Below are 107,716 nucleotides of genomic sequence, written 5' to 3'. Positions count from 1 at the left end.
AGATCCCTCAGAGATGATGAGGTTGATAGGTCTCATGTGGAAGCATGGCGACATGTGTAGCTGAGAGATACTAATCGATCGAGGGCTTAACCAAATAGCTTTTGGAGAATGTCGTTTACATTCGCAGCCAGTGAAGCTTTGACGCAAGGAAAAGCGGAACGCGCAAGAATGTGACATTCGGAAAAAGCGCAAACCCTTGTCTAAGTAACACCATAAATCAGGTAACCATTATCTAGTTTTGAGAGGATAAACTTTTGTTTTTCCAACTCAATAGTCCAGTGACGATGGCGGAGAGGTCACACCCGTTCCCATGCCGAACACGGTAGTTAAGCTCTCCAGCGCCGATGGTAGTTGGGGGTTTCCCCCTGTGAGAGTAGGACGTTGCTGGGCAGATAAAGACATTCTCAGATGAGAGTGTCTTTTTTTATATACTGAATTGTGTCTGAAATGTGAATACCGCGGGTAAAGTTCTATTTATGGCGGGTAACACCTTCGTATTAGAGGGTAAAAGCCTTCTAACGGCGGGTAAACAATCAAATACTGCGGGTAAAATTAAGGGATCTTTAATTAACCACGCCCACTCGGTGATACATACTAAATTAGCAAGCTATTTTTGCGTCTAAAATGTGAACATGGCAAGTAAATTGGTCTAAACGGACAGTAAATACAGCAAAGTAAGGAATTCCCCCCTAATAAACAACCTCGTCCTCATTACATTTACTTCAAATATCTATATAAAAACCAATAAAAAACTACGAACTCTAGCTCATAAGCATCCAGCCACCAGCGTTCGTAGTCCTCCATAATATTCATACCTGCTATGAAACTTTATTCCCCGGCTTATTTCCTTTTTCACCAAATAATAAATCGGAAAATACTTGGAGTAGTATATCCCTTATTTTTTCTAATCGTATAAGGTCCATTTCTGATGGTCTTAGTGAGGAAGGTATTTCCTTAGGTAAATAGAGGTTTCTGTTAATTTCTAGTTGAATCCATGGAATAATTCCTTTGGAACCATGATATTTAGTAATAAATCCACCAGCAAAAGGATCATTTATAGAAACTAAAGGTACCTCAGTATTTTGATTATTCCCAACAAATTCCTTAAAGTTCTTCTCTAATAAGAACTTTAATCTGTGCATCATTTCCGGAGGAGCAGTAAGTGGCTTATTTAAAAATTCTCCATTTACATTTCCTCTGTTACTGATACAAAATAACGGCCTTTTATCCCAACCACTCTGCCCTTTTACAGGGCCAACAGCAAGCATGGAGTGGCAGTCAATTCCAAGAACTATATTTGGATTATTTGTAGCCATTTCTAAAAGCTTATGATAAGTAAAGTGATATTTATTTAATAACTCTTCCACCTCTGCTAGGGGGAGTCCATCAGGGGTACTCCATACTCGTTTTCCTACAACAGAATGGGTTTTGACAACTCCGTCAGGATTGAAAGGGGGAAGGTCATTTCGCGATCTATTCATATCAACGACAATACGAGCTATGTCTGTATCAACGTATTCTTCTACACTGTTTTTAAAATTATAAAGCTCCCTAGTCCAAGTGTCACTGTCTAATAAAATTTCCTGTTTACTTAATAAGCATATGGTTCGAAGACCTGGAGGTATAGAAATCCCACCATGGGGAATGGAAATAACAATAGGTAGTTTTCTTCCATTAATCATTACGATTCCTGCTCCTTTAGGAACTGTGCAATGAGTAACGTTCTTTGTATCAGCTCTTGCCGGTGGATGGCTTCGTTTGGTGTGTATAGTCCTTTACTTGATGGAGCAAGGCCGCATAATACGGGTTTTCTCTTAGAAACTTCACCAGCAGCTGTTGATAGTAAACTAGATTCTACGCCAAAAGGGATATTCCAATCGTTGCTAATCTCTTTTAATTGCTTGATGATTGGATTATTCTTTTTTCGGATAAGGGGTGGTCTTTCTTCGATTTTTTCAACAAAGGATTTCATTCCTTGGGTGTTGCCTTTAAATGTTTCCCGTAATTGTACTTCTGCTTCATCAGCTAGAAGCTCATCGAGAAAGGTAATGACCACTGTAGCATGGACACGGTGAGGTAATAAAACACTATATCTTTCCGAATGAACGTCTTGTACAGCAACTGTTAATTTTTTGTCGGAGCTGCTAATTTCCTGAAGTTTCTCTGCTTGTTGGATAAAATAGGTTAGTACATCCACCTGTTTTTGATGTTTTCCTACTCGTAAAGGATCTCCTTCAACAGTAACACTATATTTTTTTGAACCCCTTCGTTGGTCAGATACTTTCCCTCCAAGGAATCCTGGTTGCATGACAATGACTTGACTCGCCTCTTGGGCCGCTTTCCGTAGTGTTGCACTACTGTAGCGCATTCCTCTTCCTTCGTCAGAGTAAAAGAAAATACCAATTTTTTTCTTAGGAAGTAATTTCTGCTCCTTTAAGGCATTTAATGCGCTTAATAGGGTAACTAGACCACCTCGGCTAGAGGCAACTCCTTCACCAAAGATCCACTCTTGTTCTGTACGGAAAGGTATTGGAAATCCTGTCCGTTCACCAGGAATATCAATGGGAAGAACGAACAACGCCCCATCTTTATATCCTGCCTTTGTTTCCCAGGTCCATGCAGAACGACCATTTGAAAATTCTTCAACTGCTCTTAAGCCAAGTTTTTTGCACCGGTCTTCCAGTCGTCTACGGACGGTGCTTAATCCTACAGGGTCTTCTGTTTTGCTAGATAAATTGGTCCATGTTTTTAAATCTGCTTCTATTTTGTCTCGATTTTGTGTAATCGCATGGAATAATTGAATGGATTCATTTATTTGTTCATCTCCTGTGTTATCTCCGAGAAAGTAAGGACCAAAATACCTTTCGCAAGTAATATCGATTAAACGGTTCATTAGATCTGTATAATTCAAACCACTTTTAGCTGCTGCAAAAACAAAGGAACCATCGGCTCCTAGACTTGCCATAGAGTTTACTTCTAGAATATAAGGGTTGCCTTCCTTGTCGATTCTAAAATCTACCCTAGCACTGTCATAACAACCAATTGCTTTGAAGGTATCGATAGCTAATTGTTGAATCTGTTTTGTTTGTTTCTCTGAAAGGGGGGCAGGGCAAACCTTCTCTACTGTTCTGCCACTTTTGTTTTTCTTGTCTTCATACGTATAGATTTGTTCCCCTTCACCGAACACTAGCTCAACTGGAGGCAATGCTTCCACAGGGTTATTTCCTAGTAGCCCAACATTTATTTCACGGCCCTCGATATATTCTTCAACTAATGTGGGGGAGTTAAAAGTATCATAAATCGTCTTAACACCCTCACGGAGTTCTTCTTCATTATGGACAATCTTAAGCCCGAAGGATACAGCTTCATCCTTTGGCTTAACAATTAATGGGTAGTTTAAATGATCTTGAACAGGAGAATCTGGCTTATCCATTACAGTAAACTTAGGGGTAGGAAGCCCCTTTTGTATTAAAATCATTTTCGTAACTACTTTATCAAGGGCCAAGGCATGTGTTTCAGGACCAGAGCCAACATAAGGTACGCCAAGCATTTCCAAGATTCCAGGAATATGCATATATCTTCCTTTTCCTTGAATTCCATAGCTTAAATTGAAAACTAATCCCGGTCGTTCTCCAGAGATGACAGAGGGCATAAATTCTTCCAGCTTCGCAATAATATTTTTATCCCCTTCAAAGGTTTTCACTTGATGGCCGCCTGCAACTAGTGCATCTTTAATATTTTTGATCGTTTCTAAACCGTATTTTTCCCGGTTTTGTGTACCAAATAAATTAATTACTGCTTGGCTTTCACGGTTATAAACAATAGCTATTTTCATATAACTTGCACCCCTCACTGTCTTATAATTTACTAGGACCTTTGGCCGTTCCATCTCTTCTAGGGTCAGCGACTCCGTAGAACGATTCACCTTTTTTTAGAGGAATTTGGATTCCTTGAACACACCCAAGGTAGAAGCTGTATGGCCCGCGGTTTTTCAATTTGAAACCAGTAGAATTTAACGCTTTAATTACCTCCTGATCATATCTCTTTTCTTCAATTTGTAATTCTCCCGTATCGGAGGAATGGAACCTTGGTGCTTCAATGGCACGATTCAGCCCTTCTTGTTTGTCAATTAGTCTTGTAATGACTTGAGCAAGGGAGGTAGAGATCCTCGCACTTCCAGGACTTCCTAGTAAATACCTTGGTGAGCCATTTTTAAATAATAGAACTGGGGCAACACTGCTCCACGGTTTTCCACCAGGTAACAAATAATAAGGATGAGTCATATTTTTATATTCAAAGGCACTCATGTAATTGTTATAGAAGAAACCAAGGCCATCCGCCATTGTTTTACTGCCGAATACCAGTTCAATGGATTGGGTAATACCAACAGCATTTCCGTCCTTATCTACCACCGATAAATGGGTAGTTTCACCTGAGTGAGGTGGTGGGGGATAATAATCCCCTAAGGCATAGGCACAAATGTCATAAATTCGATTTGTAAGCTCTCGAGCATAGCCTTTGTCTGACATCATCTGATTAACCGATTGTAAAAAATAATCTGGGTGTATCGGAACACGCTGCCGATTGATTAAGGCAAATCGAAACGCTAAAGCGTATATAACCGCTCCAACGGAATCCTCTGGATTAAGTAGTTCGGGAGGAAATCCTTCTAAAGTGTTTAGAATTTGTATTAGCACTCTGCCAGCGCCTGGTGGGGGAAAAGTATAGACATCATATCCCCTATACGTATTAGAAAGTACTTCCCTCTCCACTGGAGCAGGTATTTGACATAAATCAGCTGCGCTAATGAGTCCCCCTCTGTTCTTCATATCTTCAATTATTTTCATCCCTATGCTGCCTATATAAAAGTCCTGCCAGCCTGCTTCGGACATGGTTTTTAAGCATTGGGCTAATTCCGGTTGTTTAATGACCTTACCCGTCCGTTTAGGTTCATTATTTTCGAAGAAGTTCTTAACGATTGTTGGATCTTTCCGTAAATGCTCTGCTTCTTTCTTCATTAACCGGTGAATTAATGGTGTCACCACAAAGCCACTTTCTGCTGTCGTAATGGAGGGCTCTACCACATCTGCAAAGGACAATTTCCCGTATTTTTCTTGCATATAACCAAGAGTAGCCGGAGTGGATGGAACAGTGCTAGACTTTAACCCTAATTTAATAGGTTTATCCGGTGTTTTCATTGGCTGTATATTAAAGGGGGCACGGGAAGAGCCATCTAGGACAAAAACTCGATTTTCCTTCTTTAAATATAATAGGGCCATAGATTGGCCGCCAAGACCGGACGCTTGTGGTTCCGTCACACCTAAGCAGAGGGCCGCTGCAACAGCTGCATCTACTGCATTACCACCCATTTCAAGCATCTTCACGCCAGCTTCCGTTGCGTAGCTGGAAGCTGTTGAAACCATTCCATAATTACTATGTGCAGATGAAATTTCTTTTCTTTTCATGAATGCACTCCATTCTTTTATAAGATAAAATCGAATTATAATTTAATAAGGCTACAGTGAAAGTAGCAACGCTGTGTTGTTGTTTGTTACTCTCGAAGGAGTGAAAGGCGGCGACTCCATCGGAAAGCGTCCGCCTGTAACGGATTCGAGAGACATGATTAATGCCATTTTTATTCTCCACGGTGCAAATTTTTAAATTAGCATGGAGGTCTTTGTTAGTCTTTCATGAAGGGTTTTGATATTGTTTTGAATATTTTACCACACCGTTGAGAATTTGATCATAAGTTTTTCGCACGTGGAAGGTTTTAATGTATAATGTTTGATAAGTAAGAAAATTGACTGTTAGTTGAATGAAGGGTGAGGGGTATTAGTATGCGATTTGAGACAAAAAATGTTCATTTTCAGGACAAGCTGGAAACAGGTGAAATGAGTAAAACGAAGCCTATTTATCAAACATCTGCCTTTTCGTTTAAAGATCTAGAAGATATGGAGAACTTTTTCCAAGGGAAAAAGTCTTATTTATATACTCGAGTAGGCAATCCAAATACGGATGATCTAGGTAAAGGGGTAGCAGATTTAGAAGGGGCAGAGAATGGGGTAGCTTCCTCTTCCGGTATTTCGGCCATTTTAGCTGGAGTTCTGGCTGTTGCAAAAGCTGGAGATCATATTGTAGCAACAGAGGATCTATACGGAGGAACGTATCAACTAATGGCCCGTGAGCTAACGGATTTTGGTATTGATGTTAGCTTTGTGGATTTTACGAAAAAAGAAGAGATTGAAGGGGCAATTCAATCTAATACGGTATTAATATATTCCGAATCGATTACAAATCCATCCTTGCGAGTGGAGAATATAGATCAAATGGTAGAACTATCAAAAAAATATAACTTAAAAACAATGATTGATAATACCTTTGCCACTCCATATTTAATTAGACCCCATGAATTAGGAGCAGACCTTGTGGTTCATAGTGCTACTAAATATATCGGGGGTCACAGTGACTTATCTGCAGGGGTGGTGACTGGAAATGGAGCTTTAATTAAAAAAGTCCGCTCCAAAATTGCCAATTTAGGAAGTAACCTCGGCCCCTTTGACGGATGGCTTGGTTGTCGTGGTTTAAAAACATTAAGTTTACGGATGGAAAGACAATGCAGTAATGCACAATTTCTAGCAGAGTCTTTAACTGATCATCCAAATATTAAAAAAGTTTACTATCCAACTAATGTTTCTGAACGCGGTAATGGAGCAATTGTTACCATTGATTTAGCTGATCATGTAGATGTACACCAATTTTTTAGACAGTTGGGCTGGATAAAGGTTGTTCCTACATTAGCAGGTGTAGAAACGTCTGTCACGCACCCTGTCGGTACATCCCACCGTCCAGTACCCGAAGACTTAAGGGAAAAACTGGGAGTATCCTTTTCCATGGTCCGAATCTCCGTCGGCATAGAAGACAAACACGACATCCTAGAAGAATTCCACAAAGCATTAAAGTAAAGACTCTGTTAAATGCCATTATTAAATTATAACTAAACTTTATTTTTGAAGAATTCGCGAGACTCCTGTGGAATAACGAGCCAGACGAGACCCCGGAGAGCGTAATTCTTCAAAAATAACATTCAAGCTATAGCAGAGTGAAATAAAAATTTAAATAAACGTTTGTTTAAAATTTATAACAAAGGGTGTTTCGAAGGGGCTTATGGCATCTTTCGGCACCCTTTCTGTGTTTTTACACCCCTTTCTTTGATATAATGAAAAACGGTAAAAAGACAATATAACGGAATCTCCTTTTAGATAATGTAAATAAAGGGAAAACCTATTACTAATAGCCCGTGAAAAAATAAGAGGGTGAGTATATGAATAAAGAAATAGAATGGATCCGCAGTATCACTCCTACTAAAAGGCATCAATCTTCCTTAAAGGTTGGAATAGGGGACGATGCTGCAATATATAGTGATGATGAAACAAAAGAAACAGTTATCGCAGTGGATACAATGGTAGAAGGGGTTCATTTTACAAAGGACACAATGCCATTAAAAGCTATAGGACATAAGGCATTAGCTGTAAATATAAGCGACCTTGCTGCAATGGGAGCTGTTCCTCTTTACTACTTAGTATCCATTGCAATACCTAAATCAGGCTGGCTTACAGAAGATTTAAATGAGATATATGCTGGAATGAAAACTTTAGCAGACCATTGGGAAATGGATTTAATTGGAGGAGATACGGTTTCTATCGATAGGAACTTGGTTATAACTGTTACTGCACTAGGTAAGGTGGAACAGGGAAAAAGGCTTCTCCGCTCCAATGCATCACCAGAAGATGTAGTATTTGTTACTGGGCCATTGGGACATTCGGCCCTTGGATTGGAACACCTTTTGAAAAATAGCCACAAGAATATAGATGACCCGGAACTTCTGCCATATATAAAAGCACACCAATGGCCGGTACCCCAAGTAAAAGCGGGACGAATCTTAGCAGAAACGGATTTTAAGGTTGCCCTTAATGATATTAGTGATGGCCTTGCAAGTGAAGCAAAAGAAATTGCCGATGCCAGCAATGTTTCTGTTGAAATTGTTTGGGATAATATCCCTAAGACTCCCTTTATTAAAAAAGCCCCAATACATAAACAGGAAGAATGGATCTTATATGGGGGAGAGGATTTTCAACTGATAGGTACCATAAGCAAAGTCGAATGGCCAAAACTTAAACAGTTGTTTAAAGAAAACGCATTATCTATACATAATATTGGATCTATTACATCAGGTAAAGGGGAAGTAAAATTAGTTAGGGACAATGAAACGATAGTTTTAACGAAAACAGGGTATCATCATTTATAATCGGAGGATTTATCAATGGAAGGAACATGGGAATATATATCGAACTCCCCAAGTGAAACGCAATTACTTGCTGAAAAAATAGCTAATTTTTTAAGGCAAGGAGATCTTCTGACATTGGAAGGTGATCTTGGAGCAGGTAAAACGAGTTTTTCAAAGGGGATTGCAAAGGGGTTGGGGGTTAAGGGAAATGTAAACAGCCCCACATTTACCATTATAAAAGAGTATATGGGAAGGCTTCCTTTTTATCATATGGATGCCTATCGCCTAGAAGATGACTCAGAGGATTTAGGATTAGAGGAATATTTTGAAGGAGATGGAGTGACCGTTGTGGAATGGCCAAGCATGATTGAAGATCAACTCCCTCCTCATCGACTGGATATAACTATCAAACATCTGGGGGAAACCTCAAGATCATTTACATTTAAAGCGTTAGGGGAACACTACAATTCCATATGTAAGGAGATATTTGATCGATGAATGGGTTAGCTATAGATACCTCTACTTATGTCTTGGGAGTAGCTGTAATAAAAGATGGAGAGGTTGCGGGAGAAATAATAACTAATATTAAGAAGAATCATTCCGTTAGGTTAATGACGGCAATTCGTACATTATTAGAGGAAGTAGAAATAAAACCGCAAGACCTGGATAAGATTATTGTAACGGAAGGACCTGGCTCCTACACAGGTGTACGGATTGGGGTTACAACTGGAAAAACACTTGCATGGTCATTAAAGATACCTATTGTAGGTGTATCCAGTTTGGAGGTACTTGCACAAAACGGATACTATTTTGATGGGTTTATCTCTCCCTTTATTGATGCAAGGAGGGGCCAGGTATACACAGGTTTATATGGAATGGAAAATGGTGTTTTCAAGAATATAAAGGAAGATCGTATCGTTCTACATAAGGACTGGCTAGAGGAATTGAAGTCTTCTGGGAAGCAAGTTTTGTTTTTAAGTACTGATATGGATAAGCACAAACAGGAAATAAAAGAGATTTTAGGGTATAAAGCTCAGTTTCCTTTCATTACTGGTAACTTACTTCGACCAAGTGAACTTGCCAGGCTAGGAATGAAGAAGGAGACGGAGGTGAAGGATATACATACTTTCACCCCTAATTATATAAGACTTGCAGAAGCTGAGGCTAAATGGTTAGCTAATCAAAAAGATCAATAGAAGAATATAGGTGAAAATATGGGGGAAGAGGTCCAAATTAGATTCATGAATAAAGATGACATAGATCAGGTGATGGAGGTAGAGCAGGATTCCTTTACCACACCTTGGAGCAGGGGAGCATTCATTAATGAATTAACAACAAATCAATTTGCCTACTATCTTGTAGCTGAAATAGATAAAAGAATTGTTGGTTACATTGGAGTATGGATTATTATTGATGAAGCTCATATTACAAATATTGCCGTCCATTCTGATTTTAGAAGAAGGGGCATTGGTGAGATGCTTCTGGACGGTGCGATGGAGCTTGCGAAAACGTTGGGGGCTAAAAAGCTCACATTGGAAGTCCGTGTTTCTAATACAGTAGCCCAAAATATGTATAGAAAAAAAGGTTTTCAACAGGGTGGCATTCGGAAAAAATATTATACAGACAATCAAGAAGATGCTCAAATAATGTGGGTGATGGTAAATGACAAATAATATGAACTTGATTATTTTAGGAATAGAAACAAGCTGCGATGAAACAGCAGTAGCTGTTGTGAAAAATGGCAGAGAAATTTTAAGTAATGTTGTATCTTCTCAAATTGAGAGTCATAAACGTTTTGGAGGGGTCGTACCGGAAATAGCCTCGCGACATCATGTGGAACAGATGACATATATATTAGAAGAAGCAATGGCTGAAGCAGAAGTGAATTTTGAAGATATAGATGCCATAGCTGTAACAGAAGGACCTGGACTTGTTGGGGCACTTCTTATAGGCGTTAACGCAGCCAAGGCTTTAGCATTTGCTCATAATAAGCCATTAGTTGGAGTGCATCATATAGCAGGGCATATTTATGCGAATCATATCATAGAGGAGCTTACCTTTCCTTTACTAACCCTTGTTGTCTCCGGGGGACATACGGAGCTCGTTTATATGGAGGAACATGGGTCCTTTCAAGTTATTGGAGAAACAAGGGATGATGCTGTAGGGGAAGCGTATGATAAGGTCGCTAGAACGTTAGGCCTGCCGTACCCAGGTGGTCCACATGTGGATAAGTTAGCACACGAAGGGGAAGCAAACATTGAACTTCCGAGGGCCTGGTTAGAGCCCGATTCCTTTGATTTTAGCTTTAGCGGTCTAAAATCAGCGGTAATTAATACGCTCCATAATGCAAAGCAAAAGGGACAAGAGCTCCCAATTGAAAACGTAGCAGCAAGCTTTCAGGAGAGCGTCATTGATGTGTTAGTAACGAAAACCATGAGGGCTGTGGAGGAAAAACAAGTAAACCGCCTTTTACTTGCAGGAGGAGTTGCGGCAAATAAAGGACTTAGGGAAAGATTGACCGCGGAATGCGAAAGGAAGGGGATTAAATTAACGATACCTCCCTTGTCCCTTTGTACAGACAATGCCGCTATGATTGCATCAGCAGGAACAATCATGTATAAAGCAGGAAAACGCTCCGGGGATCGATTAAATGGAGAACCAGGATTAGTTTTAAAATAGGCATAACATTGTTATTGTTGTTCTTCTTAAAGCTTGGAGAAGCGGAAAGCGTCAGCCTGCAGCGAAACCAAGCTATATTATATTCGCTTAAAAAACAATTTTTAGTAGTAAGATGATCCCGACTTGTCCACAATAGGATAAGAGGGATTTTTCTTTCCACATGTGGATAAAAAATGAATGATATTATAATTTTTTAAAAGATTCTGTCGAATAAAGGGGAATGTATGATCCTGTTAATAACATTTTATCCACAATATGTGGATAATGGGGATAAAGTTGTGGAATGTTATTATGTTGGGATTTTAATTGTTAACAGTAGGACTGTGTATAACTAAGGTGTTTTGTGAATAACTATAAAAAAGACTAATTTACAAAGGTTTAGGCTGTGGATAATAATGTGGATTATGTGGATATGTCAGAAAATATACACACTTTTCTCAATGAAAAGATTAAAGGTTACATTATTAATATTATTTTTAGTACATAGTATCGTTTTTCTTCCATCTGCAAGAGAAGTAAAAGGAATAGACATGGAACAAGATCCTGTGGATAAGCACGTTATTGTATTGTTGGTGCCAGGACTTTCCTTTGAAGAATTGGATATGATTACGGAACAAACTAACTATCCATATATGTGGAAAAAAGGGGCTTATGGTGCTGTTAATTTAAGACCGGATGGAAACTATTCCTACTTAAATAATGCCGTATCCATTGGAACGGGGAAGCGTGCATTAGGTATAAGTGATTGGAATGCTTATAATAAGGATGAAAAAGTAAATGACACCACTGTGGATAACTTAATGCTGCAATGGTACGGAACTCTTCCTGTCGCTTCTGTTCTTCATCCACATGTGAATTTATTGATTAACAAAAATTTAAAAAGCAGCTTCCAACCTGTAGTAGGCTGGTTTGGAGAAAGCCTGCAAGAAAAAGGTGTTTTTACCTATGTGATGGGAAATTCTGATACAAGGGATGAAAAAGTTCGTTATGCATCCCTTCTCACCATGGACAGAAAAGGGGAGGCAAATGGTGACTTACAAAAGGGAGTTGTGGATAATATCTATGCCCCTAGTGGAATGTCAATGGAACCAAGTCTTATAAAAGAGAATATAAAACATATCCACAGCCAAAATGATAAAACGTTTGTGGTTGTGGAGTGGGGAGATTTTTATCGACTTTTTCAAGAAGAGCCCAATATGTTGAATGATCATTTTCAAAAGGTTTATAAGGATACATTTCAGAGATTGGAAGAAACCATTTACCAGCTATTATCTGAAACGGGGGGGGAAATTTGGCTCCTTTCACCTGCTGTGAATAGTGTTGCCTATAAAAACAAAAATCAGCTAGGTCCCCTATGGGTTTGGCACGAAAATAGAGATGAAAAGGGCCTGTTATATTCAGAAACGACAAGACGTTACTCTTTACTAAGTAATACAGACATAGCTATAACATGGGATAATATATTTTTGGGGCCTAGCGAAAACAGAAATTATACTGTGGGCTATCCCATAAAGTACTTAGATGACGAAAGTATTGTAGACCAATGGTCATTAACGGGTTTCCAACAACGAATAAAGGAAATTACCTATGTGTTTGATAAAAGGGGAGCTGTTTTATCTAGCTATGTTTCTAGCTTAGTCGTCATGCTTATTGTTGTATCCTTAATGATTTGGCTTTTAAAGGACTCTAGAAAATGGAAAAAAGTAGCCCAAATTCTTTTGCTAAGCGGGATTCTTTCTCCTTTGTTATTTTTAATTACAAGTCCGTGGATTAATGCCATTTCTCCATTTTTGTACGTTGCTGCTATTTTCCTCGGAAGCTTAGGGCTTGCAGCCTTATTAAAGGTATCTTTCCGTCAGAGTTACAGTATTGCTTGTTTTCTCTTCTTTTCCGCATTGACAGTGGATATAATTACAGGATCCTATTTCATTCAACGTTCTTTTCTAAGTTATGATCCTGTAATTGGGGCGAGATATTATGGTATAGGTAATGAGTTCGCTGGAATATATCTTGTATCTGGACTATTGATGATTGCCCCACTGTTAAAAGAAGAAGGGAAGACATTAACTAAGTGGTTACAATTATTTGTTGTAATAATGGGAATGATCCTCGTATTAGGCTTAGCATCTTTAGGAGCGAATGCGGGGGCTAGCATCTCCGCTAGTATTATTATGATATATATTAGCATTCAATTATTATTAAAAGATGCAAAGTGGCGAGTGAAGTTTATAATTGCAGCTGGTATACCTTTATTAATGTTGGGTTTTCTTTATATTTTACAAATGGCACAGCCATCTAGCCATATTTTCACAGCCTTTCAAAAGCTGTTTTCTGGGGATTTTGTTACTATATGGCAAACTATCGAGCGAAAAATACAAATGAATTGGAAAATATTCAAAATTTCCTATTGGACACAATTGTTTGTTACGAGTTATTTTTTTATAGGGATAGTGTTGTGGAGAAGACAAAGGGAACAGCTCCACTCTTCGCAGCTCTTTCTTATTAATTGCTGTATCATTGGTTCTTTGGCTTTGCTAGTGTTAAATGATTCTGGAATAGTAGCAGCGGCTACCTCTATGTTTATTACTTTAAGTGTGTGTTATGGATGGTCAATTGAAGGGGAAGGGAAGAAGGTATAAAAGGATGACTCAAACTCCCATGTCTTTACAGACACCAAGATAAATGAAAACTATTTTTGCTGTGCTAAATTTGGAAGTTGATTTACGCTTCAATCAACTTCGTTTGAAAATTAGCAATGTATTAAAACATGGTTTTCGTATAAAGGTATGTTTAAAACCTTTTGAGTCATCCCTCGAATTATTTATTAATTTTCTTGAAGGGTCTCCCATTGTTCTAGCCATTCATCAATTTTTTCCTTTGATTTTTCAATAGATTCCGTTAGCTCTAAAGATTTTTCATGATCCTGGTAAACTTCAGGGTCACAAAGTTTTTCTTCCCATGAAGAGATGTTCATTTCTTCCTGTTCTATATTTTTCTCCAGTTCTTCTATTTGTCTTTGCCGCTGTCTTTCCCGTTTCTTTAATTCCTTATCCCGTTCATAATCATTTTTTGTCTGAGGAGTGCTGGATGAGTTGGTTTCTGTTTTTTTGCCCTTTAAGGCAGCTTTTTCAGCCTCAAGCTTTTTCCATTCCTCTTGTTCTAGCTTTTTAGCTACGTAATAATCATAATCCCCTAAATAATTGGTTGCTTTATTAGAGGAGAGTTCCACCACTCGAGTGGCCATTCTATTTACAAAATAACGGTCATGGGAGACAAATAGCAGCGTTCCTGGATACTCTATTAATGCCGACTCCAATACCTCTTTACTGTCGATGTCCAAATGGTTTGTTGGCTCATCAAGAATAAGTAAATTTGCTTTTTTCATCATTAATTTAGCTAGTGCCAGTCGAGCTTTTTCTCCACCGCTAAGATCGGCAACTATTTTTAAGACATCATCTCCGCTAAAAAGGAAGTTTCCAAGCACGGTGCGAATATCCTTTTCTAACGTTTGTGGATAATCGTCCCATAGCTCTTGTAATACCGTTTTATTGGACGTTAGTTCCGTTTGTTCTTGATCATAATAACCAATGGAAACGTTACTTCCGTACTCAATAGTTCCTTCAATAGGCTTTAGTTTCTTTGAAATGGCTTTAATGAGAGTGGACTTGCCAATACCATTAGGACCTATTAAAGCAACACTCTCTCCACGAGTGAGCTTTAAATTGATATTTTCAAATAGTTTGCCCCCATCATAGCCAACGGCCAAATCATTTACTTGAAGAACATCATTTCCACTTTGCCTCTCAATTTCGAATCGAAAGTTAGTAGAGGAATCATCATCCTTTGGACGAGATAATAATTCCATTTTCTCCAATTGCTTTCTCCTGCTTTTAGCACGATTGGTCGTGGAGGCACGGGCAATGTTCCGCTGAACAAAGTCCTCTAAGCGTTTGATCTCATCCTGCTGTTTTTCAAACTGCTTCATCTCAAGTTCAAGGCGTTTTGCCTTTTCTTCTAAATACTTGCTATAGTTTCCGGTATATTTCCACGTTTTATTGAAGGTCAATTCATACACTTGGTTAACAATCTTATCTAGAAAATACCTATCGTGAGAAACAACGAGTATGGCTCCATCATAAGAAGACAAATATTGTTCCAACCAGGTGAGTGTATCAATATCCAGGTGGTTCGTTGGCTCGTCCAAGATGAGCAAATCCGGTTTTGATAATAATAGTTTACCTAGGGCTAAACGAGTTTTTTGACCACCACTTAAGGAGCTGACCTTTGTGTCGTAATCAAAATTTGCGAAGTTTAGTCCAGAGAGGATACTGCGGATATCTGCTTCATATTGGTAACCACCTTGATCTTTAAAATCCTGCTGCAACTGATCATAATCGTGGAGTATTTTTTCATAGTTAGTGTTGTTAGGATTACTCATTTGTTCTTCTAATTTACGAAGCCTTTGCTCTAGTTTTTTCAAATGGTCAAAAACAGTATTCATTTCATCCCAAATAGACAATTCAGTTGATAAACCACTATCTTGGGCAAGATAACCTATCGTAACATCCTTTGGTATGATTAAATCTCCAGTGTCATAAGAAAGCTCTCCTGCAATAATTTTTAAGAGAGTTGATTTTCCAGCACCATTTCGGCCCACTAAAGCAATACGATCTCTGCTTTGCACCTCAAGCTTGACATTAGAAAGAATTTTATCAGCACCAAAGGATTTGGACAATTGCACACATTGTAATAAAATCATAATTGTTCATCCTCACTGTCAAATCCTGACGTCTTCATCCCTTTAGTTTACATGACATTCACCCCATCTATCAACTTACTAGTTAAACAAAATAGAGTATTATATAAAAATAAGAAAGTCTTTTGTGCAGTTTGTGAAACAATAGTGTACAATAGAAATAGAGAAGGGGGGATCTTGATGGGTTCATTCACACATTTTAATGAACAAGGCAGAGCTAAGATGGTAGACATCACAGAGAAGCAGGAAACAGTTCGTACAGCTGTGGCTAAAGGGAGTATTCAAGTTAATAAAGAGATTTACGAAGGTGTTCAAGCTGGTAAAATGAAAAAGGGAGATGTTTTATCTGTTGCTCAAGTTGCAGGAGTAATGGCTGCGAAGAACACTTCACAATGGATTCCCATGTGTCATCCGTTAGCATTGTCTGGTGTAAACATTCATTTTGATTGGGAGATAAGTGAAGGATCACACATATTACATATTGAAGCAGCTGTAAAAACAAAAGGTAGCACCGGTGTTGAGATGGAAGCGTTAACAGCGGTTTCGGCAACAGCATTAACTGTTTATGATATGTGTAAAGCAATCGATAAGGGTATGATCATTGGAGAAACGTATCTAGTGGAAAAGACTGGTGGAAAAAGCGGGGATTTTAAAAGGGAAACCCCTAGATAAACTTATAAACGGAACAAGTGTTTTTAAAATTAGGCTTTGTTAAATTTTAATGTTGATTTAAACTTCATTTGTAATCATCAATAATTATTAATTTTGTCGTGGATTTTTAAAAAACTATCAACAATAGAGTTTAACACAGCCCAAATTTAAATATAGAAAATCATTGTCAGGGAGGGGAAGAGAAAATGGAAATCGATCAACAGAAAATTCCGCAAGCTACAGCTAAACGACTGCCCTTATATTATCGATTTTTAGAAAGCTTGCAAGCATCCGGAAAGCATAGAGTGTCCTCATCGGAGCTTAGTGATGCAGTAAAGGTAGATTCAGCAACTATTCGTAGAGATTTTTCCTATTTTGGGGCATTAGGAAAAAAAGGCTACGGTTATAATGTGAATTATTTATTGTCATTTTTCAGAAAAACCCTTGATCAAGATGAAGTTACAAAGGTTATTCTAGTAGGAGTAGGTAACTTAGGAACTGCTTTTTTAAATTATAACTTCACTAAAAGTAACAATACGCGGATAGAAATGGCGTTTGATGTTTCACCAGATAAAGTAGGGGATGAAATTGGAAGCGTTCCCATTTTCCATTTAGATGAACTTAAGGAAAAAATATCAAGTGCAGGTGATGTGGAGGTTGCCATTCTAACTGTGCCTGCTAATGCAGCTCAACCTATCGCAGACCAGTTAGTAGAGGTAGGGATAAAAGCTATCTTGAACTTTACACCTGCAAGACTATCTGTTCCAGAGAATGTAAGAATTCACCATATTGATTTATCTGTTGAGCTACAATCTCTTGTTTATTTTCTAAAACATTATCCAATGTAAACCAAGCCTAAGAGTATTTTGGAAGGTAAAACTCCATGCAAATTTAAAAAATGAGTTTACACCATGGAGTATGAAAATAAGCAATAGATTTTACTTGAGTGAGCGGAAGTCCACGAGTATCTGTCTCTTCCTCTACTGGTGTAGCATTGTAGCGTATCCGTCGAGACAACTCGTAGCTTAATCGAGAAGTAAGCATTCGTTCCTGTGGGAGGCTTGGTAGATCACCCACGGAAAGGGAGTAGACTGAAGCAAATGAACAAACAAGATTCGTACTTTCAGGGTAGAATTAGAGAAAGCATTCTTCAAGTATATTTGAAGAGTGTTTTCTTCTTTCTATATGTTTTTTTTATGTAACTAAACTTATATCATGGTATAGTAAGGATAATATTTCGTGTTTCGAAAAAGTTTATTAGAAGGTGATTGTTCGTGAGTAAAGTACCACAAAAGTGGTTAGTTGTAATTACGGTCTTATTAGGAACTTTTACGATTATATTAAACAATAGTATGTTAAACCCTGCTGTACCTCATCTAATGGAAGTTTTTTCAGCAGATGCCGTTGCAACTGGGTGGGTTATTACCATCTTCATGGTTACAATGGGTATAACGATGCCAATAACAGGATATTTAGGGGACAAGTTTGGGAAGAAGCAGCTTTACATGGTGGGGCTAGGATTATTTATTATCGGCTCCATATTAGGTGCCATCTCATGGGATTTACCTTCCTTAATTTTATTCCGTGGACTTCAAGGAATTGGTGGCGGAATGATGATGCCTACCTCCATGGCCCTTATTTTTGAGGTTTTTCCAAGAAAGGAAAGGGGGTTGGCAACAGGGATCTATGGAATTGCTGCCATGATGGCGCCCACTATTGGTCCTACATTGGGAGGATTCATTATTGAATTGGGTACGTGGCAATGGCTCTTCTTATGTAATATCCCAACTGGAGTATTGGGATTACTTTTTTCCTGGATTTACTTGAAGCAAACGGCAAAGGTAGAGGGAATTAGCTTTGACCTTTCTGGATTCGTCACAGTAACCCTTGGGGTTGGCTCCATATTGTTGGCGTTAGGTAGAGTTTCAGAGATTGCCCATCTAACGGATCCATTAAACATTACTTTATTCGTTGTGGGCGTTATGGCCATTGTTCTCTTTATTAAAATTGAAAATAATAAAGAGCAGCCATTATTGGATTTGTCTATCTTTAAGATACCTGCTTTTTCTTACAGTGTATGGATTGCAAGTATTAGTTCTATTAGTTTATTTGGAGGAATCTTTTTAATTCCCCTACTAATACAAAACGTTTTTGGCTATGGGGCAATTATTACAGGGCTATCCTTTTTGCCTGCAGCCCTATTGTCTGGGATTTTCATGAGTATTGGGGGACGAATTTTGGATCGGCATGGTCCTTCAGCGGTAGTAACAGTAGGATTATCAATTGGAACAATAGGAACGTTTTTCTTAGGATTTGTTTCCATGGAGACGGCATTATGGCTTATCTTTGTCTTAAATGCTTTAAGGGGAATTGGTATGGGCTTAAGTACGATGCCATCGACTACGGCCGGAATGAATACAATCCCAGAAAAATTTATTTCAAGAGGTTCTGCCATGAATAACGTTTTAAGACAAATGAGCTCAGCACTAGGTATCGTATTCATATCAATCTATTTTGAAGTTAGAAGATCACAAATAGTTGCTACCAATGGTGTGGTTATAGAGGAAGCAAGTTTACAAGCAATAAATGAAGGCTTCATTGTCATTGCCGTACTTTCTCTAATAAGTATCCCAGCTGGAATTTTACTAGGAAAAGAATATAAGAAATACCAAAGAAAAGAGGCAAAAGCTTCAACTTAAAAAGGCTGATTTCGAAAACTTTGTCACTTTTTTAAAAGCTTGGAGAAGCGGAAGGCGGCGACGCCAGCGACGAGTAATCGCAGGAGCAGAGGAAGAGACATGGCTCGAGGAGACTGGGGCGTTGCCCGCGGAACCAGGACGGTGACATTACTCCGTTGCCCACAGGACGTGGGCTGGCTTTAGGAGTAATTAATCCGCCTGTAGCGTATCCAAGCCAACAATATTAGATAACAGCCTAACAAGAGATGATTTCGCGCCTAGAGGGCTTGAAATCATCTCTTTTTTATTTAGGTTTATCCTCTTTCATGGTTTTCGCTTTACCAAAATAACGGAAGGAAATCATATAATCAATAGCGGCCACTGCCATCAATAGGATCGTAAAGAAATCCCATCCCTCTGTGCGGTTATTTTGCTGAATAGCAAATAACACAAATATAGTGGCTATAAAAAAGTATAAGTAACCATAAAACTTGGCTGCTCTTCTAGTCATTAAAATAATCCTCCAATAAATATAGCCTGTAAATTTTCCACTTCTTCTAAGAAGCGCTGTAACCTCTCACCAAATACTACTTGAACAATCATAACGAAAGAATTAATCCCTACATGAGCTATGATTGGAACGATAATACGCTTTGTTTTAACATAAAGGTAGGCAAATACAACACCTGCCAGTAAATATACGAGTAGATTTTCGAAGTCTAAGTGGACAACAGCGAAGATAAAACCGCTAAGTAATGCTGCAATCCAAAAGCCAAAGCGCTTATATAAGCTTCCGAAAATAACCATCCTGAAAACAATCTCCTCCATAATTGGAACGAGAATAGCAACAACAATAATCATTAATGGAACAGCAGTAGCTAAGTCAACAATTAACTGAGTATTCTCTGATCCTGGCTCAATACCAAAAAGATACTGTTGAATGAGTGCTGCAGTGATTTGAGCAGCATAAGCCATGAAAAAACCAATAATACACCAAAGAATGGTGTCCCCTGTCCCATATCGATTCCTTGAGAATTCATCTTTTGGATTTCCTTTGATTGCTAAGAGGAGTATTACCAAAAAACCTATTGAAAATGTAATCACCATGGACAATCCTAGGAGTTCCTCCATTGAATCCCCGACTCCTAGAGCTAATAAAATAGGAACAGTAATTAAGGAAGTGGCAAGTTGCATGAATATAAAACTAATAAGTATAAGCCAATAACGTTTTGTCAAGGTGCCGTGTCTCCTTTGTAAAAAATGTTTAAATTTGTATTCACCCATCTTGTTCTTTTATTATAGGCAGTGAATAGAATTTGGACTTGACCTTTAATTTATATGAAAGGGAATGTACATTTATTTTTGCTAACGGTAATTATTGTACCATAAGTTATGCATTTTTATAGAAATGACATCTTAGAGGGTTTGAAAAAACGGGCAAATGGAAGGTATAAATAAAATAAGAACAGACGATATTATAATGTGGATTTATACATGAAATTTTTTTCAAAAAAATCATTTAAAATACTTGCAAAAAAAAATCCATTTGATTATTATAATAACTGTGTTAGCACTCAACTAATGTGAGTGCTAATAACAAAATTTAAAAATGCAAACTAGATTTAAAGCTAGTTCGCAATAAACATTATTAAAGGAGGTTGTTTTCCTTGTTAAAACCATTAGGAGATCGTATTGTTATTGAGTTGGTAGAGCAAGAAGAAAAAACAGCTAGTGGAATCGTACTTCCTGATTCTGCAAAGGAAAAGCCACAAGAAGGTAAAGTAGTTGCTGTTGGTACAGGTCGTGTGACTGACAATGGTGAGCGTGTGGCGCTAGAAGTTAGTGAGGGTGACTCTGTTATCTTCTCTAAATACGCTGGTACTGAAGTAAAATACGGAGGCAAGGAATACTTGATCCTTCGTGAAAGTGACGTATTAGCTATTATTGGCTAATTCACTCTTGTCTATCAAAAAATTCAACTAAAATATTACCTACATAGGATAATAGGAGGTAGATGTTCACATGGCAAAGGAAATTAAATTCAGTGAAGACGCTCGTCGTTCCATGAAACGCGGTGTTGACGCTTTAGCAAATGCTGTAAAAGTAACACTTGGACCTAAAGGTCGTAACGTAGTACTGGAGAAAAAATTCGGTTCTCCATTAATCACAAATGACGGTGTAACAATCGCAAAGGAAATCGAATTAGAAGATAACTTCGAAAACATGGGTGCAAAGCTTGTATCTGAAGTAGCTAGCAAAACAAATGATATTGCTGGTGACGGTACAACAACTGCAACAGTTCTTGCACAAGCGATGATTTCTGAAGGTCTTAAAAACGTTACTTCTGGTGCGAACCCAATGGGTATCCGCAAAGGGATCGAAAAAGCAACTCAAGTTGCTGTTGAACAATTAAAATCTATTTCAAAGCCAATCGAAAGCAAAGAGTCTATTGCACAAGTTGCTTCTATCTCTGCTGCTGACGATGAAGTTGGTCAATTAATTGCTGAAGCTATGGAGCGCGTAGGAAATGACGGTGTAATCACTGTTGAAGAATCTAAAGGATTCACTACAGAGCTTGAAGTAGTAGAAGGTATGCAATTCGACCGCGGATATGCTTCTCCATACATGGTAACTGACTCTGACAAAATGGAAGCGGTTCTTGACGATCCTTACATCTTAATCACAGATAAGAAAATTGCTAGCATTCAAGAAGTGTTACCTGTACTTGAGCAAGTTGTTCAACAAGGTAAGCCAATCTTAATTATTGCTGAAGACGTTGAAGGGGAAGCTTTAGCTACTTTAGTAGTGAACAAGCTTCGCGGTACATTCAATGCAGTTGCTGTTAAAGCTCCTGGATTCGGTGATCGTCGTAAAGCAATGCTTGAAGATATCGCTACATTAACTGGCGGTGAAGTAATTACTGAAGATCTTGGTTTAGATCTTAAGTCTGCAAACATCACTCAGCTTGGTCGTGCATCTAAAGTTGTTGTTACAAAAGACAACACAACAATCGTGGATGGTGCTGGAGATGCAGCTGAAATCGCTGGCCGCGTAAACCAAATTAAAGCTCAATTAGAAGAAACTACTTCTGATTTCGATAAAGAAAAGCTTCAAGAGCGTTTAGCGAAGCTTGCTGGTGGAGTAGCCGTAGTTAAAGTTGGTGCTGCTACGGAAACTGAGCTAAAAGAGCGTAAGCTACGCATTGAAGACGCATTAAACTCTACTCGTGCTGCAGTAGAAGAAGGTATCGTATCCGGTGGTGGTACTGCTCTAGTTAACGTAATCAGTGCAGTAAAAGGACTCACTGTTGAAGGTGACGAAGCAACTGGTGTGAACATCGTTGTTCGTGCCCTTGAAGAGCCAGTTCGTCAAATCGCTCACAACGCAGGTCTTGAAGGATCTATCATCGTTGAGCGCTTAAAGAATGAAGAAGTTGGAATTGGATTCAACGCAGCTACTGGCGAATACGTAAACATGGTTGAAGCTGGTATCGTTGACCCAACAAAGGTAACTCGTTCTGCTCTTCAAAATGCAGCATCTGTAGCGGCTATGTTCCTAACTACAGAAGCTGTTGTCGCTGATCTTCCAGAAGAAAACAACGGCGGCGGTGGAATGCCTGACATGGGCGGAATGGGTGGAATGGGCGGCATGATGTAACCTGCCCCTGAAACCCTTGATACGACTGGGTTTTGTAGTAAGGTGAGAGTGAAATGCTAACATTTTGCTAACATGAGGTAAAATTAATGGAGGCTTCTCATGAGTTCAGCGAACTTTTGAGAGGCTTCTTTTTTCATTTCTTGCGTCACATGAAGGTAGACATTTTTCGTAATTTGGTCATCCGTATGGCCCAATCGGTCCATGATTTGCTCCAGTGAGACACCGGCTTCAGCAAGAAGGGACGTGTGCGTATGTCTTAAGCTGTGTGGCGTTAGTTCTTGGTTTAAATCTGCCAAGGTAAGTAACCGAGCCATTCGGTTTTGTACCGTCTTAATGACAATGGGATAACCATGTTGCCTTTCCATTTTGGCAAAGATAAAGTCGTGGTTGTAGTAATCGTTACCGATTTGTTCCATGACTTTCTTTTGTACTTCTTTGTGTTTCTTTAGGGCGTTAATGACCACTTCATCGACCACAATTTTTCGTCGTGACTTTTTCGTTTTTGGTGTTACTAACTGATAGTTCCTTGTATTATTATTGGGATTATAATACGTTTTCGTAATGCTAATGGTGTGGTTCAGGAAGTCAATGTCTTTCCACTTGAGTGCGACTAATTCTCCAACACGAATTCCTGTATAGGCAAGAACAAGGAACACCAAGTAATCAAGTTCTAACCCAGCATTTTTAGCGGTTTCTAAGAACAAGGCAAGCTCTTCCTTTTCCAAGTACTTAGGAACTTCCTCTTCCTCCAGCTGTTCAATGGTCTTCTTCTCCCTTTTTACATAAGCAAACTCTGTCGGATCCTTCTTAATTACCTCCAGCTCCAATGCCTTTCGGAAAATCATTCTTCCTGTTTGATGAATTCCTTCCCTGGTCCTATCGGAATACCCTTGAGCCACTAAATCGTTAAGAGCATCTTGGTACATTTTTCTTGTGATGTCTTTTAGTTTTAATTGCGCAAAGTAGGGTAACAATTTTCCGATTTCATGGAGACGGACGCGAATGGTTCCTGGCTTGACCTCTTTCGATTCACTGTAAATGGGGAGCCACTCTCTTGCAAAGTCGCTGAAGGTTTGAACCGTTTCTTCCACATAGGTTCCTTCGTTTAACTCATAAATAAACGTGGCCGCAGCGGTTTTGGCTTCTTCGTGGGTTCGAAAACCACTTCTTGTCTTTTGCTTTCTTTTGCCAGTAAGGGGGTCTATTCCGACGTCTACGACAAAAGCCCATTTAGCACCACAAGTACATTTTCTCTTCTTCTTGCAGGTGCAACCTCTTCTAAAGATGTGTCCTTTCATTTCATAACCTCGCTTTCCTAAAATGATATGTTACAAAATACCATTATTCCCATTAAAGGAGATATCATTCGTCTTTCGACTTTTGAAAGGGAATGGTTGAAGGGTCATGATTTACAAACATTATGGTAAAATTAGGGTGAATTCAGAAAAAGGGATTGCTTCCACCCTGGGGCTTAATAAATAACATTAATCTTTCATAAAAATAGGTACATTGATTTTATCTGTCTAAAATAGTTATACGAGGAGGGAAGGTGAATGGAAATGCAGAACAAAAGTAGCAAGGTGGTTCCCATATTCAAACGAATTAAAATTAAGTCTTCCTCACAGATCATTAAAGAGATGGAACAAGTAATTGAAAACTATAAAAACCGTAAAAAAGGGAAAGAGAGTAAGGGATAATGATCAGCTAAGGAAGTAATGAAAGAAGAGCTTTCTCTTTGATACAAATACTTGAATTCTTGAGATTGGAGAGTGAAATTCAAAATACAAGATAACCCTGCATGGAGATTTTTCTCAAAGCACATCTTAAAGTTAGGGGAAATGTAAGCAAAAAACATAAAATATGATGATAAAGGTGAAACGAAAGGCCCCTTCAATTAAATGTTTAAGACAGATTCAGTGCCCTTTTTTAATGATTAAGTCGATTTCTATCCAATAACCTCTATCACGAAAGTATTTATAAAACTCATACTGATTTGAAAAAACAGGCAAGGACTGAATCTCCTTAGGCAACATATTGGTCTTAAATATTACAGTTTCTCCTGTTTTTAATAGATAACTGTGTTGAATAGTTTTATTCACGGTCTCACCACCTGAATCATTGTCTAACTAAGAATAGCAGATTTGACTTTGTAACTTTTTGGATTTTTATCTATTATACAAAGTTGTTACTGGTAACGATATAGAAATCCAGGATTCTTATAAAAAACTAAGGTTTCGACCCCTATACCAGAAGAGAGGTGTTAAAGGTGGAAGAAAATTTTGAAACCTACTATCGTAGAAGAGTAAAAGAGGAACAAGAAATATTAAAGGGTTTGGGGTATTCTGAAGGTCAATTACGTGAAATTTACAAACAGGAATATGAATATAAGCAATCTAGACCCAAGCTGGAGCTGCAACTAGAACCGCAATTGGTGAATTATGCGTTGGTACAAGGTTATTTGCCTGAGAAATGGGAAATGCTGCGGGATGGTAAACTTCTCGGTAGTGATGATGAGTTGGTTGATGTGCTAAATCTAATTATCTACAATCTGGGTATTAGAAAAAGTTTTGATTCAATACCCCGTAAATTAATTGAAGAATATGTGGAAGAGCCTAGTAAGGAAGGTAGAGCTCGAGTTGGACTACATAAAAAAGAGACGGAACCGGTAGATGTTGAACTGAAAAAATTAGATAAAATGACTAAGGAAGTATGCGAAGAAGATATCGATATGATCGATATGCCATTGGACAGAACGGGCAGAATTATAAAGGAGCTTGAACTAATGCTTACAGGAGATTTTTTCTCTAATGAATTGGCTGAAAAAATCGCTGATTTAGTTCAATGTGTGAAGAACAATAAAATCAATCTGTTTGATTATAGGCGGAGCTATTCAAGAGAAAAATACGGTAAAGATATTATTGATGCTATTGCTAAAGCTGATACAAGACAAAAACAAAAAGGAAATAAACACAAAACTTAGAACAATTTGATTGTAGAATGATGGCTAACTGACACGTTCTGTACTGAAATTATTGTTTTTTCACACTGTTTAAATTTGATAACAAAAATCGGATAACGCAAGTTTTCATCAAACCCACGGAATTAAATGAGCCAGTTTTACTAAGGGAGGTAAAAAGGAATGGAGTTACTAAATGAAAAGTTGACAGCATCTCTAATCCGGAGGAACAAGTGATGCTATTGGATATGGCGATAGCAGCAAACGGCGATGGCATAATTGTCCAAGCCATAAATAAGGAAATGTTCGCTCCGCTTATAAATTAAGCGGTGGATAATCAAATTCCTGTCATCACTATTGATACGTATGTCCTTTTGAAAGCTATTGTTAAAGGTTTAGGTTAGCATGTTTCCTACGTATACTGCTGTTTGAAAGGCAAAGAAATACTAATAGCTTGGTCTATAAATGATTACAATTAGTTTTTATGAAAAATATTGAAAACAATGGGAATTTTACTTAGATTACATGAAATAGACAAAGTTTTATTAATCTATTGTCGTAAAGATGTTTGTTTATTTGGTGAGGAATCCATTATAAAGATACAAAGGGATATACCGAAGAATGATTAAACAAATAAACAAGTATAAACAAGTATAAACACTCATGGAACAGTGAGCGGTGTGTTGGAATGATTATATTTAAGCTGACTTATTATTAATTTTCGATTTACAATAAATCCTTTTGGATAATTTTTAAAGTAATAAATAAACGGATAGTATATAAATTCATCCTGACCAAATAGATATATTTTCTATTTTATTATTAGAATTATTATTATAGAATATGATTATCTGAAAATAAATTAAAAAGGGGAGAATGAAGTGAGAGAACTTAACGTTAATGATAATCCAGGGTTCTTTTCTCGTATTGATGTAACAATGGCAAAGTTAAGAGCCTCGGAACTAAAAATTGTAGAATTTATTAAGGAAAATAGAGAAGAAATTATTCATCTCTCAATAACAGAAGTTGCTGAAAGAAGTAATACTAGTGAATCGTCTGTGGTCAGACTATGTAAAAGACTAGGTTATAAAGGGTTTCAGGATTTAAAAATACATTTAGCTAAAGAGGTAATGACACCCGAAAAGGTAATAAGTAATGATGATATTGAAAAGGAAGATAACATTACTACAATTAAACAAAAAATATTTCAATCAAATATTCAAGTCCTTTATGATTCATTAGAAGTATTAAAAGAAGAAGAACTAGAGAAAGCAGTAAACGCTTTGCTCAATGCAAATTTAATTGAAATATATGGAACAGGTGCTTCGGGTGTTGTAACAAAAGATGCGCAACATAAGCTATTGAAGTTAGGTGTAAAGGTAATTACATATAGTGATTCAATACTACAAACTATGTCAGCTAGTTTACTGAACAAAGGCGATGTTGTATTAGGAATTTCTCATACTGGTTCCAATAGGGATGTTCTAAATGCAATGAAATTAGCAAAGGAAACAGGTGCTACCTTAATTTGTATTACAAATGCATCTAAATCTCCAATGACAAAAATCTCCGATATTATATTACATACTGCAGCAAAAGAAACTTTGTATAGAACAGATGCCGTTTCTAGAATAGCTCAGTTAACTACTATAGATATTTTAGTTGCAGCCATTACTAACCAAAGACATGAATATTTCACAGAGGTTTTAGAAAAAACAAAAAGGTCTACGGTAGGAAAAAAGTTATAAAGAATTATTTTTTCATTTTTTTTAAAAAAATATTGAAGGAAATTACCACCATGTGATAAGATTACATCAACACCGAAAATTCAAAAAACTTTCCGAGGGAGACTGATTTTTTTGAAGCATTCGGAAAACGCTTTCAAACATTCAAAGGGGGAAATAATGTGAAGAAGTTTCTTACAACCGGTTTATTTGTTTGTCTATTCGTAGTCTTAGTAGCATGTGGTGACGCTGAAAGTGGTGGTGATGGCACAGGGGATTCTGATAATGGAGATTCTAAGGTTACTTTCAATCTATCAACACCTGACCCAGATTCCTCATCAATAACTGTTGCCGCAAAAGAATTTGCAGAGGTAGTAAGTGAAAAAAGTGGTGGAACTATTCAAATAAACGTACATGCTAATGGTACTTTATACGGGGCTGACCCCTCCGCAGGTATTAGACAATTAGGTGAAGGCAGTATAGATATGTTAGTTTTATCAACCTCTCTTTATGCGAACTTTAAACCGGAGTTTAGTGCAATTAGTATTCCGTACCTATTTGATGACAGTGATCAATTTTTTTCCTTTTTAAATGGTGAACCTGGAGATAAGTTAATTGAGAGTATTTCAGATTTAGGAATTAAAGGTCTAGGGTATTGGACTCGTGATTTTAGACAGATTACTAATTCCAGAAATCCGATTTATGAACCAGAGGATTTAAGAGGGTTAAGGTTAAGAGTTCCTAATAATCCTTTATGGGTAGAGTTCTTTAAGGGAACTGGTGCAGTTACAACACCAATGGATTTCGGTGAAGTTTATAACGCGATGCAGCTCGGAACAATAGATGGACAGGAAAACCCTGTAGATGTAGCTTTAGCAACTAAGTTTTACGAAGTTAATGATTATTTAACAATCTCAAACCATATGGCTGATGGTTGGATTGTTGGTATTAACGATGATAAGTTTAATAGCCTTTCCTCTGAACAGCAGCAAATATTACTTGATGCAACAAAAGAACTTCAAAGCTGGAAATGGGATTATGACCAAGGCCAATTTCAAACAACAGTCGATACACTTGTATCAGAAGGAATGGAAGTTAACGAATTAACTCCAGAACAACAGCAATTGTTTGTTGAAGTATCCATGGAAGCCTATCCTAAATTTAAAGAGCTAATTAAAAACGATGAATTCTTTGCAGAGGTACTCGAGTTTGTTGGAAAAAGTGAATAAACAGTAATAGAACTACATTAAATACCTCCGGAATGAAAACGGTTGCAGGCCGGTAACTTCCGGAGGTAGTTATTACATTAAATTAAAAGGAGTTTTGAAGATGGTGAGGGGTGAGTTTAGTAGTAGAGTTAGAGTGTTATTTAATATTATCAATAAGATATCCGATACATTAGCAACCTTGACGGTTATTGGTATTTTTATTGTTGTAATATGGCAAATAACTGGTAGATTAATAGGGCAACCGGCTCCTTGGACGGAAGAATTGACTCGTTATATCTTCATATGGATGATTTTTTTGGGGATTGGCATTGGGTTTAGAAAAGCAGAATCTGCCAGAGTCACAGTTTTTTTAAAGTACTTTCCAAAACTTTTTAAGAACTTCTCTCTCTATATATACACATTAGGTACTCTTCTCTTCTTTACATATATGTTGGTGGCTGGTGTAGGATTGATACAGCAGCAAGCAAATATGAATGAGACAAGTACTGTTTTGTCTTTTCCAATGTGGTTAATTGGGTTAAGTATACCAGTTTCAGCAATTGTAGGGATGTTAAATTTATTCCAATCTTTAATATACGATAGAGATTTACTTTAGGGGCTGATTCAATGTCAATATTCCTATTAATTATGTTCTTTGTCCTAATGCTAGTTGGAATGCCTATAGCTATATCTTTAGGTATTTCAGTAGTTTTAACAATTTTGTTGTTTACAGAAGTGCCGTTTAGTATTGTTATACAGTCCATGTATAGTTCAATGAATAGCTTTATAATGGTAGCTGTACCTCTATTTATTTTAGCTGGTATTATAATGGATGAGGGAAAAATAGCCGAAAGAATTTTTGCGTTTGCCAGGAGTTTAGTAGGTTGGTTAACGGGTGGTTTGGGGCATGTAAATATATTAGCTAGTTTAATATTTTCGGGAATGGCAGGTTCGTCTGTTGCGGATATTGCTAGTACTGGTAGAATAACAATTAATGCAATGACAAGAAACAACTATCCTTTACAATACGCAGCTTCCTTAACATTAGTATCATCTATGCTAGCAACAATCATACCACCAAGTATATTAATGGTAATTGCAGCATCTATTGCTGGTGTTTCGATTAGTGCTGCATTGGTTGGAGGACTAGTACCTGGACTAATTGTTGCTTTGTTTTTAATGTTTTACAATTATTTTTATTGCAAAAAAAATAATATAGGAATTCATCAAAAGTTCCAAGTGGGAACACTGGGTAAAGAATTTTTAAAGGCATTCCCAGCCTTAATGGCACCGGTTATTTTACTTGGAGGTATTCTAAGTGGATTTTTTACACCTACTGAAGCTGCTGCAATAGCAGTTTTGTATACATTATTGATTTCTATTTTTGTATATAAGGGTCTTAGATTTAAGCAACTTCCGAGTATTTTCTTTCGCACTGCTAGCTTAACTGGAACCATTCTATTTATTGCTGTAACGGCAAAACCAGCAAGTTGGATATTTGAGTATGATGGATTACCAACAAGGATTGCCACCTCAATAAGTGGAATTAGTGAATCACCAATAATAATATTATTAATTCTATTTGTTTTTCTAATTGTTGTAGGAATGTTTATGGATGCTACTGCAGCAATATTTATATTAGTTCCAATATTAATGCCTACTGTTCTATTAGTAGGAATTGATCCCGTATTCTTCGTTATCTTTATGGTGTTATTGTTGTCATTTGGATTAATTACACCACCTATAGGTGTTTGTTTATATGCTGTGTGTAATATTACAAAATTAAAAATTGAAGAAGTTACAAAGGGCGTTATACCTCTAATTTTAGTAACACTAGGGATATTATTAATTTTTGTATTCGTACCACAACTGATCACAGTACCTTTAAATTGGTTTGGATTTTAAAATAATTAAAAAAATTAAATATGAAGATTATTTTCATATTTTTTTATGTTATAATGAAGGAAATTACCACCACATTTTACTGAGAATGATAAACAAAAAAATGAGTAGAGGTGAGATATGTGAAAGCAGCAGTTTTTCGAGGTCCAAATCAAATGGCTTTAGAAGAAGTATCTAAGCCACTAATTAATGAATATGAAGTACTTGTAAAAGTAAATGTCAGTGCTGTATGTGGAACAGATGTAAGGATTTTTGAGGGGAAAAAGACAAAAGGGGTTCGGACACCTTCAATAATTGGACATGAAACAGTTGGTACTATTGTTGAAGTAGGAGAGAAGGTAGAAGGTTTCTTGTTAAATGATAGAGTTGGAGTAATGCCGGTAATTTCATGTAAGAAATGTCATTATTGCTTAAATGGAATGGAAAATGTATGTGCCAATAGAACTGCTATAGGGTATGAATTTGATGGCGGATTTGCTGAATATATTAGAATTCCTAGGACTGCAGTCGAATCGGGTAATTTAGTCAAAATTCCAGATCATGTAACCTTTGAGCAAGCTGTTATTACTGAACCATTAGCCTGTTGCTTAAATGGACAAAAAAAGGCAAATGTCAAAATGAATGATACTGTAGTTGTTATAGGAGGTGGGCCAATTGGTTTAATGCATGTACAACTGGCAAAGATTGCTGGTGCTAAACAAGTTATTTTAAGCGAACCGATTGACCACAGAAGAGCAAAAGCCTTGGAAGCTGGTGCAGATTTAACAGTTAATCCTATGACAGAATCTCTACAGGAAATTGTTATGAATGTGACTCAACAAATAGGCGCTGATGTAGTTATTATGGCAATTGGGGTTCCTTCTTTAGTAAATAGTAGTGCAAATTTATTAAAGAAAGGTGGAACTCTCAACTTGTTTGCTGGCTTTACAAAAGGTGAAATGACTGAAATTGATCCAAACTTAATTCATTATAATGAAATCAATGTTAATGGTACATCTGCATTAACTCGTGCTGATTACCATGCCTCTCTTTCATTAATTGAAGCTGGTCTTATCAATACGGAAATACTTAGTTCTCGAGGGTACACCCTTGAGTCTATTGAAGAAGCAATAGCAAATGTGAGAAATGGTGAAGGAATGAAATCAATTATAACTGTTTAATACAGTTTAATAGATTAATTGATAAGAAAAATAATAAATATAGGAGATGATTATTGTGTCATTACTAGGAAAAGAAATTAGAATGAATCGTTTATTGAATCAGAAAGATGGTAAATTGTTAGCAGTTGCAGTGGATCAAGCTATGGCAAGAGGTATTTTTGAAGAATTGATGCCTATTGAGAGAAAAGTAAGTGAAATAGTTGCTGGAGGTCCTGATGCTATTACTATGCATAAAGGTATTGCAGATATGTGTTTCCGTAATCATGCTGGGAAAGCTGGCTTTATCTTGAAGTGTTCAACTTTTTCACCTTGGCAGCCAAATTACGATACAATAGTTACTAATGTAAATGAAGCTGTAGGTTTGGGGGCAGATGCAGTTTCCATTGGGTGTATTGTTGGCGGAGATGATCAACCAGAACAGCTAAGAAACCTTGGTTTAATGGCAGGAGAAGCACAATCTCTTGGAATACCCGTAATTGCTCATATCTATCCAAGAGGGAACCAAATTCCGAAAGAAGATAAAGGTAATTGGGAGCACACAGCATATGCAGTAAGACTAGGTGCAGAAGTAGGAGTAGATATTGTAAAAACAAAGTATACTGGTGACCCAGAATCATTCCATAAAGTAGTATCTTCTACTCCAGGAAAAGTCGTAGTGGCAGGAGGAGATATTGGTAGCAACATCGAAGACTACTTCCAGATGGTTTATGATGTTATTGATGCTGGAGGGACAGGTATTACATTCGGTCGTATAGTATGGAATAACAGTAATCCAACTGCAATTGTTAAGGCATTTAAACATATTATTCATGAAAATGGTACTGTAAATGAAGCAAATGAATTATATAAGGAACTATTAAATCAACCACTAAAAGTATAAGGTGATTATATGTCCCATGTTATTGGTATAGATATTGGCACAAGTGGAATAAAAATTGGAGCAATGAATAAAGAAGGTGTATTGGAGTATGTCAGTTATAGTCCATATACCCTTCTTTACCCCCAAAGGGGTTATGTGGAAATCAATGTTAATGAGGTCTGGGAGAAAACTAAGAACTTATTAATAGAGGTAATCCAGAAAGTAAGGAAAAACGGCTTTGTTGATGCAATTTCGTTATCTACCTTTTGTAATGCGTCTGTATTGATTGATAAAAAAGGAAACGCTTTAGGAAATGGGATAATGTATTTGGATCAGAGGAGTAACAAAGAAACTGAATGGATAAAGAATGAAATTGGATATGAAGAATATAAGAGTATTACTAAAAACAGATTAGAGCCAGGAATGTTTTCAGTAACAACTTTATTATGGACCAAGGTAAATTCTCAAGATCAATATGCACGAGCACACAAGTGGGGGAATTTATCTACCTTTATCTTAAATAAGCTTACGGGTAAAGCTGTAATGGACTGGACGCATGCATCATTTTCAGGGATTTTTGACTTAGTAAATTATTCTTGGTCGGAATCATTATGCGGAAAGATAGGTATTGACCAGGCAATTCTTCCTAGAGTAGTAGATCCACTTAAAATAATCGGTGAAACTATCTGTGGTTGTTCTATTAATGGAATACCAGTGGTTGCAGGAGCAGCAGATACTGCTTGTTCTACTTTGGCTTTAGGAATAGAGTCAAATCAAGTATTTGAATCTGTTGGGACCTCTAATGTATTAACCGTATGTACGGAAAATCCCAACCATATGGATATTCGCTTTTTAAACCGTTGCCATATAATCAAAAATCGTTGGCTTTCCCATGGTGCAATGTCTACGCCAGGAGCCGCTATTAATTGGTACTATAAAACATTTCTTAAAGAGAATGTTGGGAAAGACATGCTTGAGGATTTTGCTAAAAAATCTCCTATTGGATCAAATGGATTATTCTTTTTACCATACATGCAAGGAGAACGTTCTCCTATTTGGGATCCTGATGCTAGAGGAGTTTTCTTAGGACTCCATCTAAATACAACAAAAGAAGACATGTTTAGAAGCATTTTAGAGGGATGTTCCCTTGGTTTACGACAAATATATGAGATTATCCGTTCCGAGTATGGTCTTAGTTTTCAAAGGTTTCAATCCATAGGTGGCGGTTCCAAAAATAAGACTTGGGCAGAAATCAAGGCTAACATACTAAATAAAACTATTGAAATTAAGACAATTCCAGAAACCGGTGTTTATGGTGCATGTTTAATTGCAAGTGTAGCAGTTTCTTATTATACATCTTTTGAACATGCTCAAAATCAGATGAAAAATATGACGAGTGATATTATCGAACCTCAACCTGAAAAGGTTCAAAAATATAACGAGCTTTATAATCTTTACTGTGAACTATACCCGTCATTAAAAGACTTTTTTAAAAGAGCTAATACTTAGGCAGTATAAATGAAAGAAAACATGTAGTTTAACTTATTTGGAGGTAATTTTGATAGAAACACTGAAATTCAAACAAAACCTGAAAGTATTTACACTAAATTCTAATCCTGAACTGGCCGAGGAAATTGTTCAACACCTCGGTATCGAGATGGGAAAAAGTTCTGTAAGTAGATTTAGTGATGGAGAAATATTAATTAATGTTGATGAGAGTGTTAGAGGGTGTGAAATATTTCTTATTCAAACTACCTCTCAACCTTGCAATGAACATATTATGGAATTGCTGACAATGATTGATGCCTTGAAAAGAGCTTCAGCAAAATCAATAAATGTAGTAATTCCTTATTACGGTTACGCTAGACAAGATAGAAAAGCTAGATCAAGGGAACCAATCACTGCTAAACTAATTGCAAATTTGTTAGAAGTGGCAGGGGCATCAAGAATATTAACATTAGATCTACATGCCCCCCAAATTCAAGGATTCTTCGATATCCCTGTTGATCAATTGGTTGGTGTCCCAATTTTATCAAAATATTTCAAAGAAAAAAAACTAAGAGATTCAGTTGTTGTCGCACCAGATAATGGTGGTGTTGTAAGAGCCAGAAAAATGGCTAATAAACTAGATTCACCTATTGCGTTGATAGATAAAAGGCGCCCAAAACCTAATGTAGTAGAAGTAATGAATATTGTGGGAAATGTAAAAGGTAAAAGTGTAATTATTGTTGATGATATGATTGACACAGCGGGGACAATTACACTAGCGGCAAATGCTCTAATAGAGAATGGGGCTTTGGAAGTATATGCATGTTGTACCCACCCAGTATTATCTGGGCCTGCGATTAGCCGTATAGAGAATTCTAAAATTAAAGAGCTGGTAACAACTAACTCCATTAGATTACCAGAAGGCAAAAATATAGATAAGATAAAAACGATCTCAATAGCGCCATTAATATCAAGAGCAATAGCTAGGATACATAATGAAGAACCAGTTAGTGATTTATTTGAATAAGTCCTAAAAGTGGGTGTTAAAGTATGAAGATTGTTATTGCGCCAGATTCGTTTAAGGGTTCACTATCTGCCCCTCTTTTATGTGAAGCGATTAGTAAGGGAGTAAAAAATATTATTCCTGATGTGGAAATCCTAAAGGTACCACTTGCAGATGGTGGAGAAGGAACAATGGAGAATTTAGTTTACTCCACAGGTGGGAAAATCATCGAGGTAAATGTTAATAACCCTTTAATGATCAAGGTAAAAGCCAACTACGGTATCCTAGGAGATGGTGAGACAGTTGTCATAGAAATGGCACAAGCATCTGGGTTACCCCTATTAACCAAGGAACAAAGGAATCCAATGAAAACATCTAGCTATGGAACTGGAGAACTTATTGAAGATGCCCTTGAAAGGGGATATAAAAAGTTCATAATAGGTATTGGTGGTAGTGCTACTAATGATGGTGGAGCAGGAATGCTCGAAGCATTAGGAGTAAAATTTTTTGATCAAGAAGGTATAAGGTTAGAACGTGGTGGAGCAAATCTATCTCGGTTGGCCTATTTTGAAGAAGAAAATATGCATCCAAAATTAAAGGAAGCAGAGTTTGTTATTGCGAGTGATGTCAAGAACCCCCTCTGTGGTCCCGATGGAGCATCTACAGTTTTTGGACCACAAAAAGGAGCAACGTCAGAAATGGTTGAGCAGTTAGATAATGCACTAAAAAATTATGCTAACATCATTTTGAAACAAAAAAAGATGAATATAATGGATGTTCCAGGTGCTGGTGCAGCAGGTGGAATGGGGGCAGCACTGTTGGTTTTTTTCAATGGGAAGATGAAATCAGGAATAGACATCGTTTTAGATGCAGTTAATTTTAAAAAGAAGTTGGAAAATACGGATCTATTAATCACAGGTGAAGGGAAACTGGATACCCAGACGCTATCGGGTAAAGTCATAGCAGGTGTATGTAAAATAGCTAATAAGTCAAATGTGCCAGTCATTGCCTTATGTGGAGGAAGTACCTTGAACGGAGGGGAAATTAAATCAATAGGTCTTCATGCTGCGTTCTCCATTGTAAAAGGACCATGTGATTTAGATTATGCTATAGAAAATACGAAGATACTTACAGAAGAAAAAGTAGAGGAACTAATTAAGCTGTTGAAAATTGGTATCGACATTTCTTAACTTGGTAAGAAGTTTAGAAGGCTACTAATATAGATAAAGTAATCCTTGAGATTTACATGATTATTTATTGGAATAAAAGGGAGGATGAGAATGTTGAAAGCAGTTGTATTAGACGGATATACATTAAACCCTGGTGATTTAGATTGGTCACCATTAAAAGAATTAGTAGATGTAACTGTTTATGACCGCACTACTTATTCATTGGACGAAGTAGCATTAGTAATCGAACGTGCTAAGGATGTTGATATTATCCTTACTAATAAAACACCAATTCCGGAAGAGGCTATAAATGAGCTTCCAAAGCTGAAATATATTGGAATGCTCTCCACTGGATTTGATGTTGTGGATGTGAAAGCTGCAAAAGAACATAATATTGTTGTTACTAATATTCCTTCATATGGTACAGATACCGTATCCCAGATGGCTATTGCACTACTCCTTGAAATCTGCCATCATGTGGGAAGTCACAGTGAAGCAGTAAAGCGAGGGGATTGGACCAATAATGCCGATTGGTGTTTTTGGAATTATCCATTAATTGAGCTTTCAGGTAAAACAATGGGAATCGTTGGCTATGGTCGTATTGGTCAAGCAACTGGACGAATTGCTCAAGCTTTAGGAATGAAAGTCTTAGCATTTGATCATTACAAGGATGAAGGGCTGGAAAGTGAAAGTATGAAATATGCTGATTTGGATGAACTTTATGCTAGTTCTGATGTCATTTCTCTCCATTGTCCCTTAACGGAGGAAAATAGAGAACTTATTAATAAAGAATCAATCAAAAGAATGAAAGATGGAGTTATCATCCTTAATAACTCGAGAGGGCCATTAATTAATGAAGTGGACCTTGCCGAAGCACTAAATAATGGAAAAGTTGGCGGGGCAGGCTTAGACGTAGTATCCACTGAACCTATTAAGAAAAATAACCCTTTACTTACTGCTAAAAATTGTATAATAACTCCTCATATTTCTTGGGCTACCAAGGAAGCAAGGCTAAGGCTGTTTAATACAGCAGTAGAAAATGTAAAACTGTTCCTAGAAGATAATCCAACGAATGTAGTAAATAAATAATCAAAATAGGAAGGTTCTCCATTATGGACAGCTTCTTTTAGATGAATAACTGATGATATAAAAATGCAGTAAAGAAGCTTTGCATAATGCTTTATTCTTGCTATTTTTAATAGTAATATCATTTTATTCTCCACGCTTAAAAGTAGAGTAAGATTATGCTTGTTTATTAATTTTAAATTTGTTATATTTTTTGATCCTATTTTCAAAAATTTAAATTACTATACTAGACTCTTGCAAAAAACATATCATATCGAATTACGTCTATAATTTAGGCTTTAATAGAACCTTTGTCGCTTCAGAAAAATAAAATAGGACATTCTTACCTTTTTGGTGAAATTTTAGTTACCACGCCAAATTCCATTTAAAAGGAGAATGTCCAATATCATGGTAACCTTCTATTCACCGATCGTCAACTTCATTTTAACGTTGAAACTTTGTCTTTCAAAGCCGCAAATGAATCACATTTTTACATTTGTTAATGGAATTATTTTGACCGATGGAAGAATCAACGTTTTTCAAATTCGTCGATCCACTAATGAAAAAAGAGATCTTAGTTGTATGACTCGTTTTCTTACGATTCACCGTGGTGCCCGAACTATGTGACCAACAAACGGATTCAGTTTATTATGAATCACATAAGGAAAAATCGAACCAGTACAAGTGATACAAGGCCAATCACATTTTCATCATTGATGTTTCCCAATGTAAGAAGGGGCGTTCCACCAAAAAAGGGCTGGATAACCACTTTTTCCATTCCGATGGAAAGGCCGTATGGTCTCAATGTGTTGTTTACAGCTTATATTGTCGTTCAAAATCTTTCCTTTACTTGGGTTTTCCGTTGCTACTTTCGTAAAGAGTTTTTCGAGAAGGAAGGCATCCCTTTCAAAAGTAAAAATGATCTTGCGATTGAGTTAATCAATTCTTATCCAGCTTCAGATGAAGAGCAGGTATATGAGTTAGTTATCACTGTTTCCAAATAAGATTTCATCTTATCGGTGGTTTACGTGTTAACCGAAAGATATATCCTCATGGAATTGGAATCAAAATCTCTGATTTTGCGTCTACTTATTTAGAGTCATCTGATATCCACTCCGTTACCCTGGATAGTCATTTCTATAATCTATATTGTTATGAAGAGAATTAGAATGACACCGAGTACGCCAAAGTCCTGTTAAATGTTATTTTAGCTATTGAAAGCAAAATGAATTCAATTTTGCTTTCAATATTTTTTTACAGTAGTCCCCTCATTAATTGTCCGAATTTATCAGAAGCCTCTCGTCTCATTGTTGATGTTACATGAAGATAAACTTTTCTGGTTGTTTCGTCATCGAAATGCCCTAATCGATCCATAATTTCTTCTAATTCAACTCCTGCTTCAGCAAGAAGTGATGTATGAGTATGACGAAGAAGATGATTACATATTCTAAAGTCTGATTTAAAAAACTTGGATAGTCTATCAATTCTACTTAAAACAAACTTTGTGAGGATCGGGTAGCCCGGATGTCTATTTATATTTGTGAATACATAAGCCTGATCATAATAGGCATCACCGAATTTTTCTTTTAAGCTGGGAAATTGAAGAACAGATCAGTACCACAAATCAACTGCTTTTTATCTATTTATTATCTCTTAGCTCCATATTTTGCCTTACCGTTACTAACCATAGCTTATTAAGAGTTTTCTATGTTGAGATCCATTGGATGGTCTAGAAATAAATTTTTAGGTATTTTAATTATTGAAGTACTTGTTTTAAGCTTATCAGCGTGAAAGAAAAATAACTAGCTAATTTACGTTTTGAACACATCGGTTATATATTTCAACAATTTCAACTGATTCCATCAGCCACAGCCCTTGAGAATGTTATGTTACCATTACTTAAATTCTTTTCTAAGTCTGATATCTGTAAAAGGGCGGAAGAAACAATAATACGAATCGGTCTGAAAAACAGAATAGATTACTTACCATCAAGACTATCTAGTGGAGACCAGCAACGTGCTGCAATTGCCAGGGCATTAGTAACAGAACCTAAAATAATTTTAGCAGATGAACCAACTGGTAATTTAGATTCTGAAAATAGTACAAAGATCATTGAATTACTTGAATCTATTTATTATTTTGATGGGACAACACTTGTTATTGTTACCCATGATAATGATATAGCCATGAGAGCAAAGGATATCATTCTTTTAAAGGATGGAAAAATCAAGTGATTTTCTTTGTTAATTTGACTGTCTATTAAATTTAAAATGTAAGTTTATTGTGTTATTGCCTTCCGCTTTACCACGAGTAAGAGCGGAACCCAAAACAAAAGTTTATGGGGGTAATTGATTTTTTTGTGGGCAGGTATAAGCAGACTGTTAGGAATTATAGGATTGATCGTGGTATTTAAGTAACGGGTGCTTTAGTACAACATCCTTAATTTCAAAGAAGCCAAAATATGCATAGTTTAGTATGTATATTTTGGCTTCTATCACGACTGAAGACTAAGCGCTTTCCATGAAGTTATCAAATTTGTCAGATGCTTCTTTCTTCACAGGATCTGTTATATGAAGATATATCTTCCGGGTTATTTTACTATCAAAATGACCTAAGCGATCTTTAATGTCCTCGAGCTCTACTCCAGCTGCCGCAAGTAGTGAAGTGTGTGTATGACGCATGCTGTGAGGAGAAAGTTTGGTATTTAACTTGGCTAATTTAAGTAATCTTGTCATCCTATTATCCACTAACTTTGTTAAGATAGGCAGGCCTGGATGGCTTTTAACATTTGTAAAAATAAACCCTTTATTATTGTATGAATCTCCTAATCTAGCAATGATTTTTTCTTGTTCTTCTTTATGTTTCTTTAGCATCTCAATAACAAGGTTTGATACCACGATTTTTCGTTTGGATTTCTCTGTCTTAGGTAGTACTAATTGGTATTTGGCGATATTGTTAAATTCGTTATAATACGTTTTGTTAATGCGGATAGTTCGCTTAGTAAAATCAATATCTTTCCATTTAAGTACTACTAATTCACCTACCCGCATCCCTGTATAAGCTAACAGAGTGTAGATCAACTCATCCATAAACAGACCATATTTCTTAGCAGCATTCAAAAAGACTTTGAGTTCTTCTTTTTCAAAGTATTTTGGGAGCTCCTCATCCTGCTTATTCTTATCATCCTTATCTTCCTTTTTCTTATCATCCTCATCTGTTTCTTCGATTACTTTAGAATCCTTTTTTACATAGGCCTTCTTTGTTGGGTCTTCTCTAATCAATTTCTTGTGTGCGGCCATATCAAAAATCATTTTACCTGTTACTAGGATGCCTTCCAGTGTACTTTTAGCCAAATTATTAGCCTTTAAATCATCTAATGCTTCTTGGAACATTTCTTCTGAAACATTTTTTAGCTTAATGTGAGCAAGGTAGGGGAGCAATTTTTTTATTCCATATTTACGAAGCCGAACGGTTCCTGGTTTAGGACAAGTTCTGTCAATGTACATAGGTAACCATTGCTCAGCAAAATCCTTAAATAGAATCTTTGATTCCTTGATAAAAGTACCTTGTTTCACATCAGTTATTAACGCGGCGACAGCATCTTCTGCATCTTTCTTTGTTTTAAAACCACCCTTAGAAATTTGTCTTCTTTCACCAGTTTTTGGGTCAGGCCCAACGTCTACCCAGAATGTCCATGATTTTCCACATGAACATTTTTTAGGGTCATCACACTCACAATTCCTTCTTTTATAATAACCTTTCATACTTAGTGATTACCTCGCTTTCAAGTTTATATAAAAGGATGAACAAAGGTAGGAAGCGGCTCATAGAACTTTTTAATAGAGCCATTCCCAATACATTTGTTTTCCATCAGTCACTATGCTTGTTTCTTCTCTTTCAATTGATTAATCCATATTTTAAAATCAGTCTTTTCCACCCTAATGGAATTACCGATTTCAAAGTTGGGAATTCCCCCCTGCTCAACAGGAACTTTAAATAACTCGTAAACTGTTTTTCTAGATATTCCAAGAAATTCGCAAATTTGTTGTGCTGTCAAAGTATCCGGTAGAGATTCCCAAGTTGTGTGTTTTTTTGTTTCCTTCATAAAATAACCTCCTTAGTTCAACAGAAAAACCCCACAGATGTGATGTAGAAGGCACACTCCTCCCAAGACAACAAGGTGGTTTTAATCGTAAAATAACCATCTTATTTCTTGGATTGGATAGGTGCTTCCTCATTCCAATCTGTGGGGTTTATCCCAGTTGATTTTATATTCTGTTATCATGTTAACTCACATATTATTTAAAGGCGAACATAGGTACAAAAAAGAAATTGATATTTTCTTTAAGGTACTATACATGGATTGCCGGGTATAGTAAGTTGGTGTTTCAACAAAGCTCATGGATTACTTCCCCTGTCGCGGATCCATGTCAGGCACTGACTACAGATAAAGATACAAGGATGAATAATCTGAATTTCTAAGTCATAGCTTAATTAAAATTTGTTGCATTCAGTATCAGGTAGTTTGAGAGCATTTTTTACCTTTTCTCCCATCATTCCATTGTTTAAAGTCCTTTTTGTCTACCTTTATTGATGCTCCAATTTGAAATGTAGGAATGCCACCATAATCCACATGAATTTTAAATAACTCATAAACCCTTCTTCTGGACATCTCCAAGATTTCGCAAATTTGTTGTGCTGTCAAAGTATCGGGTAAAGATTCCCAAGGGATGTGCTTTTCTGTTTTCTTCAACTTCATACCTCCTGTTAAATCAAAAAGAAAAACCCCACAGATTTGGAAAGAAAGGCAGACTGCATCCAAAGTTAATAAGATCATAAGTTAATAATCTTATACTTGGATTGGCAGGTACTTCCTGATCCAATCTGTGGGGTTACCCATCGATTAATTATTGTTTTTAAAAAAAATTTGATTATGTTACACATCATAAATTGTAATATATTGAATTGTCAAGCACAAAATTGCGTTATTTTTTTAAAATTTTAATGCTGTTATTACTAATCAGTATAGTGAGAAACTCTATTAAAAAACCTGAATATATTAGTCTAAATTTTAACCAATTAAATTTCTCTTAAAAAATTTTTTTAATTATGTTTGCGTAAGCTAATATTATTGTGTTAGATTTAGATCATAAGCAGTTCAAGAAATTTAATGAAAGCTTAGCAATTAAATTTAATAATCTATTTTCTAAATAGATATTGAGCAGGAGCACTGTTTCTTTATCTGTAGAAGTACACCATAGGTGTGTCTTCTTACAGATAAATGGAGACAGTGCTTTTTTTGTTGCCTTAATTAACTAGGAAAAATGATTTTTTGTTTAAAATTTTGAAAAGTGCATGTGAGAGGGGGATTTTATTATGCAAAACCGAGAGTCATTTCAACTATCTTTATTTGATTTTAACTTTAAAGAAGATGAACAAGTGAACGGGGGAAATGAGTTATTACTAAAAAATGAAGTAAACCATTTTGAAGATGCTCATGAGAAGTTCGACGAAAACTTACTGGCTGAAGTTCTACAATTGAACACTTCAAATATTTTTGAACTCAAAGAAAATGGAAGAAATTCCCTTGAAATCGACGAGTTCAAAAACACCGGTCATTCCTGATGATTTAGATACTAAACAGCTAGAAAATGCAACTTTGGATATTTCGGGTAATTTACTGGGATTAATTTTATCTCTTCTACCATTAGAAGAGGTAGCAATTGAAGAAGGTGCAGCTGGACTTCCCGAAGGAGCACTTACACGTATTGAAGTTAATAGGTACGAAAGAAGTGCACTTAATAGACAGACATGTTTAATAATTCATGGTTACATCTGTAAGGTATGTGATTTTAATTTTGAACAGATGTATGGAACTTTAGGAAAGGAATTTATCCATGTTCATCATATTGTTCCTGTTTCTGAATTAGGTACTAATTATAAGATAAATCCCACAACAGACTTGGTTCCAATTTGTCCAAATTGCCATTCAATGATTCATAAAAAAAACCCACCTTATACAGTAGACGAATTAAAAAGTATTATTTCACAAAATGTGAAAATTGGTAAGGGCTGAATAAGGCCCTTATTTCTTTATTGGTTATGATAATCGTATAGATTTTTTTATATCAGCTATTTTTTATATTTTTGACTTAAAATTAATACAAAAACACTTTTAATTAGGGTTCGGTGATTAGTATGAAGCAAACGTTAGTATATTTTCAAGAACAAGAAAATTTGAATACTGAAGAAATACTAAAGGAAATGAAGAAGAAGTTTGAAAAAGAAAATTGGAAGCTATCAGGGCTGTTTATCGATAAAATAAATGAATATGAAAATCTAATGGTAATGATAACTGATAAGTTAAATAAAGCAGATATACTATTCTTATATAGCAAAAATAATGTGCGTGATGATTTTTATTGGAATCTGTTGTACCAAACTGCAAATGTAGAGGATGTAATATTAAAGGAATTCATAGATTAAGGTTTCTTTTTCTACACCAAATACCCAATTGATATTTAATTTATTATCTTTAACCATAGATGGGAGTTATAAGGATGATATGCAAATGCGGAGGTATACTTGATGTAATTCGAATTGAAGAGCCGCCAAAATCTCTATCTAATCATAAAAAATTAATATATAACAGAGTTTGTGATGTTCAATGTTTGAAATGCGGTAAAGTTTACTATAGTCAACCTTATGATTTTGGAATGAGAAGTTTAAATAGTGTCCGTCAAATTGAGAAAAACAATAACTACTAATATAAGGATAGTAGGACTGCATGATATGATGATTGTTCAAACACTTGGTATATAGTGATTTTTAAGAAATCAGGTAACATAATACTAACATTTTGCTTGATATATGATGAATGAAGGCTTCTCATAAGTTGATAAAACTTATGGGAAGCTCTTTTTGATTACGGCCAACCAAATTTACCACTAGTGACATAGTTTTTACCACCGAATGACAAGAAATGTACCAAAAAAAGACAGGTTACTTACCAGACATAATTATTAGGGGTAGAAAAACTAGTGGAAAAGGCAAGCGTAGCGGTCTTTAAAACTGAGAAGGCGGGTATGATAGGTTGCCACGGCTAGCAGCCCCCAGCGACCATCAGGAGCGCCCTAGGGGGGTGTCGGCCAAGGGCAGCCAACATCATAACCGCCGGAGGCTCAGTGTCCAGGATGCCTTTGGAACGGCTGGTAAAAGGGAAGTCAACAGGTGGTAAAATATTTGTCAATGAGTTGTTTAAAAGATGGCAGAGGTAGTAAATTCCTTTGTCCGTATTCACTTTTTCATTTCTTGTGTCACATGTGAAAAACACTTACGGATTTTACTTTGTGCTTCTGATGGAGATTGTAGCAATTAGGTTACTCAACACTTTTATGAAAATATTAATTAGTTATATGGTAAAATATTCTAGTGTAGTACGTTCGAATTTCCGAAAAAAGAAGTAACGATAATTCACTAAAAGGAGTTGTGGTATATATGCCGGGGGATTTTATAAATATTACTCTTTTTCTAATAGGATCAATGGTAGCGGTACTTTTAACAATTAAAATAATATTAATATTTAAAAGCTATAATAGAACTTCAAACCAAGAAAGATTAGAGGATCTAAATTTTGGAAGTGAAAACGAAAGTCTTGAAGAAGAAACTCTTCTCACAGATGTTCCTATTGAACTCCCCTGGGAAGTAAAATCTTTAGCTAGTTTTGATATAAAGGAATATGAACAACCAAAACGAGTGCCTTTAAATAGGGATTTGAAGGATAATATTAATAATCTCGTAAAACTAGCCCCAACAGCTACGGATATCGTAAAAACGGATAAAAAGGTCTTTATAAAGTTTAGTAAAGAGGTTCTTGATAAAATGAATTCTGGCGAATTAACATTGATGAAATCAAAGGGAGCAGCAAATGATTTTAGAACAATGGTAGTTGATTCAAAACATAAAATTCGAGGTCATGGAACAATAGGGATAAAGAATGTGAAAAAAATTAATCCTGCTCAATTAGCCAATGTTGCTCTTGGAGTAATGACTATTATTTCGGCACAAGAACACTTAGAAAATATCAACCAAAAGTTAAATGTTATTGATGATAAGGTTAACACACTGTTGAGGTATAACAGGAATGATAAACTTGGAAGAATTCAAGGTGCCGTTCGATATTTAAAATCCATACTACCTGAAATACAAAAGGGTGATATTTCAAATAACCATGCATACTTTGCTAAAATCGAGGATATTTATTTAATTTGTTATCAGGAACTGCAATCTATTTTTATAGAGCAGCCGACTACTATTAATAACTTAAGGGATGTTAAGGAAGTGATTAAATATGATTTAGATAATGTTGTAGCAGAGATTGACACAATAGCTACCACATTTGAAAAAGATCTATCCCTGTGCTTTGGAAACTTAGAATTGATGGTCATTTGTTTGAATATGAGAACCTATATAGAAGGAACTGATGAAGTAAGTCTATTAAGGCTTGCTGATATTGAAAATGATTATAAGAAAACAATCAATCATTTTGATGAATTTAATAGAATTACAAAAGAAAAACAAATAAAGCTAGATGGAAAATTTAGATTTGAAAGTGCGGTTAAAGAACGTAAAAAAACATTGGAAAAAAAGATTACCTACCTCAACAAAACAATCGCCAAAAATAGTACAGATATGAAAGAACAACTAGCCAAGCTAAAACAAAGGAATAGTACTGATTTAAATGAACCAATTGACCTACAAGTAGAATACGATGATTCAGGTGAAATTACAGCTTTGTATAAATTGAAGAAGGCCAATTAGTGGAAATATTTTGTGTGAAAAGCCATTACAGAAAGCGAGCTCCAAAATAAATATTTATATTATCTAAATTGAAATCACTTTAAATCAAAGACTTGATTATACAATACTATGCATTCTATCCAACCAATTTGAAGGTTAGGTATAAACTATAACCAAAATAATATTTTTCCAAAGGTTAATTCAAGGGGGAGAGTTCATATAAAATTAATAAGGGAGTAGGTTAAGGTGGATGGCATTAGTAATATTAGACGAATAATGGCAATACAGGAAATTCTTTTTCAGATGACCGACGAAGAGCATGAACTTTCAATTTCAGAGATTATTGAACAATTAAAACTCTACTTTGGGAGTGATTACAAAGTTTCCAAAAATACTGTAAAGAATGCAATCGAGGAACTAAGAAGCAGTAAGTTCAACATAGAAGAAAGTATTAAAGAAAACCAAACAATTCATTATAGTCATCAATATAGGGAATTTGAGATTCATGAATTAAGAATGCTTATTGATGCAATATCTTCAGCGAGATTTATTACACAAGAGGAATCAAATAAGTTGATTGAAAAGGTAAAATCACTAACAAGTAAACACTTGGCAAAGAGACTAAGAAATCAGGTAATAGTGGACATGGGTGTTAAAGCGGAAAATAAAGAAGTGAGATATCATATCGATACAATCCATTCTTGTATTAACCAAAAGAAAATGCTAACTTTTCAGTATGGAAGATATAATCTAAAGAAAGAATTTATACTTAGCCGTGAAGGTAATCTATATACAGCTTGGCCGCTTTCTTTAGTTTGGAATAGCGATTATTATTATCTTGTTGCTAAGCCAGAAGGCATAGAAGAAATTAGGCACTATAGAGTAGATAGAATGAAAAAGGTTTCAGAAAAAAATGTTCAGAATTTGCAAATTGAATTCAATATAACGGATCATCTAAAGCGTTGCTTTAATATGTATCCTGGTGAAGTAGATAATGTTGAAATTCAATTTAGTAATCAACTAATTAATGTAGTTTTAGATCGTTTCGGTAGAAATATAAACATAAAAAAAGTAGATGAAGAGAAATTTTCAATTAAGATAAGTGCATCGGTAAGTGATGGTCTTATACGATGGCTATTGACATGGGCGAGTGATGCTAAAGTTGTTTCACCTCCGTATCTTGTCAAGAAAATTAAAGATGAAGTAACAAAAATGTACCAAAACTATTGAAGGGGTATTGGATTTCCAATATCCTTTCTTTTTTTATAGGTTGTCAAATTTTTGACAACTATACATAGTTTAATAATTATATAAAATCAATTGGGATAGTTACAGTTCTTAATAAAAAAGAAAGGTGGGGTTGTATGGGACAGATTGAATTGTTTGACGACAAACAATTAAATTTATTTGAAGAAGATAATGAATACAGGAAAATTAAATTCTTGAACATTGTCAAGAACAATAAAGTTGTTGAAATGGGAATAGAAGAACTTTTTGATACGAATCAGTTTCTTGAGCTTAAAGCAGTATCTTTTGTTGCATCATCAAGATTCTTTTTTTCTACAACAAAAAATTTCAAAAGAATTACATTAATATTGGGTATTGAAGATGGAGCTGTTGCAGATTCGTTTGTTTCTGGTTTGGCTCCACTCCTTGATATAGAAGATAGACTGAAATTTTTTGATTCATTGTCAGAAGATATAAAGGAAAAGATACGTAATGATAAATTTATTGTTAGATATCCGCAGCTAGGTAATCCAATCCATTCAAAGGTTTATTTATTAAAAGGAGAAGAATCTACAAGAGTTATTATTGGTTCAGCCAACTTTACAGAGACGGCATTTAAGAATAAAAAGCAATATGAAGAAATCCTTGTTTTCGATAATTCTCCCCTATATGAAGTTTATGAAGGCAGATTTAACGATTTATATTCTCAAACAGTAGACTATATTCCAGATTTAGTAAAAACTAAAACTGAGAGCGAAAAAGTTTGGGTGGCAGATCCAGAATTGATGAAAGAAATCTTACTTGATGATTTAACACGACAAAATGTAAAAGTTCAATTTAGTGAAGAAGAAATGGAAGAAATAAAACTTATACCCGATAAAGTTGAAGTAGAAAAAGATGGAGCGACACAATATAAACAAATAGTAGAAGTTATCACCAAGAAAGATAAAAAAACTAATAATTTTACGTTGTTACCAGTTGCGAGCTTGAGACAAAAATCAGTAGCTATTAAGAGTATTCTTTCTAAGACCAGTAAGAAATCAGAAGAATTGGATCATAGATTTGAATTAGTTTTTAACAAAGGGAACCAAATGCTACTAACAACTAACAAATCTATGGAAGGAGAAGAGAAGGAAAAAGAATTGGTTCCATTTTCAAAGCCTATAACTGAAAGTGCAGTAATAAGAGAGAACTTGTTGCAAATAAATAAGTTTGTCGAGGCTTATGAATTATTTACGTCGAGGTCAGATTTGAAAAATCAATCCAGGATTTTTGAAATTATTTTATATGGGTTCATGTCCGCTCATATATGGAATATGAGAGACCATTATGCAAACGAAGAGGGAAGAGAGAGTGTTCGTAGGCACTTTCCTCCATTTTTAATAATTGCAGGTAGATCAATGTCTGGTAAAACTTCTGCATTAGAATTTGTAGGGATGCTGTTGGGGAATATTAATCCATACTTTGCATACGAACAAGTGAAGGATTCCACTGTTATATGGGATTATTTCCACTCTACTAATGTAAATCCTATTCTCATAGATGAAATTGATCCTAAATTTTTTACTAGCACAGCTGCTAAAAAGGGTGAACGTTTAATTAAGTATATAAGCAATGAAATGAAGGGACAACACCCAGTGATGATTGGAACTACTAATGCCACGGGCTTCGATGTTACAGCACAAACATCGATGCGGATTTATTATTTACAAATAGATAATACATTTCAAAAAGAAGTCATGGCAGAGTCCAGTAAATATTTAAGCGAGATAATGTCAAAAATCAATTCGAGTTTATTCCAAGACTTCACTTATCGAATAGGTAAAAGGCTTCAAGATGGAAACGAGTTTTATAAAACAGAGGATTTCCTTGCTGTTGCTAGAGAAATATTTATAGAGTATTACAAGGAATCTGAAATGGATATACCAGCTTGGTTTCCGATGAAAAAGTTCAATGACTATGATGAAAGAGGTAAATTTATCTGGCGTGAGTTATATAGAAGTCATAAACAAGCATTCGATATAAGGGAGGACAATACTATTCTAATAAAGATTGAAGAATTTGGGGATAGGACAAATAGAGATAGGGCGAATAAGATTAACTTCCTGCCTCCCGAAGTTATTATCGAGGATAGTCCTGTTTTGGTGATTAATAAAGAACAGTTCTTCAGTTTTATAGATTTTAATGACAATCAAAAAGACACCTTTATAAAAAGGTTAGCTAAGGCATTCTCGAAGAGTTAATTTTAAGTTCTATAATAGAAAGTTTACGAACCTTATAACTTTATTAATGAATTAGTTATCAGTGGGAGATGCAAGAGGGAGAACCTAAGACTATTGAACCAAATTTCTATTACAGTAAAGAAGGAAACCCAGTTATAATTTCTCATACAATAAACGATAGTGTAACAGTTACACTTAATCGATATGAACACATTTTTAGCAAAGAAGACTATACGTTAAGTGTCGATAGGATATGTATAGCGACGGCAGGTGCAGGAATTACTTTTTAGTGTAATGGAACTTAAACATGAGTAATTAATTTAGTAATGAGAAGGAGGAGGATGCAACAGTATGGAGGGGGCTTGGTAGAAATCTTGGTGTTAGGTGGAGAAGGTGGAAGTGTTAAACTTTTAGGGAAGAGAATTGAACAAAACTGTTGGGTATTAATGAAGAAGACTATTGAAACGGCTATGAAGGAATTCGGGCTTATATTGAACAAATATAAAAAGAATTAAATAGCTGCTAGCCAAAAAAATATTATTTAATAATTAGTTAAAAGACAGCAAATCATTAAATTGCTGTCTTTTATGAACCAGATATATCATTCCCCTAAAACTAGAGATTTTACTTTATTACTTTGGATTGAATTGATAAATAAATTAAAGTCTTCATATACCTCATTTACAAGAGATTTATTAGAAAAGTACTCAACCTGATCTGAGCTCTCAGATAAAGTTATTTTTCCATTCATATCATTTAATTCAATTTCAATTATGTTACTTCCTGGAGTATAGCTGTATAAGACGTTATCTTCTTCTGTTTCATTTTCTAATATTTGTATAGTATCTTTTAAAATAATTCTTTTTGGTATAGTATATAGAATCCTGTCAAAAATCTTTAAGGTTAGGTTAGGAAAAATAGATTTGAAAACCTCTGTTCTATCAGAATGAATTATTAATTCACTACACATAACATACTCATTAGGTTTATTTTTATCTTGATCAACAAAAACTTGTATAAAAAAATCTTCATTACAGTCGATAGAACCAAATTCTTCATATTCAACATGTATTTCGGAGTCTTTATATAAATCCAAATGTTGTATTTGGGTAAGATAATCTTGAGTCATTTCATGTATTTCCACATTTGCAATCCTTGTAACAAAATCTCTTGTTGTTTTGCTATAAAAAGTTGGTTCTTTATGTGACCCTCTTTTAAATCCAGATAAGCTTTTAACAGAGCCTTTTTGTTTAAAATGAAAACTGTCAATATTAATTTTGTCTATGACGTTCTCATAGGGGAGGGGAGTTATTTCTGTTCTCTGAGATTCCATATTTGCATTTGTAGATTGTGAGCTTCTAACATAGAAATCTCTCGTTAGTCCACCAAAAAACCAGGGGGTTTGACCTTTATCCTCACCCTGTTCACGTTTTACCTGTAATGGGACATTTTCAGAAAGGTATTCTTGTAAAGCTGAGCTAGTTAATGTACCATCAGATTTATAAAAGGATGAAGGGGCTTCCCCAGTAAGTGCTTTTACCACATAATAAGTCCACGTACCATGCTGTAATGAGTCACTCCCATAAGATTTTTCTCCATTTTTACAAGAAGCAAATGCCACTTGGTACTCCATTGTCTTAATTGCCTCAAATGGATCTCTAGTTAATTCTTCGCTACTTCTTTGGAGAGTTTTTATAGGCATCCCACTGTGACAACTATCCAGAAAGAAGGTTACCCTTGTAAAGTTACGCATAAGTCCAAATAGTTTATCGAGAGATAACGCTGTATTAGGGATGTCTGAATAATGTGTTTCATATGTAATTAGATATTGTTGATTTGAGAAAATCTCTCCATGACCAGCAAAAAAGAAAATTACCTCATCGTTATCTTTTACCTCATAAGTTAATCGTTGTAGAGTAGACATAATGGAAGGTGTTGTAGCATCTTCGTTAAGTAAAACACGGACATTTTCTGCAACACATCCATTTGTAATCATCGCATTTCTAAAGGCAAGTGCATCATTAGAAGCATATAGGACCTTGTTAACGTTTTTATAAGATTCAATTCCTACTACAACTGTAAATTTTGTCATAATTTGCTCTCCTTTTTCACACTATTTTTAGTGTAAACATTTTAGGGGGGATTATCAATTGCTAAATAAGAATTTAAAGCTTAAATTAAAAGAATATTAGTATTAGAGATTTTATATTTCGTGAATGAAAGGAAAAGGTAGAATAATGAATATTTTATTTTGGAATGTGAAGAACAATATTAAAGTTGTTCCATATCTTCCTCAACTATGCATTGATAATAATGTAAATATTTTGATACTTTCTGAACTTAAAAACATTGAACCAGAGTATGTTGTTAGAAGGTTTGAAGATTCAGAGGTCAAGTTTGTAGATAATCTATCAATGCCCGGAAATAGAACGCATCTATTTCATTCTTTAGATACTCGAATAAATAAGATTAAAGATGGAAAATATTTTTCGGCATACAAATTAAATTCTAATGATACATTGACTATTTTGATCTCTATACACCTTCCTAGCAGGTTATACAGGTACGATAACGAAATTGGATATAAATGTGTTGAGATAAAAAGGGAAATTGAGTTATTAGAGGAAAAGTTCAACACAAATAATACTATTGTAGTAGGAGACTTTAACTTAAATCCCTTTTCAGAGCATATGGTATCTACAGTAGGCTTTAATGCAACAATGAGTAAGGAAATTGCGATGAAGATTCATAGAACAGTTGATGGAGAAAAGTATAAATATTTTTTTAATCCAATGTGGACTTTACATGGGAACATTAACCACAAAGTAATAGGTTCATATTTTTATCATAAAAATCCTATTAGTTACGTCTGGAATATGTTTGACCAGGTGATAATTCGCCCGTCTTTAATAGAAAAATTTGATTTCAACGAGCTAACACTTATAGATAGAATAGGAGACACTACCTTGTTAAATAAACAAGGAATTCCTAATGTTAAAGAATTTTCAGATCATTTACCTTTGAAATTTCAAATTCAATAAAAAAGTGGAGGGAATAACTATGAAGGATCTATGGACGTTTGGTAAATTAAGTAAAAGCGATTTGAATGAAACACCACATGGAATCTTAAAAGTACAAGCGGACTTTTTTGAGAAACGAGTTGGTGATACCTTATTTATTAAATTAACTACCAAAAGATTAAAAAATAGTGATATAGAATATGGATTGGCAACAAGTTTTGAAATAGTTGCCCCGATGTTAGATGGGTATACATATACACTATTTACACTTTACTCCAAACCTGAACACGATTATCCTGTTGCTATTGATAGAAATGCAAAAGATAATGATGTATTTGAAGATCTTGATCCTGCAACATTTGAATATGAAGCAAAGAGTGAAGATGAATTTTTAAAAAACCTTCAGGAGATATTCTCATCACAAAGTACAAATTCAGTAATAAGAAATTTATATTCTAAAAGTTATGTAAGTGAAAAATATTAAATGTGTAGTTCTATGAGGGACAATCGTTGACTAACTGGTTGAAACCTCAGAAGAGGAAGTTGTTTGCTAACATTTTGCTAACGCAATCCAGTCAAAAACGGTAAATCCCCGTTAAAGATGTTACAGTAAGAATTAAACAAAATCTTGATAAACCGCACTCTACGTACACAGAGTTAACGATATTACAAGCTCTCACCTTAGGGGCGATGATGTGATGACCGCTCAAACCCTTGATATATAAGGGCTTGTCGATTATTTGATAACAAAATGCTAACATTATCTAGAATAGAAGAGGCTTCTCATTAGTTGATTAAACTTTTGAGAGGCCTCTTTCTCGTTTTTGAGTTGGTACAAATTTTATTTCTACTGGCTCTTCTACAATAAGAAATCTACAAGATAACTTAAAGTTCTCGTATATGGAGTCCTTTTTTTGCTGAAATCTGTTTATTTAGGGAGGAGTGACGTGTCTGTTGTCGAATAATTAAAGTAATATATTAGGAAATTTTTACAAATTTATCGTATGGAAGGGTGATTATCTAGATGAGTATAAGTCGTGGTTCTGAATGGAGACAGTGGGATTTACATGTTCATACTGCATCTTCATATGATGCTTACAAAGGTGAAGATTCAGACAAACTGTTAGTACAAGCTTGGAAAGAAAATGAAATTGAAGCAGTTGCCATTACTGACCATTTCATAATTGATAGTGATAGAATAGTCAGTCTTAGGTCTCTTGCAGGTGAGGATATAGTAATTTTCCCAGGAGTTGAATTGAGAAGCGATAAGGGAACTTCAAACCTCCATGTAATTATTATATTTCCAGAGAACTGTGACATAGTAAAATTATCAAATGCTTTTAGGTCAATGATGTTAGATTATAAAGCAAAATCAACAGGAAGTCCCGATACAATCTATTGGGATTTTAATGACATTGTTGAGTTTTGTAAAATTCATAAAGGCTTGATATCGGTACATACAGGAAGTAAAGAAAATGGAATTGACAAACAAATCACAAATGCAACACCTGTTAATATGGCAATCAAAAGTGAAATAGCTTCAGCTGTACATTTCTTTGAATTAGGTAAAACAAAAGACATCTATGATTATCAAAAGCATGTATTGCCAACTACTGGTCCAAAACCCCTTATTATTTGTTCTGATAACCATGATCCAAGGGATTATAAGAGGAAAGAGAAATTGTGGATAAAAGCTGATACCACTTTTGATGGGCTAATACAGGCAATTAATCATCCTGAAGAAAGAGTATTTGTAGGGGATATACCTGATAAAGTTGATAAAGCTAATAAGAAAAAAAGTGTATATATTGATACAGTTCAAGTTAATAGAAATGAAGGTGCAAGAAATAGTGGATCAAATTGGTTTAATTATGATATTCCAATTAATAATGGTTTAACAGTAGTTATTGGGAATAAGGGTAGTGGTAAAAGTGCGTTTGCAGATATATTGGGACATTTGTGTGATGCTAATTCAATGGATGAAGCCTCTTTCTTAAATGAAACTAGATTTGGAAAACCTCCTCACAAATATGCGGAGGATTATTCAGGAGTCATTAAGTGGCTTGATGGCGATTTTGGAACTAGGAAGATTCTCTAAAAACAAAAGATCATAAAACATCAACCCAATATGCTCAGTATTTGCCACAAAAATTTATTGAAAGAATATGTACAGATTTAGATAAACAATTTCAACAAGAAATAAATAAAGTAATATTTTCTTATGTTGATAGTACAGAAAAGGGTGATGCAAAGTCACTTGAGGAACTAATAGATTTTAAATCGCATCCTTTTAATTCTAAAATAAATTCTATCCAAAGTGAAATAACTGAAGTTAATAAGGTGATAATCTCTGTTGAGAGAAAACTAACAAGTCAATATAAGAAATCAGTGGAAGAAAATCTTAATAAATATCAAGATTTATTAGAAAGGCATCTTAAAAATAAGCCAGCTGAAGTTGTAAAGCCAGAGAGTACTCTAAGTGTAGAAGATAAGATGTCCCTTGAAATTTGTGAAGAAAAAATTAAAGAACTTGAAGATAGTATAGATGTTCACAAGGACGAACTATTGAAAGTGAACTCTGATATTGATATTTTACAAAATAGTGTATCTGATATTAACGCTTTAGAATCAGAAGTTAAACAAGTGAATTCGAGATTAAAGCAAGTTAAAGAAAGTTTTTTTTCTAATGATACGGAATTCTATATTCAATATACTACACCTAAAGAAAAAATAATTACTAAAATTGAGGAATCTAAGAAGAGAAAGAACGAATTGCAATTACTTCTTGATAATTTAGAAGATCCAAACGAATTATCCTTATATAAAAAACTAGATAAAGAGAAAAACACTAAAAAAGGTATAATTGCTAAATCTGATGCAAAAGAGAAAGCTTATCAGAAATATATCGATGATATTAAAGAATGGGAACTAAGGAAAGCTAAAATTCTGGGATCAGAAACAAGCGATGAATCTCTCCATTATTATAAATCGGAATTGGAAAGAATAAACAAGACATATCCTAGTGAATATATAACATTGAAAGAAAATAGGGACTCAAAAATTAAAGAATTATTTGAAGAAAAAGTTAAGATTTCTAATGTCTACTCAAAGATATACGAGCCCATTGATAAAGAACTTCAATTAATTTTAGAACATATGGACGAGAAGGTTGAATTTAGTGTCAATATTGTCCAATCAGATAATGAACTTGCTTCTAATATCTTAGCATATGTAAACCACAGTTTCTCTGGTATATTTAGCGGGAGAGATAATGCGTTTGTAAAAATGAATGAATATATTAAAGAAACAAACTTTTCCGATTTGGATAGTTTATTAGATTTTATAAAAAAAGTTCTCACGGTAGTAACAGAGAACTTAGATAAATCCTCAGATATTATTAAGGATAAAGAAGGATTCTATAAAGAATTATGTTGTTTAGATTTTATTGGAGTAGAGTTTAACCTTGCTTATGCCGGAAGAGAGCTCCTTGAGTTATCACCTGGTGAACGAGGGATTGTATTACTAATATTTTATTTGGCTCTTAATAAAGGTGAGGAGCCCCTAATAATTGACCAACCAGAAGACAATTTGGATAATGAATCAGTTTTTAATAAATTGGTACCTTGTATTGTTGAAGCTAAGAAGCGGAGACAAGTTATTATTGTGACGCATAATCCAAACATTGCAGTTGCCTGTGACGCTGAACAAGTGATTCATTGTAAGATTGATAAATCTAAAAACGAAATAACATATACTGCTGGAAGTATTGAAGATAAATTTATTAGGGATAGAATTGTTGATGTACTTGAAGGAACTGAACCAGCTTTTTCCTTGCGTAGAAAGAAATATCTATTTGAATAATATGGGTCTAATGAAAATGTATTTTAGCAGGTTAATAATGTGATTTTTTCTTGTGCTTAGCACTCGAAATTATTGGAATTTGCCCGGTTTGATTAAAAAATAAGATTTAAAGGAGGTTTGAAAATGCCAAATGGGCATCAAACTAGAAAGTATAATGACTGTACTTACATATTTTCAGACCTACATAGAAACTTACAAAACCGCAATAAATCAGAGTGGAAAATAAATCAAGATGAAGAATTTAACTCATTTGCTTTAATGTGTGATGAAAATTGGATTTTTAAAGATTATAAAGGGGGGTCTTTACATAGAATCAATTCTAGTAATGAAAAATTAGGAAAAAACAGGTCACTAGAATGGGTTAAAATTGCTAAATTTGTTGACAGTACTAAAAATTCTGAGTGGCATGGCTATCCAGTGGATTATAGAGAATCAATTCACGACAAGCCACCTACGAAAATATTAAAGGAATGGGTCAATAAAGGTATTATAAGGAAAAGTCAAATGGGGAAAATAGTAGATAATAGAGGTTGTGATATCTAATGACAGCTATGAGTCTAAGAATTGAAGGCGAATACTGGGATTTTTTAATTAAATATAACAAGTTATTCTTATGGAACTTTGAAGGAGAAATAGAAATTTATAATTGGGAAGAAATTTTAAGAGAGATTTCTCATAAATACGGTGATTTTATATATAGCTTATATAACGGATCAATGATAAATCAAATAATTAAAGAAAAAGATATTACTGGTCATTATAATGATATATACCTTTCTCGCTTTGATTTAGACAGATATCTAGATAAAAAGGAATTAACTCCAACAGGAGATGTAATAACCTCTATTAATTCATATAATGAAAATATATTAATTAATACGGATGATGGATTGTTTATATCTTTTTTAAATGACATGGGAAAATTTGAAAAAATAACAGATATGCCATTTTACAATATAAGTGTTGGTACATATGGAAAAGTTGCTTTGGCTGGCGGAGAAGAAGGTGTATTTGAACTTTTATTACCCATAAATAATCTCAACAAAAATTATAAGGGTTATAAGGAAGGTTTTAGAAATATTATAAAAAAGCACTCTAATAGAACAAGCTGGGTTAAAAATAACATCTATAGCTCTTCATATATTGAAGAGTTTATATTAAACCCTATGAATACAAATGAGATTATTTATGGTGAAGATCAAATATACAAATATTCAGCTAAAGAAGAGATAACTAAGGTAACTTGGGTGAATAATAATAAAATTTATCGTAAATTAAATTCAAGTACATTAGAGGAAGTTACAATATTAGACTCTGAGAATGAAGAATTAAATTTTAAATCTAGAACTTTAAATTTTCAAGGATGGAAAGGTGAAATTATAGCAGGCGCAGGAGCTGCTTATGGAACAATAGTTGAATGTGAAAACGCTCTGGTTGTTATTTTTAAAGATAAAAGCGTAATGAATATACCTGGTGAAGTTGTAAGATGGAAAAGTTATAAGTCTAAAGAAAGGTATAGTAATATCCTTGGAATTATTTATGACGAAGAGTTAGTTTTAACAGCCTTTAATTATTAATATATTTTCAAATTGCAAAAATGTGGAGTTGTTTATATATTATCATTGCTAACACTTTGCTAACGCAATCCAGTGAAAAACGGTTAAATCACGTTAAAGATGTAAAAGTAATAATTTAACAAAACCTTGATATACCGCACTCTACGCACACAGAGGGAAAGATCTTACACACTCTCACCTTACGGGCGGCATGATGTAATGACCGCTCAAACCCTTGATATATAAGGGTTTGCCTATTGTTTGCTAACAAAATGCTAACATCAGGTATATAAAAGAGGCTTCTCATTAGTTGGGTAAACTATGGGAAGCTTCTTCTTTCATTTCGTGCGTGACATGGAGGTACATAATTTCGTAACTCGATCATCTGTGTGGTCAAGGGCGGTCCATGGTTTGTTCCAGTGAAACACCTGCCTCTGCAAGAAGCGAGGTGTGCGTATGCCTCAAGCTATGCGGTGTAGTTCTTGGTTTCAGATTTATAGAAAACAGATAAAATAACGGAAAAAGAATTAATTCTTTAATTACTTTTCTTGTTAGAAAACTTATCCCTTGCAGAAATGAATAATCTACTCTACTATTTATAGAGAGAACAATACAATATATTGTTATATAAAGTATAATTAACTAGATATATAGTGTTTGCCTTAAGATAAGATGCCTATAGGCTTAATAGGGAATTTGGTGAGAATCCAAAACTGCCCCCGCAACTGTAAATGCTGACGAAATGAGCAGACCACTGTATAAGAGAACTGATAAGGTGCTTATACGGGAAGGGCTCAAAGTAGGTTAAAGCATCAGTCAGGAGACCTGTCTTACCTTAAGATGTTTCACCTTCTTCGGGGATTGAGAAGATGAAACGGTGGCGACTAAGGACAGGTTTTTTCTGCCTATATTTGCTATCGTTTCATCCGCTCAATTCATTGGGCGGATATTTTTAATTTATAGGGAGGAAATCACATGATCACACAAATCCATTCTGAACTTGACATTGTTTTAAGAATTGTTGATACAGTTGGAAAAAAATATGGGCTGGACACAAAAGAAATAAAGGATAGATTAACTGAAATGAAGGCAGATGAAATAAAAGGCAATCAACAAGCGATGTTCTATGCTTTAAATCAGATCAAAATGGAAGAGCCTGACTGGACCTTTTTAGCAGCAAACCTTTATCTAAATGAGCTTTATGAGAAAGCTTCAAAAAACCGTAGTTATCCACGAACAAAGAAATATGGTAATTTATATCATTTGATAGAAACTTTAACTTCTAAAGGAATATATTCGGATAGCCTTTTAAATACATACTCCATGAATGAAATAATTGAACTTGAAAAGGAAATAGCGCCAGAACGTGACGAGATGTTTAATTATATCGGTTTGTTTTTGCTAGCAGACCGATACTTAGCAAAGGATCATGAAGGGAATATTTTTGAACTGCCACAAGAGCGTTTTATGATTATTGCAATGGAATTAATGAAAGGTGAAACGAAGTCTCAAAGGCTGAAATTAGTTATAGAAGCATATTGGGCTTTAAGCAATTTATATATGACAGTGGCAACACCAACTCTTGCTAATGCTGGAAAAAGCTATGGTCAACTCTCATCTTGTTTTATAGATACTGTGGATGATTCATTAGACAGTATTTACTTAAATAATTGGGATATTGCAAGATTGAGTAAAGATGGTGGTGGAATTGGTATATATTATGGTAAAGTTCGTGCACTTGGTTCAGATATTAAAAAGTTTAAAGGAAATTCGTCAGGGGTCATACCGTGGATTCGCTTAATTAATGATACAGCTGTTAGTGTAGACCAGTTGGGACAGCGGCAGGGAGCGGTGGCTGTATATTTAGATTTATTCCATAAAGATATAATGAATGGTTTTCTAGATTTAAAAACGAATAACGGTGATGAACGACGTAAAGCCCACGATATTTTCACGGGTGTATCGGTACCTGATCTTTTCATGGAAAAGTTGAAGGAAGTCGATGAGAACGGGCGGAGTATTGGACAGTGGCATACGTTTTGTCCCCACCAAGTAAAACAGGTGATGGGATGGAAGGATGAAAACGGGAACCCTCTTGGATTAGAAGACTTCTATGATGAAGAGGAAGAGAGGCTTTTTACAGAAAAATATGAAGAAGCGGTAAATCATCCTCTACTACAAAGGAACACTTACCGAGCAATGGATATAATGGCGAGAATTATGGTAGCACAGTTAGAAACGGGTACCCCATACATGTTTTATAGAGATGAAGTAAATCGTCAGAATCCTAATAAACATGTGGCTGGGAGAGGGAGAACATCCATTTATTGCAGCAATTTATGTACGGAAATTGCTCAAAATATGTCTCCGACTATTGTAACAAAAGAATATCAAGATGATGAAGGAAACATTGTGATTGTACGGAAACCAGGAGATTTTGTTGTGTGTAATTTATCGTCGATTAATCTTCCTCAAGTAGTGAGTGCAGGAGTTCTAGAACGTTTAATCCCGATTCAGATGAGAATGCTTGATAATGTCATTGATATTAATAGCATTCCTGTTGGACAAGCGCAACAAACAAACGAAAAATACCGTGCGGTCGGTTTAGGGACATTTGGTTGGCACCATCTTCTTGCAAAAAAGAAACTTTACTGGGAATCAGAGGAATCCGTTAAATATGCGGACAAGCTTTATGAAGACATCGCTTATTATACCATTCGTTCGTCCATGGAACTTGCAAAAGAAAAAGGGCCATATGGAGAATTTGAAGGATCTGAATGGCATACAGGAATTTATTTTGACCGGAAAAATTACACAGGAGAACGTTGGGAGCAATTACGAGCAAATGTTGCTGAATACGGTGTCAGAAATGGATGGATGATGGCTGTAGCACCAAACTCTTCTACTGCTAAAATTGGTGGATCAACAGACGGAATAGACCCAATTTATGCAGTTGAATATGCAGAAGAAAAGAAAAACTTTAAATTTAAAGTCACGGCACCAGAGTTAAATCATCATACGTATAATTACTATCGACGTTCACGGCATGAGCTAGACCAGATATGGAGTATTAGACAGAATGCAGCACGTCAAAGGCATATTGACCAAGCGATAAGTTTTAATCTATATGTTCGACATGATATTAAAGCGAAAGACTTACTAAATATTCATATGGAAGCTTGGAATCAACGATTAAAAACAACTTATTACGTAAGAAGTACATCCCAAACAGAGATTGAAGAGTGTGAAGCTTGCCACAGTTAGATTAAGAAAGATTTGAGGAATTCTAAAAATAGATTGTTCAATAAGTATTTTGTCAATGGCTTCGCTCATTGCTTCGAGTCTGTTCAAAAAACTCAAAACCCACCTTTTTGAACAGACTCTAATAAATTCCGTTGATAATTATAAACAGGACAATATAAATTCTTAGGAGGGGTCTTATTAATGCTAGTAAATACAGAACTGACTAAAATTAAACTACTAAACCCAGATTTCCCTAATAAATCTACAGGGATTATTAACGGCGAGTCCTCAGGCCTTTTAAATTGGAATGATATTGCTTATCCACAAATGTATGATTTATATCAAACTTTATTATCGAATTTCTGGAAGGCTCAAGAAATTAATATGCAAGATGATATTAAGCAATGGGGGCGGCTGAGTGAAATAGAACAAAATGTTTTTCTTCGAATTAACACACAACTAGCGTCCCTTGACAGTCTGCAAACACCTACAATGAGCCAGGTGATGGATTATGTTACTGATTCAAGCTTTAAAGCAATATTTGCGGTGATTTCACAACAAGAAGCTGTGCATAATGAATCGTATTCATATATTCTCAGCTCACTTGTTCCACTGAGTGAACAAAATGCGAGATTTGATCAAGCGAAGAGTGATCCGATAGTAAAGAAACGCAATGAATTGATTTTAGAAGCATATGAAGAATTTAGAAGAAAGCCTACCCCAGAAACGTTATTTAAGCTCGGAGTTAACTCAGTCAATTTGGAAGGGATATACTTTTATGCTGGATTTGCTTTCTTCTACCACTTGGCTCGGCAACAAAAAATGTTGAAAACGAGTACGATGATTAGCTATATTCAGCGAGATGAAATGCAACACGCGTATTTTATTTCTCAGTTTATACGTATCCTGTTAACTGAAAATCAAGAGCTGAATACATCAGAGAATATTGAGTATGTGTATAAAACGATTGACACCGCAAAGAAGCTCGAAAAAGAATGGGCAGATTATATTTTGGCTGACATAGAAGGAATTGATTTAGAAGAATTTGAGGGCTATATTGAATACCTTGCTAATAAACGCTTACGACAACTAGGTTTAAAGAACTTATATCAAGAAAGAAGCAATCCTATGCCTTGGATACATGTATTTAGCGATGAAATGATTAACGATACAAAATCAGATTTTTTTGAGCAAAAATCACGAACTTATTCGAAAGTTACACAAACAAACGGTTTTGATGAATTGTAATATGAAGATAAAAGTAGCAATTATTTACACATCGAAAACCGGAAATACGAAAGAATTAGCTGAGATGGTTTACTATAAATTTCTCAATTTTAACGTCAAAGTAGATATCATCTCGATTAAAAATTTTGATGCTAGTATCCTAAGTAAATATGATATTGTTTCTATTGGAACTTATACTTGGGGAAATGGGGAAATTCCTAAAGAGATGGTGAGGGTTTACCGTTCAATGGAATGTATGTCAGGAAAAAGAATAATTAGTGGAGTATTTGGAACAGGTGACAGTTTCTATGAACATTTTTGTGGAGCGGTTGATAAATTTCGTGACATGCTATATGTCAGAAGCACATTAGCTGCTACTTTAAAAGTTGAGTTAAGTCCTCAGCTACAAGATGTGGATAGAGTAGACAGGTTTGTAAAGGCCCTAATAAATAAATACAAAACAATATAAAAATAAATGGAAAGTCAAATAGTGTTGAATATGTGGTTTTCATTAATCAGGTCATTTTATTTTATGATGCAAACGGGTACGGGCTATTTTGACTGCTGTGGTATAGACACATATATCAAAAGCGATGCTAGTTTATAAAACGAAGCTTTTTTAACTAATAATATAAACAAATGTTTGCTAACATTTTGCTAACGCAATCTAGTGAAAAACGGTTAAATCAAGTTAAAAATGTTACAGTAACAAATTAACAAAACCCTAATATACCGCACTCTAATCACACGATGTTATAGATATTACACACTCTCACCTAAGGGGCGGCATGATGTGATGACCGCTCAAACCCTTGATTTATAAGGGTTTGCCTACGATTTGCTAACATAAATACTAACAATAGGTATATAAAGAAGGCTTCTCATTAGTTATATAACTTGTGAGAAGCTTCTTTTTTAGTTTCATATGTACACCTTCAAACACATTAAAATAGTCACTTCGAATGCAAAAAAGTGATTCCGCTTATCGTTAAAAATAGCGCAAGGGTGTGTTTAAGGTTGGGTGTTTTGATGAAAACAATGACCAAAACAAGGATTGTTATAATCCCAAGAAGGTGAGAAATTTAACAAAGGCTTATCATAAGTTGATCAAACTTATGATAAGCTTCTTTTTTCATTTCTTGAGTAATCTGGAGATAGACATTTTCGTATTTTTGTCATCTGTATGGCAAAACCGGTCCGTGATTTGTTTCAGTACGACACCAGCCTCTGCAAGAATTGAGGTAAAGGGAGCAATGAACATGTTCAACATATCAATAGAAAGTACCACTATTTTCTAATGATTCTCCTTTCAATCGGTTTTATATAATCTTGTCGATAGAATAAATAAGTGGACATCTCGAAATAGATGTCTTTTTTGCCCAAAAACCACAAGCTTTTTTAAGAGGCTCCTATTGTAGTGCTATTGAAAAGTCGAAAGTCAATATTTTGCACATATGAGTAATAATTTTTGCCCAATAACAATTCTAGCATCAGATAGAATAATAAATATAAATCTTGATGTTAAAGAGGTGGGATATGTGGAAAGTGGAAAAGTAATTCAAGAGACACCGAAAATCCAAATAAACAGATCAAAAGTAAAACAGAAAGAAGCAATAATAGGATGGTTGTTTTTGTTACCAGAAATGATTGGCCTTGCCTTACTCTATGTATTTCCTCTTATATTTTCATTAATTTTGAGTTTCAGTCAATGGAATTTACTTGGTGGATTATCAGGGATAGAGTTTGTTGGATTAGATAATTTTAAACAAATGTTTCAGGATGAAAAAGTACTAATTGCTATCAAAAATAACTTGCAATTCACGTTTATGGTTGTCCCAATTTCAATGGCAATATCTCTTGTTTTAGCCGTTGTCATTCATTCTAATGTATATCTTCAAAGTTATTTTAAAGTTGCATTTTTCATTCCATATATATCTTCGATTATTGCAGTGGGTGCTGTATGGCGTGCCCTTTATCATCCCTCTGCAGGTCCAATTAACCAGTTTTTAATGAGCATAGGTATTGCAGATCCACCTAAATGGTTAGCGGATACTAGTGCATCTTTATTAGCGATTATTATCATAACAATATGGACACTGATTGGGTATGTGGTAGTGATTTATATTGCAGGGTTATCAAATATACCACCTTCTTTATATGAAGCAGCAAGTATCGATGGGGCTTCAAATTTTCAAAAATTTTACAAAATAACATTACCACTACTGGGACCGACTCATATGTTTTTGGCAATAACACTTTTAATTGGTTCATTTAAAGTGTTTGATTTAATTGCTTTTCTAACAGATGGGGGGCCAATTAACTCATCTACAGTATTAGTTTACTTAATATATGAAGAAGGATTCCAAAAATATAATATGGGTTATGCATCAGCTCTCTCATGGTTACTATTTGCTATCGTAAGTGTTCTGACATTTTTAACATGGAAAGTTCAGAACAACAAGATGTTTAATTAATGGAAAGAGAGGAGGAATAGAAATGAACTTTGCGAAATTAGATAAGCTAAAGCTAGTGAATACTATTGTTTTAGGAATGATATCCATATTTTTTCTCGTGCCATTAATATGGATGCTTTCTACTTCCTTTAAATATGAGTCGGATGTTCTAGTTTATCCAATAGAATGGATACCAACATCTATTAATGTTGTGAATAACTTTAAAGCGGTTTGGATGGCTGATATTCCATTTTATTTGTTTTATTACAACTCCATTAAACTAGCAGGGATCATGACATTATTTACAATATTAATATCATCAATGGCCGCTTTTTCGTTTTCCATGTTACATTTTAAAGGAAAGAATTTAGTTTTTTTCCTCATGATCACTTTAATGATTATCCCTGAGCAATCTACATTGGTCCCTAGATTTATATTGATTAGGTGGCTAGGATTATATAATACTCACGAAGCGCTGATATTGATGGGGATGTTTTCCATTTACTTTACTTTCTTAATAAGGCAGTACATGATTTCTATTGAACATGATTATATGGAAGCAGCTAAAATAGATGGAGCTAATTATTTCACCATTTATTGGAAGATTATATTACCCCTTTGTAAACCAATTCTAGCGACGGTGGGAATTATTAAGTTTATATGGACATGGAATGACTACCAAAACCCATTAATCTTTCTATTAGATCGAAAACTATACCCGATTACGATGGGAATTCAATTATTTCAGGATGATTACGCTGATAACTATGCAGTTATAATGATGGCTTCTGTATCGGCAATTATACCTCTCGTACTAGTTTTTATCATTTTACAGAAACGTGTAATTAATGGTATTTCATTAGGTGGAGTAAAAGGATAAAGGTAAAAAAACTACACTAAAACATCAATATTCTTCACAGGTTACAAGGGGAATGTTATTTATAATCTAAATGTAAGCGTTTAAATAAAAGGGATAAATGGGAGGAGATTTGTTTTGAAGAGACTTAATAGTTTAATGGTGCTTTTAGTAGCAATGTTTGTTTTCCTTACAATAGCTGGCTGTTCTGGTGGGGACGAGGAATCAAATGCAGGAAGTGGAGACGGTGGCGATGGAACGAATGACGGAGAAGTTGTAACAATAAAGTGGTACAATTGGGACAATGATGTTATGGGAGCAACTACACAAAAATATATCGAAGAGTTCGAAAAAGAGAATCCAAATATTAAAGTAGAATCCGTACCTCTTGTTCCAGGTGATTCTTTAGCTTCATTACAGAATCTTGATATTTTACTCTCGTCAGGTGAAGAAGTGGACGTTATTTCATTCCCTAATGCAGATAGTCTGTACCAACGTGCTGAATTGGGTGCGTTAGCATCTTTGAATGATTTCTATGAAGAGGAAGGAATTGATCCTACAGAGGTGTATTATGTAAATCCAAGTGTAGGTGACGATTATTATGGAATTCAGTTTAATGCTACAACAAACTTTGTATTATTGAATAAAGATGCACTTGATGAAGCAGGGCTAGAAGTACCGAAAATTGGTTGGACATGGGATGACTTTGCAGAATATGCAGAAAAATTAACGGTCGAAAAGGATGGGAAAAAGATGCATGGCGCCTACTTCCATAGTTGGTCTTTGTATATGAACCCAATTGCACAAACGTTAATGAAACACCCTTTCTTATTTGAAGACGGAACAACTAACTTCTCTGATCCATCTTTCAAGAAAATGTTTGAAATGAGAAAAGAGTTAGAAGAAAAAGGCTACGCAAAGTCATATTCAGATGTGTTAGGTGCTGAATTAGGCTATCGATCAGAGTTTTTTAATGAATCCGCAGCTATGCTATTAACGGGTTCTTGGATGATCGGAGAAGCTGGTGATACAGAAATCAATCCACATGACTTTACAACAGCTTTTGCTCCGGTTCCAGTTTTAAATGAAGGTGACGAATTTGCAGCATTCATGGGTGGTAATTTTCTAGCTATAGGAAATTCATCTACAAAAAAAGAGGAATCTTATAAATTTGCTCGCTTTGTTTCCGAAAATTTATCAGAGGGACGTGTTGAACTACCTGGTTTAAAACAGGGAGATGCTAGGCCAGTTGTAGAAAGAATTATCGAGGGTAATGAGGAATTAATAGATGTAGAATCGTTAATGTACACACTCTTTGATGAAGAAGTAAATTATTTAGATGCATCTCAAGTTAGTATTGGCTACGGACGTGAGTTAGAAAGTATATTAAGTGATGGATTTGCTAAATATATGCTGAACGACGAATCAATTGATGAGGTGATTGATTGGATGATTGAAGAAGCGACTAAAGTGATAGATAAGAACTCTTAACAACAGAGTCATAGGATGCAAACAGGACACCGTATTTGGGGTCCTGTTTGCTATAATTATATAAGTTAGTATTATTTTGTAGTAGAAAAATGGAGAGGAGGTAATGAAATGAATAATAATTTTCATAGAAATTATTTTCAAAATTCATATTATCGAAGGCTGCAGTTAAGTTTTATCGCTTTCATACTTCTTCCCACATTAATAATATCTATTGCATCATATACAATTAATAAAAAAACTGTCATTGAAAAAGTGGAAATAAATAATGAAACGGTATTAAACTTAATAGCAAATGACATTGAAAAAATGATTGATGATATTACCTTTTCATCCCATTTTATCGTACAAAATGATTCTTTCGTTCAAAGCTTAGATTATTTCGCTGACAAGAATAAAATAGATAGCACGGATGATCTAAACCATTACAATGAACTAAAAAGTATTTTCGGAATGACGGAAATGAGAACCTTAAATCAAGATGTAAGTATCTTCCTAACAAACAATAAGGATTTCGTAGTTCCTTCTTTTAGTAATAAAGTTCCCAAAAAGGAATTGAATGAACAATGGAATAAGTTGAAAGAGAATATTGATTATGATCAAGCTACGTTTCTCCAATGGTTAGGGGAAAAATCGTTGGATAATGATCGTTCCGCATTTTTTTTCTCTAGAGTTATTAAGAGTCCGAAAGATAATCGACAAATAGGTGTGTTACTTATTGTGGTTTCTGAGGACTATTTCACCCAACTTTTCCAATCATTGTCTACTGGTGAAATTGCTTTATTTGATCAGGGTGGAAACTTCCTTTTTGGTAATAAAAACGTTCTTCTTAGTCAAGACAAAGGGGATGATATTCGTAGTGAGAAAAGTCAGTTATCACAGTTTAATTGGAAGTTGGTTTACCAGACTCCAGAAAGTCATATAACTACTGAGTTAGCAAATACGTTTTACTTTAGTATTTTTATTATCAGCATATTTGCCCTTCTTTTTATTATTTTTTCATTACTTTTAGCTCGGAAATTGAGTCAACCCATTAAAGAGTTACAAAGGCTAACGACCGAGTTCGGATCAGGAAATAGAGATATAAGGTTTCATTCTACTGGTGATGATGAAATTCAGAGATTGGGTAAATCTATTAATGAAATGTTTATTCAGATTAATCAATTAATTGCAGATATACAGAAAGAGCAAGGGAAGAAAAGGGAGTTAGAACTAAATGCACTTTATTCTCAAATACGTCCACACTTCTTGATGAACACACTAAATTCCATCAGACGTAATTTAATGCTGGAAGGACATTCTTATCATAGTGATAAATTGTTATCTTTAATAAGGTTATTACGTAAATACTTACAGATTAACGAATATTCAACATTAATAAATGAATGTGAACTATTAGAATATTATATTGATATCATGAGGATGCGGAGCGGGGTAGATATTGATTTTAGGTTGTCTATTTCAAAAGACGTGGAGGAATTTGAGTTCCCGTTTTTAACCTTACAACCGATTGTTGAAAATGCCATTGTGCATGGATTTCAAGGGAGTACATCAAAGGGATTGATTGAGATAGATGCTTATAAAGAAGATAAAAAGTTGGTTATTCATATTAAAGATAATGGTGCAGGAATCTCAGAAGAGAAATGTGAGATAGTAAACGATACTCTTCAAATGGAACGGGAATTTCAGAAGGGTGATAATGAATCGGTAGGCTTAGTAAATATTTATCAGAGGTTATATTTAACTTATGGTAAAGAAACATCTGTCAAAATGGGTAGTACTGATGATAAAGGTACATTGGTTGAAATTAAAATTCCATTTACTAAAAATAGTTATGGGGTGAAGAACATTGTATAAGGTTATGTTGATCGATGACGATATTCCAATGTTAAAATTTTTATCTAAAATAGTAGATTGGAATAAACTGGGGCTAGAAGTTATATATGAGAGCGCATCTAGTATGAAAGCGTTAGAAGTATTTGATGAAGTCAAACCTGATATCATCGTAACCGATATTGGACTTCCAAAAATGGATGGTATCGAATTGATTTCAAGAGTGAAAGAAATGGATAATTCCGTTAGGGTTATCTTTTTAACATGCCATGAGGAATTTCATTATGCTAAGAAAGCAATTAAATTAAATGTTGATGATTATATCGTGAAGGAAGAATTGACAAAAGAACAACTAGAAGAAAGTCTAAAAAAATCAATAAATAAAATAAAAGAAATAGGTATAGAGGATGAACCCTTTTTTAAGGAGAATTTGATCAGAAATAATGAATTACTAAAACGTACTTTTATAAATGAATTGACGAAAGAGCAAACAAAGGAACAAACATATAATTATCTGAAAGAGCACATTACTCGGTTAAATTTACCATGGAAGGAACAGTATTATAAACTTGCCATTGGCTATCTTCCTCCTTCGATGAATGTTGAAGCATCTAGTAATATATCGAAGCTGGATAAAGTATATGATGCCATTACAAATCTTTCGGAGGATTATAAGGGTATAGGGGTATTTATAAACGGAAATCACCTTATTTTAATTATGAACTACCGTAAAAGTATAAAGTTTAACGATCAATTGTTTTTTAATGAGTTTTTAGTTAATTCAATCAATTATTGTAAAGAGAAAACGGATTTAAATGTTTCCTTTATCACGTTTAAGGACGATTTCAAATTAGACGAGCTTGGATCCAACTATAAACAGATAATTAATGAGAAATATCGTTTCTTTTATGATGTTTCCAACAGTATTGATAACATTGCATTAAAGGCGGATTATTCGTTTATTCCATTAGGCAATTTATTAGAATATAAAAAGAGAGAATTACTCAAAGCCGTTGAGGATAACGACTTTAGTGAAACAGAAAAGATCTTAGCTAAAATGTATAAACTGATTATAGAGAATAAGATTGAACCGATTGAGATAATAAACGACTTTATTAATATGGTTTCTTTGATGGAAATGAGAAGTAATAATCTCGATAAGGAAGAGTCATTTACAAAGGAATTGCTAGGAAGTTGGTCTATGAAGGATGTAATGACGTTGTTAAAAAACAGATTAGTCACTTTGGCGAAACAAACACAAGCAGGGATTCCTTCCACTTCGGATGCGTCTAAAATTCAATTAATCGATGAATATATTGCAAAAAATATAACCGAAAATATTAGTTCAGTTGATGTGGCCAAATATCTTTTCTTAAACCCGAGTTACTTTTCAAGATACTTTAGACGATTAACTGGATTTACGTTTACTGATTATGTTTATCAATATAAAATGAAGACTGCTTGTAATTATCTTCTTCATTCGGATGAGTCCATTGAGGTTATTGGACTGAGAATTGGATTTACAGAAAGAACGTATTTCTCCAAAGTGTTTAAGAAATATATTGGCGTAACACCAAGTGAGTTCCGAAGTAACCAGAAGGCCATCTAACCCTCGGTAAAGTAAAAAATATGCACATAACAGGGCAAAATTCTTTATTTCATTGTTCTCCCCATTCTTTAAACTAAATAGTAACCAAAATAAAATGAGGTGTTATTGTGTTTAAGGATGCATTTGAACATGTGTTGACAAAAACAAAAGAAAACATAGAACGGTTCGATACTCTTTTTCCCCATGTGGGTGATGGAACTTCGTATAAAGCAATAGAAAATAGAGATTGGACAAATGGTTTTTGGTCGGGTATTCTATGGCTTTGTTATGAGTATAGTAAGAATCCTGAATATTTAGAGGCAGCAAAAACAAGTACAGAAAGTTTTGTGAGAAGATTAGAACAAAACATTGTCCTTGATCATCATGATATCGGCTTTTTATATTCCCTTTCAACGAAGGCGGATTGGATTGTAACAAAGAATGAAAACGCTCGCAAAGTAACTTTGCAAGCAGCTGATGTATTGTTGAAACGATGGCGTTCAAACGGGGAGTATATACAAGCATGGGGGACAGAAAGGAATGAAGTAGAGGGTGGAAGAATAATCATTGACTGTTTAATGAATTTACCTCTATTATACTGGGCATATGAACAAACTGGTGATCAAAAATATAAATATGTAGCTGATGCGCAGGCGGAAAAAACAAGAAGATATCTTGTTAGAGGAGATTTCAGTTCTTATCATACATTCCATTTTAATCAGCTAACAGGCGAACCAATCGGTGGTTCCACTCATCAAGGGTTTACGAACGGTTCCACATGGTCTCGTGGACAAGCATGGGGAATTTATGGTTTTGCACTTCTTTATAGACAAACAGGTAACGTCTACTATCAAAAACTCTCCATCGAAATGACGAACTATTTTCTGCTGAATATGCCTGAAGATCAAGTAGCATACTGGGATTTTGATGCTCCACTAACAAAGCTATCTTACAGAGATAGTTCTGCATCTGCCATTGCAGTATCGGGGATGCTCGAATTAGTAAGTACAATGAATTCAAACCACCCAGAACAAAGTAGAATTAAAGATAGTGCGTATCAAATAATAACTTCATTAGTTAAAAATTATTCAACAGCAGGTATACCAACGGCACACGGATTACTTCAACATGGTTCGTATCATGTTAGAGGTAATTTAGTACCTGATGGACATGTTATTTGGGGTGATTATTTCTATACGGAAGCATTGGTTAGGATATTGAAAGGAATACCAGGTTACTGGTATGAGAGGGATTAAATTCATGACTATGAGTGGATTTAATGAGAAACTATATAGCTTTTGTGAGAAAGTAATGCTACTTGCTTATCTCAATATACTATGGGTAGTATTCTCACTTGTTGGAGGTGTCCTTTTCGGAATCTACCCTTCAACGATTGCATTATTTTCGTTAATGAAAACATGGCGAGAGGGGAACTCTGATAAAGTTTGTTTTCAAGAATACAAACGAATATTTAAGAGTCAGTTTATTAGTGGCAACCGACTAGGCGTTTACATCACCATACTTCTAGGAATTATGATGCTTAATGGAATATTGCTATATTTTAATCAATCCACTGCAAAACCACTACTTTTCGTTTTATTTATCATTTCTTTTGTATTAACGGTTGTATTAATGTTGTATGTATTTCCGGTTTACGTTTATTTTCGGACGGTTCCAACGAATACACTTGTTTATGCGTTGATTATAGGGATGGCCCATCCGCTTAGAACTTTGTATCTATCTATTATTTCATTCCTTATTTTGGTAGTGGTCTATAGTACTGCTGGTTTACCTATATTTTTTGGAGTGAGTGTTGTTGCGTTTATAGCAATGAAGTCGATCTTACCTACGTTAGTAAAGATGGAAGAGACTGGCTCATTAGACAAAGCTAGTCAACAATGGAAAGCTGTTAATTAATGGATCTATTATGAATTTAATTCGTAATAGAGAGTGCAGCGCACCAAACAATACAAAAAGGGTGTGTCAAAGGTAAAATTCGACCTTTTTGACACACCCTCTTTTTGAAAGCTACTGACGACAAGAGTCTTGTACTAGCTCTATTGAATAGCTGTGAAACGGTGGGATAGGTTAATTAGATTTGGAACCATTGATATCCCATTGGCTCTAATAAAACTTCTAAAGTAGATTCGTGTTTTTGTAAATAGTAGTCTTTTGGTTTAAATATGAGTTGTTAATAACTACAAAAGATCCTGCATCTGGATACGCTGCATATTGGGATTTGTCGTAAACCACTTATTCATCTCTTGCTCTTGACTTGCAGACCAATAGATACAGAGAAGTAATAAACGAGTATTTTCTGCAGTATATGGAAGTCCTGCAATATAAACAGAGCGGCCTTGTCCAAATTGATTTACTGCTATTGTTACATTTCCTTCCTCCATTGCAAGAACATTGGAGTTGTTCCCGACTTCAGATACCACTTTCATGCTTTCACCAAAATTTAATGTTCTGTTTGATCTTCTACGATAAATTGAGTTTCTTCATAAAGCTTATTGTACTTATCTGTACTTAAGCTATACCCAATATCTTTTTCAACACCTAATACATCAGCCAATTGGAAGAAACGGCGGCCTTGGCTCTCATGAGCGGTGGGTTCTCCAACACCAATAAATCCACCACTCCATGCCGTGTGGCACACCAGCATTAATAAGGACTCCAATATCATTTGGTATACCGTTTTTCTTAATGTCGTCGAAGCTAAGGAATTCAAATTCTAGTGGCATTCCACTTAAACTCTCGAGAATCCCTATATACGAATACGTTTGTTTATGCCATATATAATACAGAACTAAATCTTACTTTTTTGAAAATTTAGTATGAAGTAAAAAGTACACACATAAAAGTTTAAATTTTACACGGATTATATAAATCGTAAGTATATACTTTTAGATAACTATAAAACTTGTGTTTCTTTAAAGAATAGAGGTGATATTTTATAAGAAGAAATACGAAATCGAATTAAACAAATAGATTTTAAGTTTTTATAATAACAATGAAGAGGTGAGAGATTCCGTGAAAAAGGTATTAAGCATAGTGTTATCAGTTTCTTTGTTATTTCCAATACTCCCACTTAATTTTGAAACCGCTACCAAAGCCGAGGGAGCGTTACAGGAACAACTTATTAAAAATGGTGATTTTCAAGAAACTGAATTCGTGGATAATAATTTATGGGAAGATGATCAAAAACCTAAATATTGGAATACGTGGGTACCAGTGGGCGATCCCATTTTATCCATTGATCAGGAGGAGTTTCTTCAAGGTGATCAATCTTTTCGTGTAAATGCACAAACTCCAGGCACGAGAGCATTTCTTTTACAAGATGTAAGCGTTAAAAAAGGGGAAAGTTACAAGCTTAGTTTTTGGGGGAAAAGTGAAAATGTTGATGCAAGCTGGGGTGGAATGATTGTACGAACTCAATACTGGGATATGGAAAATAGCGACAAAATAGGTGATGGACCAGCTGTTGAAGCGGTAAAAGGCACGAACGATTGGACTCTCTATGAGTTAGATGTGACCATTCCAAAAGATGCTGATACCCTAAGAATAGAACTTGGTCTAGAGACAGCTTCCGGAGATGTCTGGTTTGATGATGTACGTTTAGTAACAACAAACCTAGTCCAAAATGGTGGTTTTGAAGAGGTAGAATCGACGAATAACACTTTTTGGAAAGACGAGGTGAAACCTATTCATTGGGATGCGTGGGTACCAGTAGGGAATCCAACATTGTCTCTTGAGCAGGATGAGTTTCTTCAGGGAGCTCAATCTCTACATGTAGATGCGCAAACTTCAGGTAGCAGGGCATTTATTTTCCAAGATATAGATGTTATAGAAGGTCAAGGCTATAAGCTCAATGTATGGGCAAAAACGGAAGATGTAGATGCAAGTTGGGGAGGTATGGTTGTTCGAACACAATATTGGGATATGGCTCGTAATCAAAAAATTGGGGATGGCCCTAATATTGCTGCAGTTAAAGAATCAACTGATTGGACGTTATATGAATTAAATATGATTATTCCTGAAGGTACTGACACTTTAAGGGTTGAGTTAGGTTTAGAAACTGCTTCAGGTAAAATATGGTTTGATGAAGTTACATTAGAACAAACAGGTGAGAAGATTTTAACTGGATTTCATTTAAAAGAAAACGCAATAACGATGAAGTTAAGTGAAACAATCACACTAACACCTGTTTTTACACCGGAGGATTCATTGGATCAAACGATCAATTGGAGCTCTTCTAATCCTGATGTAGTAACAGTGGATGAATTTGGGGTAGTCACTGCTCATGATTATGGTTTTGCGACAATAGAAGCAGTGACACAAGATGGTGGGTTTAAAGATAGCGTTTTAATTAGTGTGGAGAGCCCTGACATGGAAAATGTATATGAGGGAATGCGGGAAGCATGGTTTAATACGTTAACTGGGGAAGATCTATACAATCCAGATGATAAGGATACGATTACCTATATTTCTAGTTTAGAAGAAGCGATTACAAACCAAAGCAATTCAGGATATTGGGATACACTGAATACTGAAGATAATAGGAGTTATTTATGGGATTCATTACAAGGTGAATCAAACTCTGCATACATTACAAGTGCTTATTCAAATCTAAAGAGTATGGCAATGGCCTACTCTATGGTAGGTTCAGAGTTATATCAAAATGAAGAGTTAAAAAATGATATTCTAAATGCGCTGGATTGGATGTATGAAAATAGGTTTAATGAAAATAAAGATCCTTATGGTAACTGGTGGGATTGGGAAATTGGAACTCCTCAAATTATAAATGATATTGTAGTCCTAATGTATGATGATTTAACATCCAAACAAATTGATAATTATATAGCAGCAATAGATAAATTTTCTCCAGATCCAGTCTATTCCACTGTACTTGGTGTTCGTGGAAGAGAGAATACTGGTGCAAACTTACTTGACAAAGCATTAGTAGTTACACTTCGTGGTGTTATCGGAAATAATGGTGCTAAAATTAGTCAAGGTCGAGATTCAATCGAAGGTGAATACCAATATGTTGTTCAAGGGGATGGTGTTTACGAGGATGGTTCATTAGTTCAACACTCGGTCATCGCTTATACAGGGTCATACGGAGGAGTTTGGCTAAGAAGAACTGCAGACATGTTATATTTGGTAAATGATACACCGTGGGATTTAGGAGATTCAAATGTTAATAATGTGTTTGGTTGGGTTTCCAATTCATTTGAACCTTTCATTTATAAAGGTGCTATGATGGACATGGTGTCAGGTAGAGCAATATCAAGAGAAGCAGCATCAGATCGTTCCGTAGGTAAAAGTACAATGAGAAGTTTATTAAGATTAGCAGAAGCTGCACCTTCGAACACAAAACTGAGTATTAAGAGAATGGTCAAGGAATGGCTTCATGATGATCCAGAAGTAGATAATTTTATTGCTAGCTTACCGATCTACGAAGCAAATCTCTTTAAATCCCTAATGGATGATAATTCTATAGAACCAAGAGGAAACTTACTAAAAAATAAAGTCTTTGCTGGTATGGACCGGGTTGTACATTTACGTGATAGCTTTGGTTTTGGAATTAGTATGTTTTCTGATCGGATTTCTGCGTTTTCATATGGAAATGGAGAAAATAAAAAGGGATGGTTTACTGGTGCTGGTATGACCTACTTATATAACGGTGATCTAAATCATTACAATAATCATTATTGGCCAACCATTGACAGCTATCGACTACCAGGAACGACAACGGACGGGTCAAAAGGGGTTCTGCAAGATTGGAAATCTTATCTTAACACAAGGACATGGGTTGGAGGAACATCCGTGGATGAGTTGTTTGGAACAGCAGGTATGGAATTTTCACTCGATCAGGTGACAGGAAGTTCGTTGGAAGGGAAAAAATCTTGGTTCATGTTTGATAATGAAATCGTAGCCCTTGGAACGGATATAACCAGTACAGATAATAACTCCGTTGAAACCATTATTGAGAATCGACAATTAAATGATAATGGTGATAATCCATTCACTGTAAATGGGGAGATTCAATCTAATGAATTGGGATGGTCGAAAGCGATAGATGCAGTATCATGGGCACATCTTGAGGGAGATGTTTCTAACAGTGATATTGGATTCTATTTCCCAGTACCATCGACAGTTGAAGGATTACGTGAACAGAGAGAAGGATCTTGGAACGAAATTAATGATGGAGGTTCAAGTGATCTCATTCAACGTAACTACTTAAGTTTGGCCATTAATCATGGAGAGAATCCTAATGGTGAGAATTACGCTTATGTAATTTTACCTAATAAAGATGCTACTGCTACGGAACAATACAGTAAAAATCCAGATATTGAGATTGTCAGTCAAACATCGAATGTACATGCTGTCAAAAATAAAACGCTTGGTATTTTAGCGGCAAACTTTTGGAATGCTGGAACAGTTGAATTCTTAACTCTGGAGGATCCTGCATCTGTCATGGTAAAGGAAGAGCAAGGTGAATTAAAATTGGCAGTTTCAGATCCAACACAAAAACAAGAGACGATCACTATTGAAATAGATAGAGAGGAATTGTCTGTTATAGAAAAAGAGGAGACTATTGAGGTTGTTCAGACAACTCCAACAGTAAAGTTAGAAGTAAATGTAGTTGGATCCATTGGTAAAACACATACAATTACATTGAAGGATAGTAATACGCTTCCTAAATTGGATAAGAAAGAGCTTGAGAGCTTACTTACAGAAGCAAATGCAATTACGAATGACGGCGAGTATACAGAAGAATCGTTTAACGCATTGCAGGAAGCAATCGTAGCAGCAGAAAAGCTTCTGGAGAACAAGGGTACATCACAGGAAGAAATTGATGCTCAAGTGGTAACCTTGAAAGAAGCGTTGAATGCACTAGAGGAGATTAATAATTTGCAAGAACCGGGTCCAGCATTGGAAACATCGGAACTTACGAGGTTACTAGAATCAGCGAAATCCATAATAAATGATGAAAAGTTTACGGAAGAATCATTTAACGCATTGCAGGCAGCAATAGCAGCAGCAGAAAAACTCTTGGAGAACAAGGATACATCACAAGAAGAAATTGATGCTGCAACTATCACATTGAGAGCAGTGATGGATGATTTACAAGAGAAGGAAAAAGAACAAAGCATTACTCCAAAGAAAGAGGAATCAGACGGCAATTCACTGGGAGAAAAGGGTGGAAAACTACCTAATACTGCAACCAATATATATACGATGTTATTGATAGGTATACTACTATTTGCTTCAGGTTTTGTATTGATGAAACATAAGCGAATGGCTATTTTAAAAGAGTAATATACCAGTGTTTAGTTTAGCATTTACATGTTTGTAAAATTTAAACATGTAAATGCTTTACCTCGTTCATAAATTTGATGCAGGGGATATGATGTATTATTACTATGCTAGTTTTTTAGATCAAGTGGCTGAAATAAAATAAGTAAAATTAAAAAAGGAAAGGGAGCGTTAAGATTGTCTAAGCTCGAAGTACAAGGTAAAGATCTATGCCTAAATGGTGAGCCAGTTCAACTTATTTCAGGAGCTATTCATTATTTTCGGATTGTTCCCGATTACTGGGAAGATCGTTTATTAAAGTTAAAAGTGTGCGGATTTAATTGTGTAGAAACCTATATTCCTTGGAATTTACATGAACCAAAAGAAGGGGAATATAATTTTGAAGGGTTAGCCAATGTAGAAGAATTTATTAAAACTGCTGATCGATTAGGCTTATATGTGATTGTACGTCCAAGCCCATATATTTGTGCAGAATGGGAATTTGGCGGACTGCCATCCTGGTTATTAGCAGATCGAAATATGAAAGTTAGATCTTATTACCAACCATATCTAGACAAAATAGATACCTACTATGATGTGTTGATGGAAAGGTTAAAGCCATTTCAAAGCACACAAGGTGGTCCCATTATTGCGATGCAAATCGAAAATGAATATGGTAGCTTTGGGAATGATAAACAGTATTTAGCTTATATAAAAGACGGGATGGAAAAACGAGGTATTGATGTTCTTTTGTTTACATCGGATGGTCCGACTGACTTAATGATTCAAGGTGGTACGTTAGATGGAGTATTGGCTACAGTTAACTTTGGTTCAAGACCTGCTGAGGCCTTTAATTTATTACAAAAGTATTTTCCGAAAACGCCTAATATTTGTATGGAATTTTGGAATGGCTGGTTCGACCATTGGGGCGAAGAACATCACACTCGTGACCCACAAGATGCAGCGGATACATTTGCTAATATGCTAAGTCGAGGCGACTCGGTTAATTTCTATATGTTCCATGGTGGAACTAACTTCGGTTTTTTTAATGGGGCCAATCACGATGAAAAATATGAACCGACCATAACAAGTTATGATTATGATTGTCCAATTAGTGAAACAGGGGATATTACACCGAAATTTCATGCTGTTCGTGAAGCAATTGCGAAACATAAGGATATTGGTGAACTAGAGTTGCCAGATCCGATCCCGAAGAAAAATTACGGGACATTTGAGTTGAAACAAACGATTAATTTATTTGATGCTTTATCTATGATTAGTTTTCCGGTTCGAAGAGCAAACCCTGAATCAATGGAAGAATTAGGACAAGACTATGGATATATTTTATATCGCACAAAGTTAACAGGACCCAAGAAAAAAGCCCCATTGACCATTCAAGAGGTTAGGGACCGAGCGCTTGTGTTTGTAAATCAAGAATTTCAAGGTGTGATTGATCGTTGGAAAAATAATACCATTGATATTGAAGTTCCAGTAGAAGGTGCACAACTTGATATTTTAGTTGAAAATATGGGACGAATTAATTACGGACCTAACTTAAAAGATATAAAGGGGATAACAGAAGGTGTTAGGTTTGCTTACCAATTCCAATATGATTGGGAGATCTATAGTCTACCAATGGACAACCTTGAGAAGTTAAATTATAAAACAAATGATGAACAAATTAGTAAACGGCCGACCTTCTATCGAGGTAGTTTTCAGGTAGATGAGATTGGCGATACATTTGTGGAATTACCAGGTTGGAAGAAAGGCATTGTACTTGTTAATGGATTTAATTTAGGTAGGTATTGGGAAATTGGACCACAAAAAACATTATACTTACCAGGACCATTATTAAAACAAGGCGAAAATGAAATTGTTATCTTTGAATTACACGAACCAGCAAATACAGTAGTTTCTTTAATTGAAGAACATAAATTATGTTAGATATTACTATATAAGTTCTAGCATATCTGAAGACTATATTTTTAAATAAATACTGACCATCAATACTATCAAACTAAAAACTAGAAATGGATTTATATTACCTGAACCATAAACGGTGGAATAGTGAAGAGAAAAATAAATATCTTAGTAATTAAGCTCAATATTTAACGGAGGCAAATACAACAAAGAAACCTACTATTCAAAAGGAGGGGGTAGGAAGTAAGGAACACTACCACATCATTCTATCTACGATCACTATTCAATTCACCTTGATTGTCTTAACAAAATCATTTCAAAAAGTTATTGATTAAATTGTTATGCTAACATTTTGCTAACGCAATCTAGTGAAAAACGGTTAAATCAAGTTAAAAATGTTACAGTAACAAATTAACAAAACCCTGATATACCGCACTCTAATCACACGATGTTATAGATATTACACACTCTCACCTAAGGGGCGGCATGATGTAATATGCCCCTTGAACCCTTGGTATGACTGGGTTTTGAAGTAAGGTGAGAGTGAAATGCTAACATTGAAAGAGGTTTCTCAAAGAGTTTTTAAACTCTTGAGAAGCCTCTTTTTTGTCTTTTAAAACTATTTAATCTGGAAGGACAGTTTTAAAGTTTTATATAGGTTCCATAAATGTAATAAACTGATTTGGTTGTTTTATTATTTTACCACCTACAAAATATCAATTAACTCAGTATCTGAGTAAATGGAGATTAATAACACTGCTTTTTCGTCTCCGACGTTTTTTACAAAGTGAGGAACACTTGCATTCCAACTGAACGAATCGCCCGCTTCAACAACTACAGAGTCTTCCCCTTGTTCAGCGAGAATTTTGCCTTCTAATACTAGATGGCATTCTTCACCTTCATGGGCATGGGGCTCTCCTATTGTAGTACCAGGAGGCATTTCTACTATCATCATTCTTAATCCTCCTTTTGAAGTTAAATGTTCAATTTTTAAACCATTAAAGGTCGATTTCTGTCTTGCATCTTTACGGACTACACGCATATGTTGCTTTTTTTCCAGAAGTAAGTATGGTAATGGAACTTCTAAGAATGATGCAATTGTATTTAACGTATTAATCGAGGGTGAAGTGTTATTATTTTCAACATTGCTAATAAAGCCTTTTGAAAGACCAGTGCCTTCACACATTTGTGCAATGGTAATTTTTTTCCTATTACGAATTGCACGAATTTTAGTTCCGATTTCCAAAGTAACCACCTCATAAGTTTGCTAATAGAAAACATATTTATATATTAGCAAAAAAACGGTTGACAATCTACTATGCTTTTTGTTATCTTATAAACAACAAATATTTGTATAGGGAACCAATATTGCTATTATTTTTTTGTCTGTTTGTTTCTTAATAAGAATATTTTATTTTTATAGAAATTCTAATAGGTGTAAAGGCATACTTGAAGATTTAGATTATCACCTAAATAAAGGGGGAATAAATCGTGTTACCATCATTATTTGTTGCACATGGAGCGCCATTGCTAGCAATTGAGAATAATGAATATACAAAGTTTTTAGAGCAAATAGGTAAGAAGTGGGTGAGGCCCAAAGCCGTTGTATTGTTTTCAGCGCACTGGGAATCTCATACTCAAAAAGTGAGTAAAGTGGATAAATATGAAACTATATATGATTTTGGTGGTTTCCCAGAAGCGTTATATCGTATTAAGTATCCTGCCAAAGGAGATTATTCCGTTACAAAGGAAATAGAGGAATGCTTCTTATCACAAGGTATCTCTTATGATGTAGACACAAAACGTGGTTTAGACCATGGGGCTTGGGTCGTACTTAAATTAATCTATCCAAAAGCCGATATCCCGGTTATTTCCATGTCAGTAAATCCAAACCTTACACCAACGGAGAAGTATCAAATAGGAAAATCTCTGTTAGATTTAAGAAAACAAGACATTTTGATTATTGCAAGTGGGGGAACTGTCCATAACTTAGGAGCATTAAAAATGGGTAGGGCTGAGGAAACTACGGATCAGTGGGCGCTAGAGTTTGATTTATGGTTGGAACATCATATAACCAATTGGGACTTAGGTACCCTTTTCAATTATAACTCGTTAGCACCTAGTGCTGAGCTTGCTGTACCACCATACGGCAGGGAACACTTTATTCCAATATTCTATGCCATGGGTGCAGCAGACAATCAGAGGAATGCTAAGCTCCTTCACCGAAGCTATCGATATGGAAACCTTAGCCATAGTGTATGGCAATTTGGGGAAATACAATAAATCTCATAATAAAGTATATTGGAGGAAAATAAAATGATAAATAAATTTGAAATTAGTACCTTAATTTTAAGAGTTGTATTAGGTGTAATTTTCTTTGCTCATGGGTTAAATAAGTTTCAAGGTGGAATTGAAAATATAGCTGGTTGGTTTGAAAGTATAGGCATACCGGGCTTCTTAGCTTATGCAGTGGCATTAGTTGAACTCGTTGGTGGAATTGCGTTGATTGTAGGTTTGTTTAGCAGAGTTGTTTCCATTTTATTAGCACTAATTATGGTTGGGGCTATCATAACTGTTCAACTAGCTGTTGGCTTTTTTGGAGGATACGTACTAGACTTAGCATTAATGGCCATGGCAGTAGTTATTGCTATCAATGGTTCAAAGGCCTTTGCTCTAGATTCCGTCATTTTTAACAAGAAAGAAAAGAACGAGACAACTACTTTAAACTAATGTATAAAAAAGCATTACTTCTATTTAGAGGTTGTGCTTTCTTTTATAAATGAACCTATATAAAAATTTACGATACTACAAAATTAGAAAAAGGTGGAATACTCATGTTACAAACAATGGTCAAATCGAGGATTGTTTCGATACTTGAAGATAAAATTCAATTAATTAAAACAGAGAAAAGTGCCATCTATTTAGTTGGTCCTATACAACTTCCAGTAAATTTGTATGGAGAGACAGTGAATTTCCAATGGTATTGCTGGTTAAATTGTGAAGAAGAAACCGAAGACTTCAATCGAATGATTGAAAAGTTATCTTCAGCAAATTTAGCTGAATTACAGCAATCTAGTGTTTTGACCTACGGTGATTTTAGCTATGGGGATGATGCCATTATTAGAATGCATTCTATCTGCCATACAGGAGATATTTTCGGAAGTAAAAGGTGTGATTGTGGATTTCAATTGAAACAATCCATGAAAAATATTGTAGAACATGGGACAGGTGCGTTATTTTATTTAGCAAATCATGAAGGAAGAGGAATTGGTTTGTTCAGTAAAGCAATGGCTTATATTCTCCAGGAGTATAATTACGATACTGTTGAGGCAAATGAAGCCCTGGGATTTGCTGATGATTCTAGAAACTATAGCGATGCGATTAATGTTTTAAAAGCATTAAGAAGTAAACCTGTAACCCTAATGACCAATAACCCTAAAAAATTAGAGGCTTTAAAATATGCTGGTTTACTGGTTTCTGGAAGGGAGTCATTATGGGGAGACCGTTCAGAGTTTAACGAAAAATATCTAGAAACAAAAGTAAATCGCTCTGGTCACATTGGAGAAGAGGAGACCTGTAGTAATGACTAGTCATGAATTTTTTATGGACTTAGCCATACAAAATGCAAGAGCAATGAAAGGGCAGACAGACCCAAATCCATTGGTAGGTTCGGTTATTGTAAATGAAAACAGAATAGTCGGCATTGGAACACATTTAAAGGCAGGGGAACCCCATGCTGAAATTCATGCACTTCGTATGGCAGGGGAAAAGGCAAAAGGCGGCACCATTTATGTTACGCTTGAACCTTGTTCTCATCATGGAAGAACTGGTCCGTGCGCTGTTGCCATTCGAGAAGCAGGGATAAAAAGAGTGGTTATTGCCACCTTAGACCCTAACCCTGTTGTATCAGGTAATGGTGTTAAGATACTTGAAGATGCTGGACTAGATGTCATTGTTGGAGTTCGTCAGGAAGAGTCAAGACGGATGAATGAGGTTTTTAATAAATTTATTGTTCAAAAAAAGTCATTTGTTACGTTAAAAGCAGGTATTACATTAGATGGGAAAATTGCCACACATTCTTTAGACAGTAAATGGATTACGTCTGAAGAGGCGAGAAAAGATGTACATCATCTAAGGAATGAAAATATGGCTATTCTAGTTGGTGTTAATACTGTGATTGAAGATGACCCTGAGTTAACGGCTAGAATACCAAATGGACGTAATCCAATTCGTATTATTGTCGATTCAAATTTGAAAGTTCCTTTAGATTCTAAGGTGGTCGTGGATAAACTAGCTGAAACTTGGATTTTCACCAGTCAAAATGTTGATCTAAATAAAGAGAAAAAGCTTTTATCAAACGGAATAAAAGTTATACGGACAAATGGGTCTAAACGGGTAAATATAGAGGAAGTAGTCGAAATTTTGGGTGAGAACCTTATTTCATCGATACTAATTGAAGGTGGAGGTACAATTAACGCATCTTTCTTAGAAAATAAATTGATCGATAAAGTGATCTTGTACTTTGCCCCTAAATTAATTGGTGGGAAAGATGCACCTAGCTTTTTGGAAGGAGTCGGTGTAGATAAAATGCGAGATGCAGTTGAATTATTTGATACGGATATTATACAAATTGGGAAAGATTTTAAATTAACTGGATATCCAATGTACACAACAAATGAGGGAAGCTAGAAATTCTAAATACTATAAAATAATTAAATAGTACTGGAACCACCGTGTTAACAATTGGGTTAGTAAATGCAGGTTTCATGACATTAAGGCAAGCAATCGGAGTTATTATTGGTGCAAATGTAGGAACAACGGCAACTGCATTTATAATTGGTATTAAAATTTCTGAATACGCATTACCAATAATCGCACTTGGAACATTATTGATATTCTTCTTTAAAAATCCTCGTATTAACAATTATGGTCAAACAATTTTTGGATTTGGTTCGTTATTTTTAGGACTAAATTTAATGAGTGATGGATTACGTCCATTAAGGGATGTTCAAGCTTTTGCAGATCTTACTGTAAGTATGAGTGAAAATCCATTATTAGGTGTATTAATTGGTGTAATTTTCACAGTAGCTGTTCAAAGTTCTACAGCTGCGATTGGATTACTACAAACTCTATTTGGACAAGGATTAATGGATTTAAATGCTGCGCTACCAGTTCTTTTTGGTGACAACATAGGTACAACTATTACTGCTGTATTAGCAGCTATTGGTGCTTCTATTGCAGCTAGACGTGCAGCATTAGCCCAGGTAATATTTAATCTTGTTGGTACAACCATAGTATTAATCCTTTTAAGACCTTTTACAATTTTAGTAGAGTATGTTCGAGATAGTCTAAATTTGAGCCCAGAAATGACTATTGCATTTGCACACGGAATTTTTAATGTATCGAATGCAATTATTCAATTGCCATTTGTTGCCGTTTTAGCTTGGATTGTAATCAAGGTGATTCCAGGTAAAGACTCTGCTATTCCATATAAAACGGTTCATTTAGACGAACAATTTATAAGGCAATCACCAGCTATTGCCTTGGGGCAGGGGAAAAAAGAAGTGATTCGTATGGCAGAGTTGTCAGAACAAGGTCTGAAGGAAGCTAATCTATACTTTAAAACAAAAGGTAAGAAACATGGTGAACTTATACCACAATATGAAGATGCGATTAACAACTTAGATAAAAAAATAACTGAATACCTTATGGAGCTAGTTGAATATCAAATAACTAATAAGGTTAAGTTTTCAGATTCTGCTATTTCTGATCTAGATGAAATGTTTGAGTTGACTCTTTCTACACTTAGACAATCAATAAATGCTTTAGAGACGGAGAGTGTAAAAGATGCTCATGAGGTGCTTAAAAAAGAAGAGCAAATTGATAAAATGGAACGAAACCTTCGTAAGAAACACATTATTAGATTAAATGAAAACAAATGTACAGGTGATGCAGGGATTATATATGTAGATATTATTAGTAATTTAGAACGTATTGGAGATCACGCAGTGAATATTGCTGAAGAAGTTATCGGAGAATGATAAATTCGAAAGGACTAGAGATTACTTCTCTAGTCTTTTTTGTGGTTTAGGCAATTATATTTTTCACTCTTGTGGAAAAGTTTATTTATTATTAATCACGTCTAGCTTCAGCGCCTACTCGCTCGTGGACAAGGCGCTTGCGATTTTGTTCTTGCCAGTCCATAAAAATGTAAATGTTATGAACACTGGTCACAAGGAGTCTACGATTTTTTTACTTATTCTTTACAATTCTTTACTTTTAATTTATTTGATATTAACATTTCCACTTTATACTCTAAATTGTGATAGGGAAAAGATATACTCTATCAAAATATGAACCTGACAATTAGGGAGGAAATTACGAGTGAATAATTTTCTATTTGGTTTATTAGTGGCAGTTTTAACATTATTTTTAGTTGCATGCGGTTCAGATGAGGGAAGTTCAAGTATCCAAGCAGACGTGAGTGAAGGGGATTCATTATCAGGAACTGTAGTAATTGATGGATCTGGAACTGTTTTTCCATTAATGGCCCCAATAGCAGAAGAATTTATGATCACAGCAGCACAGAATGTAAGTGTAGAAGTTAGTAGAGCAGGAACAAGCGCTGGAATGAAAAAGTACGTGGTAGGAGAAACAGACTTCGCGAACGCTTCCCGTGAAATAAAGGAAGAAGAAATGAAAGAATTAGAAGCAAATGGTATTGATTCTAAAGAATTTAAAGTTGCATTAGATGGATTAACATTGGTTATTAATCCAGAGAATGACTGGGCGAGAGAGATGACAGAAGAAGAAATTAAAACAATGTTTGTGACAGGTCAAGTAAAAGGTGATGACCAGGTGTTGTGGTCAGACATTCGACCTGAGTGGCCAGCCGAAAGAGTAAATTTTTATGGACCAAATGAAAACCATGGAACTTATGAGTTCTTTGTTGACGTAATAATCGAAAAGCAGGATTTAGTAGCAGGTATTAACTTGCAGCAAGAGTATTCCACATTAGTACACCTAGTTTCGGAAGATAAACATGGAATTGCATTCTTCGGATATGGATATTATGCAAATAATTTGGATCGTATCACAGCTGTTGCTGTAGACTTTGGGAGCGGACCAGTATTACCATCGTTAGATACAATTGCAGAAGACGGGGAATATGCTCCATTTACTCGACCAGTTTTTACTAACATAAATTTAGATGCTGTTAGAGAAAAGCCACAGGTGAGAGCATTTGCTGAATACCTTTTCCGTGAAGGGGCAGCCAAGTTTGCAGGTGAAACTGGGTTTGCACCATTACCAGAGGAAGAGCTACAAGAAAGCCTAGAGTTTATTCAAGCTTTAAACTAGTTATTTAAATGGAGAAAGAGGCTGTTGTATAACCTTTTGTCCCAGCCTCTTTCTTCTAACCCAATTATGAACAAATAGTAATAAACTTCCTGATACGTTGACTTATGAGAAAGGAGCAGTTTTTAATGTCAAAAACTGTGAATGTAAAAGAATTAATTCAAAAAAAGGATAAATTAGCAAAGGTTAAGGCAAAAATAGAAAAATTTATTCCCCTATTTTTATTCGCTCTGGCTTCCATTTCTATATTAACAACTGTAGGAATTCTATCAACGTTAGTTTATGAGACTTATTTATTTTTTAACGAAGTTTCTTTTATGCAATTTTTTACTACAACAGAGTTACGGCCTTTAAGTCCAGTTGAGCCAAAATTTAGTATTTTGCCATTATTAGTTGGAACGATAATGATAACCTTAGTAGCAATGCTAGTAGCTGTACCTATAGGATTAACGACAGCAATATTTTTAAGTGAATATGCATCACACAATACTAGAAAAATCTTAAAACCTATTATTGAAGTTTTAGCAGGAATACCGACAATTGTTTATGGTTTCTTTGCATTTACTTTTGTAACACCTATTTTAAGAGAGGTAGTTCCAGGATTACAGTCAACCAATGCCCTTAGTCCTGGTATTGTTATGGGAATTATGATCATTCCCCTTGTGGCATCCCTTTCTGAAGATGCAATGAATTCTGTTCCGAATGCAATGAGGGAAGGCGCAATGGCTCTCGGAGCTACAAAATTAGAGGTAACGTTACGTGTAGTTATTCCTGCTGCAATTTCAGGTATAATAGCTTCCTTTGTTCTTGGAATATCAAGAGCGCTTGGAGAAACGATGATCGTTACTATCGCAAGCGGAAGTTCGAAAAACTTTACATTCGATATAACACAGTCCATGCAAACAATGACGGCTTATATTGTAGAAGTTACTAGTGGTGATGCTGCGAGTGGAACAACCGCCTATTACAGTCTTTATGCAGTTGCTTTTACCCTGTTTATTTTCACATTATTAATGAATATGCTTGCAAGATACATCGCCCGTAGATATAGGGAGGCCTATTAAAGATGAATGACATCAATTCAATAAATATGGTTGAAGAAAAAAAGCAGTACATTAATCAAGATGTGGTTAAAAGAAAAATGTCAAAACGCCTTTTATTAAATAACATTGTTAAATACCTTTTTTTATTCGCTGCATCCTTTGCCGTCGCTGTGCTAGCTATATTACTTTACCGAGTATCTGTAGATAGTATTGGTTGGTTAAACCTTAATTTTTTGACCAATAGACTTTCAACAAATCCAGATCGTGCTGGAATCATTGGAGCCGTTGTTGGGACAGTTTGGTTAATGATTATTGTCGGACCTGTCACGATGATCATTGGGATAGGAACCGCCATTTATTTAGAGGAATATGCAAAGAGAGGCAGATTGCATTCATTTATCCAAACCAATATTACAAATTTAGCTGGTGTCCCTTCCATCGTTTTTGGATTATTAGGTCTTACCATTTTTGTTAGGGTGTTTGGATTTGGCTCTAGTATCATTGCTGGGGGATTAACAATGTCTCTTCTTGTGTTGCCAATCGTGGTCGTTTCAGCACAAGAAGCGATTCGTTCTGTTCCTTATTTTTTGCGAGAAGCTTCCTACGGAATGGGAGCAACAAAATGGCAAACAATTAAAAATGTAGTATTGCCATCGGCATTACCATCCATATTAACTGGTCTTATTCTAGCTTTGTCACGGGCAATAGGAGAAACGGCTCCCTTGGTGGTAATTGGTATCCCAGCTTTGTTAATCCCAATACCTGGTAGTATATTTGATAACTTTACGGCCTTACCAATGCAAATCTATTATTGGACAATTGATTCAGTGCTTGTGGATGAATATGCTAACTTGGCTGCAGCTACTATCGTTGTTTTACTTATCATTTTGTTCGTTATGAATTCTATTGCTATTATTATTCGAAATAAATTTCAAAATCGATATTAGATTAGGGGGATATAACATGTCATTGTTAATTAAAACCAATCCGATGCAACAACAACAGTCACCTTTTAATACAAATGAAAGTAATAAAAGAGTAGTACTTCAGACAAGAGCATTAAATTTATGGTATGGGGAAAACCATGCCCTAAAAAATATTAATCTACCAATGACAGAAAATGAAGTAACAGCAATCATTGGTCCTTCAGGATGCGGAAAATCTACCTATATTAAAACATTAAACAGAATGGTAGAGGTAGTTCCTAATGTAAAAATATCAGGAGAAATACAGTATAGAGATAGAAATATCTTCGATAAGAACTACCTAGTAGAAGAATTAAGAACCCGTGTTGGAATGGTTTTTCAAAAACCCAACCCATTTCCTAAATCTATCTTTGAAAATGTAGCCTACGGACCAAAAATACATGGCATCCGAAATAAGAAAATTTTAAAAGAAATTGTAGAAAAAAGCTTAAGAGGTGCAGCAATTTGGGATGAAGTGAAGGATCGCCTTAACGAAAACGCGTATGGTTTATCTGGTGGACAACAACAGCGCTTATGTATTGCTCGTTGTTTGGCAATTGAACCGGACGTTATTCTTATGGATGAACCAACCTCTGCACTTGATCCTAAATCTACATTGAAGGTTGAGGAACTTATTCAAAACTTAAAAGAAAATTACTCTATAGTTATTGTTACTCATAACATGCAACAGGCTGCTCGCATTTCTGATAAAACTGCTTTTTTCTTAAATGGTGAAGTAGTGGAGTACGATGATACTAATATTATTTTTTCAACCCCGAATGATAAACGGACTGAGGACTATATAACTGGTCGATTTGGATAAAGGAGGAGAACGACATGGTTATTCGTGGACAGTTTGAAACAGAGCTAACCCAGCTAAAAAGTGAAATCATCATGTTAGGAACGATGGTTGAAAATGCGTTCGATGAGACGATTAAAGGGATAAAGAACAAACAATACGGAAAAATGGAGCCTATCATATTGAATGATGAAAAGATTAATAGGTTAGAATTAGATATTAATGAAAGAGCAACTTTAATGATTGCTAAACAACAGCCAGTCGCCTCCGATTTAAGGAAGATCATTGTGAGTTTAAAAGTATCCAGTGATTTAGAAAGAATGGGAGATTTAACTGTTGATATGGCTAAAGCGTTTAAACGAATGGTCGACAAAGAAGAGTTAGGTCACTTTGAGAAAGAATTAATTACTATTGCATCTAAAGCAAAAGCAATGATGAAAGCAGTTTTAGTAGCTTATCAAGAAGGTAATGTTTTAGAAGCACAAAAGATTGCATCGATGGATGATGAAGTTGACAGAGCCTATGGTCAATTTGTTCAATCTATTTTTAAGGTAGTTGCCGTCGAAACTGGAGTAACAGAATCTATTACACAAATGGCCTTCATTTCACGTTATATTGAACGGATTGCTGACTATTGTACAAATATTGCCGAATGGATTATTTATGAAGTAAATGGAAAGCGATTTGATTTGAACTAATTGACTTGGAATTTTACTTTTGTTGGAGAGTGATTTGATAGTTCGGTTTTCTATAGCTGCTTTTTACACAGCATGATAAGTTGTATAGTATTATATAACAAAACACATAGGATGGGAGAGGTATGCATGGATATTTTTGAAATACCACAAAGAATTGTATCAGGGTGGGGAGTGATTTCTACTATTGGTAAAGAAGCTGCTTCTCTTGGAAAAAAAGTAATTATCGTTCATTCAAGGAGATTATCTAAATCAAGTCTTTTACAAGATGCTATTTATAGCCTGAATGAAAACGATTGTGCCGTAATGTGTATAGATGTACCTTCGGGTGAACCGACGATTGAAATGGTTGAAATAATATTAAAAAAAGCAGAAAGACATAACTGTGATTTAGTAATAGGAATTGGTGGGGGAAGTATTTTAGATATTGCAAAGGCTGTCGCAGGGTTAAAATTTACTAATCGAACATCAGTTAAGGAATACTTTTATGGTCACCAAATAACAAATAAAGGTATACCATGGGTAGCGATACCGACAACTTCTGGGGCAGGCTCAGAAGCGACTCCAAATTCGGTTTTGTCAGATGAGAAAAATATTAAGCAGAGTATAAGAGGGGACAAGTCGTGGCTTGCTAGTATTGTAATATTAGATCCTCAGTTAACAGTCTCCTGTTCTAAAAACGTAACGGCATGGAGTGGAATGGATGCTTTGACCCAGGCTATTGAATCCTATACCTCTATTGGAGCCAATGTATTAACAGAGCCATATAGTCTTGAATCAGCTAAATTAATTGCAAAGAGTTTATTCAAGGCATACGAATATCCAGAAGATAAACAGGCAAGAACAGACATGGCTCAAGGAAGTTTATTAGCAGGGATTGCATTAGGGAATGCACGCTTGGGGATAGTACATGGTGTAGCACATTCGATCGGACTCCATTTTAATGTACCGCACGGGTTGGTTTGTGGCACCCTCTTACCTTGGGCAATTACATACAACGAGAAGGTTTGTTCAGAGAAGTATATAGAATTGGCTAAAACAATGAAGGTAGGGAATTCAGTAAATGCATTGAAAAATTGGATAATAGAAATGAATTCTAAAATGAACATTCCTTCTTCTATCAAAGAATTTGGAGTAACGCATAAAGATTTAAAGCAGATTGTTATGGAAAGTATGCCATCAGGATCTTTAAAGGCAAATCCAAGAAAGACTTCGGAAGAAGAATTGAGTGACTTTTTGGAGAAACAATTATAATTAGGGTTCCTGCCCCCCAGTACGCTAAAACTTAAACGTACTGGGGGGCAGATGCGTTTGTTCATTTGTTAAAAAACTTTCCGATAAACATGCCCAAAGAATTTTTTTCTACATACATTAGTTAAAAATAGGCTAGTGAGCCAGTTCTAGGGTGTAAAATAGTGATAAATGAGTATTTAACTTAGGGGCAATAGTGTTACAATAATAAAGGAACAAGGTTATGGAGGGTGAATATGAAGATTAAACTTGGATTATTGTATGGTGGGAAATCTGCCGAACATAAAGTTTCATTACAAACGGCAAAAGCTGTTATTAAAGCATTAGACTTAACAAAATATGAAATCCATCCAATATATATTTCAGAAACCGGCGAATGGGTCAGGGGAGCGCAGCTTCAAGGCCCAGTGGAGGATGTCAAGCAGCTTCAATTGAAAGAAGAAGGGAAAACGATCTCGCCAGTTGCGTTAAATTCAGAAATCTTCCCGGTGCCTGCGAAAACGGACAACAATCAAGATAAGATTGATGTGGTTTTTCCGTTGCTTCATGGACCAAACGGGGAAGACGGAACGGTTCAAGGATTGTTAGAACTGTTGAACATCCCTTATGTAGGTAATGGGGTGTTAGCATCGGCTGCCGGAATGGATAAAGTAATGATGAAAAACATCTATGATCAGGCTGGTATTAAACAGGCCAAATATGTATGGTATATCCGTAGAGATTGGGAAAAGGATCCGGAAGCGGCATACAAGCAAGTGGAAGAAAAGCTTGGATATCCTTGTTTTGTCAAACCAGCAAACTTAGGGTCAAGTGTTGGAATCAGTAAATGTAAGGACCGAGAAAGCTTAAAAAAAGCATTTGAGGAAGCCTTTGAATATGACCGTAAGATTATTATTGAAGAAGGAATTGACGGGCGAGAGGTGGAAATCGCTGTTTTAGGAAATGACGACCCGCAGTGCTCCGTTGTGGGTGAAATTGTTCCGAAAGCAGATTTCTATGACTATAAAGCGAAATACGAGGATCAGGACACTGGACTAATTATCCCTGCTGACATTACGGAGGAAGAATATAAAGAAATCAAAAGAGTAGCGATTCAATCCTTCAAAGCACTCGATTGCTCTGGATTAGTCCGTGCCGACTTCTTTTTGACAAAAGACGGGGAAGTTCTCATGAATGAAGTGAACACGATGCCAGGATTTACACCATTCAGTATGTTCCCAATGCTATGGCAAGAATCAGGCTTACCATACTCTAAGCTAATAGAAAAACTAGTGGAACTAGGAGTAGAACGCCACAAAGAAAAACAAAAGATTAAATACACCTTTTAAGGCATAAATAAGTAATGAGGTTGACTCTATGATGAGTCAGCCTCCTTTTACATAGAATAGAATCAACTAAAACAACAGGCAGGTCTTTGTCCCTTATATGGGGAGCGGGCTGCAGCCAATGACAACCAGATTGGTATTTTCACGGTAGACCTCCATGCAAACGAAATTTTGCACCATGGAGTATGAAAATTTTAGTCTGCATTGGAATGAGCGAAGGTCCACGACACTCCTGCGGAAGAACGAGCAAGCCAAGACCACACAGGGCAAAGCCCGTGGGGGCTTGACAGGTCGTCCGCGGAAAGGGAGTGGACCGTAGCAGATGACAACCAGATTCGAATTCTCAGAGTAGACCTCCATGCAAGTTAAAATTTGCACCATGATTATAAAAAGTACCGGCAATGGCTCCGCTCGCCGCGCGGTAGATAGGAAAACCCCACTCCTAGCTACCTTTGTAAAGATTGCGGCGGCTTCGCTCATTGCTTCGGTGGCACAAAAGATAAAGTGCGATCTTTTGTGCCACCTATTTTCAGGGTAGACTTATGATACGTTTAGAAGAAGGAGCGATCGCCATGATAACAAAAACGTTTAAAGATATTGCAGCGTGGGTGAACGGGGAAGTTGTAGAATCAGGAGATAATACATTAGAGGTTGCGGGAGTTTCTACGGATACAAGAACGATACAACAAGGAAATCTTTATATCCCGATTGTTGGAGAGAACTTTAATGGTCACGATTTTGTGAGAGCTGCTGTCGAGAACGGAGCATCTGGGGCCCTTTGGCAAAAAAGCCAGCCGAACCCTCCTGAAGATGTACCCCTAATCTATGTGGAAGACACTTTATTGGCATTGCAGGATTTAGCGAAAAATTATTTAGACTATCTCCCTGCAAAGGTCGTTGGAATCACTGGCAGTAACGGGAAAACAACGACCAAGGATATGGTTACTTCCGTACTGGCAACGACATATAAGGTACAGAAAACAGAAGGGAATTACAACAACCATATTGGACTTCCGTTAACGATTCTCCGGTTAGAAGAAGACACGGAAATAGCTGTGTTGGAAATGGGGATGAGTGGGAGAGGAGAAATCGAGCTTCTTTCTACGATTGCAAAACCTGAGGCTGCAATCATTACAAATATTGGAGAGTCCCATTTACAGGATTTAGGTTCCCGGGAAGGGATTTCGGAGGCGAAATTTGAAATCACGGTAGGTCTAAAAGAGAACGGGACACTCGTAATCCATGGAGATGAGCCCCTCTTAACGGAAAAAGTGGTAAACAGTCCATTCAAAGTCATCACCTTCGGCAGTTCGGAGAGGAACGACTATTACTCAGTGCACGTTCAGCAGAAGAGCAACGGCACTTATTTTAAGATAAATGGAGAAGAAGACATCGAGTTTTTTATTCCTGTACTCGGTAAGCACAATATTAATAATGCCCTTTCAGCAATAGCACTTGCCAAACAGTTTGATGTGTCGATACCTAACATCAAGAAAGGGCTAGAGAGCATTAAGATTACGGGGATGCGAACGGAACTAATCCAAGGGAAGAGTGGAGTGGCGGTTATCAATGATGCGTATAATGCCAGCCCAACTTCCATGCGAGCGGCGATTCAACTCCTTCAGGACTTAAAAGACTACGGGAAGAAAATAGTGGTTTTAGGGGATATGCTGGAACTAGGTGACGAAGAAGAGACCTTCCACTATGAAGTGGGAAAAGGAATTGACCCTAGTAAAATCAATTACGTTTTTACCTTTGGCGAACTAGGTAGGAAAATTGCAGAGGGGGCAAAAGTGAATTTTTCAGGTGAGCAGGTTTTTGCATACGATGACAAACAGGCGTTAATCACTAAACTGAAAGAAGTTGTTGAGGAAGGGGATATTGTCTTAATTAAAGGCTCCCGCGGCATGAAATTAGAAGAAGTTGTCCATGCATTAACATAAGTACTTCCCCCTAGTCTGTGGATAACTTTGCGGTGTAGTTATGTGGATTCATTATCCACGCAAATTGTCGCAAACCGAACGAATTCGCGACACTTAAGCTACTTTCCAGTGGAACTAGCTACCTCATGTAAAAAATAATTTAACTTTTTAACGAGTTGCGATTGCTAAATTAGGCAGTCGCTCTTTTCTTTTGTCTTTATTCTTATAGTTAAATTTATGTATTTTATAAGGTTCATAAATCCGTACTTTTTATCCCCTTTTCCCGTGAAGAAAGTCACATAATTAATTTCCCCTAAACCGTTACACTATCTTTGAAAAATCATTAATGTCAAAGCTTCCATTATGAGTATATAGTTAACTTTACTAATTAAAACAGAAAAGAAACTGATTTTTTCATCAGATAAAAAAATATGCTAGTCAATGAGGGAGGGGTATGTAATGAAAATTTCTCGGCGTAATCTACTAAAGGCAACTGCTATTACTGCAGCACTGGCTGCGTCTGGATGTTCCAGTCGCACCATAGAGGGGACAGCCGAAATAAAGGAAAAGGTAACTGTTGAACCAGATCAATGGAAAACGGCAGTCTGCAGATATTGCGGAGTAGGGTGCGGTATTCTTGTTGGTGTGAAGGATGAGAAGGTTATCTCCATAAAGGCGGATCCAGATAACCGCTCCAATCGTGGTCTTAGCTGCGTGAAGGGATATTATTTAGGGAAAATAATATACGGAAAAGATCGTCTCACGAAACCACTGATCCGGGAAGATAACTCGAAAAAGGGGACCATGGATGGTTTTAGGGAGGCAAGCTGGGAGGAAGCACTGGACTTAATTGCCAGCAAATTAAAAGAGGCCCATGAAACGGATCCAGAGTCCATCGCTTTCTGGGGTTCGGGGCAACAAACAGTACATGAAGGTTATGTAACGGCGAAGCTTTGGAAGGCAGGACTATTAAATAACAATATAGATCCTAACGCTAGACTGTGTATGGCTAGTGCAGTGGCAGGATTTATGGCTACCTTCCAGTCAGACGAGCCGATGGGCTGCTATGAAGATTTAGACAAGGCAGATGTCTTTGTCACATGGGGAGCCAATATGGCGGAAATGCATCCCGTACTCTTCTCGCGAATGGTTAACCGTCAAAAAACAGCAAGCCACGTTAAGCACTATGATTTAACAACAAGGTACTCCCGTACATCTGCAACAGCAGATGAAATACTGGAATTTGTCCCACAGACAGACTTGGCAATTGCCAATGGTATATTACATTATTTAATTGAAAATGAAGCCTATAATAAAGCGTTTGTGGAGGAGCACTGTCAATTCAAAGCAGGGACAATAAACTTAGGCCATGCTATTAATGATGACTATGATACTACAGAAATCGGTCAGCAGGCAGATGCAAACTGGACGATCAGCTTTGAGGAGTTCAAGGATAGTGTAAAGCCATACAATTTGGAGTATGTATCACAACTATCAGGTGTACCTGTTAGTCAACTGGAAGCATTAGCGAAGGAATTTGCTGATCCTGATAAAAAAATTGTGTCTACATGGACAATGGGGGTAAATCAGCACACCCGTGGGACATGGATGAACAATTTAATTTACAACATTCATTTGTTAACAGGGAAAATCAGCAAGCCTGGAAACGGCCCATTTTCATTAACGGGTCAACCAAGTGCATGCGGTACGGCAAGGGAAGTTGGTGTATTCTCTCACCGTTTACCAGCAGACTTAATGGTGGCAAATCCTGATCATCGCCGTTATTCAGAGCTCATTTGGAACCTGCCAGAAGGTTACTTAGACCCTATTAGTAAGCCTGGCTTTCACACCATTAAAATGTTCCGTGAACTTGGAAATGGCAAGGTGAAATTTTTATGGAGTATGGCAAATAACTGGGCCCAAACCTTACCGAAAACGAATCGCTTTCGCGGAATTGATACTGATGGGAAAGGGGTTATTGATGGATTTATCGTCGTGAGTGAGGTTTATCCAACCCGGTCTACAGAAATGGCGAACGTTGTTTTACCTGCGGCTATGTGGGTAGAAAGGGAAGGGATGTTTGGAAATGCGGAACGGAGAAACTCTATTTTTGAAAAATGTACCGAACCTCCAGGGGAGGCCAAATGGGATCTATGGGCAATGGTGCAAGTGGCAAAACGTTTGCTAGCTGGAAAGACCATTGGTGATAAAGATGCCTTTGACCTATTATACGGAAAAGACAGTATGGATATTTGGGATTATGAAGCGGATGATTTAAAGGCTGACCAAACAGAAGTTTGCCGTAACGTTTTTGAAGAATACCGTTTCTTTACGAATCCACATCTTCACCCTAATCAGGAAGTTCAGGAGCTGGGCAAGCAATTGAAGATGAAAACAAAGCAGCTGGCCCCATACGATGAATATTTGAAGCAGCATGGAATGCAGTGGCCCGTTCGAGAAGTGGATGGAGAATGGCTCGAAACGAAATGGCGATTTGCTGACGGTGAACAAAGGGAAGGTTTCGACCAAATTGGTGTTGAGGATTATGGTGTCAAAGGGAAAAAGGATAATCTATGTTTCTATAAATCTAATAATTTACGTCCAACCGTGTTTGCTAGACCATTTGAAGATGCCCCGGAAAAACCAGACAGTGAATATCCATTCTGGTTAAGTACCGGACGGGTATTGGAGCATTGGCATAGTGGATCCATGACTAGAAGAGTACCTGAATTACATCGGGCTGTCCCAGAGGCTTTATGTGAGATTCATCCAGAAGATGCGGAGGCAGTTGGAATAAATGAAGGGGATTGGATTATTGTCAAATCGCGTCGTGGAGAAACAAAGGTTAAAGCAACATTAAAAGGACGTGGAAAGCCCCCGAGGGGATATGTTTATGTACCTTTTTTTGCAGAAGAGACGATGATAAATGACAATACACTTGATGCCTATTGCCCGATTTCGAAGCAACCTGACTTTAAAAAAGCCGCAGTGAAGATTATAAAGGCTTAATGGAGGTGAATGACGTGACTAAATTTTATTCTTTGCATAAGGTCATTTTTACTCTGTTAGTAGTAGTGTTAATGATGATGGTGACTGGATGTAGTGAGGAAAAAGAAGGAGCAGAGCTGCCACAGCTAACTAGTAAAACAGTGGATGCAGCAACGATGGTTTTAGTGGATGCACCGCCTGTGAAACCGCCTGATCATATTGACAGGTGGAGGAATTCTTTACAGGAAAACAACTGTTTACCATGTCACGCAACTGGATCTGGAGGAGCAACCATTCTTCCTGACAGCCATTATTATAATAATGACCCAACCAATGACGTATATAGATGGTATTGTATCCAATGCCACGTGGAACAGAGGGACGATAAGCCCGCTTTTAATAGGAAAAATGAATAGTAGAATGGAAAGGGAATATAGTCGTAAAATGTCTAACAAATTTGTTAGGCATTTTTTTAATGGCGGAATTCAAGGAATGCAAAAGAGGGATCGGAAGTATCCAACGTGTTAAAAAATCTAGTTTTAGGATTATTAGTATATAAGAAAAAGCCTAGAATGTAATATGATTCTAGACTTTATTGTTAAAATTACTTTATAATCCCTCAGGTGGAAATGGTGTTGGTGTTGGGTCAGTTCCATATTGAGAGTATTTTCCGTCAATATATTCTCGAATTTCTGTTAGAGGTTTTCCTTCCTCTTTCATTTGTTGTACATCCAGTACAATCATAATACAGATCCCTCAGGCGGCGCCGTGTGGGTCATAAACAAGTTGTTCTTCTGTTGTATATTGATTGTTAATAAAGCAGTCTTTCACACTTTCATGATGAAAAGGATCTTCGTAACAATTACAATAACATGGAATGTAATCCAATAAATCCCCGTGATCTACCGCATAAGCATACGCGTCCTTTGTTCCATTATGCGAACCTTGATTTACGAAATCTGGGAAATTATACCCCTCAAATGCCACTCCTTTGTTGTCAGAGCTACATCCTGCTGCGACAATAAGAAGTAATAAGAGGAAAGGTAAGAATTTCAGTGATCTTATCCCCATAAAACATACCTCTTTTCATTATTATAAATTCTAGATTAATTATACAACGAACCTTACTAAATAAGGCTCCCTTAACTAGATTGTCACAAAATTGTGCGAGACCCGGTCCCGCACTTTTTTATATTTCCTGTTTTAGGTATGGTGAGTTTTGGGTATAGGGACTAACAGACAGTTTATGGAGGTGCTCCCTATGGCTTGGACGGTATTACATTCCATTCAATATAAAAAAGAATCCTTAACATGGGAAACGGGACAAGGGGCTGGTGGATTTAAAGATCAGCCTCTTTTGTATGGCCTTGATGATGTTCCCTTCGGCAATATGACAACGTTTTAATAATAGTTTCTGAAGCTGTGAAAAAAATTGGAAAAAAAATCTTCTTTTTCAAGTAAATTACCGGTTAAATTGCAACTAATTTACTAGTGTTCATGATATGATAGATTATGTATAATGTTTTTTTCGGAAAAATCATATGATTAAATTTATTTTTTTATCAACGAATGAGTCTAGCATTTTTTGGAAATGCTATTATAAACGTAGACTAGTTAAGTAGTGTAAGGGGTATGTAGACGCATGCGATTGCTGAGGTGTATTACCTTTTACATTTAATTAAATCTCGCAAAAAGTTAAGAGATTTATTTTCTAAAAATAATATATACATTCACGAGGAGGTTGTCCGTTTGAGTAGTCATTTAGATCCAACGGTGGTAAGGGAGCCACATATTAATAGACTAATAGAAAATGTGGAGAAGGTCGTTGTGGGAAAGAGAGCGGAAGTAGAGCTTAGTATTATTGCCCTTTTAAGTGGCGGGCATGTTCTATTAGAAGATGTACCTGGGGTAGGGAAGACGATGATGGTAAGAGCTATTGCTAAATCCCTTGGGGCTGAGTTTAAACGAATTCAATTTACTCCTGATCTACTTCCATCTGATGTAACAGGAGTTTCAGTTTTTAATCAGAAAACAATGGAATTCCAATTCCGCCCAGGTCCAATTATGGGGAATGTGGTTTTAGCAGATGAAATTAATCGTACTTCTCCTAAAACGCAAGCGGCACTCCTAGAAGCCTTAGAGGAAGGCAGCGTGACAACAGACGGAGAAACAAGAGAATTACAAAAACCGTTTTTCGTAATGGCGACACAAAACCCGATTGAGTACGGAGGGACTTATCCTTTGCCGGAAGCTCAATTAGATCGTTTCTTATTTAAATTTAGGATTGGTTATCCTTCGATTAATGAGGAGCTGGAGGTACTGAACCGTGTGGAGAAACAGCATCCAATTGAAATACTTCAGCCAGTAATCTCTTTAGAGGATTTATTAGAAATGCAACGTGATGTTATCAATGTTTACGTGGATGAGTCGGTGAAAAAGTATATTATTGACCTTGTGAATGCTACTCGAACTCACCACGCCGTTTTCCTTGGAGCAAGTCCACGTGCATCCATTGCACTGATGAAGGCTGGTCAGGCATATGCGTTTGTACAAGGAAGGGATTTTGTTGTACCAGATGATATTAAATACCTAGCGCCATATACACTACAGCATCGAATTCTATTAAACTCGGATGCTAAGCTTTCTGATATTACAAATGAACGGGTCGTGAAAGAAGTTATAAAGCAAGTGAATATTCCTGTAGGAAATGAGTCGGCAAGATGAGAAAGGTAAAGAACATTTGGAACTGGACGAAGTTTATAGTTAAAGGACTATTTGTCATTGGTCTGTTTGTTGGAATGTTCAGCTATGCCATGTTCCAAGGCGGCTTTGTCAGCTGGTTTTTATTTTATACCATAAGTGTTCTTGTGGTGCTCATGTTATTATATGCCTCCATTCCGTTAGGAAGCTTTCACGTTACAAGAAATTTTGGAGATACAGCTATTCCTTCAGGATCGAATATAACAGTTACCGTTACTATCCGTAGGAAGTGGCCTTTTCCCTTTTTGTATTTATTTGTAAAAGATGTCATTGATAATGGGTTAAAGAAGCAAACAGCGAAAAATAGTTCAAAAATGATTTTTTACCCAACAATAAAAAGGGAAATTGAATTCTCTTATGATATTCCCGAAATGAAGCGCGGGGAATATAACTTTTATGGTGTACAGTTAGAAACAAGTGATATGTTCGGGTTGTTCAATAAACGGAAATTCGTTCCCATGGAAGAAACCCTACTAGTTTATCCGAACTACCATGAGATTGAAAGATGGTCCCCTTATGAAAAGCATGAGACAGAAACAAGACTAAATTCCCCTGATTATGTGGAGGACGTCACATCTGTTGCAGGTGCCCGTGAGTATGTTCCAGGGGATAAGCTAACGAGCATCGACTGGAAGGTAACTGCACGTTCTGGAAAACTTATGACGAAAGAGTTTGAAGAGTTTATCGGTCAAAACTTCTTAATCATATTAAATAATCATCTTCCGGAAGACGATTTTCATACAGTGGATGCTTACGAAAAGTCCATTGAACTTGTAACATCCATTGTTATGCATGCCCATCGGAAGCAGCTGCTTGTTGGTCTTTGGACCCTTGGAAACAAAAGTAATTCCTTCCCGTTAGATTCGGGTAACGATCATCAAAAACGTCTTGTCTATCATTTATCCACGATTCAAGGCCGGGAAGAAGTGGATTTTGCTTCAAAGCTAAAGGAGTATGAAAAAAGGATTCCAGTAGGCACAACATTAATTTTTGCCTCTACAGAATTAACCGATGCTATCCTTGAAAGAATTAAACTATTACTGTCACGTCGCGCTCAAGTCTACTTCTGTTTACTAGATAGGGGAGTTAAAGCTGATCCAATGGAAGTAAGAAGATTAGAAGAGCTGCGCCATAAAGGAGCAGAGGCTTATATTTTATCCGGTGGAAATATTGATCATGCAATTCCATCCTATGCAGGTGATTAAATGAGACGAATGGATAAAAAACAATCATCCATAACCCATCTATTTATATACGCTTTAGCCTTTTTGATTCTATGGGAATGGCTAAGACCAATTCCAACCATTACGGATACTGGACATATTGAGGTATTTGTAAGCTTTGCCTTATTCAGTTGTGTATTAATTTATTTAAGGATATCTCCCTTTTTAATAATACCGACTATATTATTAGGTAGTATTTATGGTTTACATTATATTTTCCACGAAGGCCCCTTCTTAAGTCGTGGAGGCGGATTGGAAACATTGAGGTTTTTCTTGAGTGACAGCTGGTACAATATTAGACTTATTTTTACATGGGATCTAGCGTTGTTGACAGACTTTTTCCGAACATTCCTTTTGTTTATGTTGCTAGCATTAATTTGTTATTTACTCTATTTTTGGATATTCCACACGAAAAAAATCTTTTTCTTCCTATTATCAACAGTTATTTATATTACGGTTCTTGATACCTTTACTCCGGTAGATGCTTCAATGGCCATTATTCGTATTATAGTGATTGGATTCTTTATTGTCACTCTTTTACAGATGTTGAAGATTCAAGAGGAAGAAAAAGCTATCGGAAAAAGGAATAAGACGTACATTTCTTCTGCTTGGATGTATACACTTATCTTCATGATTGTCGTTGCTACCTCCGTTGGATACGGGGCACCAAAGTTTGACCCTCAATGGGAGGATCCTGTACCAGTATTCCGGCATTATGTTTTAGGTGAAGAGATGCCAGGAACTGGTGGAAGTGTTAGACGTGTCGGCTACGGGGAAAATGATGATCGATTAGGTGGAGGCTTTGTCCAAGACTTCAGCACCGTGTTTTATGCGGAGACGGAAAGTGCATCCTATTGGAGGGGAGAGTCAAAGTATGAATACACTGGCCATGGTTGGGTATCTGAACCAGCGTTAACAGAATCTCATAGTCTCTTTGATGAAAATGAAATCGATTATTATTTGTTTACAGATAATGTGGAAACAGAAGAACGTGAAGTTTTAATAACAATGGAAAGTGGCGTAGGTTTCAATCATTTATTTTATCCTGGTCAGCTTATAGGGTTAGATGTGGAATCAGTAAACTACAGTGTTCCGGGTCAATCTGGTGAGCTACCATTAATTACCTTTTTTACAGACAGGGTAGCTGGAAAGGTGATTGCTCATACGGAGGATCGTGATGATTACGTTGTATTAAACGAGTATCGATTAACCTATCAAGAGGCCTCCTTCTCTTTGAATGCATTAAGACGTGGTGGGGATGATCCGGAAAGCATTAGAGAGCGATATTTACAGCTTCCAGAGGATCTCCCTGATCGTGTCGTAGAATTGGCAGAGGAAATTGTGGCTGATTACGATAACCGGTACGATATGGTAGTTGCAGTGGAGCAATACTTTTCGAGTAATGATTTTGAATATCAAACTGTGGATGTTCCTATTCCTGAAGAGGGGCAAGACTATGTAGATCAATTTTTGTTTGAAACACAATATGGCTATTGTGATAACTTCTCTACGGCCATGGCTGTGTTGTTACGAGCTGTTGATATTCCTACTAGATGGGTGAAAGGGTTTACTCCTGGAGAGGAAATTGAACGCCTTCCTAATGGTACGATTCGTTATGAAATTTCTAATAACAATGCCCATTCGTGGGTAGAGGTTTACTTCCCTGAAGTAGGTTGGGTTCCATTTGAGCCTACGCAAGGATTTAACAATAATGTGGAGTTCTATGAAGAGGAAGAGGAAATAGAAGAGAATAATACTAGTGAAGATAACTACGAGGATAATGAAAGGGAGCTGCCTGATAGCGAGTCTCCTGAATACGAACAAGACATGGGAGATCTTGAAGAGGAGAGTGGAATTGGATCTAATAATGATAGAAACAATTTAAACTTTAGTCTGAGCGTAGATTTTACTTGGAAGCATGCTGTTATTTCCCTTATTGTCCTTGGGATGGTTATGTTAGTATATCGTAAAATTAATATACTTCAAAATGGTTATTTCCTTCTACATTACCGTCTCCTTGGAAAAGACGAACGGTTCAAAACTGCCTACCAGCGTCTTCTTTGGATATTGGATAATGAAGGTATTTATAGGGAAGATGGAGAAACGTTAAGGGAATATGCTATACGTGTTGATAAAATATTGGGTTCTAATGGCATGAAGAATTTAACGAATACGTATGAAAAAATCTACTATGGTGCTCAACTGGCAGATGGTGAATGGAAAAAACAGCAAAAGGATTGGGAAGAATTAGTACGGCTCTTGAACTCTTGACCATGAGAATATGTACTGGTAAAATTAATCCGTATTTGATCCTTTATTCTTATTAGATACCATGATATATGAAAACTATTTTTGGGCTGTGCTAAATTTGGAAGTTGATTTACGCTTCAGGCACTATGCCTTGCGCTTCAATCAACTTGGTTTGAAAATAAACGATGTATTAAAACATAGTTTTCGTATAAACTGCCAAATGAATATTGTTGCCTTACCTCATATATCCTTAGGAATATGGCCTAAGAGTCTCTACCAGGTTACCGTAAAATGACCTGACTATGAAGGTAGATTTCAAGGGATAAGACGATAACTTATCTAGCTCCAGTGCTTTTTTAATAGAAAGCTAGAATTCTGCCTTCGTGAATTATTCACGGGTAGGGTTCTAGTTTTTTATTTTTCAACCAGGGAATGGAATTAGTGAAGGTGTTTGTATCGCTCATCGCAAATACTTAGAGGCTAACGCAAAAGGTTAAAAACTATTCTTTTTGCGTTAGCCTCTATGAATGAAAAACGTTATAACGTTTATACTTATAGGAACGACAAGGATCGAGTGAAATTATATGAAAAGGTGGATAAGTGATGGAAATTAAAGAGAAAATTGTTGTGCTTGATTTTGGGGGACAATACAATCAATTAATCGCTAGAAGGATTAGGGATCTAGGGGTTTTCAGTGAGTTACATTCCCATAAGCTGACCGTAGAAGAAATTAAAGAGATGAACCCAAGTGGGATTATTTTTTCTGGTGGACCTAATAGTGTCTATGCGGAGGGAGCACCCCGATGTGATGAAAGGATCTTTGATTTAGGAATCCCTGTTTTAGGGATTTGTTATGGTATGCAGCTCATGACTCATCATTTTAAAGGTAGAGTAGAAGCTGCCAACCACCGAGAATATGGAAAAGCAATGATTTCCATTGAAAATAAGAGCCAATTATATGATGGGTTGGAGGACAAGCAATCGGTTTGGATGAGCCACGGAGATTTGGTAGTAGAACCACCTGAAGGCTTTACCGTAGATGCTACCAATGTTTCCTGTCCGGTTGCGGCAATGAGTGATGAAAGTCGTGGTCTTTATGGAGTACAATTCCATCCAGAGGTGCGTCACTCTCAATATGGAAATGATATGCTGAAAAACTTTGTCTATAACATTTGTAAATGTGAAGGCAATTGGTCAATGGAAAACTTTATTGAGATGGAGATTGAAAAGGTCCGTGAATTAGTAGGTGAACGTAAGGTTCTCTGTGCGTTAAGTGGTGGGGTAGATTCCTCTGTTGTAGCTGCATTAATTCATAAGGCGATTGGTGACCAATTAGTATGTATGTTTATTGACCACGGGCTTCTGCGAAAAGGAGAAGCAGAAAGCGTAATGAAAACCTTCTCCGAAGGCTTCGATATGAATGTAATTAAAATCGACGCACAAGAAAGATTCCTATCTAAGCTTGAGGGAGTAAAAGACCCAGAAAAGAAAAGAAAAATTATCGGAAATGAATTTATATACGTATTTGAAGAAGAAGCGGGTAAGCTAAAGGATGTGGACTTCCTTGCACAAGGTACGTTATATACGGACATTATTGAAAGTGGTACGGAAACTGCCCAAACAATAAAGTCCCACCATAATGTGGGTGGTCTTCCAGAGGATATGAAATTTACCCTTATTGAGCCATTAAATACATTGTTTAAGGATGAAGTTCGTGAAGTTGGTACAGAGCTAGGTTTACCAGATGAAATTGTTTGGAGGCAACCATTCCCTGGACCTGGTTTGGGTATTCGTGTATTAGGTGAAATTACAGAAGAAAAGTTAGAAATCGTTCGTGAATCAGATGCCATTCTTCGGGAAGAGATTAAGAAAGCAGGTCTAGATCGAGAAATTTGGCAATACTTCACAGCATTACCGGATATGAGAAGTGTAGGTGTAATGGGGGATGCGAGAACGTATGATTATACCGTTGGAATCCGAGCAGTAACCTCCATTGATGGTATGACATCCGATTGGGCTAGAATCCCTTATGAAGTACTAGAGATAATTTCAACGCGTATCGTAAATGAAGTGAAAAATGTCAATCGTGTAGTGTATGACATTACTTCGAAACCACCTTCCACAATTGAATGGGAGTAATATTCCGAAAATACGAATATTCATAGCGGGTTTTATAGAAAACATTCGTTTTTACTGTTGACACTTTCGACTCAAGTTCGTATACTTGTAGTTAGAATAAGTGTTTCCGCCGAATGTTCGTATAATTTCGGGAATAGGGCCCGTAAGTTTCTACCGAGCTGCCGTAAATAGCTTGACTACGAATGAATCATGGCTATTTAGAGAATCCTCTATTTTGTTATGCTTCATTTACATAGTCAAGCTCCTTTTGCTCCGGGTCCTATTATGACTCGGAGCTTTTATTTTACAGGGGTCAATCTAATTAAAGGAGAGTAATATACGATGGATCGATATTTCCAATTCAAAGAGTTAGGCACAGACTACAAACGAGAGTCATTAGGTGGACTTACAACCTTCTTAGCAATGGCTTATATCTTGTTTGTTAACCCATACTATCTTGGTATTTCTGGTATGGACGAGGGTGCGGTATTTGTGGCAACGGCACTAGCTGCAGCTATTGGTACGATTATTATGGGTGTAGTTGCAAAATATCCAATTGCCTTAGCGCCGGGAATGGGGCTTAATGCATTCTTTACATTTTCCGTAGTTATTGGATTAGGTATTCCTTGGCAAACAGCCTTACTAGGGGTTTTTATCTCAGGTATTATTTTTATCATAATTACTGTAGTTGGGGTTCGTGAAATAATTATAAATGCAATCCCAGCAGAGTTAAAATATGCAGCCGCTGCAGGGATTGGTTTATTCATTGCTTTTATTGGGCTTCAAGGAGCTGACATTATTGTTCTTTCTGAAGCAACGATTGTAACTTTAGGTGACTTCACAAATGGGAACACTTTATTAGCAATCTTTGGTGTTGTTATAACAGTTGTCTTAATGGCCATGGGCCTTCGTGGTGGTATTTTCTACGGAATGATTATTACAGCTATCGCTGGGATTATATTTAACCTTATAGATATGCCTGCTGGTGTAGTGGGTGCTATCCCAAGTCTTGCACCGACCTTTGGAGCATTTTTACAACCTTTTGCAGAGCAATCTTTAGCTGAAATTTTTACACTAAACTTAATTATTGTAATTTTAACGTTCTTATTCGTGGATTTCTTTGATACTGCTGGAACACTTTATGCAGTAGCCAACCAAGCAGGTTTCGTAAAAGACAATAAACTTCC

Annotated in this window: 87 protein-coding genes, 2 rRNA genes, 4 pseudogenes and 3 riboswitches (1 of these 96 cut by a window edge); of the genes and pseudogenes, 75 read left to right on the top strand and 18 right to left on the bottom strand. The window is 35.9% G+C overall.

Features of this window, described 5'->3' with window-relative positions:
- Positions 1-94 (top strand): 23S ribosomal RNA (locus tag J2S74_RS07525); the annotation flags it as partial.
- 180 nt (positions 95-274) lie between these two features.
- Positions 275-390: ribosomal RNA gene (gene rrf, locus J2S74_RS07520) — 5S ribosomal RNA — on the top strand.
- 428 nt (positions 391-818) lie between these two features.
- Here the strand turns inward: rrf and J2S74_RS07515 are convergent.
- From J2S74_RS07515 to J2S74_RS07505, 3 genes are read right to left on the bottom strand one after another with little or no spacing between them, the layout of a single operon-like run.
- A complete protein-coding gene (locus tag J2S74_RS07515; RefSeq protein WP_307323720.1) occupies positions 819-1,682 on the bottom strand; it encodes an N-formylglutamate amidohydrolase in 864 nt (287 codons plus the stop codon).
- Entirely contained in the window at positions 1,682-3,835 is a 2,154-nt protein-coding gene (locus J2S74_RS07510; RefSeq protein WP_307323718.1) for a M20/M25/M40 family metallo-hydrolase, read from the bottom strand. The genes J2S74_RS07515 and J2S74_RS07510 overlap by 1 nt, the downstream gene beginning before the upstream one ends.
- Before the next feature lie 22 nt (positions 3,836-3,857).
- The gene (locus tag J2S74_RS07505) at positions 3,858-5,465 is read right to left on the bottom strand and encodes a gamma-glutamyltransferase family protein (RefSeq protein WP_307323715.1); all 1,608 of its coding nucleotides are present in this window, start codon (positions 5,463-5,465) and stop codon (positions 3,858-3,860) included.
- Between the two features lie 372 nt (positions 5,466-5,837).
- On the opposite strand from J2S74_RS07505, the gene J2S74_RS07500 reads away from it, so the two are divergent.
- From J2S74_RS07500 to J2S74_RS07470, 7 genes are all read left to right on the top strand, one after another.
- Positions 5,838-6,962 (top strand): trans-sulfuration enzyme family protein, encoded by a 1,125-nt coding sequence (locus tag J2S74_RS07500; protein WP_307323712.1) that lies wholly within the window; start codon positions 5,838-5,840, stop codon positions 6,960-6,962.
- A 359-nt stretch (positions 6,963-7,321) separates the two neighbouring features.
- Positions 7,322-8,305, top strand: coding sequence for a thiamine-phosphate kinase (gene thiL, locus J2S74_RS07495; protein ID WP_307323710.1), 984 nt, complete (start codon positions 7,322-7,324; stop codon positions 8,303-8,305).
- A gap of 15 nt (positions 8,306-8,320) precedes the next feature.
- Positions 8,321-8,782, top strand: a complete 462-nt coding sequence (gene tsaE / locus J2S74_RS07490) for a tRNA (adenosine(37)-N6)-threonylcarbamoyltransferase complex ATPase subunit type 1 TsaE (RefSeq protein WP_307323708.1) — start codon at positions 8,321-8,323, stop codon at positions 8,780-8,782.
- Positions 8,779-9,480 (top strand): tRNA (adenosine(37)-N6)-threonylcarbamoyltransferase complex dimerization subunit type 1 TsaB, encoded by a 702-nt coding sequence (gene tsaB, locus J2S74_RS07485; RefSeq protein WP_307323706.1) that lies wholly within the window; start codon positions 8,779-8,781, stop codon positions 9,478-9,480. The genes tsaE and tsaB overlap by 4 nt, the downstream gene beginning before the upstream one ends.
- A gap of 45 nt (positions 9,481-9,525) precedes the next feature.
- Complete coding sequence (rimI, locus tag J2S74_RS07480) at positions 9,526-9,957, top strand: ribosomal protein S18-alanine N-acetyltransferase (RefSeq protein ID WP_307323704.1); 432 nt, start codon at positions 9,526-9,528, stop codon at positions 9,955-9,957.
- Position 9,958: 1 nt separating this feature from the next.
- Complete coding sequence (gene tsaD, locus J2S74_RS07475) at positions 9,959-10,963, top strand: tRNA (adenosine(37)-N6)-threonylcarbamoyltransferase complex transferase subunit TsaD (protein ID WP_307323758.1); 1,005 nt, start codon at positions 9,959-9,961, stop codon at positions 10,961-10,963.
- A gap of 440 nt (positions 10,964-11,403) precedes the next feature.
- Positions 11,404-13,602 carry a hypothetical protein gene (locus J2S74_RS07470; protein WP_307323702.1) on the top strand — a complete coding sequence of 733 codons (2,199 nt, stop codon included), beginning with the start codon at positions 11,404-11,406 and terminating at the stop codon, positions 13,600-13,602.
- A gap of 185 nt (positions 13,603-13,787) precedes the next feature.
- Here J2S74_RS07470 and J2S74_RS07465 read toward each other — a convergent pair whose 3' ends face one another.
- Positions 13,788-15,722, bottom strand: coding sequence for an ABC-F family ATP-binding cassette domain-containing protein (locus J2S74_RS07465; protein ID WP_307323700.1), 1,935 nt, complete (start codon positions 15,720-15,722; stop codon positions 13,788-13,790).
- Between the two features lie 177 nt (positions 15,723-15,899).
- Between J2S74_RS07465 and moaC the strand changes: the two genes are divergently transcribed.
- From moaC to J2S74_RS07450, 3 genes are all read left to right on the top strand, one after another.
- Entirely contained in the window at positions 15,900-16,391 is a 492-nt protein-coding gene (gene moaC / locus J2S74_RS07460; protein ID WP_307323699.1) for a cyclic pyranopterin monophosphate synthase MoaC, read from the top strand.
- A 191-nt stretch (positions 16,392-16,582) separates the two neighbouring features.
- Positions 16,583-17,218 (top strand): redox-sensing transcriptional repressor Rex, encoded by a 636-nt coding sequence (locus tag J2S74_RS07455; protein ID WP_307323755.1) that lies wholly within the window; start codon positions 16,583-16,585, stop codon positions 17,216-17,218.
- Positions 17,219-17,644: 426 nt separating this feature from the next.
- On the top strand, positions 17,645-19,069 hold the full coding sequence (locus J2S74_RS07450) for an MDR family MFS transporter (RefSeq protein ID WP_307323697.1): 1,425 nt from the start codon (positions 17,645-17,647) through the stop codon (positions 19,067-19,069).
- Positions 19,070-19,352: 283 nt separating this feature from the next.
- Here J2S74_RS07450 and J2S74_RS07445 read toward each other — a convergent pair whose 3' ends face one another.
- Together J2S74_RS07445 and J2S74_RS07440 are read right to left on the bottom strand one after the other, a co-directional pair.
- On the bottom strand, positions 19,353-19,559 hold the full coding sequence (locus tag J2S74_RS07445) for a YdiK family protein (protein WP_307323696.1): 207 nt from the start codon (positions 19,557-19,559) through the stop codon (positions 19,353-19,355).
- Positions 19,559-20,284 (bottom strand): CPBP family intramembrane glutamic endopeptidase, encoded by a 726-nt coding sequence (locus J2S74_RS07440; protein WP_307323693.1) that lies wholly within the window; start codon positions 20,282-20,284, stop codon positions 19,559-19,561. Before J2S74_RS07440 ends, J2S74_RS07445 begins: the two co-directional genes overlap by 1 nt.
- Before the next feature lie 431 nt (positions 20,285-20,715).
- On the opposite strand from J2S74_RS07440, the gene groES reads away from it, so the two are divergent.
- Positions 20,716-21,000, top strand: coding sequence for a co-chaperone GroES (gene groES, locus J2S74_RS07435; RefSeq protein ID WP_307323690.1), 285 nt, complete (start codon positions 20,716-20,718; stop codon positions 20,998-21,000).
- 70 nt (positions 21,001-21,070) lie between these two features.
- Entirely contained in the window at positions 21,071-22,705 is a 1,635-nt protein-coding gene (gene groL, locus J2S74_RS07430; RefSeq protein ID WP_307323687.1) for a chaperonin GroEL, read from the top strand.
- An 83-nt stretch (positions 22,706-22,788) separates the two neighbouring features.
- Here groL and J2S74_RS07425 read toward each other — a convergent pair whose 3' ends face one another.
- Complete coding sequence (locus J2S74_RS07425) at positions 22,789-24,003, bottom strand: site-specific integrase (protein ID WP_307323684.1); 1,215 nt, start codon at positions 24,001-24,003, stop codon at positions 22,789-22,791.
- Between the two features lie 255 nt (positions 24,004-24,258).
- On the opposite strand from J2S74_RS07425, the gene J2S74_RS07420 reads away from it, so the two are divergent.
- The 14 genes from J2S74_RS07420 to J2S74_RS07355 all read left to right on the top strand — a co-directional run bounded on the left by J2S74_RS07420 (position 24,259) and on the right by J2S74_RS07355 (position 38,243).
- Positions 24,259-24,402 carry a hypothetical protein gene (locus J2S74_RS07420; protein ID WP_307323682.1) on the top strand — a complete coding sequence of 48 codons (144 nt, stop codon included), beginning with the start codon at positions 24,259-24,261 and terminating at the stop codon, positions 24,400-24,402.
- 569 nt (positions 24,403-24,971) lie between these two features.
- Complete coding sequence (locus J2S74_RS07415) at positions 24,972-25,685, top strand: hypothetical protein (protein ID WP_307323679.1); 714 nt, start codon at positions 24,972-24,974, stop codon at positions 25,683-25,685.
- Between the two features lie 857 nt (positions 25,686-26,542).
- Complete coding sequence (locus tag J2S74_RS07410; RefSeq protein WP_307323676.1) at positions 26,543-27,409, top strand: MurR/RpiR family transcriptional regulator; 867 nt, start codon at positions 26,543-26,545, stop codon at positions 27,407-27,409.
- Positions 27,410-27,567: 158 nt separating this feature from the next.
- On the top strand, positions 27,568-28,614 hold the full coding sequence (locus tag J2S74_RS07405; protein ID WP_307323674.1) for a DctP family TRAP transporter solute-binding subunit: 1,047 nt from the start codon (positions 27,568-27,570) through the stop codon (positions 28,612-28,614).
- A gap of 100 nt (positions 28,615-28,714) precedes the next feature.
- Positions 28,715-29,209: a TRAP transporter small permease gene (locus tag J2S74_RS07400; RefSeq protein WP_307323671.1), complete on the top strand. Its 495-nt coding sequence runs from the start codon at positions 28,715-28,717 to the stop codon at positions 29,207-29,209.
- A gap of 11 nt (positions 29,210-29,220) precedes the next feature.
- Positions 29,221-30,498, top strand: a complete 1,278-nt coding sequence (locus J2S74_RS07395; protein WP_307323668.1) for a TRAP transporter large permease — start codon at positions 29,221-29,223, stop codon at positions 30,496-30,498.
- A gap of 119 nt (positions 30,499-30,617) precedes the next feature.
- Positions 30,618-31,655: a zinc-dependent dehydrogenase gene (locus tag J2S74_RS07390; protein WP_307323667.1), complete on the top strand. Its 1,038-nt coding sequence runs from the start codon at positions 30,618-30,620 to the stop codon at positions 31,653-31,655.
- Positions 31,656-31,710: 55 nt separating this feature from the next.
- Positions 31,711-32,535, top strand: a complete 825-nt coding sequence (locus J2S74_RS07385; RefSeq protein ID WP_307323664.1) for a class I fructose-bisphosphate aldolase — start codon at positions 31,711-31,713, stop codon at positions 32,533-32,535.
- 9 nt (positions 32,536-32,544) lie between these two features.
- Positions 32,545-34,023 carry a xylulokinase gene (locus J2S74_RS07380; protein ID WP_307323661.1) on the top strand — a complete coding sequence of 493 codons (1,479 nt, stop codon included), beginning with the start codon at positions 32,545-32,547 and terminating at the stop codon, positions 34,021-34,023.
- Between the two features lie 52 nt (positions 34,024-34,075).
- Complete coding sequence (locus J2S74_RS07375; protein WP_307323752.1) at positions 34,076-35,029, top strand: ribose-phosphate diphosphokinase; 954 nt, start codon at positions 34,076-34,078, stop codon at positions 35,027-35,029.
- A gap of 23 nt (positions 35,030-35,052) precedes the next feature.
- Entirely contained in the window at positions 35,053-36,195 is a 1,143-nt protein-coding gene (locus tag J2S74_RS07370) for a glycerate kinase (RefSeq protein ID WP_307323659.1), read from the top strand.
- Positions 36,196-36,285: 90 nt separating this feature from the next.
- On the top strand, positions 36,286-37,263 hold the full coding sequence (locus tag J2S74_RS07365) for a D-2-hydroxyacid dehydrogenase (protein ID WP_370875979.1): 978 nt from the start codon (positions 36,286-36,288) through the stop codon (positions 37,261-37,263).
- A 372-nt stretch (positions 37,264-37,635) separates the two neighbouring features.
- Positions 37,636-37,866 (top strand): hypothetical protein, encoded by a 231-nt coding sequence (locus J2S74_RS07360; RefSeq protein ID WP_307323656.1) that lies wholly within the window; start codon positions 37,636-37,638, stop codon positions 37,864-37,866.
- A 155-nt stretch (positions 37,867-38,021) separates the two neighbouring features.
- Positions 38,022-38,243, top strand: coding sequence for a hypothetical protein (locus J2S74_RS07355; RefSeq protein ID WP_307323654.1), 222 nt, complete (start codon positions 38,022-38,024; stop codon positions 38,241-38,243).
- A 250-nt stretch (positions 38,244-38,493) separates the two neighbouring features.
- On the opposite strand, the pseudogene J2S74_RS07350 reads toward J2S74_RS07355, so the two are convergent.
- Positions 38,494-38,784: pseudogene (locus tag J2S74_RS07350) on the bottom strand (tyrosine-type recombinase/integrase); the annotation flags it as partial.
- 281 nt (positions 38,785-39,065) lie between these two features.
- On the opposite strand from J2S74_RS07350, the gene J2S74_RS07345 reads away from it, so the two are divergent.
- Entirely contained in the window at positions 39,066-39,473 is a 408-nt protein-coding gene (locus tag J2S74_RS07345) for an ABC transporter ATP-binding protein (protein WP_307323747.1), read from the top strand.
- Between the two features lie 273 nt (positions 39,474-39,746).
- Here the strand turns inward: J2S74_RS07345 and J2S74_RS07340 are convergent, their stop codons facing one another.
- The 3 genes from J2S74_RS07340 to J2S74_RS07330 form a co-directional block, all read right to left on the bottom strand.
- Positions 39,747-41,003: a site-specific integrase gene (locus J2S74_RS07340; protein ID WP_307323652.1), complete on the bottom strand. Its 1,257-nt coding sequence runs from the start codon at positions 41,001-41,003 to the stop codon at positions 39,747-39,749.
- Positions 41,004-41,116: 113 nt separating this feature from the next.
- Positions 41,117-41,344 (bottom strand): helix-turn-helix domain-containing protein, encoded by a 228-nt coding sequence (locus J2S74_RS07335; RefSeq protein ID WP_307323649.1) that lies wholly within the window; start codon positions 41,342-41,344, stop codon positions 41,117-41,119.
- A 411-nt stretch (positions 41,345-41,755) separates the two neighbouring features.
- Positions 41,756-41,992 (bottom strand): helix-turn-helix domain-containing protein, encoded by a 237-nt coding sequence (locus J2S74_RS07330; protein ID WP_307323647.1) that lies wholly within the window; start codon positions 41,990-41,992, stop codon positions 41,756-41,758.
- A gap of 623 nt (positions 41,993-42,615) precedes the next feature.
- On the opposite strand from J2S74_RS07330, the gene J2S74_RS07325 reads away from it, so the two are divergent.
- The 7 genes from J2S74_RS07325 to J2S74_RS07295 all read left to right on the top strand — a co-directional run bounded on the left by J2S74_RS07325 (position 42,616) and on the right by J2S74_RS07295 (position 50,002).
- A complete protein-coding gene (locus J2S74_RS07325; protein WP_307323644.1) occupies positions 42,616-42,864 on the top strand; it encodes a hypothetical protein in 249 nt (82 codons plus the stop codon).
- On the top strand, positions 42,827-43,315 hold the full coding sequence (locus J2S74_RS07320; protein WP_307323642.1) for an HNH endonuclease: 489 nt from the start codon (positions 42,827-42,829) through the stop codon (positions 43,313-43,315). Before J2S74_RS07325 ends, J2S74_RS07320 begins: the two co-directional genes overlap by 38 nt.
- Positions 43,316-43,437: 122 nt before the next feature.
- Positions 43,438-43,725 (top strand): hypothetical protein, encoded by a 288-nt coding sequence (locus J2S74_RS07315; RefSeq protein WP_307323640.1) that lies wholly within the window; start codon positions 43,438-43,440, stop codon positions 43,723-43,725.
- 1,056 nt (positions 43,726-44,781) lie between these two features.
- Positions 44,782-46,059, top strand: coding sequence for a hypothetical protein (locus J2S74_RS07310; protein ID WP_307323638.1), 1,278 nt, complete (start codon positions 44,782-44,784; stop codon positions 46,057-46,059).
- A 255-nt stretch (positions 46,060-46,314) separates the two neighbouring features.
- Entirely contained in the window at positions 46,315-47,268 is a 954-nt protein-coding gene (locus J2S74_RS07305; RefSeq protein ID WP_307323637.1) for a helix-turn-helix transcriptional regulator, read from the top strand.
- A gap of 134 nt (positions 47,269-47,402) precedes the next feature.
- Positions 47,403-49,508: a phospholipase D family protein gene (locus J2S74_RS07300; RefSeq protein WP_307323634.1), complete on the top strand. Its 2,106-nt coding sequence runs from the start codon at positions 47,403-47,405 to the stop codon at positions 49,506-49,508.
- 320 nt (positions 49,509-49,828) lie between these two features.
- Positions 49,829-50,002, top strand: a complete 174-nt coding sequence (locus tag J2S74_RS07295; RefSeq protein WP_307323632.1) for a hypothetical protein — start codon at positions 49,829-49,831, stop codon at positions 50,000-50,002.
- Positions 50,003-50,088: 86 nt separating this feature from the next.
- Here the strand turns inward: J2S74_RS07295 and J2S74_RS07290 are convergent, their stop codons facing one another.
- A complete protein-coding gene (locus tag J2S74_RS07290; protein ID WP_307323630.1) occupies positions 50,089-51,579 on the bottom strand; it encodes a caspase family protein in 1,491 nt (496 codons plus the stop codon).
- Positions 51,580-51,703: 124 nt separating this feature from the next.
- Here J2S74_RS07290 and J2S74_RS07285 point away from each other — a divergent pair, with 124 nt between their 5' ends.
- The 6 genes from J2S74_RS07285 to J2S74_RS07260 all read left to right on the top strand — a co-directional run bounded on the left by J2S74_RS07285 (position 51,704) and on the right by J2S74_RS07260 (position 57,945).
- The gene (locus J2S74_RS07285) at positions 51,704-52,528 is read left to right on the top strand and encodes a hypothetical protein (protein WP_307323629.1); all 825 of its coding nucleotides are present in this window, start codon (positions 51,704-51,706) and stop codon (positions 52,526-52,528) included.
- Positions 52,529-52,547: 19 nt separating this feature from the next.
- Complete coding sequence (locus J2S74_RS07280) at positions 52,548-52,991, top strand: hypothetical protein (RefSeq protein ID WP_307323626.1); 444 nt, start codon at positions 52,548-52,550, stop codon at positions 52,989-52,991.
- A 540-nt stretch (positions 52,992-53,531) separates the two neighbouring features.
- Complete coding sequence (locus J2S74_RS07275) at positions 53,532-54,605, top strand: PHP domain-containing protein (RefSeq protein ID WP_307323624.1); 1,074 nt, start codon at positions 53,532-53,534, stop codon at positions 54,603-54,605.
- 41 nt (positions 54,606-54,646) lie between these two features.
- Entirely contained in the window at positions 54,647-56,368 is a 1,722-nt protein-coding gene (locus tag J2S74_RS07270; RefSeq protein WP_307323621.1) for a coiled-coil domain-containing protein, read from the top strand.
- Positions 56,369-56,491: 123 nt separating this feature from the next.
- Positions 56,492-56,911, top strand: coding sequence for a hypothetical protein (locus J2S74_RS07265; protein WP_307323619.1), 420 nt, complete (start codon positions 56,492-56,494; stop codon positions 56,909-56,911).
- Positions 56,911-57,945: a hypothetical protein gene (locus tag J2S74_RS07260; RefSeq protein ID WP_307323617.1), complete on the top strand. Its 1,035-nt coding sequence runs from the start codon at positions 56,911-56,913 to the stop codon at positions 57,943-57,945. The genes J2S74_RS07265 and J2S74_RS07260 overlap by 1 nt, the downstream gene beginning before the upstream one ends.
- A gap of 274 nt (positions 57,946-58,219) precedes the next feature.
- Here J2S74_RS07260 and J2S74_RS27405 read toward each other — a convergent pair.
- Positions 58,220-58,416: pseudogene (locus J2S74_RS27405) on the bottom strand (tyrosine-type recombinase/integrase); the annotation flags it as partial.
- A gap of 161 nt (positions 58,417-58,577) precedes the next feature.
- Positions 58,578-58,771, top strand: a riboswitch (cobalamin riboswitch).
- A 128-nt stretch (positions 58,772-58,899) separates the two neighbouring features.
- Here J2S74_RS27405 and J2S74_RS07255 point away from each other — a divergent pair.
- The 10 genes from J2S74_RS07255 to J2S74_RS07210 all read left to right on the top strand — a co-directional run bounded on the left by J2S74_RS07255 (position 58,900) and on the right by J2S74_RS07210 (position 72,529).
- Entirely contained in the window at positions 58,900-61,188 is a 2,289-nt protein-coding gene (locus J2S74_RS07255; RefSeq protein ID WP_307323615.1) for a ribonucleoside-diphosphate reductase subunit alpha, read from the top strand.
- 180 nt (positions 61,189-61,368) lie between these two features.
- Complete coding sequence (locus J2S74_RS07250; protein ID WP_307323613.1) at positions 61,369-62,415, top strand: ribonucleotide-diphosphate reductase subunit beta; 1,047 nt, start codon at positions 61,369-61,371, stop codon at positions 62,413-62,415.
- Position 62,416: 1 nt separating this feature from the next.
- Positions 62,417-62,863 carry a flavodoxin domain-containing protein gene (locus J2S74_RS07245; protein ID WP_307323611.1) on the top strand — a complete coding sequence of 149 codons (447 nt, stop codon included), beginning with the start codon at positions 62,417-62,419 and terminating at the stop codon, positions 62,861-62,863.
- A gap of 985 nt (positions 62,864-63,848) precedes the next feature.
- Positions 63,849-64,868 (top strand): carbohydrate ABC transporter permease, encoded by a 1,020-nt coding sequence (locus J2S74_RS07240; protein ID WP_307323609.1) that lies wholly within the window; start codon positions 63,849-63,851, stop codon positions 64,866-64,868.
- Between the two features lie 22 nt (positions 64,869-64,890).
- On the top strand, positions 64,891-65,727 hold the full coding sequence (locus J2S74_RS07235) for a carbohydrate ABC transporter permease (RefSeq protein ID WP_307323608.1): 837 nt from the start codon (positions 64,891-64,893) through the stop codon (positions 65,725-65,727).
- 114 nt (positions 65,728-65,841) lie between these two features.
- The gene (locus J2S74_RS07230) at positions 65,842-67,194 is read left to right on the top strand and encodes an ABC transporter substrate-binding protein (RefSeq protein WP_307323605.1); all 1,353 of its coding nucleotides are present in this window, start codon (positions 65,842-65,844) and stop codon (positions 67,192-67,194) included.
- Positions 67,195-67,302: 108 nt separating this feature from the next.
- Positions 67,303-69,048 carry a cache domain-containing sensor histidine kinase gene (locus J2S74_RS07225; RefSeq protein WP_307323603.1) on the top strand — a complete coding sequence of 582 codons (1,746 nt, stop codon included), beginning with the start codon at positions 67,303-67,305 and terminating at the stop codon, positions 69,046-69,048.
- Positions 69,041-70,633, top strand: a complete 1,593-nt coding sequence (locus J2S74_RS07220; RefSeq protein WP_307323599.1) for a response regulator transcription factor — start codon at positions 69,041-69,043, stop codon at positions 70,631-70,633. Before J2S74_RS07225 ends, J2S74_RS07220 begins: the two co-directional genes overlap by 8 nt.
- A 107-nt stretch (positions 70,634-70,740) precedes the next feature.
- Entirely contained in the window at positions 70,741-71,868 is a 1,128-nt protein-coding gene (locus J2S74_RS07215; RefSeq protein ID WP_307323597.1) for a glycoside hydrolase family 88 protein, read from the top strand.
- Positions 71,869-71,872: 4 nt separating this feature from the next.
- A complete protein-coding gene (locus J2S74_RS07210) occupies positions 71,873-72,529 on the top strand; it encodes a YesL family protein (protein ID WP_307323594.1) in 657 nt (218 codons plus the stop codon).
- Positions 72,530-72,748: 219 nt separating this feature from the next.
- Here the strand turns inward: J2S74_RS07210 and J2S74_RS27400 are convergent, their stop codons facing one another.
- The 3 genes and pseudogenes from J2S74_RS27400 to J2S74_RS27395 all read right to left on the bottom strand — a co-directional run bounded on the left by J2S74_RS27400 (position 72,749) and on the right by J2S74_RS27395 (position 73,356).
- Entirely contained in the window at positions 72,749-72,865 is a 117-nt protein-coding gene (locus J2S74_RS27400; RefSeq protein WP_370875978.1) for a 1,3-beta-galactosyl-N-acetylhexosamine phosphorylase C-terminal domain-containing protein, read from the bottom strand.
- Positions 72,811-73,277 (bottom strand): annotated as a pseudogene (locus J2S74_RS07205) (lacto-N-biose phosphorylase central domain-containing protein). The gene J2S74_RS27400 and the pseudogene J2S74_RS07205 overlap by 55 nt, the downstream one beginning before the upstream one ends.
- Entirely contained in the window at positions 73,213-73,356 is a 144-nt protein-coding gene (locus tag J2S74_RS27395; RefSeq protein ID WP_370875977.1) for a lacto-N-biose phosphorylase central domain-containing protein, read from the bottom strand. The pseudogene J2S74_RS07205 and the gene J2S74_RS27395 overlap by 65 nt, the downstream one beginning before the upstream one ends.
- A 289-nt stretch (positions 73,357-73,645) precedes the next feature.
- Between J2S74_RS27395 and J2S74_RS07200 the strand changes: the two genes are divergently transcribed.
- Together J2S74_RS07200 and J2S74_RS07195 are read left to right on the top strand one after the other, a co-directional pair.
- Positions 73,646-77,938, top strand: a complete 4,293-nt coding sequence (locus J2S74_RS07200) for a polysaccharide lyase family 8 super-sandwich domain-containing protein (protein ID WP_307323591.1) — start codon at positions 73,646-73,648, stop codon at positions 77,936-77,938.
- Between the two features lie 174 nt (positions 77,939-78,112).
- Entirely contained in the window at positions 78,113-79,858 is a 1,746-nt protein-coding gene (locus tag J2S74_RS07195; protein WP_307323588.1) for a glycoside hydrolase family 35 protein, read from the top strand.
- A gap of 682 nt (positions 79,859-80,540) precedes the next feature.
- Here the strand turns inward: J2S74_RS07195 and J2S74_RS07190 are convergent.
- Complete coding sequence (locus tag J2S74_RS07190; RefSeq protein ID WP_307323586.1) at positions 80,541-81,080, bottom strand: helix-turn-helix domain-containing protein; 540 nt, start codon at positions 81,078-81,080, stop codon at positions 80,541-80,543.
- A 245-nt stretch (positions 81,081-81,325) separates the two neighbouring features.
- Here J2S74_RS07190 and J2S74_RS07185 point away from each other — a divergent pair, with 245 nt between their 5' ends.
- The 15 genes and pseudogenes from J2S74_RS07185 to J2S74_RS07115 all read left to right on the top strand — a co-directional run bounded on the left by J2S74_RS07185 (position 81,326) and on the right by J2S74_RS07115 (position 98,594).
- Positions 81,326-82,117 carry a DODA-type extradiol aromatic ring-opening family dioxygenase gene (locus J2S74_RS07185; protein ID WP_307323585.1) on the top strand — a complete coding sequence of 264 codons (792 nt, stop codon included), beginning with the start codon at positions 81,326-81,328 and terminating at the stop codon, positions 82,115-82,117.
- A gap of 33 nt (positions 82,118-82,150) precedes the next feature.
- Positions 82,151-82,564 (top strand): DoxX family protein, encoded by a 414-nt coding sequence (locus J2S74_RS07180; protein WP_307323582.1) that lies wholly within the window; start codon positions 82,151-82,153, stop codon positions 82,562-82,564.
- 104 nt (positions 82,565-82,668) lie between these two features.
- Positions 82,669-83,424, top strand: a complete 756-nt coding sequence (locus J2S74_RS07175; RefSeq protein ID WP_307323579.1) for a GTP cyclohydrolase II — start codon at positions 82,669-82,671, stop codon at positions 83,422-83,424.
- Positions 83,417-84,523 (top strand): bifunctional diaminohydroxyphosphoribosylaminopyrimidine deaminase/5-amino-6-(5-phosphoribosylamino)uracil reductase RibD, encoded by a 1,107-nt coding sequence (ribD, locus tag J2S74_RS07170; RefSeq protein WP_307323576.1) that lies wholly within the window; start codon positions 83,417-83,419, stop codon positions 84,521-84,523. Before J2S74_RS07175 ends, ribD begins: the two co-directional genes overlap by 8 nt.
- 29 nt (positions 84,524-84,552) lie before the next feature.
- Positions 84,553-85,875 (top strand): annotated as a pseudogene (locus J2S74_RS07165) (Na/Pi cotransporter family protein); the annotation flags it as partial.
- 343 nt (positions 85,876-86,218) lie between these two features.
- Entirely contained in the window at positions 86,219-87,193 is a 975-nt protein-coding gene (locus J2S74_RS07160) for a PstS family phosphate ABC transporter substrate-binding protein (RefSeq protein WP_307323574.1), read from the top strand.
- A 125-nt stretch (positions 87,194-87,318) separates the two neighbouring features.
- The gene (gene pstC, locus J2S74_RS07155) at positions 87,319-88,254 is read left to right on the top strand and encodes a phosphate ABC transporter permease subunit PstC (protein WP_307323572.1); all 936 of its coding nucleotides are present in this window, start codon (positions 87,319-87,321) and stop codon (positions 88,252-88,254) included.
- Positions 88,255-88,280: 26 nt separating this feature from the next.
- Positions 88,281-89,180, top strand: a complete 900-nt coding sequence (gene pstA / locus J2S74_RS07150) for a phosphate ABC transporter permease PstA (protein WP_370875982.1) — start codon at positions 88,281-88,283, stop codon at positions 89,178-89,180.
- A gap of 43 nt (positions 89,181-89,223) precedes the next feature.
- Complete coding sequence (gene pstB / locus J2S74_RS07145) at positions 89,224-90,021, top strand: phosphate ABC transporter ATP-binding protein PstB (RefSeq protein WP_307323745.1); 798 nt, start codon at positions 89,224-89,226, stop codon at positions 90,019-90,021.
- 14 nt (positions 90,022-90,035) lie between these two features.
- Complete coding sequence (gene phoU / locus J2S74_RS07140) at positions 90,036-90,695, top strand: phosphate signaling complex protein PhoU (RefSeq protein ID WP_307323568.1); 660 nt, start codon at positions 90,036-90,038, stop codon at positions 90,693-90,695.
- 126 nt (positions 90,696-90,821) lie between these two features.
- On the top strand, positions 90,822-91,946 hold the full coding sequence (locus J2S74_RS07135; protein ID WP_307323566.1) for an iron-containing alcohol dehydrogenase: 1,125 nt from the start codon (positions 90,822-90,824) through the stop codon (positions 91,944-91,946).
- A 233-nt stretch (positions 91,947-92,179) separates the two neighbouring features.
- Positions 92,180-93,271 carry a D-alanine--D-alanine ligase gene (locus tag J2S74_RS07130; RefSeq protein ID WP_307323564.1) on the top strand — a complete coding sequence of 364 codons (1,092 nt, stop codon included), beginning with the start codon at positions 92,180-92,182 and terminating at the stop codon, positions 93,269-93,271.
- Between the two features lie 569 nt (positions 93,272-93,840).
- A complete protein-coding gene (locus tag J2S74_RS07125) occupies positions 93,841-95,211 on the top strand; it encodes a UDP-N-acetylmuramoyl-tripeptide--D-alanyl-D-alanine ligase (protein WP_307323560.1) in 1,371 nt (456 codons plus the stop codon).
- 438 nt (positions 95,212-95,649) lie between these two features.
- Positions 95,650-98,199: a nitrate reductase catalytic subunit NapA gene (gene napA / locus J2S74_RS07120; RefSeq protein WP_307323558.1), complete on the top strand. Its 2,550-nt coding sequence runs from the start codon at positions 95,650-95,652 to the stop codon at positions 98,197-98,199.
- 14 nt (positions 98,200-98,213) lie between these two features.
- On the top strand, positions 98,214-98,594 hold the full coding sequence (locus tag J2S74_RS07115) for a nitrate reductase cytochrome c-type subunit (RefSeq protein WP_307323557.1): 381 nt from the start codon (positions 98,214-98,216) through the stop codon (positions 98,592-98,594).
- Positions 98,595-98,787: 193 nt separating this feature from the next.
- On the opposite strand, the gene J2S74_RS07110 is transcribed toward J2S74_RS07115, so the two are convergent.
- Positions 98,788-99,249 carry a PCYCGC motif-containing (lipo)protein gene (locus J2S74_RS07110; protein ID WP_307323554.1) on the bottom strand — a complete coding sequence of 154 codons (462 nt, stop codon included), beginning with the start codon at positions 99,247-99,249 and terminating at the stop codon, positions 98,788-98,790.
- A 190-nt stretch (positions 99,250-99,439) separates the two neighbouring features.
- Between J2S74_RS07110 and J2S74_RS07105 the strand changes: the two genes are divergently transcribed.
- The 6 genes from J2S74_RS07105 to J2S74_RS07080 all read left to right on the top strand — a co-directional run.
- Positions 99,440-99,583, top strand: coding sequence for a hypothetical protein (locus J2S74_RS07105; RefSeq protein ID WP_307323551.1), 144 nt, complete (start codon positions 99,440-99,442; stop codon positions 99,581-99,583).
- A gap of 344 nt (positions 99,584-99,927) precedes the next feature.
- Positions 99,928-100,902, top strand: a complete 975-nt coding sequence (locus J2S74_RS07100; protein WP_307323550.1) for an AAA family ATPase — start codon at positions 99,928-99,930, stop codon at positions 100,900-100,902.
- A complete protein-coding gene (locus J2S74_RS07095) occupies positions 100,899-102,143 on the top strand; it encodes a DUF58 domain-containing protein (RefSeq protein WP_307323548.1) in 1,245 nt (414 codons plus the stop codon). The genes J2S74_RS07100 and J2S74_RS07095 overlap by 4 nt, the downstream gene beginning before the upstream one ends.
- Positions 102,144-102,152: 9 nt before the next feature.
- The gene (locus tag J2S74_RS07090; protein ID WP_307323545.1) at positions 102,153-104,432 is read left to right on the top strand and encodes a DUF4129 domain-containing transglutaminase family protein; all 2,280 of its coding nucleotides are present in this window, start codon (positions 102,153-102,155) and stop codon (positions 104,430-104,432) included.
- A 199-nt stretch (positions 104,433-104,631) separates the two neighbouring features.
- A riboswitch (purine riboswitch) is annotated at positions 104,632-104,734 on the top strand.
- A gap of 280 nt (positions 104,735-105,014) precedes the next feature.
- Positions 105,015-106,550, top strand: coding sequence for a glutamine-hydrolyzing GMP synthase (gene guaA / locus J2S74_RS07085; protein WP_307323542.1), 1,536 nt, complete (start codon positions 105,015-105,017; stop codon positions 106,548-106,550).
- Between the two features lie 97 nt (positions 106,551-106,647).
- A riboswitch (purine riboswitch) is annotated at positions 106,648-106,749 on the top strand.
- A 122-nt stretch (positions 106,750-106,871) separates the two neighbouring features.
- On the top strand, positions 106,872-107,716 hold the 5' portion of the coding sequence (locus J2S74_RS07080) for an NCS2 family permease (protein ID WP_307323539.1). It continues 466 nt past the right edge of the window; the window shows 845 of its 1,311 coding nt (coding positions 1-845); its start codon is at positions 106,872-106,874; the stop codon falls past the right edge of the window.

This window comes from Evansella vedderi, assembly GCF_030813435.1.
In the GTDB taxonomy this organism is placed as follows: Bacteria; Bacillota; Bacilli; order Bacillales; family Salisediminibacteriaceae; genus Evansella; species Evansella vedderi.
Note: the sequence above shows the minus strand (reverse complement) of the source record. Positions and strands in the feature narration are given on the sequence as shown.

Bases quoted from the DNA above. Each gene is read 5' to 3' on its own strand.
- J2S74_RS07325 (WP_307323644.1), top strand. From the start codon at position 42,616: ATGCAAAACCGAGAGTCATTTCAACTATCTTTATTTGATTTTAACTTT.
- J2S74_RS07250 (WP_307323613.1), top strand. From the start codon at position 61,369: ATGCTAGTAAATACAGAACTGACTAAAATTAAACTACTAAACCCAGAT.
- tsaE (WP_307323708.1), top strand. From the start codon at position 8,321: ATGGAAGGAACATGGGAATATATATCGAACTCCCCAAGTGAAACGCAA.
- J2S74_RS07425 (WP_307323684.1), bottom strand. From the start codon at position 24,003: ATGAAAGGACACATCTTTAGAAGAGGTTGCACCTGCAAGAAGAAGAGA.
- J2S74_RS07260 (WP_307323617.1), top strand. From the start codon at position 56,911: ATGACAGCTATGAGTCTAAGAATTGAAGGCGAATACTGGGATTTTTTA.
- J2S74_RS07130 (WP_307323564.1), top strand. From the start codon at position 92,180: ATGAAGATTAAACTTGGATTATTGTATGGTGGGAAATCTGCCGAACAT.
- J2S74_RS07310 (WP_307323638.1), top strand. From the start codon at position 44,782: ATGGTAGCGGTACTTTTAACAATTAAAATAATATTAATATTTAAAAGC.
- J2S74_RS07335 (WP_307323649.1), bottom strand. From the start codon at position 41,344: ATGAAGGAAACAAAAAAACACACAACTTGGGAATCTCTACCGGATACT.
- J2S74_RS07175 (WP_307323579.1), top strand. From the start codon at position 82,669: ATGTTACAAACAATGGTCAAATCGAGGATTGTTTCGATACTTGAAGAT.
- J2S74_RS27395 (WP_370875977.1), bottom strand. From the start codon at position 73,356: ATGCCACTAGAATTTGAATTCCTTAGCTTCGACGACATTAAGAAAAAC.
- J2S74_RS07305 (WP_307323637.1), top strand. From the start codon at position 46,315: ATGGCAATACAGGAAATTCTTTTTCAGATGACCGACGAAGAGCATGAA.
- phoU (WP_307323568.1), top strand. From the start codon at position 90,036: ATGGTTATTCGTGGACAGTTTGAAACAGAGCTAACCCAGCTAAAAAGT.
- J2S74_RS07295 (WP_307323632.1), top strand. From the start codon at position 49,829: ATGCAACAGTATGGAGGGGGCTTGGTAGAAATCTTGGTGTTAGGTGGA.
- J2S74_RS07470 (WP_307323702.1), top strand. From the start codon at position 11,404: ATGAAAAGATTAAAGGTTACATTATTAATATTATTTTTAGTACATAGT.
- J2S74_RS07180 (WP_307323582.1), top strand. From the start codon at position 82,151: ATGATAAATAAATTTGAAATTAGTACCTTAATTTTAAGAGTTGTATTA.
- napA (WP_307323558.1), top strand. From the start codon at position 95,650: ATGAAAATTTCTCGGCGTAATCTACTAAAGGCAACTGCTATTACTGCA.
- J2S74_RS07355 (WP_307323654.1), top strand. From the start codon at position 38,022: ATGGAAAGGCCGTATGGTCTCAATGTGTTGTTTACAGCTTATATTGTC.
- J2S74_RS07290 (WP_307323630.1), bottom strand. From the start codon at position 51,579: ATGACAAAATTTACAGTTGTAGTAGGAATTGAATCTTATAAAAACGTT.
- J2S74_RS07125 (WP_307323560.1), top strand. From the start codon at position 93,841: ATGATAACAAAAACGTTTAAAGATATTGCAGCGTGGGTGAACGGGGAA.
- J2S74_RS07135 (WP_307323566.1), top strand. From the start codon at position 90,822: ATGGATATTTTTGAAATACCACAAAGAATTGTATCAGGGTGGGGAGTG.
- J2S74_RS07285 (WP_307323629.1), top strand. From the start codon at position 51,704: ATGAAAGGAAAAGGTAGAATAATGAATATTTTATTTTGGAATGTGAAG.
- J2S74_RS07235 (WP_307323608.1), top strand. From the start codon at position 64,891: ATGAACTTTGCGAAATTAGATAAGCTAAAGCTAGTGAATACTATTGTT.
- J2S74_RS07255 (WP_307323615.1), top strand. From the start codon at position 58,900: ATGATCACACAAATCCATTCTGAACTTGACATTGTTTTAAGAATTGTT.
- ribD (WP_307323576.1), top strand. From the start codon at position 83,417: ATGACTAGTCATGAATTTTTTATGGACTTAGCCATACAAAATGCAAGA.
- J2S74_RS07265 (WP_307323619.1), top strand. From the start codon at position 56,492: ATGCCAAATGGGCATCAAACTAGAAAGTATAATGACTGTACTTACATA.
- J2S74_RS07090 (WP_307323545.1), top strand. From the start codon at position 102,153: ATGGATAAAAAACAATCATCCATAACCCATCTATTTATATACGCTTTA.
- J2S74_RS07240 (WP_307323609.1), top strand. From the start codon at position 63,849: ATGAGTAATAATTTTTGCCCAATAACAATTCTAGCATCAGATAGAATA.
- J2S74_RS07465 (WP_307323700.1), bottom strand. From the start codon at position 15,722: ATGATTTTATTACAATGTGTGCAATTGTCCAAATCCTTTGGTGCTGAT.
- thiL (WP_307323710.1), top strand. From the start codon at position 7,322: ATGAATAAAGAAATAGAATGGATCCGCAGTATCACTCCTACTAAAAGG.
- J2S74_RS07400 (WP_307323671.1), top strand. From the start codon at position 28,715: ATGGTGAGGGGTGAGTTTAGTAGTAGAGTTAGAGTGTTATTTAATATT.
- tsaB (WP_307323706.1), top strand. From the start codon at position 8,779: ATGAATGGGTTAGCTATAGATACCTCTACTTATGTCTTGGGAGTAGCT.
- groL (WP_307323687.1), top strand. From the start codon at position 21,071: ATGGCAAAGGAAATTAAATTCAGTGAAGACGCTCGTCGTTCCATGAAA.
- rimI (WP_307323704.1), top strand. From the start codon at position 9,526: ATGAATAAAGATGACATAGATCAGGTGATGGAGGTAGAGCAGGATTCC.
- J2S74_RS07105 (WP_307323551.1), top strand. From the start codon at position 99,440: ATGGCTTGGACGGTATTACATTCCATTCAATATAAAAAAGAATCCTTA.
- J2S74_RS07360 (WP_307323656.1), top strand. From the start codon at position 37,636: ATGTCCAATATCATGGTAACCTTCTATTCACCGATCGTCAACTTCATT.
- J2S74_RS07340 (WP_307323652.1), bottom strand. From the start codon at position 41,003: ATGAAAGGTTATTATAAAAGAAGGAATTGTGAGTGTGATGACCCTAAA.
- J2S74_RS07445 (WP_307323696.1), bottom strand. From the start codon at position 19,559: ATGACTAGAAGAGCAGCCAAGTTTTATGGTTACTTATACTTTTTTATA.
- J2S74_RS07510 (WP_307323718.1), bottom strand. From the start codon at position 3,835: ATGAAAATAGCTATTGTTTATAACCGTGAAAGCCAAGCAGTAATTAAT.
- J2S74_RS07315 (WP_307323640.1), top strand. From the start codon at position 43,438: ATGAAGCAAACGTTAGTATATTTTCAAGAACAAGAAAATTTGAATACT.
- moaC (WP_307323699.1), top strand. From the start codon at position 15,900: ATGGGTTCATTCACACATTTTAATGAACAAGGCAGAGCTAAGATGGTA.
- J2S74_RS07505 (WP_307323715.1), bottom strand. From the start codon at position 5,465: ATGAAAAGAAAAGAAATTTCATCTGCACATAGTAATTATGGAATGGTT.
- guaA (WP_307323542.1), top strand. From the start codon at position 105,015: ATGGAAATTAAAGAGAAAATTGTTGTGCTTGATTTTGGGGGACAATAC.
- tsaD (WP_307323758.1), top strand. From the start codon at position 9,959: ATGAACTTGATTATTTTAGGAATAGAAACAAGCTGCGATGAAACAGCA.
- J2S74_RS07370 (WP_307323659.1), top strand. From the start codon at position 35,053: ATGAAGATTGTTATTGCGCCAGATTCGTTTAAGGGTTCACTATCTGCC.
- J2S74_RS07245 (WP_307323611.1), top strand. From the start codon at position 62,417: ATGAAGATAAAAGTAGCAATTATTTACACATCGAAAACCGGAAATACG.
- J2S74_RS07420 (WP_307323682.1), top strand. From the start codon at position 24,259: ATGGAAATGCAGAACAAAAGTAGCAAGGTGGTTCCCATATTCAAACGA.
- pstC (WP_307323572.1), top strand. From the start codon at position 87,319: ATGTCAAAAACTGTGAATGTAAAAGAATTAATTCAAAAAAAGGATAAA.
- J2S74_RS07500 (WP_307323712.1), top strand. From the start codon at position 5,838: ATGCGATTTGAGACAAAAAATGTTCATTTTCAGGACAAGCTGGAAACA.
- pstA (WP_370875982.1), top strand. From the start codon at position 88,281: ATGGTTGAAGAAAAAAAGCAGTACATTAATCAAGATGTGGTTAAAAGA.
- J2S74_RS07365 (WP_370875979.1), top strand. From the start codon at position 36,286: ATGTTGAAAGCAGTTGTATTAGACGGATATACATTAAACCCTGGTGAT.
- pstB (WP_307323745.1), top strand. From the start codon at position 89,224: ATGCAACAACAACAGTCACCTTTTAATACAAATGAAAGTAATAAAAGA.
- J2S74_RS07280 (WP_307323626.1), top strand. From the start codon at position 52,548: ATGAAGGATCTATGGACGTTTGGTAAATTAAGTAAAAGCGATTTGAAT.
- J2S74_RS07275 (WP_307323624.1), top strand. From the start codon at position 53,532: ATGAGTATAAGTCGTGGTTCTGAATGGAGACAGTGGGATTTACATGTT.
- J2S74_RS07395 (WP_307323668.1), top strand. From the start codon at position 29,221: ATGTCAATATTCCTATTAATTATGTTCTTTGTCCTAATGCTAGTTGGA.
- J2S74_RS07380 (WP_307323661.1), top strand. From the start codon at position 32,545: ATGTCCCATGTTATTGGTATAGATATTGGCACAAGTGGAATAAAAATT.
- J2S74_RS07095 (WP_307323548.1), top strand. From the start codon at position 100,899: ATGAGAAAGGTAAAGAACATTTGGAACTGGACGAAGTTTATAGTTAAA.
- J2S74_RS07300 (WP_307323634.1), top strand. From the start codon at position 47,403: ATGGGACAGATTGAATTGTTTGACGACAAACAATTAAATTTATTTGAA.
- J2S74_RS07515 (WP_307323720.1), bottom strand. From the start codon at position 1,682: ATGATTAATGGAAGAAAACTACCTATTGTTATTTCCATTCCCCATGGT.
- J2S74_RS07210 (WP_307323594.1), top strand. From the start codon at position 71,873: ATGACTATGAGTGGATTTAATGAGAAACTATATAGCTTTTGTGAGAAA.
- J2S74_RS07225 (WP_307323603.1), top strand. From the start codon at position 67,303: ATGAATAATAATTTTCATAGAAATTATTTTCAAAATTCATATTATCGA.